The 115,343-nt window shown below is 35.5% G+C and carries 116 protein-coding genes and 1 riboswitch (1 of these 117 running past the window's edge); of the genes, 29 read left to right on the forward strand and 87 right to left on the reverse strand.

What is annotated here, in order from left to right; all coding sequences use genetic code 11:
* Window positions 1-32 precede the first annotated feature (32 nt).
* Window positions 33-374, reverse strand: a complete 342-nt coding sequence (locus PMI13_RS00040; RefSeq protein ID WP_007839343.1) for a hypothetical protein — start codon at window positions 372-374, stop codon at window positions 33-35.
* A complete protein-coding gene (locus PMI13_RS00045; RefSeq protein ID WP_007839344.1) occupies window positions 371-712 on the reverse strand; it encodes a helix-turn-helix domain-containing protein in 342 nt (113 codons plus the stop codon). The genes PMI13_RS00040 and PMI13_RS00045 overlap by 4 nt, the downstream gene beginning before the upstream one ends.
* A gap of 469 nt (window positions 713-1,181) precedes the next feature.
* On the opposite strand from PMI13_RS00045, the gene PMI13_RS00050 reads away from it, so the two are divergent.
* The 3 genes from PMI13_RS00050 to PMI13_RS00060 are packed head-to-tail and all read left to right on the forward strand — an operon-like array spanning window position 1,182 to window position 3,181.
* Window positions 1,182-2,453, forward strand: coding sequence for a DUF2851 family protein (locus PMI13_RS00050; RefSeq protein ID WP_007839345.1), 1,272 nt, complete (start codon window positions 1,182-1,184; stop codon window positions 2,451-2,453).
* The gene (locus tag PMI13_RS00055; protein WP_007839346.1) at window positions 2,446-2,667 is read left to right on the forward strand and encodes a PspC family transcriptional regulator; all 222 of its coding nucleotides are present in this window, start codon (window positions 2,446-2,448) and stop codon (window positions 2,665-2,667) included. Before PMI13_RS00050 ends, PMI13_RS00055 begins: the two co-directional genes overlap by 8 nt.
* A 1-nt stretch (window position 2,668) precedes the next feature.
* Entirely contained in the window at window positions 2,669-3,181 is a 513-nt protein-coding gene (locus tag PMI13_RS00060) for a GNAT family N-acetyltransferase (RefSeq protein ID WP_007839347.1), read from the forward strand.
* Between the two features lie 168 nt (window positions 3,182-3,349).
* Here the strand turns inward: PMI13_RS00060 and PMI13_RS00065 are convergent, their stop codons facing one another.
* The 4 genes from PMI13_RS00065 to PMI13_RS00080 all read right to left on the reverse strand — a co-directional run bounded on the left by PMI13_RS00065 (window position 3,350) and on the right by PMI13_RS00080 (window position 6,523).
* Window positions 3,350-4,084, reverse strand: a complete 735-nt coding sequence (locus PMI13_RS00065) for an SIMPL domain-containing protein (protein ID WP_007839348.1) — start codon at window positions 4,082-4,084, stop codon at window positions 3,350-3,352.
* Window positions 4,085-4,184: 100 nt separating this feature from the next.
* Window positions 4,185-4,961 carry a peptidase associated/transthyretin-like domain-containing protein gene (locus PMI13_RS00070; protein ID WP_007839350.1) on the reverse strand — a complete coding sequence of 259 codons (777 nt, stop codon included), beginning with the start codon at window positions 4,959-4,961 and terminating at the stop codon, window positions 4,185-4,187.
* A 2-nt stretch (window positions 4,962-4,963) separates the two neighbouring features.
* Complete coding sequence (locus PMI13_RS00075) at window positions 4,964-5,770, reverse strand: hypothetical protein (protein ID WP_007839353.1); 807 nt, start codon at window positions 5,768-5,770, stop codon at window positions 4,964-4,966.
* Window positions 5,771-5,776: 6 nt separating this feature from the next.
* Window positions 5,777-6,523, reverse strand: coding sequence for a hypothetical protein (locus PMI13_RS00080; RefSeq protein WP_007839354.1), 747 nt, complete (start codon window positions 6,521-6,523; stop codon window positions 5,777-5,779).
* A gap of 183 nt (window positions 6,524-6,706) precedes the next feature.
* On the opposite strand from PMI13_RS00080, the gene PMI13_RS00085 reads away from it, so the two are divergent.
* From PMI13_RS00085 to PMI13_RS00135, 11 genes are all read left to right on the forward strand, one after another.
* Window positions 6,707-9,847 (forward strand): UvrD-helicase domain-containing protein, encoded by a 3,141-nt coding sequence (locus PMI13_RS00085; RefSeq protein ID WP_007839355.1) that lies wholly within the window; start codon window positions 6,707-6,709, stop codon window positions 9,845-9,847.
* 221 nt (window positions 9,848-10,068) lie between these two features.
* The gene (gene tssD / locus PMI13_RS00090; RefSeq protein ID WP_007839357.1) at window positions 10,069-10,488 is read left to right on the forward strand and encodes a type VI secretion system tube protein TssD; all 420 of its coding nucleotides are present in this window, start codon (window positions 10,069-10,071) and stop codon (window positions 10,486-10,488) included.
* A 266-nt stretch (window positions 10,489-10,754) separates the two neighbouring features.
* Window positions 10,755-12,680, forward strand: coding sequence for a type VI secretion system Vgr family protein (locus PMI13_RS00095; RefSeq protein WP_007839358.1), 1,926 nt, complete (start codon window positions 10,755-10,757; stop codon window positions 12,678-12,680).
* An 11-nt stretch (window positions 12,681-12,691) separates the two neighbouring features.
* The gene (locus tag PMI13_RS00100; protein ID WP_007839359.1) at window positions 12,692-13,900 is read left to right on the forward strand and encodes a hypothetical protein; all 1,209 of its coding nucleotides are present in this window, start codon (window positions 12,692-12,694) and stop codon (window positions 13,898-13,900) included.
* Window positions 13,897-14,262, forward strand: a complete 366-nt coding sequence (locus PMI13_RS00105; RefSeq protein WP_007839360.1) for a peptidase associated/transthyretin-like domain-containing protein — start codon at window positions 13,897-13,899, stop codon at window positions 14,260-14,262. Before PMI13_RS00100 ends, PMI13_RS00105 begins: the two co-directional genes overlap by 4 nt.
* Window positions 14,263-14,317: 55 nt before the next feature.
* Window positions 14,318-15,580, forward strand: a complete 1,263-nt coding sequence (locus tag PMI13_RS20430; RefSeq protein WP_007839361.1) for a hypothetical protein — start codon at window positions 14,318-14,320, stop codon at window positions 15,578-15,580.
* A complete protein-coding gene (locus tag PMI13_RS00115) occupies window positions 15,561-16,031 on the forward strand; it encodes a hypothetical protein (RefSeq protein WP_034669448.1) in 471 nt (156 codons plus the stop codon). The genes PMI13_RS20430 and PMI13_RS00115 overlap by 20 nt, the downstream gene beginning before the upstream one ends.
* Window positions 16,032-16,035: 4 nt before the next feature.
* Window positions 16,036-16,839, forward strand: a complete 804-nt coding sequence (locus PMI13_RS00120; protein ID WP_007839364.1) for a hypothetical protein — start codon at window positions 16,036-16,038, stop codon at window positions 16,837-16,839.
* A 4-nt stretch (window positions 16,840-16,843) separates the two neighbouring features.
* Window positions 16,844-20,863 (forward strand): glycoside hydrolase family protein, encoded by a 4,020-nt coding sequence (locus tag PMI13_RS20435; RefSeq protein ID WP_007839365.1) that lies wholly within the window; start codon window positions 16,844-16,846, stop codon window positions 20,861-20,863.
* Window positions 20,847-21,698 (forward strand): hypothetical protein, encoded by an 852-nt coding sequence (locus tag PMI13_RS00130; RefSeq protein WP_007839366.1) that lies wholly within the window; start codon window positions 20,847-20,849, stop codon window positions 21,696-21,698. Before PMI13_RS20435 ends, PMI13_RS00130 begins: the two co-directional genes overlap by 17 nt.
* Window positions 21,699-21,803: 105 nt before the next feature.
* Window positions 21,804-22,448 carry an XAC2610-related protein gene (locus PMI13_RS00135; protein ID WP_007839367.1) on the forward strand — a complete coding sequence of 215 codons (645 nt, stop codon included), beginning with the start codon at window positions 21,804-21,806 and terminating at the stop codon, window positions 22,446-22,448.
* 66 nt (window positions 22,449-22,514) lie between these two features.
* On the opposite strand, the gene PMI13_RS00140 is transcribed toward PMI13_RS00135, so the two are convergent.
* The 8 genes from PMI13_RS00140 to folE all read right to left on the reverse strand — a co-directional run bounded on the left by PMI13_RS00140 (window position 22,515) and on the right by folE (window position 31,798).
* Window positions 22,515-23,024, reverse strand: coding sequence for a ferritin (locus PMI13_RS00140; protein WP_007839368.1), 510 nt, complete (start codon window positions 23,022-23,024; stop codon window positions 22,515-22,517).
* Between the two features lie 126 nt (window positions 23,025-23,150).
* Window positions 23,151-23,597 carry a hypothetical protein gene (locus PMI13_RS00145; RefSeq protein ID WP_007839369.1) on the reverse strand — a complete coding sequence of 149 codons (447 nt, stop codon included), beginning with the start codon at window positions 23,595-23,597 and terminating at the stop codon, window positions 23,151-23,153.
* A 175-nt stretch (window positions 23,598-23,772) separates the two neighbouring features.
* Window positions 23,773-24,717 carry a hypothetical protein gene (locus PMI13_RS20440; protein WP_007839371.1) on the reverse strand — a complete coding sequence of 315 codons (945 nt, stop codon included), beginning with the start codon at window positions 24,715-24,717 and terminating at the stop codon, window positions 23,773-23,775.
* Window positions 24,718-24,857: 140 nt separating this feature from the next.
* Entirely contained in the window at window positions 24,858-27,509 is a 2,652-nt protein-coding gene (locus tag PMI13_RS00155; protein ID WP_007839372.1) for a 4-alpha-glucanotransferase, read from the reverse strand.
* A gap of 127 nt (window positions 27,510-27,636) precedes the next feature.
* On the reverse strand, window positions 27,637-28,803 hold the full coding sequence (locus PMI13_RS00160; protein WP_007839374.1) for a T9SS type A sorting domain-containing protein: 1,167 nt from the start codon (window positions 28,801-28,803) through the stop codon (window positions 27,637-27,639).
* 297 nt (window positions 28,804-29,100) lie between these two features.
* Window positions 29,101-30,567, reverse strand: coding sequence for a cysteine--tRNA ligase (cysS, locus tag PMI13_RS00165; protein WP_007839375.1), 1,467 nt, complete (start codon window positions 30,565-30,567; stop codon window positions 29,101-29,103).
* A 121-nt stretch (window positions 30,568-30,688) separates the two neighbouring features.
* A complete protein-coding gene (locus PMI13_RS00170; RefSeq protein ID WP_007839376.1) occupies window positions 30,689-31,120 on the reverse strand; it encodes a DinB family protein in 432 nt (143 codons plus the stop codon).
* Between the two features lie 12 nt (window positions 31,121-31,132).
* On the reverse strand, window positions 31,133-31,798 hold the full coding sequence (folE, locus tag PMI13_RS00175; protein WP_007839377.1) for a GTP cyclohydrolase I FolE: 666 nt from the start codon (window positions 31,796-31,798) through the stop codon (window positions 31,133-31,135).
* A 104-nt stretch (window positions 31,799-31,902) separates the two neighbouring features.
* Here folE and PMI13_RS00180 point away from each other — a divergent pair, with 104 nt between their 5' ends.
* Window positions 31,903-33,054, forward strand: a complete 1,152-nt coding sequence (locus PMI13_RS00180; RefSeq protein WP_007839378.1) for a hypothetical protein — start codon at window positions 31,903-31,905, stop codon at window positions 33,052-33,054.
* Between the two features lie 60 nt (window positions 33,055-33,114).
* On the opposite strand, the gene metF is transcribed toward PMI13_RS00180, so the two are convergent.
* From metF to PMI13_RS21455, 7 genes are all read right to left on the reverse strand, one after another.
* Window positions 33,115-34,074, reverse strand: coding sequence for a methylenetetrahydrofolate reductase [NAD(P)H] (gene metF / locus PMI13_RS00185; protein WP_007839379.1), 960 nt, complete (start codon window positions 34,072-34,074; stop codon window positions 33,115-33,117).
* An 85-nt stretch (window positions 34,075-34,159) separates the two neighbouring features.
* Window positions 34,160-36,820: a methionine synthase gene (gene metH / locus PMI13_RS00190; protein WP_007839380.1), complete on the reverse strand. Its 2,661-nt coding sequence runs from the start codon at window positions 36,818-36,820 to the stop codon at window positions 34,160-34,162.
* Between the two features lie 5 nt (window positions 36,821-36,825).
* Window positions 36,826-37,917 (reverse strand): fatty acid desaturase family protein, encoded by a 1,092-nt coding sequence (locus PMI13_RS00195; RefSeq protein WP_034669474.1) that lies wholly within the window; start codon window positions 37,915-37,917, stop codon window positions 36,826-36,828.
* Between the two features lie 83 nt (window positions 37,918-38,000).
* Window positions 38,001-39,011, reverse strand: coding sequence for a homocysteine S-methyltransferase family protein (locus tag PMI13_RS00200; RefSeq protein WP_007839386.1), 1,011 nt, complete (start codon window positions 39,009-39,011; stop codon window positions 38,001-38,003).
* Between the two features lie 108 nt (window positions 39,012-39,119).
* The gene (locus PMI13_RS00205; protein ID WP_007839387.1) at window positions 39,120-40,280 is read right to left on the reverse strand and encodes an O-succinylhomoserine sulfhydrylase; all 1,161 of its coding nucleotides are present in this window, start codon (window positions 40,278-40,280) and stop codon (window positions 39,120-39,122) included.
* 118 nt (window positions 40,281-40,398) lie between these two features.
* Window positions 40,399-41,937, reverse strand: a complete 1,539-nt coding sequence (locus PMI13_RS21450; protein WP_007839388.1) for an ACT domain-containing protein — start codon at window positions 41,935-41,937, stop codon at window positions 40,399-40,401.
* 3 nt (window positions 41,938-41,940) lie between these two features.
* Window positions 41,941-42,879, reverse strand: a complete 939-nt coding sequence (locus PMI13_RS21455; protein ID WP_007839389.1) for an alpha/beta fold hydrolase — start codon at window positions 42,877-42,879, stop codon at window positions 41,941-41,943.
* Window positions 42,880-42,942: 63 nt separating this feature from the next.
* Window positions 42,943-43,054: riboswitch (SAM riboswitch) on the reverse strand.
* Between the two features lie 187 nt (window positions 43,055-43,241).
* Between PMI13_RS21455 and PMI13_RS00220 the strand changes: the two genes are divergently transcribed.
* Together PMI13_RS00220 and PMI13_RS00225 are read left to right on the forward strand one after the other, a co-directional pair.
* Window positions 43,242-45,857 (forward strand): MGH1-like glycoside hydrolase domain-containing protein, encoded by a 2,616-nt coding sequence (locus PMI13_RS00220; protein ID WP_007839390.1) that lies wholly within the window; start codon window positions 43,242-43,244, stop codon window positions 45,855-45,857.
* A 198-nt stretch (window positions 45,858-46,055) separates the two neighbouring features.
* On the forward strand, window positions 46,056-47,732 hold the full coding sequence (locus PMI13_RS00225; RefSeq protein ID WP_007839391.1) for a T9SS type A sorting domain-containing protein: 1,677 nt from the start codon (window positions 46,056-46,058) through the stop codon (window positions 47,730-47,732).
* A 69-nt stretch (window positions 47,733-47,801) separates the two neighbouring features.
* Here the strand turns inward: PMI13_RS00225 and PMI13_RS00230 are convergent, their stop codons facing one another.
* The 7 genes from PMI13_RS00230 to PMI13_RS00260 all read right to left on the reverse strand — a co-directional run bounded on the left by PMI13_RS00230 (window position 47,802) and on the right by PMI13_RS00260 (window position 54,710).
* Entirely contained in the window at window positions 47,802-48,221 is a 420-nt protein-coding gene (locus PMI13_RS00230; RefSeq protein WP_007839392.1) for an OsmC family protein, read from the reverse strand.
* Window positions 48,222-48,327: 106 nt separating this feature from the next.
* A complete protein-coding gene (locus PMI13_RS00235; protein ID WP_007839393.1) occupies window positions 48,328-49,650 on the reverse strand; it encodes a DUF58 domain-containing protein in 1,323 nt (440 codons plus the stop codon).
* A 57-nt stretch (window positions 49,651-49,707) separates the two neighbouring features.
* Complete coding sequence (locus PMI13_RS00240) at window positions 49,708-50,733, reverse strand: AAA family ATPase (RefSeq protein WP_007839394.1); 1,026 nt, start codon at window positions 50,731-50,733, stop codon at window positions 49,708-49,710.
* A gap of 84 nt (window positions 50,734-50,817) precedes the next feature.
* Window positions 50,818-51,975, reverse strand: a complete 1,158-nt coding sequence (locus tag PMI13_RS00245; protein ID WP_007839396.1) for a hypothetical protein — start codon at window positions 51,973-51,975, stop codon at window positions 50,818-50,820.
* A 15-nt stretch (window positions 51,976-51,990) separates the two neighbouring features.
* The gene (locus tag PMI13_RS00250) at window positions 51,991-52,788 is read right to left on the reverse strand and encodes a DUF4129 domain-containing protein (protein WP_007839398.1); all 798 of its coding nucleotides are present in this window, start codon (window positions 52,786-52,788) and stop codon (window positions 51,991-51,993) included.
* A complete protein-coding gene (locus PMI13_RS00255; protein WP_007839399.1) occupies window positions 52,781-53,743 on the reverse strand; it encodes a DUF4013 domain-containing protein in 963 nt (320 codons plus the stop codon). Before PMI13_RS00255 ends, PMI13_RS00250 begins: the two co-directional genes overlap by 8 nt.
* Window positions 53,727-54,710, reverse strand: coding sequence for a stage II sporulation protein M (locus PMI13_RS00260; protein ID WP_007839400.1), 984 nt, complete (start codon window positions 54,708-54,710; stop codon window positions 53,727-53,729). Before PMI13_RS00260 ends, PMI13_RS00255 begins: the two co-directional genes overlap by 17 nt.
* 26 nt (window positions 54,711-54,736) lie before the next feature.
* Between PMI13_RS00260 and PMI13_RS00265 the strand changes: the two genes are divergently transcribed.
* The gene (locus tag PMI13_RS00265; RefSeq protein ID WP_007839401.1) at window positions 54,737-55,486 is read left to right on the forward strand and encodes an RDD family protein; all 750 of its coding nucleotides are present in this window, start codon (window positions 54,737-54,739) and stop codon (window positions 55,484-55,486) included.
* Window positions 55,487-55,656: 170 nt separating this feature from the next.
* A complete protein-coding gene (locus PMI13_RS00270) occupies window positions 55,657-55,947 on the forward strand; it encodes a GNAT family N-acetyltransferase (RefSeq protein ID WP_007839402.1) in 291 nt (96 codons plus the stop codon).
* Here the strand turns inward: PMI13_RS00270 and PMI13_RS00275 are convergent.
* The 5 genes from PMI13_RS00275 to smpB all read right to left on the reverse strand — a co-directional run bounded on the left by PMI13_RS00275 (window position 55,936) and on the right by smpB (window position 60,647).
* The gene (locus PMI13_RS00275) at window positions 55,936-56,907 is read right to left on the reverse strand and encodes a glycosyltransferase family protein (RefSeq protein WP_007839403.1); all 972 of its coding nucleotides are present in this window, start codon (window positions 56,905-56,907) and stop codon (window positions 55,936-55,938) included. The two genes, PMI13_RS00270 and PMI13_RS00275, sit on opposite strands and share 12 nt — an antisense overlap.
* Window positions 56,904-57,731: a UDP-2,3-diacylglucosamine diphosphatase gene (locus tag PMI13_RS00280; protein ID WP_007839404.1), complete on the reverse strand. Its 828-nt coding sequence runs from the start codon at window positions 57,729-57,731 to the stop codon at window positions 56,904-56,906. Before PMI13_RS00280 ends, PMI13_RS00275 begins: the two co-directional genes overlap by 4 nt.
* 59 nt (window positions 57,732-57,790) lie before the next feature.
* On the reverse strand, window positions 57,791-58,531 hold the full coding sequence (locus tag PMI13_RS00285) for a YebC/PmpR family DNA-binding transcriptional regulator (RefSeq protein ID WP_007839405.1): 741 nt from the start codon (window positions 58,529-58,531) through the stop codon (window positions 57,791-57,793).
* A 95-nt stretch (window positions 58,532-58,626) separates the two neighbouring features.
* Entirely contained in the window at window positions 58,627-60,111 is a 1,485-nt protein-coding gene (locus tag PMI13_RS00290) for an OmpA family protein (protein ID WP_007839406.1), read from the reverse strand.
* Between the two features lie 77 nt (window positions 60,112-60,188).
* A complete protein-coding gene (gene smpB, locus PMI13_RS00295; RefSeq protein WP_007839409.1) occupies window positions 60,189-60,647 on the reverse strand; it encodes an SsrA-binding protein SmpB in 459 nt (152 codons plus the stop codon).
* 120 nt (window positions 60,648-60,767) lie between these two features.
* Here smpB and PMI13_RS00300 point away from each other — a divergent pair, with 120 nt between their 5' ends.
* On the forward strand, window positions 60,768-62,390 hold the full coding sequence (locus PMI13_RS00300; RefSeq protein WP_007839410.1) for an ABC-F family ATP-binding cassette domain-containing protein: 1,623 nt from the start codon (window positions 60,768-60,770) through the stop codon (window positions 62,388-62,390).
* A gap of 62 nt (window positions 62,391-62,452) precedes the next feature.
* Here PMI13_RS00300 and PMI13_RS00305 read toward each other — a convergent pair whose 3' ends face one another.
* The 4 genes from PMI13_RS00305 to PMI13_RS00320 all read right to left on the reverse strand — a co-directional run bounded on the left by PMI13_RS00305 (window position 62,453) and on the right by PMI13_RS00320 (window position 65,695).
* The gene (locus PMI13_RS00305; RefSeq protein ID WP_007839412.1) at window positions 62,453-63,235 is read right to left on the reverse strand and encodes a T9SS type A sorting domain-containing protein; all 783 of its coding nucleotides are present in this window, start codon (window positions 63,233-63,235) and stop codon (window positions 62,453-62,455) included.
* Window positions 63,236-63,526: 291 nt separating this feature from the next.
* Window positions 63,527-64,342: a M48 family metallopeptidase gene (locus tag PMI13_RS00310; RefSeq protein ID WP_007839414.1), complete on the reverse strand. Its 816-nt coding sequence runs from the start codon at window positions 64,340-64,342 to the stop codon at window positions 63,527-63,529.
* A 124-nt stretch (window positions 64,343-64,466) separates the two neighbouring features.
* Window positions 64,467-65,270 (reverse strand): GLPGLI family protein, encoded by an 804-nt coding sequence (locus PMI13_RS00315; RefSeq protein ID WP_007839416.1) that lies wholly within the window; start codon window positions 65,268-65,270, stop codon window positions 64,467-64,469.
* An 80-nt stretch (window positions 65,271-65,350) separates the two neighbouring features.
* A complete protein-coding gene (locus PMI13_RS00320; protein WP_007839419.1) occupies window positions 65,351-65,695 on the reverse strand; it encodes a hypothetical protein in 345 nt (114 codons plus the stop codon).
* Between the two features lie 149 nt (window positions 65,696-65,844).
* On the opposite strand from PMI13_RS00320, the gene recJ reads away from it, so the two are divergent.
* From recJ to PMI13_RS00350, 6 genes are all read left to right on the forward strand, one after another.
* Window positions 65,845-67,560, forward strand: coding sequence for a single-stranded-DNA-specific exonuclease RecJ (gene recJ, locus PMI13_RS00325; protein WP_007839421.1), 1,716 nt, complete (start codon window positions 65,845-65,847; stop codon window positions 67,558-67,560).
* 35 nt (window positions 67,561-67,595) lie between these two features.
* Entirely contained in the window at window positions 67,596-68,180 is a 585-nt protein-coding gene (nadD, locus tag PMI13_RS00330; protein ID WP_007839423.1) for a nicotinate (nicotinamide) nucleotide adenylyltransferase, read from the forward strand.
* Between the two features lie 87 nt (window positions 68,181-68,267).
* Entirely contained in the window at window positions 68,268-68,609 is a 342-nt protein-coding gene (locus PMI13_RS00335; protein ID WP_007839425.1) for a DUF3817 domain-containing protein, read from the forward strand.
* A 343-nt stretch (window positions 68,610-68,952) separates the two neighbouring features.
* Window positions 68,953-71,142, forward strand: a complete 2,190-nt coding sequence (locus tag PMI13_RS00340; protein ID WP_007839427.1) for an outer membrane beta-barrel family protein — start codon at window positions 68,953-68,955, stop codon at window positions 71,140-71,142.
* A 49-nt stretch (window positions 71,143-71,191) separates the two neighbouring features.
* Window positions 71,192-73,456: an outer membrane beta-barrel family protein gene (locus tag PMI13_RS00345; protein ID WP_007839429.1), complete on the forward strand. Its 2,265-nt coding sequence runs from the start codon at window positions 71,192-71,194 to the stop codon at window positions 73,454-73,456.
* Between the two features lie 81 nt (window positions 73,457-73,537).
* The gene (locus PMI13_RS00350; protein WP_156104408.1) at window positions 73,538-74,404 is read left to right on the forward strand and encodes an alpha/beta hydrolase; all 867 of its coding nucleotides are present in this window, start codon (window positions 73,538-73,540) and stop codon (window positions 74,402-74,404) included.
* A gap of 33 nt (window positions 74,405-74,437) precedes the next feature.
* Here PMI13_RS00350 and PMI13_RS00355 read toward each other — a convergent pair whose 3' ends face one another.
* From PMI13_RS00355 to PMI13_RS00410, 13 genes are all read right to left on the reverse strand, one after another.
* On the reverse strand, window positions 74,438-76,192 hold the full coding sequence (locus PMI13_RS00355) for a discoidin domain-containing protein (protein ID WP_007839432.1): 1,755 nt from the start codon (window positions 76,190-76,192) through the stop codon (window positions 74,438-74,440).
* A gap of 33 nt (window positions 76,193-76,225) precedes the next feature.
* Window positions 76,226-77,248 (reverse strand): hypothetical protein, encoded by a 1,023-nt coding sequence (locus PMI13_RS00360; protein WP_007839433.1) that lies wholly within the window; start codon window positions 77,246-77,248, stop codon window positions 76,226-76,228.
* A complete protein-coding gene (locus PMI13_RS00365; RefSeq protein ID WP_238536252.1) occupies window positions 77,245-78,729 on the reverse strand; it encodes an NAD(P)/FAD-dependent oxidoreductase in 1,485 nt (494 codons plus the stop codon). Before PMI13_RS00365 ends, PMI13_RS00360 begins: the two co-directional genes overlap by 4 nt.
* An 82-nt stretch (window positions 78,730-78,811) precedes the next feature.
* The gene (locus PMI13_RS00370) at window positions 78,812-80,326 is read right to left on the reverse strand and encodes a polyamine aminopropyltransferase (protein WP_007839435.1); all 1,515 of its coding nucleotides are present in this window, start codon (window positions 80,324-80,326) and stop codon (window positions 78,812-78,814) included.
* Window positions 80,319-80,534, reverse strand: coding sequence for a DUF350 domain-containing protein (locus PMI13_RS00375; protein WP_007839436.1), 216 nt, complete (start codon window positions 80,532-80,534; stop codon window positions 80,319-80,321). The genes PMI13_RS00370 and PMI13_RS00375 overlap by 8 nt, the downstream gene beginning before the upstream one ends.
* Before the next feature lie 11 nt (window positions 80,535-80,545).
* Window positions 80,546-80,743, reverse strand: a complete 198-nt coding sequence (locus PMI13_RS20820) for a hypothetical protein (RefSeq protein ID WP_007839438.1) — start codon at window positions 80,741-80,743, stop codon at window positions 80,546-80,548.
* Window positions 80,743-82,221: a DUF4178 domain-containing protein gene (locus tag PMI13_RS00380; RefSeq protein ID WP_007839439.1), complete on the reverse strand. Its 1,479-nt coding sequence runs from the start codon at window positions 82,219-82,221 to the stop codon at window positions 80,743-80,745. Before PMI13_RS00380 ends, PMI13_RS20820 begins: the two co-directional genes overlap by 1 nt.
* A gap of 4 nt (window positions 82,222-82,225) precedes the next feature.
* Window positions 82,226-82,585 (reverse strand): S-adenosylmethionine decarboxylase family protein, encoded by a 360-nt coding sequence (locus PMI13_RS00385; protein ID WP_007839440.1) that lies wholly within the window; start codon window positions 82,583-82,585, stop codon window positions 82,226-82,228.
* A gap of 44 nt (window positions 82,586-82,629) precedes the next feature.
* A complete protein-coding gene (gene ctlX, locus PMI13_RS00390) occupies window positions 82,630-83,553 on the reverse strand; it encodes a citrulline utilization hydrolase CtlX (protein WP_007839441.1) in 924 nt (307 codons plus the stop codon).
* Window positions 83,554-83,601: 48 nt separating this feature from the next.
* Window positions 83,602-84,516 carry a dimethylarginine dimethylaminohydrolase family protein gene (locus tag PMI13_RS00395; protein ID WP_007839442.1) on the reverse strand — a complete coding sequence of 305 codons (915 nt, stop codon included), beginning with the start codon at window positions 84,514-84,516 and terminating at the stop codon, window positions 83,602-83,604.
* A 556-nt stretch (window positions 84,517-85,072) separates the two neighbouring features.
* Window positions 85,073-87,226 (reverse strand): outer membrane beta-barrel protein, encoded by a 2,154-nt coding sequence (locus tag PMI13_RS00400; RefSeq protein ID WP_007839443.1) that lies wholly within the window; start codon window positions 87,224-87,226, stop codon window positions 85,073-85,075.
* A gap of 80 nt (window positions 87,227-87,306) precedes the next feature.
* Entirely contained in the window at window positions 87,307-88,368 is a 1,062-nt protein-coding gene (locus PMI13_RS00405; RefSeq protein WP_007839445.1) for a helix-turn-helix domain-containing protein, read from the reverse strand.
* Window positions 88,369-88,521: 153 nt separating this feature from the next.
* A complete protein-coding gene (locus PMI13_RS00410; protein WP_007839447.1) occupies window positions 88,522-88,899 on the reverse strand; it encodes a winged helix-turn-helix transcriptional regulator in 378 nt (125 codons plus the stop codon).
* Between the two features lie 76 nt (window positions 88,900-88,975).
* Here PMI13_RS00410 and PMI13_RS00415 point away from each other — a divergent pair, with 76 nt between their 5' ends.
* Window positions 88,976-89,794, forward strand: coding sequence for an alpha/beta hydrolase (locus tag PMI13_RS00415; RefSeq protein ID WP_007839449.1), 819 nt, complete (start codon window positions 88,976-88,978; stop codon window positions 89,792-89,794).
* A 47-nt stretch (window positions 89,795-89,841) separates the two neighbouring features.
* On the opposite strand, the gene PMI13_RS00420 is transcribed toward PMI13_RS00415, so the two are convergent.
* From PMI13_RS00420 to PMI13_RS00460, 8 genes are all read right to left on the reverse strand, one after another.
* A complete protein-coding gene (locus PMI13_RS00420; protein ID WP_007839451.1) occupies window positions 89,842-91,128 on the reverse strand; it encodes a citrate synthase in 1,287 nt (428 codons plus the stop codon).
* 83 nt (window positions 91,129-91,211) lie between these two features.
* Window positions 91,212-92,504 carry a phosphopyruvate hydratase gene (gene eno, locus PMI13_RS00425; RefSeq protein ID WP_007839453.1) on the reverse strand — a complete coding sequence of 431 codons (1,293 nt, stop codon included), beginning with the start codon at window positions 92,502-92,504 and terminating at the stop codon, window positions 91,212-91,214.
* 188 nt (window positions 92,505-92,692) lie between these two features.
* A complete protein-coding gene (locus PMI13_RS00430) occupies window positions 92,693-93,379 on the reverse strand; it encodes a YEATS-associated helix-containing protein (RefSeq protein ID WP_007839455.1) in 687 nt (228 codons plus the stop codon).
* Window positions 93,380-93,396: 17 nt separating this feature from the next.
* A complete protein-coding gene (locus PMI13_RS00435) occupies window positions 93,397-94,368 on the reverse strand; it encodes a hypothetical protein (RefSeq protein ID WP_007839457.1) in 972 nt (323 codons plus the stop codon).
* A gap of 165 nt (window positions 94,369-94,533) precedes the next feature.
* Window positions 94,534-95,199 carry a sensor histidine kinase gene (locus PMI13_RS00440; RefSeq protein ID WP_238536253.1) on the reverse strand — a complete coding sequence of 222 codons (666 nt, stop codon included), beginning with the start codon at window positions 95,197-95,199 and terminating at the stop codon, window positions 94,534-94,536.
* 716 nt (window positions 95,200-95,915) lie between these two features.
* Window positions 95,916-96,746 carry a hypothetical protein gene (locus PMI13_RS00450; RefSeq protein WP_007839465.1) on the reverse strand — a complete coding sequence of 277 codons (831 nt, stop codon included), beginning with the start codon at window positions 96,744-96,746 and terminating at the stop codon, window positions 95,916-95,918.
* 5 nt (window positions 96,747-96,751) lie between these two features.
* Window positions 96,752-97,384, reverse strand: coding sequence for a response regulator (locus PMI13_RS00455; protein WP_007839466.1), 633 nt, complete (start codon window positions 97,382-97,384; stop codon window positions 96,752-96,754).
* Window positions 97,385-97,598: 214 nt separating this feature from the next.
* On the reverse strand, window positions 97,599-99,455 hold the full coding sequence (locus tag PMI13_RS00460) for a glycoside hydrolase family 35 protein (RefSeq protein WP_007839467.1): 1,857 nt from the start codon (window positions 99,453-99,455) through the stop codon (window positions 97,599-97,601).
* A 65-nt stretch (window positions 99,456-99,520) separates the two neighbouring features.
* Between PMI13_RS00460 and PMI13_RS00465 the strand changes: the two genes are divergently transcribed.
* Window positions 99,521-99,958 (forward strand): hypothetical protein, encoded by a 438-nt coding sequence (locus tag PMI13_RS00465; RefSeq protein WP_007839468.1) that lies wholly within the window; start codon window positions 99,521-99,523, stop codon window positions 99,956-99,958.
* Between the two features lie 163 nt (window positions 99,959-100,121).
* Here the strand turns inward: PMI13_RS00465 and rplQ are convergent, their stop codons facing one another.
* The 29 genes from rplQ to PMI13_RS00610 all read right to left on the reverse strand — a co-directional run bounded on the left by rplQ (window position 100,122) and on the right by PMI13_RS00610 (window position 114,954).
* The gene (rplQ, locus tag PMI13_RS00470; RefSeq protein WP_007839469.1) at window positions 100,122-100,649 is read right to left on the reverse strand and encodes a 50S ribosomal protein L17; all 528 of its coding nucleotides are present in this window, start codon (window positions 100,647-100,649) and stop codon (window positions 100,122-100,124) included.
* Between the two features lie 6 nt (window positions 100,650-100,655).
* Entirely contained in the window at window positions 100,656-101,651 is a 996-nt protein-coding gene (locus PMI13_RS00475) for a DNA-directed RNA polymerase subunit alpha (protein WP_007839470.1), read from the reverse strand.
* A gap of 33 nt (window positions 101,652-101,684) precedes the next feature.
* On the reverse strand, window positions 101,685-102,293 hold the full coding sequence (gene rpsD, locus PMI13_RS00480) for a 30S ribosomal protein S4 (RefSeq protein WP_007839471.1): 609 nt from the start codon (window positions 102,291-102,293) through the stop codon (window positions 101,685-101,687).
* A 19-nt stretch (window positions 102,294-102,312) separates the two neighbouring features.
* Complete coding sequence (gene rpsK, locus PMI13_RS00485) at window positions 102,313-102,702, reverse strand: 30S ribosomal protein S11 (protein WP_002983263.1); 390 nt, start codon at window positions 102,700-102,702, stop codon at window positions 102,313-102,315.
* 12 nt (window positions 102,703-102,714) lie between these two features.
* A complete protein-coding gene (rpsM, locus tag PMI13_RS00490; RefSeq protein WP_007839478.1) occupies window positions 102,715-103,092 on the reverse strand; it encodes a 30S ribosomal protein S13 in 378 nt (125 codons plus the stop codon).
* Window positions 103,093-103,101: 9 nt separating this feature from the next.
* Complete coding sequence (rpmJ, locus tag PMI13_RS00495) at window positions 103,102-103,218, reverse strand: 50S ribosomal protein L36 (RefSeq protein ID WP_007839480.1); 117 nt, start codon at window positions 103,216-103,218, stop codon at window positions 103,102-103,104.
* 110 nt (window positions 103,219-103,328) lie between these two features.
* Window positions 103,329-103,544, reverse strand: a complete 216-nt coding sequence (gene infA / locus PMI13_RS00500; protein ID WP_002983257.1) for a translation initiation factor IF-1 — start codon at window positions 103,542-103,544, stop codon at window positions 103,329-103,331.
* Between the two features lie 3 nt (window positions 103,545-103,547).
* Window positions 103,548-104,927 (reverse strand): preprotein translocase subunit SecY, encoded by a 1,380-nt coding sequence (gene secY, locus PMI13_RS00505; RefSeq protein WP_007839488.1) that lies wholly within the window; start codon window positions 104,925-104,927, stop codon window positions 103,548-103,550.
* Window positions 104,928-104,936: 9 nt separating this feature from the next.
* The gene (gene rplO, locus PMI13_RS00510; RefSeq protein ID WP_007839491.1) at window positions 104,937-105,386 is read right to left on the reverse strand and encodes a 50S ribosomal protein L15; all 450 of its coding nucleotides are present in this window, start codon (window positions 105,384-105,386) and stop codon (window positions 104,937-104,939) included.
* 19 nt (window positions 105,387-105,405) lie between these two features.
* On the reverse strand, window positions 105,406-105,582 hold the full coding sequence (rpmD, locus tag PMI13_RS00515; protein ID WP_007839493.1) for a 50S ribosomal protein L30: 177 nt from the start codon (window positions 105,580-105,582) through the stop codon (window positions 105,406-105,408).
* 11 nt (window positions 105,583-105,593) lie between these two features.
* Window positions 105,594-106,115, reverse strand: coding sequence for a 30S ribosomal protein S5 (rpsE, locus tag PMI13_RS00520; protein ID WP_007839495.1), 522 nt, complete (start codon window positions 106,113-106,115; stop codon window positions 105,594-105,596).
* Between the two features lie 19 nt (window positions 106,116-106,134).
* Window positions 106,135-106,488 (reverse strand): 50S ribosomal protein L18, encoded by a 354-nt coding sequence (gene rplR, locus PMI13_RS00525; RefSeq protein ID WP_007839497.1) that lies wholly within the window; start codon window positions 106,486-106,488, stop codon window positions 106,135-106,137.
* Window positions 106,489-106,503: 15 nt separating this feature from the next.
* Window positions 106,504-107,049: a 50S ribosomal protein L6 gene (gene rplF, locus PMI13_RS00530; RefSeq protein ID WP_007839498.1), complete on the reverse strand. Its 546-nt coding sequence runs from the start codon at window positions 107,047-107,049 to the stop codon at window positions 106,504-106,506.
* 17 nt (window positions 107,050-107,066) lie between these two features.
* Window positions 107,067-107,465 (reverse strand): 30S ribosomal protein S8, encoded by a 399-nt coding sequence (gene rpsH / locus PMI13_RS00535; protein ID WP_007839500.1) that lies wholly within the window; start codon window positions 107,463-107,465, stop codon window positions 107,067-107,069.
* 145 nt (window positions 107,466-107,610) lie between these two features.
* Window positions 107,611-107,880, reverse strand: a complete 270-nt coding sequence (rpsN, locus tag PMI13_RS00540) for a 30S ribosomal protein S14 (RefSeq protein WP_007839501.1) — start codon at window positions 107,878-107,880, stop codon at window positions 107,611-107,613.
* A gap of 3 nt (window positions 107,881-107,883) precedes the next feature.
* Window positions 107,884-108,435 (reverse strand): 50S ribosomal protein L5, encoded by a 552-nt coding sequence (gene rplE / locus PMI13_RS00545; RefSeq protein ID WP_007839502.1) that lies wholly within the window; start codon window positions 108,433-108,435, stop codon window positions 107,884-107,886.
* A gap of 13 nt (window positions 108,436-108,448) precedes the next feature.
* Window positions 108,449-108,775, reverse strand: a complete 327-nt coding sequence (rplX, locus tag PMI13_RS00550; RefSeq protein WP_007839503.1) for a 50S ribosomal protein L24 — start codon at window positions 108,773-108,775, stop codon at window positions 108,449-108,451.
* Between the two features lie 22 nt (window positions 108,776-108,797).
* Entirely contained in the window at window positions 108,798-109,166 is a 369-nt protein-coding gene (gene rplN / locus PMI13_RS00555; protein ID WP_007839504.1) for a 50S ribosomal protein L14, read from the reverse strand.
* Window positions 109,166-109,423, reverse strand: a complete 258-nt coding sequence (gene rpsQ, locus PMI13_RS00560) for a 30S ribosomal protein S17 (protein WP_034669456.1) — start codon at window positions 109,421-109,423, stop codon at window positions 109,166-109,168. The genes rplN and rpsQ overlap by 1 nt, the downstream gene beginning before the upstream one ends.
* Before the next feature lie 11 nt (window positions 109,424-109,434).
* Window positions 109,435-109,623: a 50S ribosomal protein L29 gene (rpmC, locus tag PMI13_RS00565; RefSeq protein ID WP_007839507.1), complete on the reverse strand. Its 189-nt coding sequence runs from the start codon at window positions 109,621-109,623 to the stop codon at window positions 109,435-109,437.
* 12 nt (window positions 109,624-109,635) lie between these two features.
* On the reverse strand, window positions 109,636-110,061 hold the full coding sequence (rplP, locus tag PMI13_RS00570; RefSeq protein WP_007839509.1) for a 50S ribosomal protein L16: 426 nt from the start codon (window positions 110,059-110,061) through the stop codon (window positions 109,636-109,638).
* A 78-nt stretch (window positions 110,062-110,139) separates the two neighbouring features.
* Window positions 110,140-110,874 carry a 30S ribosomal protein S3 gene (gene rpsC, locus PMI13_RS00575; RefSeq protein WP_007839510.1) on the reverse strand — a complete coding sequence of 245 codons (735 nt, stop codon included), beginning with the start codon at window positions 110,872-110,874 and terminating at the stop codon, window positions 110,140-110,142.
* Window positions 110,875-110,881: 7 nt separating this feature from the next.
* Window positions 110,882-111,280, reverse strand: coding sequence for a 50S ribosomal protein L22 (gene rplV, locus PMI13_RS00580; RefSeq protein WP_007839512.1), 399 nt, complete (start codon window positions 111,278-111,280; stop codon window positions 110,882-110,884).
* A gap of 2 nt (window positions 111,281-111,282) precedes the next feature.
* Window positions 111,283-111,561, reverse strand: coding sequence for a 30S ribosomal protein S19 (gene rpsS, locus PMI13_RS00585; protein WP_002983209.1), 279 nt, complete (start codon window positions 111,559-111,561; stop codon window positions 111,283-111,285).
* A gap of 2 nt (window positions 111,562-111,563) precedes the next feature.
* Entirely contained in the window at window positions 111,564-112,385 is an 822-nt protein-coding gene (rplB, locus tag PMI13_RS00590; RefSeq protein ID WP_007839515.1) for a 50S ribosomal protein L2, read from the reverse strand.
* A gap of 22 nt (window positions 112,386-112,407) precedes the next feature.
* Entirely contained in the window at window positions 112,408-112,698 is a 291-nt protein-coding gene (gene rplW, locus PMI13_RS00595) for a 50S ribosomal protein L23 (protein ID WP_007839518.1), read from the reverse strand.
* Between the two features lie 3 nt (window positions 112,699-112,701).
* Window positions 112,702-113,331 carry a 50S ribosomal protein L4 gene (gene rplD, locus PMI13_RS00600; RefSeq protein WP_007839519.1) on the reverse strand — a complete coding sequence of 210 codons (630 nt, stop codon included), beginning with the start codon at window positions 113,329-113,331 and terminating at the stop codon, window positions 112,702-112,704.
* A complete protein-coding gene (rplC, locus tag PMI13_RS00605) occupies window positions 113,322-113,948 on the reverse strand; it encodes a 50S ribosomal protein L3 (RefSeq protein WP_007839520.1) in 627 nt (208 codons plus the stop codon). The genes rplD and rplC overlap by 10 nt, the downstream gene beginning before the upstream one ends.
* A gap of 241 nt (window positions 113,949-114,189) precedes the next feature.
* On the reverse strand, window positions 114,190-114,954 hold the full coding sequence (locus PMI13_RS00610) for a DeoR/GlpR family DNA-binding transcription regulator (protein ID WP_007839521.1): 765 nt from the start codon (window positions 114,952-114,954) through the stop codon (window positions 114,190-114,192).
* A 117-nt stretch (window positions 114,955-115,071) separates the two neighbouring features.
* On the opposite strand from PMI13_RS00610, the gene PMI13_RS00615 reads away from it, so the two are divergent.
* Window positions 115,072-115,343: the 5' portion of a glycerol-3-phosphate dehydrogenase/oxidase gene (locus PMI13_RS00615; protein WP_007839522.1), read on the forward strand. The gene runs 1,327 nt beyond the window's last position; only the first 272 of its 1,599 coding nucleotides appear in the window; its start codon is at window positions 115,072-115,074; the stop codon falls past the right edge of the window.

Below are 115,343 nucleotides of genomic sequence, written 5' to 3' on the forward strand. Positions count from 1 at the left end.
GGGCTCAAAATTTTCCAGAATAACTTTTTAACTTACACAGTTAGTGAGACACTACCAAGTTCATATTTGGAGATAGGATTTGATCCTTTTATTATTTGCGTCCAGCTATTTGTAAGTTCATAGTCCTGTATTTTTCCAAAGTCATTATCTGTTTTATTTAGAATTTGTTCAAATCTTTCTTTTCCAACTTCTTGAAAAAAACGATTACTAAATAATTTAAAAACTTCTTTTTTATTATTTTCTTGTACTAAAAAATAAAATTTATTAATAACCTTTTGGGCATCTTGTTTATCAGACTCTCTGTTTTCATAAATTTTATCATAACTACAGCCTATAAAAAGAAAAGAAATTAAGATTAAAACATACTTTTTCATAATGCTGCGATATTTTTAATTTTAAGAGACTGAATAAATCCATCCACTGCGGAAAGCAGATGTTTTTTATTTTCGGGATCAAGCTTTTCGAGGTCATTGAAGCGATTGAACTTGGTAGGATCTTTAAAGATATTTACCTGTTCTGTGTTTCCCAAAAGATAGCCGACTGTAGTTCCTAAAATCTTAGCGATATTTTTAGTAACTTCAATAGAGGGAATTATCTCATCACCTCCATACTTCCCGATTACAGAATAGGAAGTATTTAAAAGTTCAGCTAAATCCCTTTGAGAAAGGTTTTTACCCCTGTGCTCTCTTAATTTTTTACCGGAAGAATCCACTGTTTATATCTTTTAAGGTATTAAACCTCTGTATTTTATTAATAATAGACAAATATAAATACTTTATAAGGTAAATAAAAATCAAAAAGATGTGTTATAACAATTGCTTAACTTAATGACATTGGGCGCGAGCGTCTCGCTTGTGTCTTAAAAAAAAGTAAACCACTGTAGTTTTACAGTAATTTTGTTATATAAACTAGCAAAAGTTTTTCTGATTATGCTTATTATATTTATCCAAACCTAAATATAAATTTAGAAAAAAAGACAGAGTTTATTCTATAGTTTTGTTGGCTATTGAGCAACGGAGAAACTTTTAACCAAAATGAAAGTAAATGCGAAAGATCAGTCCATAAAATTCGATTTGAAAAACATTCTTCCTATATATGAAGAAATGTACAAAACAACCGTAGAAAATTTCAAAAAGGAGTTGTCTAAGGTATAACACATCTGTTATATTTGCCAGACACTCATGACGGAAAAACTGCTTCAATATCTTTGGAACTTTAAGGTTTTCAAAAATTTTGACTTCAAGGATATTGAAGGAAATTCCGTTGAAATAATAGATTTCGGCAAGTGGAACACAGATTCCGGTCCGGATTTTCTGCAGGCAAAAATTAAAGTCAAAGACGTAGTTTTAGCAGGAAATATCGAGCTTCATATCAAATCTTCCGACTGGATTTTCCATCATCATTCCAAAGACCCCAACTACCGGAATGTCATTCTTCATGTTGTTTTTCAAAACGATCTGGAAATTGAAGAATTTAAAAATAAAAATATCCCTACTCTTGAACTGAAAGATTATATTGATTTAGACATTCTCTGGAAATATAAAAAGCTCGTCAATGAAAATCAATTTATTCCGTGTGAAAGTATTTTCAGTAAAGACCACATTCCGGTCAATTTTCATGAACAGAACATCTTAAAAAAGCTGGATGCTAAATCTCAGGAACTTGAAAAAAGCCTGGAGCATTATAAAAATAATTTTGAGTCCGTTTTGTTCCACAACCTGGCTTATTCTTTCGGACTCAAAGTAAATGCATTTATTTTTAAACAGATTACAGAATCCATTGATTTTTCTGTTATCAATAAAATCCGGCAGAATACAACTCAATTCGAAGCCCTGTTATTTGGAATTTCAGGTTGGCTGGAAAATCCTATTGATGATCAAATGAGGATATGGAAAAGAGAATTCGATTTTGTAAAAGCTAAATACAAAATCCCCGATTTAACTATTCATCCTAAATTTTTAAGACTCAGACCACCCAATTTCCCAACGATACGCCTGTCACAATTAGCTGATCTATATTCTCATCAAAATCTTTTTTCAAGGATCATCCTGGCTAAAAGCTTAAATGAATTACTGAGTGTTTTTCAGAATATCAAGGCTTCAGACTATTGGAATGATCATTTTAATTTCGGTAAAATATCAATGGTTAATCAGCCTAAAACGTTAAGCAATGACTTTGTTGAACTTATTATTCTTAACACAATTCTTCCGATGAAATATACTTATCACAAATATCATCATGTGGAAATTGCCGATGAAATATTAGAATTTTATAAAAACATTTCCCCGGAAAAAAATTCAGTAGTCGAATCCTGGAAAAAAATAGGTTTGAAAAGTAAAAATTCACTGCAAACACAAAGCCTTATTTATCATCATAAAACCTTTTGTGAAGAAAAAAAATGCTTAAATTGCAGTATTGGATTTAAAATTTTTAAAAATTCTTCAAATGCTTGATAATATCCGTCATAAAATGGAAAGAGAATGGTTTGGTGTTCTTACGAGAATGGGTGCCAAGCTGGGTATTCCCGTATCTAAACTGAGAGTTTTCTTTATCTACTCTACGTTTGCTACGGCAGGATTTTTCTTTTTAATTTATCTCGGTTTAGCCTTTACCTTGTGGATCAAAGATATTTTCATCACAAGAAGGCCAAGCGTTTTTGATTTATAATATGGAATTTCTAGCCATCACATCATCTGAAGATTACAGGGTACAGGAAATCTACAATTCCTACTCAAGCACTTTCCCACCGGAGGAAAGAAGGGATTGGAATAAATTTATCAGCTTATTTACCCATCCGGATGTAAAAGTAATTTCTGTGCTGTATGAATCAAAAACAATCGGTTATCTGATTATCTGGGAGCTGAGCAATTACACTTTTGTAGAGCATTTCGAGGTTTTTGCCGAATACAGAAGCCAGAAACTGGGGTCACATATTACCGGATATTTATTTCAAAATTATCCGAGAATTATCCTGGAAATTGAACCTGACCACTTGGGTGATGATGCCAAAAGACGGTATTCCTTCTACCAGAAAAACGGGTTTTCGTTAATTGATGAAATGTATGTGCAGCCAAGCTATGGTGAAGGTAAAAAGCCCCTTGATCTTTGGCTTTTATCCAATTATACCCCTGAAAATCTACAGGATGTTAAAGATGAAATTTATGATATTGTTTATCACTAAAATATAAAATGCCGGAAAATTTCCGGCGTTTTTATTGCACACAGATAACAAAGATTTACACAGATGCTTGTGTTTATTTCAATCTGCTTAATCCGAAAAACCTGCCAGACTAAAAATCAATATTCCTAATTTAAGATGACAAATATTGTATCATGCGGGGGATTAATACTAATCCACTTCATATTCCAGTTTAATGGTAATACTTGCCTCCTTCTCCTTGGATGAAGTATTGAAAGTCCCACCATAAGAATAGTCCTCATTGGAATTCGGTGCTGTAATCTGAATAACTCCTGTCGAAGCTTTTTTTAGATTTCCTAAATGGCTTCCGGCATTTTCAGCAATTTTTTCAGCCCGCTCCTTTGCATCTTTTGTTGCACTTGCAATCATCTCCTGTTTTACACTTGACAGTTTGGTATAAAAATAATTAGGTGAAGATGAAGTGAATTCCACTCCCCGGTTAATGATTTCTGTAATATTTCTGGAAAGGTTTTCAATTTTAGCCACTTCCTTACTTTCAATAGAGACTTTCTGAGTCAGGTTATATCCTGAAAACTCACCCTGAACGTAGTTTCCATTGGAATCATTAAAACTTCTGAATTGCTTTTGAATATCTACTGATGAAAAAACAATCTCATTTTGTTTAATACCTTTTGAAATCAGATAATCATTGATCATTTTCCGGTCTGTTGCCAACTCATCGTAAGCAGATTTCAGATCAAAATTGTTTTTTGAAAAACTCCCCGACCAGGTGATCAGATCAGATGTAAATTGTTTCGTTCCAAGGCCTGTTACCGAAATTGTATTTTCAGATTTATTTCTGTTTTTAATCGCGTTTCCGAGAAGCCCGAGGCCAATAACAAATCCGAGTGCCCCGATGGCAATGGCAATCATATTTTTGTTCATAAAATTTTGTGATTTTGATGGTTATATTTTTAAAACTTGGTTTGCAGTGAAAATATTGCATCAATTTCCATTCCGAAATTTTAAGATTCCTTTAACAAAATTAAGGTTTAGCTGTTTTCAACCTTTCCAGAAAAACAGGCATCGTTTCTTCCAGTCCCAACAATGCTCCTGAAAGATTTTTTGCTTTCACATAAGTACGGGTTTGTGGCTTTTCGACAAATGAAAATTCTATAAATTCTGAAATTCTTTCAGCAGGGATTCCCGCTTTTGTAAAATATTCATCATCTACTCTGTTCCGGATCCATGCAATATGTTCCTGCAGGTCATCATATTTATACTGACGTTTCTGTCTTCTTGCTTTTCCACTGATCAGATCATAAGCTCCCTGTACATTCAATTGCCCTAAAAGTATAGGAAGTAATACCTGTTTCACCTCAGCAGGTGTTTCCCTCATTTTTCCGACCGGTTGAGGAAGTCCTACCGCCTGCTCAACAATTTCTCCCTTATCAGTTTTTGCTACTGCTCTGGAATCTTTCTCCAGATCACCACTCGGTTTCTTTTGAACTTGTACCTCTTCAATCAATTCTGGAATTTTAACCATGACCACAAACAAATAAGGGTTTGCTCCGCCTGAAAGTACTTTTCCCGAAACCCTTTCATAGCCTGTCTGTACAAATCTCAGTTCATTATTATTGAATGCCTGAATAGAAAATTCCCCGGAAGAATTGCTGTAAGCTTTGGTATCTGTGGTAACATTGAGAATGGTCACACCACCAAGGCCGATATTGTTATCATCGGTAATTTTTCCTGTAACCGTCTGTTGTGAAAAAGCAAATTCACATAAGAATAAAAGTACAAAGAAAAAGGAGGCTCTCATTTTTAATTTCCAATGGTGTTGGTTTTACGGTATTCTTTGAATGCTATTTTCAACTCCGATTCAATGACATGGTTCTTAAAATTTTTCCTGTATTTTTTTGCCAGCTCCCGCGTATCATTGGCATACACCAGAAATTGATCAATCTGCTCTTCATCCATTCCAAGCTCTGTCATAAAATCTAAATTGATTTCCAGCTTAATCCTGCTTATAAAATTTATAGTTTCATTATAATCAGGTTTGGTTATTTTAGGCTTTACAGCTTTTTTTATGAGTCCAACGCCTGCAAGAAAAGTTCTGACCAAATCAATTTGTCCTGCAGAAAAATTATGTCCTGTAAACGTCTGGGAAATTGTATTTTTAGGTAAGGGCTCTTTTAAAGGGCTTCGCATATATTCTTCCATTGAAGATTCCAGCTCTGCCAGTCTTTTTCCTTCACCATAGTATTTACTGTTTCTTTCTAAATTCCCGGTAGGTTTATATGAAATTTTAACCTCCGGAATCAATGTTTCTGCTTTTAAAAGATGGACATAAAGTGGTGAATTTAAATAATCTCTGCTTATTTTTTTATCAGAACGGTAATATCCTTCCTTTACAAATCTTATCTCATCATTTTCTTCAGCCTCGATCACAAACTGCCCCGAAAGATTACTATGGATACTTTTATTATTAGAAATGTTAACAACCAATACATCATTGATGCTTATATCATTCTCATCAACAATTTTTCCGGAGATGGTATTTTGTGCAAACAGATCGGCGGCAACAAACCAAGGGAGAATATATAAACTTCTGGTTATTTGACTTTTCATCTTCTGCTATCTTTGAGTCTGTGGAGCTCGATAAGAGGATATCCTGGCTAAAACCGCTCTCTGGAACCTCATCAGGTCTGAATCACTGCAATATCCATATTTCAGAATATTTTTTCTTTCAAAACCTGCTCTCAGGACATAATAAATAAAATGCTGAATCTGGCCCTTCTCTATTTTTAAATCTGTAAAATACTGATCTCCCAGACTGGAAGCCAGATAATTCATCAGGTCTACATCATCCCATTTATTCTTGACTTTTCCTACTGAAAATCCCTGCCCTTTCGGCTGTACAAATTCGCCGGCTCTTGCTGCCAGGATCCTCGGGTCAGATTTTTGGGCAATGTAACGGTCTATATCTTTCACCAGCTTTTCAACTTTTTTAGGCCGGTTCAGGTTTTTGGAATCTATTTTTAAATCTCCAGTAAGCCCTCTGGTAACTTCCACTTCAGGAATTAGAGCAGTCTGGCGTATCAAAGTAACATTGATGGGTGATCCTAAATTGTCTTTGGTGATTTTCCGGATCGTCCTTTCGTAGCCGGATTTTATAAAACGAAGTTCATCATTCACCCTTCCTGCAATCATAAAATGCCCGTTGGTATTGGTAGAAACACGTTCATCAGTTCTTATATTGACAACGATAACGTCCGGCATTTCGATATTTTCTTCAGTCGTTATTTTCCCAAAGAGATAATCCTGGGCATTGATCTGAACAAAAAAGAGAAAAGATAAAAGAAAGAGTAGTTTAAATTTCACGTATAGTTTTTTATAAGGCAAAGCTAAAGTTATTTTTAATTTATAGCATAAGTTTAACCACAGTTAACGCGTTTTAGGATTTTTTTTAGAAATTCCATTTCCGGAATTGTTAAATAGCGAATTGAATTTGTTAAAATTTCACTTAAAATTTAGTTAACTTGCATTCTCAATTCACCTTTAAAAATGCAAAATTCTTACACAGTGATCAATGCTTCCGCAGGCTCAGGAAAAACCTATGCCCTTGTTCAGAAGCTTTTGATGATCTGTCTACGTTATCCTTATCAGCAGCATGTGATCAGAAATATCCTGGCTTTAACTTTCACGAATAAGGCTGCCAATGAAATGAAGGAGAGAATTTTATCCTGGCTCGGAAATTTTTCAGCTGACGATTTTGCCGGAAATACCGATCTGAAAAACATTCAGAAAGCATTTGAAGAAGAAGGAATAAAAATTACGATCGATGAACTGCATATCCGTTCAAAAAAATTACTGGATTATATTCTTCACAATTATTCCACATTAAATATCGGAACCATTGACCGTTTTAATTCACGTCTGGTAAGAAGCTTTTCTTATGAACTCGGACTGGCTAAGAATTTCAATCTGGAGATTGAGGCAGAGCCTTTCCTGATTGAAGCGGTAGATAAAATGCTTGATCAGATCGGGGAAAATGAAAACATTTCCAACTCTTTCATGGATTATGTAGATTACAGCCTTGAAAACAATGAGCGGATCAACCTCAACAAAAGTCTTTATGATTCGGCTAAAGAATTTGTAAAAGACATTCATTATGAACATCTGAAAAGCAATAAAAGTTTTGATGATGCCAATTATGAGGATATAAAAAATACAATCCGTAAAGAAATTGTCTTTAATAAGAAGCAGTCTCTGGAGCTGGCAACACAGTCTATCGAACTATTCAGATCCAGAAATATTGAGATTGAAGATTTTGCCCAGGGGAAAAACGGGATCGGAGGATTTTTTACAAAAGTTTTAGATTTCTACCAACAGAAAAGACCCGGTTTTCCTTTCCCAACGACCCAGGAAGAAGCTGTAGTTAATAATTACAGAAAAGGGGCTTCAGCAAAATCAAAAAACAAAGAACCGGATATTTTTGAAATTCTCGATCAGCTTCTGGACAACAGGATGAAGCTTATCCTTTTATACATTGAAACCCAGAAAAAAGAGAAAATTTTATCAGCCCTTCTTCCATTAAAAGTAAATAAGGATATCCAGGATGAATTAAAGAAAATTGAGGAAGAGAATGATCTGGTTCTGCTTTCAAAATTCAATATTCTTATCAACGAAAACCTCAGAAATGAGCCGTCTGCTTTTATCTATGAGAAAGTCGGCTCCCAGTTCCAGCATTATTTTTTTGATGAATTTCAGGATACTTCCGAGCTCCAGTGGCAGAATTTTATTCCGTTGCGGGATCATAGCATTTCCACAGATGGAACTTCCTTCACCCTGGTGGGTGACCCAAAACAAAGTATTTACAGGTTCCGGGGTGGCGAAAGTAAAATCATGCTGGATATCATCAATAAAAATGAAATTTCACCTAAAGAAGCTGAACTTCTCATTTTAAAAGATAACTGGCGAAGTGCAACGAATATTGTACATTTTAACAATGAACTGTATCATTATCATTCCCGCGAGCTTCAGGAAGAGCATCAGAATATTTTCGGTACTGATGCGGAACAGAATCCCAAGTCTGCCATTGAAGGGCGTGTGAAAGTGAATCTCATTGAAAACCTTACTAATGAGGATTTTTATAATGACAGTTCCGAGCGGATGCGAAAAGATATTCAGGATTGCCTGGATAACGGGTTCAAATTTTCTGATATCACCATTTTGTGCCGGGGGAATTTTGACATTTTCAGTTATTCTCAGAAGCTGGGAAACCTGAAAGTGAATTATCAGGGCGGGGAAACCGGTATTAAAACTATTTCCGATAAGGGATTAACCCTGGAATTATCCCATACTTTGCAGGCTGTCATTGAATTCTTAAAATGGGAAACCAATCCTAAAAATAAACCTAATTTAATCATGATGATGTATCACCTGAATAAATTGGGAAGAATTAATATGACCGATTTTACATTGGAAATGAAGACTATTCTGGATATTGAATCTCATGAAGAAATTTTACAGTTTATCCGGCAAACCTATGCTTTACAGCTTAAACAGGACCATTTTCCAAGATTTAATTTATATAATTTTGTAGAATATTATATCAATGAATTTTCGGTTGGAAATAAAGAAACCGATTTCCTTTTAAACTTTCTTGAAATGCTTTTCAATTTTACCCAGAATGCCGGGGCAAGCACGAAAGAATTTCTGAAATACTGGGACGAAGAGGCATCTGCTTATACCATTCAGGCATCCGAAAATATTGATGCTATACAGATTATGACGATTCACAAAGCGAAAGGGCTGGAGTTCCCGGTCGTTTTTATCCCGATGATGAATAAAAACCGCGACAGTGAGTTTACGAATTGGTTTGAAACTTCTGATAATGAGGCTTTGAAATCTGTTAACATTAATCAGTTCAGTAAAAACCTGGAAGTGTATGATGCAGAAATCGAAAAGTTTAATAAACAAAATTCTTATAAAAACCTTATCGACAGGTTATGCCTTCAATATGTTGCCACAACGAGGCCTGTTGAGCAATTGTTCTTCTATATTCAAAAGCAGAATAAAACTTCAAATAACCTTGAGCTTCTGGAATTCCTCCAATCAAAAAATACTGAAAATGCAGATGAATTTGATTTATATGAGGTGAATCCCCAGATGTTGAGAAAACATTCGAAGGATAAAACATCGACATTCAAAACAAAGGATATTAAAACCCTGAAAAATATTGATGAGAAGCGTACTTCGATCAAAATTGCGACACCGTCCAAAAACTATCAGGTCCGGAATGAAAAAGTAAGAACGGGGATTTTCGTTCACGAGCTGCTATCCAGGATCAATTCTGAAAAAGACATTAAAAAAGTACTTGAAACCTATGTTCTGGAAGGTCAGATCACATTGGAGGAAAAGAATGAAATTCAGGAAACCCTGCAACAGATCATTACTACTTATTCCGAGTTCTTTGATGAGAAATGGGAAGTAATCAATGAAAAGGATATTATGATTTCTGAAAGAGGAGAAAGCAGAATCTACAGGCCCGACCGTATTTTGAAAAATAACGATGAGTATATTATTGTAGATTTTAAAACCGGTGAAGTAACAGAAAAAAATGACAGGCAAATAGAAAATTATAAAGATGTTCTTGAAAGCCTTGGCAGAAAGGTGATCAAAACCCAGCTTATTTATTTATAATTTAAAAAAAGATCCCTTTATACAATGCCTTTGCACTAATCTCAAAAATAAATGATGTCGTAAAACTACGACACTAAATCGTAGAATTACTACATGAAATCGTAGAAACACTACAAAAAGTAAAACTTATATCTAAAAATTTTTATATCACCGTAAAGAGGTATACATTTGCTGTACAATCACTCAATTATAAAAATATTAACGATTAAAATTTACAAATTATGGCAGCAAATTCAAGAGGAATTTTAAAATTCAACGGTGGCGAAGGTCAGAAATTATTAAAGCTTAACTACAGTGTATCAAGATCAACAGACGTATCCGGTAGAGTAGCATCAGACCCGTCAAATGCACTAATCAAAATTACAGTGGAAGCTACAGAAAAATCTGATATTCTGGAAAGCTTACTCAATGGAAAGTACAAGCCTACAACAGGTGAAATTACATTCAACAAATCTCACGAAGAAGGTACATTGATTACTCTTAAATGGGAAAACGGATATGTAATTCAGCATCAGGTAGACTTCGACGCAGTTGATGAAAACAGCATGCTGATCAGCTTCGTAGTAAGTGCTGAAATGATCGATTACGGTTTAGCTTCTTATGCTGGTATCTGGCCTGGAGGAGGTAGCAATAACGCTTAATTTTTGCATCCTAACAAAATTATAAAAGATCATCCCAAGGGATGATCTTTTTATCTCTTTAAGCAAATACAAAAAATTAAATCAACTTATTCTTCTGTTATAAATAATTTAACTCCTGTATAAGATATTTTATTAAAATTTTATACTTATTTTATTGATCTATAAAAGTAGTAATTCTACTACAGTTTTTCAAATTTAACAATTTTCATCTCCGACAGATCGAAAACATTTCTAATTTTAGTGATATAACCACCAAAAACATAAATATGAAAAATAGAACAACCAATGCAGATAAAATTGCAGAGAATCATATTGCAGGGGTTCAGCGTGTGGTGAAACTTGATATTGTGATTGAAGGCAAAATCATTAAACATTTCAAGCATTTCCGATTACTGCAAAGCATAAGAACACACCATAATTTTGAACTTACATTGGCTCATGATTCTTTGGGAGAAATACAAAGTCATGATCTGGAGCAGGCCCAACAGTTTCTGGGAAAACGCTTAACAGTAGTTTTTAAATATAAGGATGCAGAAAATGAAAGCCCGGAAAGAACTTTCGTAGGCCTTATCACACAGGTAGCTTTCAGTCAGGAAAAAATGAGCCTGGGTAATATTGTTCTGAAAGGACAAAGCCCTACTATTCTGATGGATTCGGCCCCCCATACCCAGAGTTTTGGTGGAGAACAACCTGTGAACACCTCCATTATTGCCGACAGGGTAATCAAAGAGACCTTAAACGCAGGTAAGTTTGATTATAAAATAGATGCCCAGAATCAAAGCTATATTAATTACAGTGCCCAATACAAGGAAACTCATTATAATTACCTGGCAAGGTTAGCCGAAACTTATGGCGAGCAGTTTTATTATGATGGTGAAACTCTTTATTTCGGAAAATTACCTCCAAAGGAACAGCCGATACGCCTTGTTTATGGCAGCAACGTAAGCGATGTATGTGTAGCACTCAAAGCACAGCATATAAAACCTGAATTTTTCGGATATAACAGCAGCAACCATACAAAACTGCTAAGCACTTCTGCAAGCATCAAACATTTGGGGCAACTCGCCGCAAAAGCTTACAATCTTAATGACGATATATATAAAACCCGTTCGTTAACGCCGTCCCCTATTAATGCCAATATGTCTTTAAATGTGGATGATTCTCAAAAAAGTGCTGCCGGGAGCGCTGCCGTAGAAGTTTTTACCGTTTCAGGATCTACATCAGTTCCTTTCCTTCATCCCGGCTGTATTGCCGATATGGAAATGAGAAAGCCGAATACCAATCAGACCTCTTATTTCACCAAACTTATGATTACAGAAGTTTCTCATGAAGTAAATACAAGAGGAGTTTATACCGGATCGTTTGAAGCTATTGCAGAAGGAACAGGCTTTATTCCTAAACCTGAATTTGTAACACCTAATGCAGAGCCACAGATTGCCACCGTGATCTCCAATACCGACCCATTGAATCAGGGCCGGATACAGGTACAATTTGACTGGCAACTGAATGACACTACCCATTTTATCCGAATGATGAGCCCTGACGCAGGAGGTACCGATATGATCACTCAGAACAGAGGATTTGTTGCCGTTCCGGAAGTAGGCGACCAGGTAATGGTAGGTTTCGAATACCACCATCCCGACTTCCCCTTTGCTATGGGTGGAATGTTCCACGGAAATGTAGCTTTAGGAGGTGGGGTCAACAATCATATAAAATCTATACAAACCCGAAGCGGCAATAAAGTAATTTTCAATGATGCTGAAGGAAGTATTTATATAGAAGATCCAAGTGGCAATACCTATTTTATGGATGGAAAAGGCAGCATTATCGTCAATGCTCCAAAAGATATGACCTTCACCGCAGGGAATAACATAAGAATGTCAGCAGGAAATGATATTACTTCCATTGCCGGCAGCAATATTTTCTCAACGGCAAACGTCAATATCGTTTCCAATGCCGGAGTCAATATGGTGGATACCGCGGGAAGAGACCTCCTTCAGACCGCAACAGGTAATATCCATGAATCTTCCGATATGAGAACGGAAATTTCTGAGAATGAAAGAAATATCCAATCCAAGAAAAGCGATTCATATGCTGAAAAAGTGACAGTAGTAAGCACGAAAGAAAACATGATTTTACAAAGCGAGAAAACCGTAAAATCTCAAAGCGGAGAGCAAGGAAATTCACATTAAAAAGTATTGACATGGCCATTGTAAAAAAAGCTAATAACATCAATATTCAGGTGAGTAATAATTATACTTCACTCAGTAAAACCTCTCATGAGTATTCTGAAGAAGTGATTATTGAAGCGCTCAAACAAAATCTAGAATTGTCTAGCCAGAAAAGAGCAATAATGCAGGGATTTGGGAAAGATGCGGAGAAGAAAGATACACCTGCAGAAAGTAAATTGCTGGAAATAAAAGTCAGAAAAGATACATTTGTCCCTCTTGGCATACCTTGTTTTAGAGGAGACCAGGAAAACAATAAGATTAAATTTCAAATAATAATTAAAGAAGGAACATTTGACAAGCTAACTTTCAAAATAAAAAATGAAGGCACTGAAATTTATTCTGAAGAAATAGCTCAAAGCTTAAAAGTCGGCGATATCCATGATATAGAATGGGATGGGTTTTCCAAAGATAAAATATATGACAGTACACTTTTCACGGATAATAAACTGACTGCTGAAGTGACAGATGGAACCAGTACTTCTGCAGTAAACGTCTCAGGCCAATGTAAAACAGAATGGATCGATTTGAAAATAGATGATAACAATAAAAAGGCAGATGTCACTATCAGGGTTAATTTAAAAGACGGTGGGGTCATTGGAACCAATCCCCCAATCTATAAATTCTCTGATCTGGAAAGCATGTCTTTAGATGGAATTCATTTATACTGGAGCAGAATGAAAAACAGATCCAAGATTTCTACAGATATTGTAACGATTTCCGGAAAAGAATATAAAGTTGAAGTGAAAGGAGTCAACACCCAAGAGAAGTCAATGGATGATGTTTCTTTGGTGTATAATGGTTCTGAAAAATGGTTACGGTCCAGCAATCCCGGATCTGTAAGCGGCCTACTATCTTTTTTCGGACAGTTTGCCCCTCAAAGAGTAGTATATAATGCCAAAGAAAATAATGAGGAAAGAGACTTTAAATTAACCTCAGCCCATGAGATAGGACATGAAATAGTAAAAGAATTTGGTGGAGATAAATATTCTTACGGGCATGAAGGAAGTTCTAACCCGATTTTGCAGACTCCCAATACAAACCCTCTTCCTCCTACTCCCAAAGAAGTAAATGTTATGGAATATTATAGTGATGCTTATTATGACTATGATCGTACAATCGCATCAGAAAAAGATGTATTGGGATTGCTGTGGTGTTCTAAACTTAAAATAAACAAGAAATGAGTAAAACGATTTTTTTTTCAGCAGTTATATTAATGGCAACTTCTTGTACAGGCAGAATAAAAATTCCTGATATCTCAGGAACTGTATATGAAGCAAAGACGCTTAAACCAATTGAAAATGCAGATATTTATATTGATGAAGACAGCAAGGCAAAGACAGATGCGCAAGGTCGTTTTCTTATAAAGAAAAAGATGTATTCTGAAAAGATTTCAGTTGGCGGAGAAGCGCCACCGGTAATTTATAAAATGACTATATCAAAAAAAGAATATAAAGACACGATCATCCATTATAAGAATTTATTTGGCGGAGGCAATAAAAACCTGACCGTAAAATACGATACTATTATCCTGAAAAAGAAATAAGGAATAAGGAATAATGAATTATTTTATATCAGCCTGTATTTAAAAAACTAAACTTATGTCAGAAAAAAATCCGGGAGTAGACTATAATACAAAAGATCCGATAAAGAGGAACTCTGTTTCCCAGTACTTTGTGCGAGGCTGGTGGACAGATAATAACGATATGCCTATTACTGAAGCTCTGTTTGGTGACACGGTAAAATTTCATTTACAAACGCAAAATATTCCTAATGGAGAAGATATTACATTAATTTTATTTGATGATGATAATTTACTTAATACTTCTGAAGACAAAAAAGATGACGCAATAAGTTTAGTATATGCTACAAATGGCCAACCAGTAATTACAGATAAAGTCAACAATAATAAAATTATGAAAATCATCACTTTAGATAATTTTGAAAACCTCTTAAAGGATGAAGCAGATAATAAAGTAGAGCTTTATTTTAAATGTAAATATAAAAATGATGAGGTAAAATATCCTGAGGCCTCATCCAATTATCTGCAGGTAAAAGGAAAACCTAAAATAGTTTTTGTTAATGGCCATTGGAATAAAATCGCCTATAAGCTAGGAATGTCACCGGGATCAGGTGGCGAAGGATACTGGACATTTTTTACAGGAGATGTTAAAAGATACAAAAACAATGCTGATTCTTATTTTGGTATCAAAAGTGGTGAACCAATGTTTATTGACGGTTCATCTTCTTGGGGAGGGGATGAAAGTGGTGGACAAAGAAAAACAAGAGGTTATGAATACTGCAAATCTAATTTTAATGAAATTAAAAAAGGATTAGGCAAAGAAAAAATATTTTTAATATCACATAGTGAGGGCGGGGCATATGCCGCCGGAATTTGCCAATATCTTACAGAACAAGGGATACAAGTAGGAGAATCATTAATGTTATCAACAGATGAAGGAGATGAGTTCACTGTAGAAGGTAATTATCCTGCTTATCAGCTTGTAGCAGGCTATTTAAAAGAAGATTGGTTAACCGGTAAAAAAATATTTTATATAGATCCTGTAGTCATGGACAATATGGTTAAAGGAGTAAATAAATATGGAGTATATATATCTACCGGAAGTTTTACTACTGTCCATGGAATTACAATAGGATCTTCAGCTTTCAGTCTTGCGAAAAAACTGAAGAATACTTTTACCACTCCGGCCTTGAATAGCAAAGGTGAATCCATATATCAAACAAATTCCATTGATGAAGACTGGTACAGGATAGATGAATATATCTTGCATAATAAAAGAATAGATTTATATCCACAGTTAGGCTCAAGTTTCTCAGAAACATATGGACAAAGACGCGATTAACATGAAAAAATCAACTAAAATAATTATATCTGTCATTATACTGATAATCATTTTGGGTTTTATTTTTAATCCATTTTATTGGCTAATGCAACCCAGTCAAACAAATCAGCAGCCCCAATTATCGTTACAAGAACAATCATATTTCAAAGACCTAGAAAAAACATATGGCAGTAAATTAAAAAGATTTTATCATAATTATACAAAAAAGGGGACAGATACTCTTGAAGAAAAAAACTATGATAAAGTCCCTTTTGAATATTCTTTATCCATTGATCTGCCTCCAAATACTAATATCAAAGATGATTCAATATTTAGTATTGCTGAACACATCAAAAACTCTATTCTTCAAAAGAATAAAAATTTGAAAAAAATTATAATTTACAAAAATTATGACACCTATGAGTATGCTTACGATGCAAATAAAAATACTCTGATTAAGAAACAAGATTAAACTGATGACATCCCAAAAATCTATATATTTTCCCACCTCAACCTATTTTATACAGGATAAATGCACTGTGAAAATCGGGAAAGAGCAGTATGAGGCTCTACTCTCTTATACCATTTATATAGAAACCGGGGATGGTGACAGTTATGATGTGTCGATCAACAGGACCAATTTAAAAGTAAATAACCAAAAAATAGATACCAAATTTCTTGAGGTATCAAACAGCTACATGGATGCCCTGTTTCCTATTTACTGTAAAATAAATAATTACAGGCTGTCTATAGAGAATACAAAGGATATCCGGACTCGGATTAAAGAAACTGATTCGGCAATACATTCCATATACAGTGGCAATGGAATCGATCATATCAGAACACAATTCTCTAATGCCACTGGGACTGATGAAAACCTTATACAATTCATAAAACAACTGCATTTTATGAAACTGATGGAAATCAGTATGCAAAAATTCAGCAATAAAAAAGAATATGACACTTCCTGGAAAGTACTTCCGATCGGAATATCCGAATGGAAAGGAGAAACTAAGTTCCAAAAGGAGAAAAACACATTGTCTTTTGAACCGAAAATAAACAATGCCCAGGAAATAATGGATGACATCATCAGATATGTCCACAAATATGAATATTACGTCAATTTTGATGAAGAACAGCTTCCGCTCTATGCAGATCTTAAACACAATATAATCTATACAGGTAAAACAGGAAGAATGGAAGCAGCTGAAACCGATGTCTGTATAGAAGTAGAAGATAAGTTTTATTACCAGCACCAGATAACACTACAAACAAAATAATACGATGTCAGTTCCATATACAGTTCAGAGCGGAGAAACGTTTCAGGATATAGCCACGAAACTGGGTATAAAAGACTGGACGAAACTCAAAGAATATCATACCCAACAAACCGGACAGCAGGTTCCTGGTATTCCCTATGCAGGACTTACGCTGATGACTCCTACTCAGGAAGAAATTTATGAGATGAATGGTGAAACCCCACCACCCGATCCTGCAGAAGAGCAAAAAAATGCAGAACAAAAGCAAGGTGAAGAAAAGAAAAAAGAGGAGGACAAAAAGAAAGAGGAAAAGGCATCCAAAAGCGAACATGACGGAAAATATTTTGTAGTTCACAATGCAAAATGTGTTTGTGATAAAGCGGAAAATCCCAAACAAACAGCCGATCTTCAGGTGACAACACACAAAATTATTGTCCTGAATGATGATCAATCCAAACTGGCAGCAACAGAGGCAGATAAATCATTCATTCCTCCGGTTGCCACATTTGGGAAATGTACCCTGAAACCTACGACAGGAGGTTATCTTCCCTGTGCCTTAGCCCCTGCTGATAAATGGAGTAAAACCTATGAGAGCACTCAGGTAATGGGCAAAAATACCCTCACAGAAATATCTGAATTACAGTGTATGGTGGGTGGTAAAATTACAGTTGATAAACATGGGCAGACTGATTCGGTAAGCAATGCACACGCAGACAATACCAATCCATTGGAACTTTCAATGGTCAATCCGGCAATAGAACAGCCTAAGAAAAAAGAAGAATATCCTGTGGTAATTTCCATTTCAATGACCGGAATTGAAAACAGGGAAAATTTTAAAGAAATAGATTCTAAAAATAAAAAGGAAATTACCTATCTCCGTAAAGATGAAGAAGTTTCTTTTAAGGCCAATTTAAAAAGCGGAAACAAGCAGCTTACCTCATGGATGGTTTACAGTGACCATCAGGGAAAAAAGGAAAACAGGCTTTTCCTGAGAGAGCAGATAGGTACTGAGTTTTCACAGAGCTTTGCCAACACTGGGAAGTTTCGGATAGAAGGATATGGTAAGCCGAAAGACCCCGATTTTGAAAAAGGGAAATATGATAAATGCGATCCTTCCTGTTCTTTAGATGTTGAGGTTGTGGAAAATACTCTCCTGGATATCGAATGTACATCAGGTGATTTTTCAACCCGTATTGATCCTTCTAAAAACAGAAAATTCAGACGTGGCGTTCCATCGGTTTTCAAAGCAAAATTTTTCATTGCAAATCTTACTGAAGATGAAAAATCAAGATTAACCATGACTTTAACAGATGGAGAGGGGAATGTTTTAACAGATGGGGTTCAAACCGGTGAAACATTCACATTTACACCAAAAAATACCAAAGCCAAATATACAGTTATCGCTAAATACACCGATGATAACGGCAATGTCATAGAAAAAAAGATGTCCGGAGAATCAGAAGGTAACGCTGTATTAGGAATCAGTCATGGAGCAGAAGCGATAAGACCCAGAACCCCTATGTCCTTCAGTGTTTCCAGGATGAAGTACAATATAGGAGCAAACAATCCTTACGACGTTACCCCTGATGAAGCTTCGGAGATCAAATGGAATCTTAATGGGGTATTTAAAGGAAATGGAAAAAGCATTACTCTACCGGGAACAGAATTTACGAATCCTGGTAAATATATAGTGGAAGCTTATAGTAGTGTTGCCAACGCATTTGGAAAAGGCGCCAAAAATGAAGAAGATGACTGGCATTTTGAAGTAAAATATAATATCGTTACAGAAATTAAAGCAGGTAAAAAAGCAAGAACAGGTGCAGAAGTTCCTTTTGAAATCAGTAAAACGGCTTTAAATGGGTATGATGCCGCAAAAGATGGTCCTATTACCTGGAAGATAACAGGTCCTGCCTCCGGAACCGGAACCGGAGAAAAATTCAATTATAAATTCCTCCTTCCCGGAGAATATACTATTGACTGCCTGATGGGTGGAAGGTCTTCACAAAACCCATTAAAAATAAAAGTTGTTCAACCGAAAATTTTAGTGGACACTTCCAAATGGATCGACAATGACGGGAATAGCGGCAACGTCATAAAAGAAGCAGGATATGGACAGGAAGTCTGTGCATTTGTAAAATATGAAGGAATACAGGGCGAAGAAGTAACACTACAGGTTTACGACAATGATAGTAACAGCATCAATCTGGTTCACAATATAACAGGAACCCTGCCTGAAAACACCGGTGGAGTCTACTGGCCCTTCACTTTGGATAACAGTATAAAACTTAAAATTGAAGCCAGAGGATTAACAAAAGACGGGAAACTGCATTTTAAGCTGGTTCCAAAAGATGCTGCCTTGAAAATTGTAAATGGAGAGAAATTTTTAGGTGAATATCTGAAAGTGACTAATGTTCCTAAAATTGTAGATGCTTATTTCTGTGATATTGCAGACACTGAAAAACTCTACAATTCGCCCATAGATAAAGCTTTATATTTGAAAATATATGCCATTAATATGGTAGATAAAAAAGTGGAAGTTCATTTCATAACAAAATCTGACATGTACTTTAACGTTGCCTGGAAGCCAAAACAATGGAAAGACTGGAAAGATGTAAAGGAAAAATTCTCCAAGGAAACATTCTTTTATAAAACAGACGGAACGATCAATAAAAAAGGAGAGTTGATTGTAAAGGTAGATCCTTCAAAACTTGGAAAGCCCAAAAACTATTTTAAAATATCCGCCGTCGTAAAAATTACAGAAGGAGAAGGAAAAGATGCCAAAGAAAAAGCAGCTTATCTGGATCATTCTGAAATGGCTATTCTGTACGCTACTGCTACCCTTCCGAATATGGCTGAAAATAAAGGGGCTGTGAAGGTGGGAAGGGAGGCTTTAAGCACGGCTCAAGAAAAAGAAAAATTAATCATTTTTCCTCTACTTGTAAAACCTGAAAATGATGATAAAAATAAATGGGTTAAAGATTATTATTGGGCAGCAAAACAAAGAGACAACATGGCAACATTTAATGCCAATAGATCAGGAAACAGAAGACACGCAGCTCGTGATCTATATACCAAGCCTTTAGAAACAGTTGTTGCAATTGCTGATGGAGAAGTTTTAGAAATTAAATCTTTTTATGACAGGACAGACCAAGTAACCATAAGACATAAATTAAAAGATGGTAGGGATTTTATAATTCGATATGGAGAACTTGACCCTAAAAGTATAACTGTAAAAAAAGGTGATAAGATTACACAAAAGAAAGAAATTGGAAAAACTGGAAAATTAATGAAGACAGATACTGAAGTAAGATTAAAAATAGGCGGTGTTACAGTATATATGCTGCACTTTGAACATTTTACAACAGGAACCGATTTTGATGTTCAAAAAAATCCTCTATCAAATGATACAAAACCTTTTATGAGAAGAGCAGATTTGGTTGATTCTTTAGCAATATTAGAAGAAGGATATAGAAATACTTTTGGAGATGGAACATCTGGAGAAAAAGGTAACAGAGTTACTCCATCAACGTTAACTACGAGTCAAAAAGGAAAAGATTTTATAAAGGATTGGGAGAAATATTATAAGATGCCATATGATGATTCCGAAGGTTATGCTACAGTTGGTTATGGATATCTTATAGCCTATAAAAGCTATAAAAATCTTACACAATCAGAAGTTGAAAAAACAGATATTACCTGGAAGGAATTTCAAGAAGGAATTTCTGAGACTAGAGCATTGGAGCTTTTTAATGCAAAAGTAAAAAAATATGAAAATGCCGTAAAAAGAGATATTAAAGTTAATTTATATCAACAAGAATTTGATGCACTTGTTAGTTTGCTATTTAATACAGGTTCAGAATTTTTAAATACTGGAGGTGCAAAAGGTGGAGAAACGAAAATAAAACAAAACATTAATAATCAAATGTATGAACAAGGAGCAGATGAAATGTCTGACGTTACTAACGATGGCACATTAGGCCTGGTAAAAAGAAGAAAAGCTGAAATAAATATGTTTAAAAATAATATATATGATTCTACACACTAAATTCTATAGTTTATTAATTTTTATTATACTTTCATGTTCCAATGATAAAAAATCAGAAGTATCAGATATAAATGAAACATCTAAGAGTTTTGATTCTATAAATTCAAAAAAATATAAAAATTTTCAACCTACAATTTGGGATTGTTACAAATATGAAATTGATAATAGATACCCATCTGATTATGGAGAAGATTATGCCAAAGAATTCTCAGCATTTTCGAGTTTCGTACTTACAAATGATTCTATTTTTATCGGAGATTGTAAAGAACCAATTAATCAATACAAATATCCTACAAAATTAAAGCGATTTGATGAAGAAAGTACCTTCATCACCTTCTATAAACCAAAAACTGATAGTATACAGCTTATATCCGCAAAACCAATTGGAAAAAGTGAATCATGTATTCCTTTGGATAATACAATAATTTATAGAGTTGATTCGAATGAACTCATTATTCATGACAGAGGATATTTTTTTCATTATCATAAAAGAGCTTCACTACAAAAACAAGATATAAAGGTAAATGAGATTATCGGTTTGCCAGGAAATAACAGAACCGCATGGATTGTAAGATCAATTATAAATACAAACAATCTTGAAGATGCTTATAAATATTTTATAAAAAACTTCCCTTATGGAGCAAAGGGTCTACAAGAAAAATTTCCGAAAGACAAAAATTATATTGATGACAAAAATAATGTCACTTATAATTATTCTGAGAACTCCTTAATCATTAATAAATCAGATCCAATGGGAGAGATTATAATATCATTAGAATTGGTTGATAATAAGGTAAAACTGGCTTACAAAATGGAATTTCCGAGTTATGATTAAAATTATTATAGGAGAAATTTACCCTAAATAATTGGAAACATTAATATAAGAGATTTTAAGTTCGAAAATTTTAAAGAATATAAATTTAACTAAGAGAATAAGTACTTGAAAACATATGTAATAATATTATCCTTATTTTTTCTGAGCTGTTCAAAAAAATATAATAATGACGTTGAAAACTTAAAAAGCAACTACTCTGTTAATGAAAAAAAGATTGAAAATAAAATAAAAAATAAAAATACTTTTCAATTTTCCGTCTCTCTTGTAGAAAAAGACAACGATAACAGACCTTTAAAACTAAAAATTGAAGTCCGGGAAAATAGTAAACATTTTCAGGATATTCTATATTCTCCAGGTATTTGGTCTGCAGTTGAAGATTCTCTGATCATCAATCAGATAGATTATTTTTCTACATATTCCTCTATTCATGAAGGCATAGAAAGCTATCATGATTTCATCATTGCAGATTTTAACTTTGACGATCTTGAAGATTTTGCAATATTATATGATATTGGGGGTAATTCTGGTCCTGTCTATTCATATTATTTTCAAAGTAAAAAGGGTGACTTTAATGTAAATAAAGATTTTCCTTTAAACCATGGACCATTTCCAAAGGTCATCAATAAAAAAGATAAAACCTTAACTATTAAAAATCCTCTGGGTTGTTGCAAGATAAGCACAACCGTTTTTCAATCAAAAGAAAATAATAAATGGAAAACTATTTCCTCAAAAGAAGAAGAGATGAAATAAAAAACAAAAACTCCGGACATAGTCCGGAGTTTTTGTTTACAAAGATAAAAATATCCCTGCTTATTCTTAAGCTGTTGCATTAGGATTAAAAACCCTCTGTGCCAGTTCCTGGTCAAAAAGATATAATGCTGAAGGGTTATCACAAACCATTCTGATTTTAGTAACCAGCTGGGATGCACTTGCCTCCTCTTCTACCTGCTCATTGATAAACCATTGTAAAAAAGAAGTTGTTGCAAAATCCCCTTCATCATTAGCATTTTTGACAATGTTAAAAATACTTTTTGTTACTGTTTTCTCATGTGCCAATGCTTTTTCAAAAATATCTGTTGCATTTTCAAATTCGTGAGGTGGTTTCGCAATTTCTCCTATGATGATTTCCCCACCTACATCATTTAAATAATCAAACATCTTATCCGCATGCATCAGCTCTTCTTTGCTCTGAACTCTGAAGTAGTTGGCAATTCCGTCAAGATCCTTACCTGAAAACCATGCAGACATTGAAAGATAATATTGTGCGGCGTATTGTTCGTGGGCTATTTGTTCGTTAATTAATTTTGCAATTTTCTCGCTTACCATAATAAAAAGATTATATTCAAAATTACGGAATTAAACCCCGAATTCAAAAAATTTAATGAAATTTAATACAAAAAGGACGGAAACACATCCGCCCTTCTTACATTAAAAAATCAAAATTACAAACTATTATTTCGCATCCGGAGTAGCCGTACTCATAGGCTTTTTCATCATTTTTCTTTCCTTCATTGCCACTTTTCTCTGCTCCATTTTTGCCTGTCTGTCGGCTTGCCATTTATCATATTGTTCCGGACTTAAGATTTTCTTCATATCAGCATCCATTTGAGCTCTCTTAGCCTTCATCTGCTCCATTTTAGCTTGTCTTTCACCTTTATTCTTGTCAAACTCGGCTTTCATTTCAGCTTTTCTTTTAGCATGAAGATCTTTGATCTGAGCTACCTGATTTTGATCTAAGTTCAGGTCTTTCTGCATTTTTGCCAGATGCTCCTGTTCTCTCTGCTCCATCTTTTGCTGCATTTCTGCTCTTCTTACCTGTTTGTCCTGCGGAGTTGTTTGTTGTGCCATGGCAAAACTTCCTATTCCGGCTAATGCGATTGTTAAAACTAATTTTTTCATTTTTTTTAAATCTTTAATTAATTATTGTACATATCTTTGATTATCAAACAAAACAGAAGTTAAGTATAAATATTCATAAAAAATGTTAAATTTTAATATCAAAAATTCAAAATAAAAAAAGGACAGATTATAAAAATCTGCCCTTCACACCACTTAAATATAATATATGAAAATATTAATTCTTTGCAAAACCTTGTCTGAATCCAGAACCCCGGTTATCATTTCTGTTGTTATTCTGCTGTTTCGGAGCAGAACCTTCATTTTTTTGCTGTCTGAAACCACCACCGTTTCTCATTCCATTATCATCTCTTCTTTCCTTGCTCTTATTGTTTCTGAAACCTTCATTTCTCGGACGGTTGTTATTATCATTATTCCATGAATTTCCTTTTCTGAAGCCGCTGTTATTACCATTTCTTACACCATTATCAGAATTACCCCGGAAATCTTCCTGCTTTCTAAATCCGCCATTATTTCCCTGATTACGGTTATCATTTCTGAATCCTGAATAATTTCTGTCAGAAACTACTTTTAATGTAGGATTATCCTGACGACGGAATTTAGATCTGTCAACTCTGTAAATATTGATATTCACACTTCTGTATCGCGGCATTACCCTGTATCTCGGAACATAATAGGTTCTTCTGTAATTCTGGAAATACACGATCGGGCTTGACCCGTGATAGTAATTGTTCCGGAAAACCACAAATAGCCTTGGTCCCAAAATTCTTTCCATAGCATAGTATCTGTCATAATACCACCTGTCCGGATTGTATCTGTAGAAATTATTCCAGGAAGAAAAGCTGGAGTATAAATTGTTCAGGTATATAATCTGGTCAATTTGCCAGCGGTTCAACCTGTTCTGGGCAAAGAAAACATTCCAGTTAATATTAATAATACTGTTTCTGTAATCATTATAATAACTCTGGTAATAATCACTTGGATAATAATCCTGAGGATAATTGTAGTAATAATCATCAGGGAAATAATTCTGGTCATCATCATCACTGTAATATCCGTCATTATTTCCGTATCCGTCATCTCCCCAGCCGTTATTCGGGTATTGCTGAGCAAATGATAAAGTCCCTATGCCCAACGCAAATCCTAAAAGTATTTTTTTCATTTCTATAGTCGTTAATTGGTTAAATATAGTAGAATATTTCTATTCTAATTCTTTGATATAAATAAAAAAAAGAAGTTAAATCTTTTGATCAAACTTCCTTTAAAATATCGTTAATTAATTGATAATCAATTGTTAAATTATTAATTCCTTCCGCTATCTTTAACCCAATTTTTTATTTTTTGATTAAAAACGGATTTTTGCTTCAGCTCTTCCAGTTTGATATGCATTCTGTAACGCCAGTAATGTGGGAAAACTGCAGGATTATTAATCCTTTCATTATCTATTTTTTCATTGATAAGCTCTTTATCTGTCGCTAAAAATTCCTGAATAGGAAAAATCGCAAGCATCGAATTATTATAAAGATGCTGTTTCATAATGATTTCAGCTAGATGTGTATCCAGATCTTCAGGAGCTTTACCATACTGAATCAACTGCTGGTTAAAATATTTCTGAATTAAAGCAGGTTCTTCTTTCCACCATTGTCTCAGGGTAGAGCTGTCATGCGAAGAAGCCGTCACTACATTCAGATAACCTGCATTTTTAGGATTATAAAAAGGAATATCATCCGAAGGCATACGCTGAACTTTTAATGCAATAATCGCCAATTCATCCATTACCACAGGTACACAATCCGGCACCATCCCCAAATCTTCCCCACAAATCAGCATTTTAGTTGCATTTAAAATCATCGGAAGTTTTTCCATTGCTTTTTCATACCAGAGATGATCCTGTCTTCTGAAGAAATAATCATGGTATAAATCATAAATTGCTTTTTTCTCCCAATCCGACAGGTATTGATACGATTCTGTCTTATATACATTAAATCTCGGATGGTAAACGATTTCCCCTTCTCTTTCTTCCGTTAAAAATAAAACATTGGCACAAAGGGAAATAAGCTTCTCTCCGGTCTTATCCTGAGGGTTTTTCTTAAAATAATCCGAAAGCTTTCTCTGGGTATCAAATTCTTCTTTAAATGAATAAGTTCCGTTAAAATTATTATTGATAAATGGTAAAGCTTTTTCTTTTTCTTCTCCGAAATATTTCCATAGAATTTCATCATTGATAAACGGCTTGCAGTATCGGTTAAAATCAAAAGGAATATTCCATGCTTTGAATTCTTCCGTCACCACAGGTACAGCAGGATAAAAATAGCCTAGAATCCCCTGGGTAGCAGAAACCGGCATTCTCCAGATTCTGAAAAAACCTAAAATATGATCGATCCTCATCGCATCAAAGTACTGTTCCAATGCCTTGAATCTGTTTTTCCACCATCGATAATCATCAGCTTTCATTGCCTCCCAATTATAAGTTGGAAATTCCCAGTTCTGACCGAGCTCTGTAAACTGATCCGGTGGTGCTCCCGCCTGGAAATCCATTCCGAATAATTCAGGTTCTGTCCATGCTTCCACAGAATATCTGTAAATACCAATTGGCAAATCTCCTTTTACGGAAACTCCCAAACCATGCATATAATCAATTGCATCTTTTAACTGCTTGTGGAGCTGGAACTGTACCCATGCATGGAGCATTGATGCCTCATAATCTTTATTTTTCGGTGAAAAGAACGGCAAAATTTTTCCTGCAATGTATTTTTTATGCGTTTTCCATTCATTAAAGTTCGGGGTTTTATATTTATCCCTTAACACACAAAAAGCAGCATATGGAATAAGCCAGCTTTCGTTGTCTTTAATAAACTTCTTAAAGTTTCTGTCTTTATAAATTTTTTCTTTATCTGCATTAAAAACAGCTTTCAGGTATTTCCACTTTCCTGAAATCATTTTTTCATAATCGATCAGTTCCAGGGAGTTTAGTTCTGCTTTTTCAGCCTGATATTCTTCAACTAAATCTTTAGGCATTGAAAAATCAAGATTTTCCAGAGAAATATATTGCGGATGCAGTGCATACACGGAAACAGCAGCATACGGATAAGAATCCGTCCAGGAATAATTGGCGGTTGTATCATTAATCGGAAGGATCTGGATAATTCCAAGACCGGTTTCATTCGTCCAGTCGGCAAGCTTTTTCATATCTGAAAACTCACCTACTCCAAAACCATCTTCACTTCTCAAAGAAAATACAGGAACCGCTACTCCTGCATCGTGATACATCTGATATAACTTGAATTTAAAATAATGATTGGAAACAATCTGTAAAACATCTTTCGACAGATTGGGAACTGTAAACCTGTTCTCCCCGGTTTCAACATCAATTACTCTTTCTTCATTTTTATCATAAATACAGTATTTAAACTGAATAAATTCATTCTCAGGAATTTCAACGGATGTTTCCCAGATTCCAAAATCGGTCTGAGATAAATGAATCACCTTTTCATAATTCCAGTTTCCCAGAGATTCTGTACTCCCGAACAAAACAATTTTCCAGTTGGGGTTATAAAGCGGAGCTTCAATTCTGAACAGGTGGCTATGCTTTTTTAATACCGGATTTTTTTCAGGAACAAAATGGTTTAGCTTATTATAAAGAATTTTATTATTCAGATAATTTTCAGGAAAGTTTTTATTATTCCATTCATCATAAATGATAAATTCTTTATAGTTATGGGGAAAATTAAGATGGTGCAGAACAAATTCTTCCCTAAGAATATTTCCTCTCTCATCTACAAGCTGATATTTATAAGAAAGTGATTTTGAAAAATAATCCACTTCACATTTCCATAAACTGTTTTCAGTACAAAACATTTTATGGGTTTTGGTTACAGCTCCCTCTTCATTCACAACCAACTGCAGATATTCTCCAATTTTTGCACTGTAGCCTATATTAAAGTATAGCTTCATTTATATTTTTTTATAAAAGTACATTTTAATCTCGAAAAATAAAACTTATTGAATATCAAATATTCATTAAAAAAACCTTCTCAAAATTTTCGAAAAGGTTTTAATTGTCAACAAAATTAACGGATTATTATTTTGTTACAAGAATTTTCTTATTTAATAATATTCTTCCCGATTCGTCTGTAATACTTACGACATAAGCACCATTTACCAGATTTTTCAGGTATATTTCCTGTTGTAAAGAACCTCCTTTTACAGGAAGATCCTGTTTCATTACATTTTTACCGGAAATGTCAAAAACGGAAAGTTTAAGATTCCCTTTCACAGATTTGTCATTGATGTTGACGTTGATAAAGCCTTCATCAACTTTAGTCGGATAAATATCCAGGTTGACAAGTGGATTTGCAGAAGCCGCCCTGTCATTAGCGAAATATTTACTTGCGAGATCATAAATATGCAGACTCAGATTTCCAGGAAGCTGTTTAGCATGCAAAGTTTCAAGATCCATTTCATATAACGGAGCACCTTTCGCACTGGCAATAACTACTTTTCCTTTGGAATTAACAGCCGCTCCGTTTACCGAATAGTTTTCAGGAATACCGGAAATTTTTCCAACGAATTTTGCTTTTAATTCTTTTGTCAATACTTTAAACACATTTCCGGAGGTAGAAAAAACATAGAAATTATTATCTGCGTCAGCAATCATATCTCCTCCAAAACCTGTTTCTATAGTGGTAAAAGAGTTTTTCCCATTGGAAGCATCATCTTTTATAATTCCCAGATCATTTACCTGGTATTGGTTGTTCTTTTTACTGATTTGCAAAAACTGTGTTCCTGCATTATTTATCGCATACACATTTCCATCATATCCGGCTGCCATTCTCGTCATATGTGAATTGATATCGCAGGATGTTACTCTTGCCACTGTATTTTCAATCAGAGCAATTTCTTTGGTTTTGGAATTTAAAACATAAATATTGGAAGAAAACATCGGCATATAGACCAGATTATTATCAGAAGCATCATAAGCCAGTGTTGCCATTGTTGCTGACTGGGAATGGTTGTAAGAATTCCTGTCTTCATTTACTGAAGAATTTCTGGACTGGGAAAATACTTTTGCCGGAGAATCAGCAGTCAGAATACTTTCACCGGATATACCGTTTACCGCATCAATCGCCCGGAAATCATTAAAAATAATACTCGGGGTATCTTTTCCGGTAAGTGCAAAAAAATCCTGCTGGGCATAGGCGCTACTTCCTAAAAACAGCAAGAATAAAGGGAATAAATGTTTTTTCATAATATGTAGATTTTAGATCGTAATTATTTTAGCTTTACTAAGTTACACAATTTTCAAATTGAATCACAAAAAATCTCTACTGTTTGAAAAACATCTACAATAATTTAATTCTATCCCTTTTATGAATATTTTTTTTAACTAAATCATTAAGACTATTTAAGTTGTTAAGCTGACTAAGAGTTCCTTTCTACAGAAGAATACATAAAAACTCCCGCAGATTTTACAGATTGAGCGGATGATTGTACTTTAACATCTGCCTGGTCTGCAAAACCTGCGGGAGAGTATATATTTTTAGTTTTAATTTAAAACGTAGGTTGTACCGTCTCTTCCATCTTTTAATTCAATTCCTTCGGCTAATAGTTTATCTCTGATCTGGTCGGAAAGGTCAAAATTCCTGGATTTCCTTGCCTGATTCCTCAGCTCGATTAACACCTGCAAAGTCTGATCCAGTTTTTCATTATTGTTTTCCTCAATAGCCTGTAATCCTAATACATCAAAAATAAAGGCATTTAAAGTTGATTTCAAATCTTCAAGATCTTTCGTTGAAATGGTTTCTTTGCCATCATTTAAAGCAAAAATGAATTTCACCGCCTCAAACAGATGAGCGATCAAAACCGGAGAATTGAAATCATCTGTCAATGCATCATAAGATTTACTTTTCCATTCCTCAAGATTAAATCCTGACTCTTTTTCATCATCCGGAGTAATTGAATTCAATACTTTCACCGCTTCCATTAACCTTATGAAACCTTTTTCACTGGCCATCATCGCATCATTGGAAATATCCAGAACACTTCTGTAATGTGCCTGCAGAAAGCAGAAACGTACAATCGACGGATGGAAAGGTTTTTCAAAGAAATCATTTTCTCCCGTAATCAACTGCATCGGTAAAATATAATTTCCGGTTGATTTACTCATCCGTTGAGAATTCATCGTCAGCATATTCGCATGCATCCAGTAGTTCACCGGAGCAATATCATTGCAGGCTTTTCCCTGGGCAATTTCACATTCGTGGTGCGGGAATTTCAAATCCATTCCACCACCATGAATATCAAATTTCTCACCCAGATATTTCGTACTCATTGCAGTACATTCAAGGTGCCAACCTGGGAAACCTTCTCCCCATGGCGAGTTCCATCTCATAATGTGAGCCGGAGACGCTTTTTTCCAAAGAGCAAAATCCTGTGGGTTTTTCTTTTCTCCCTGGCCGTCAAGATCACGGGTATTGGCAAATAGTTCTTCGATATTACGTTTTGAAAGCTCACCGTAATTCAGTCCTCTTTTGTTGTATTCAAGGACATCAAAATATACAGAGCCATTGCTTTCATAGGCAAAGCCTCTTTCAATTAATTTTTGAGTGAGCTCTATCTGCTCTACAATATGACCTGTCGCAGTGGGCTCAATATTGGGAGGTAACAGATTAAACATATCCAGCACTTTATGGAAATCAACCGTGTATTTCTGTACGATTTCCATAGGTTCAAGCTTTTCAAGACGGGTTTGCTTTACAAATCTGTCATTTTCTACATTCCCGTCATCTGTAAGGTGCCCCGCATCTGTAATATTTCTCACATATCTTACCTTATAGCCTAAATGCATTAAAGTACGGTAAATAAAGTCGAAGGAAAGGAAAGTTCTTACATTCCCCAAATGCACATTGCTGTAAACGGTAGGTCCACAAACGTACATCCCAACATTTCCTTCCAGGATGGGTTTAAATATTTCTTTTTCTGCAGTAAGCGAGTTATATATTTTTAATTGCATTTTTTTTAATTAAAAGATTCAATGATTTAAGATTTAAAATTCAGACAAAATAATTTTCAGCAACAACAAATAATAGTCATTACGAAAATCTTATCTGAAACTTTTTTAAATTTTATCATTATTAAATTGCTTTTAAGTGATATTGTAAATGATCTACATAATCCTGAATAATAAATTCCAGAGTAAACCTTTGCGGCTCTATTTTTGTCGTATCACAGGTTCTCTGCAACATTTCATCCGGAATATTTTCCACGGTATGAACAATCTGAAAATTCAAAAATTTCCAGAGGCTGATGATCTCCGAGGTTGGAATATTCCGGTAATTCTGAGCTTTCACCCAGAAATCCTGATCGTAGACAATATTTTCGTTCTCTTTATACTGAGTCACTACGAATCTTCTGACATTGGTCAGTGCGCTGTCACAAAGATGGCCTAAAATTTCTTTTTTAGACCACTTTTCCGGTAAAATTTTATATGACCAATCTTCCTCAGAGATCTTTTCAAATCTCAGAAGCTCCTGTTCAACAATATTTTTAAGAATCTGGTAATTCATTCTGTTTTCAATTTAATCAAATTTGGCATGACTTCCCACATAATGCAGGAATTCCTGTCTTGTAATTGGGTTGGTTCTGAAAATACCGCTCAATTCAGCAGTAATGGTAGAACTCGCCGTGTCTTTAATACCTCTGCAATTTACACAAAGATGCTTGGCATCGATGATACACGCTACATCTTTTGTTCCCAGAGCTTCCTTCAGAGCGTTTACCACTTGCATGGTCAGTCTTTCCTGAACCTGGGGCCTTCTTGCATAATAATCAACAATTCTGTTGATCTTTGAAAGACCGATTACTTCTCCATTTGAAATATAGGCTACATGCGCTTTCCCGATAATCGGTAAAAAGTGATGTTCACAGAAAGAATATACGGTGATATCTTTTTCTACCAACATTTGCCTGTATTTATATTTATTGGAAAAAGTAGAAATTCCGGGTTTATTTTCAGGAAGAAGTCCGCCAAAAATTTCATTCACATACATTTTGGCAACACGCTTCGGAGAGTCTTTCAGAGAATCATCAGTCATATCCAATCCTAAGGTCTCCATAATTTCACCAAAAAGTGCAGTGATTTTATCAATTTTTTCCTGTGGTGATTTGTCAAAAGCATCTTCTCTTATAGGAGTATGTTCGTTTCCTGTAAAAACATCATCGTCGTTATCTGTAAAATCAACCATTTTTATTTAATTTGCAACAAAAATACGGATAATATTTATTCGTGTATTTCAATTTAAATTAAAAAAATACTACCTTTCAGTATCACTCGGTTAAAAAGATTATAATGACGGTTGAAGAAGTACAAAATGAAAACCAAAAAAAGGAATTTTTAGAATTTCCTGTCAGGCTTTATCAACATGACAAAAACTATATCAGACCTTTAGATAAGGACATCGAAGCTATTTTTAATCCTGATAAAAATAAATTCTTCAAAAACGGAGAATGCAAAAGATTCTTATTTAAAAATGAGAAGTATGAAACCGTTGGGAAAATTGCCGTTTTTGTGAATCGTCTTTATAAACAAAACCAACCGACAGGTGGAATCGGTTTTTTCGATTGTATCGAGGATCAGGAAACAGCCGATTTTATATTCGATTATTGTAAGAAATGGCTTCAGGAAAGAGGAATGGGAGCAATGGACGGACCTGTCAATTTCGGGGAAAGGGATAAATTCTGGGGATTACTGATCGATGGATTTGTAGAACCTTTATACGGAATGAATTATAATTTCCCATATTATAAAGAGCTTTTTGAAAACTATGGTTTTAAAATATATTTTGAACAATTGTGCTTTTCAAGACCTATTTTTGCAGAGGTTTCAAGGGTTTTTACGGTAATGCACGCCAAACACAGCAGGAATCCTGCAATATCTGCAAGACCTATGAAAAAGAATAATTTAGAAAAATTCGCAAAGGATTTTACAGAAATTTATAATAAAGCATGGTCTTCCCATGGTGAAGGAAAACAAATGAACGAATCCAAAGTTCTGAAAATGTTTAATATGATGAAACCCATCATTAATGAACATATTTCATGGTTTGTGTATGAAAATGAAAAACCGATAGCCATGTGGATGAATCTCCCCGATCTCAATCAATGGATCAAACATCTCAATGGTGAATTCGGATGGTTTGGAAAGCTGAAATGTATATGGTACAAAAGGTTCAAAAAGAATGAGAAAATGGTGGGGCTGGTTTTTGGTGTTATTCCTGAATGGCAGAGGAAAGGGATTGACGGGTATATGATCTGGGAAGGTACACAGCATCTCAGAAAACATACTGATTTTACCACAACGGAGCTCCAGTGGATCGGTGATTTTAATCCGAAAATGATCAAAATTGCAGAAAATCTTGATACAACCGTTACGAGAAAGCTGGCTACTTACCGGTATTTATTTGACCGGAGTAAAGAGTTTGAAAGACATCCGATTCTATAAAACAAAAATCCCTGCTAATTAAATTAATAGGGATTCTTTCATTTCTCCTCTACTTTTTATTTAAAATAATTCTCCCGCCACTTTTTTAATATTATCACTTTTACCCATTGAATAAAAATGTAAAACCGGAACTCCAAAATCAAGAAGCTCTCTGCATTGGCTGATTGCCCATTCAATTCCGATCTGTTTTACGGCTTCATTGTTTTTGGCATTTTCCACTTCACTGATCAGCTCTTCCGGCAGATCGATCTTAAATACCTGTGGTAAAATCTTCAGATGTTTCTTGGTTGCAATAGGCTTGATTCCCGGGATGATGGGAATAGTAATCCCCATTTCTCTTGCCTTCTGAACAAATTCTATGAATCTTTTGTTATCAAAAAACATTTGGGTAACAATATAATCTGCCCCTGCATCTACTTTTTGTTTCAGCCATTTTAAATCATAATTCATTGATGGGGCTTCAATATGTTTTTCAGGATAGCCTGCCACACCGATACAGAATTTATTAAGCTCGTCGCATTCGCGGTCTTCATTATGAAGATATTTTCCCCGTCCCAAATCATTGATCTGATGGACAAGATCCATAGCGCTTGCATGTCCTCCCGGAGTCGGCTCAAAATACTGATGTCCTTTCATTGCATCGCCCCGAAGGGCCATCACATTGTCAATTCCGAGATACATGCAGTCAACCAGAAGATATTCGGTTTCTTCTTTTGTAAACCCGCCACAAAGCAAATGCGGAACAGTATCTACGTTGTATTTATGTTGAATTGCGGCACATATTCCAAGAGTTCCGGGGCGCATTCTTGTGATTCTTCTTTCGACCAAGCCATTTCCTTTATCTAAGTAGATATACTCTTCTCTGGAAGTCGTTACATCTATAAAGGGCGGTTTAAATTCCATCAGCGGATCTATATTGGTGTATAAATCTTCGATACCTATACCTTTCTGTGGCGGAACAACTTCTAATGAGAACAATGTTTTCCCGTTTGCATTTTTTATATGTTCTGTAATCTTCATTTTATATTTTAGTTGAATGTTAAAAGTTGATTGCTGAGGGTTTTCATTTGTAAACAGACTCTCAACGATGAACCATAAACTTTTCTTAATCTGCTAAATTGGGTGACAGCCATTTTCTGGCTTCCTGGATGCTGCAGCCTCTTCTGTCTGCATAATCATTAAGCTGGTCTTCTGTAATTTTTCCAAGTCCGAAATATTTGGCGTGCGGACTTCCGAAATAATATCCGGAAACTGATGCTGTAGGATACATCGCTAAGCTTTCTGTCAGAAAAACCCCTATGTTTTCTTCTACTTTTAAAAGGTCCCAGATGGTTTTCTTTTCCAAATGGTCAGGGCATGCCGGATATCCTGGTGCCGGACGGATTCCTTTATATTTTTCTGCAATTAAATCTTCATTGCTAAGCTCTTCCTGATTGGCATATCCCCAATATTCCGTTCTCACTTTTTTATGTAAAAATTCTGCGTAGGCTTCAGCGAATCTGTCGGCAAGTGCTTTTACCATGATAGAATTGTAGTCATCGTTTGCTTTTTCATATTCTTCTGACAGCTCATCAGTACCGAAACCTGTAGTTACACAAAAAGCACCCACATAATCGGTCTTACCGGAAGCCTGAGGAGCAATAAAGTCACTTAACGCGAGATATTCTTTCCCTTTTGATTTCTGAACCTGCTGCCTTAAAGTTAAAAACCTGGCTTCTTCCCGATTGTTTTCATCAAAAAGGATAATGTCATCCGTTTCATTTGAATTGGCTTTAAAAACGCCGAAGATAGCTTTTGCTGTTAATAATTTTCCGTCAAGAATCTTTTTCAAAATAACCTGTGCATCTTTGAACAATTCTTGGGCTTGAGTTCCAACGACCTCATCTTCTAAAATATTCGGATATTTCCCATGCAGATCCCAGCTTCTGAAGAAGGGTGACCAGTCGATAAAAGGAACAAGCTCATTCAGATCCTGATCCTGGAAAATTTTTATTCCTAAATTATTCGGTGTGAAAATTTCTTCATTTTCCCAGTCGATTGTAAAGTTATTTTTCCTTGCGTCTTCAATAGGAACATATTCTTTATCAATCTGCCTGTTCAGAAACTTCTCACGGAAATCCGAATACTCCGTTTTCAGATCATCAACATATTCTTTATTTCTGTCTCCCAATAAGGAGCTCACCACATTTACCGCTCTGGAAGCATCATTGACGTGAACAACTGCATTTTTATATTTTAAATCGATTTTCACTGCCGTATGTGCTTTTGAAGTGGTGGCCCCACCGATCAGTAAAGGAAAATCGAGATTCTGTCTTTCAAGCTCGGCTGCGATATACACCATTTCATCTAAACTTGGAGTGATAAGACCGCTTAAACCAATTACATCTACTTTTTCCTCAATTGCTGTCTGAATAATTTTTTCTGCAGGAACCATTACGCCAAGGTCTACAATCTCATAATTATTACATCCCAGAACAACACTTACAATATTTTTACCGATATCATGAACGTCTCCTTTTACCGTCGCCATCAGAATTTTACCGTTGGCAGGTCTTGAGCCGTCTTTTTCAGCTTCAATAAAAGGCTGCAGATAAGCAACCGCTTTTTTCATTACCCTTGCAGATTTTACTACCTGAGGCAAAAACATTTTCCCACTTCCGAATAAATCTCCTACAACGCCCATTCCCGTCATCAGATTGATTTCAATAACATGTAAAGGTTTTTCTGCCTGCTTTCTTGCTTCTTCCACATCTTCTTCGATAAAACGGTCAATTCCTTTTACAAGTGCATGGGTAATCCTGTCCTGTAAAGGATGCGTCCTCCATTCTAAGTCTTCAACTTTTTCTTTTTTGACAGATTTATGTTTTTCAGAATAATCCAGAAGTCTTTCTGTAGCATCTTCATGTTTATCAAGGATGACATCTTCAACAAGGCCTAATAACTCTTTATTGATTTCATCATAAACTTCCAGCATTGCAGGGTTTACAATCCCCATATTCATCCCTGCCTGAATGGCATGATAAAGGAAAACCGAGTGCATTGCCTCTCTCACCGTATCATTTCCACGGAAAGAGAATGAAACATTGCTTACTCCGCCACTTACGGAGGCATAAGGAAGATTTTGTCTTACCCATCTTGTTGCTTCGATAAAGTCTATGGCATTTCTTCTGTGCTCTTCCATTCCTGTTGCAACCGGGAAAATATTCAGGTCGAAAATGATATCTTCTGCGGGAAAATTCAGTTGATTGACCAATATATCATAAGAACGTTTTGAAATTTCAATTCTTCGTTCATAGGTATCGGCCTGCCCGGCTTCGTCGAATGCCATTACAATAACCGCTGCACCATATCTTTTAATGGCTTTTGCCTGTTTTATAAATTCTTCTTCACCGCCTTTTAAACTGATTGAGTTTACGACAGATTTTCCTTGCGCGACCTGTAATCCGGCTTCCAGAATTTCCCATTTTGAGGAGTCGATCATAATCGGAATCCTGGAAATATCGGGTTCGGAAGCAATAAGGTTCAGGAATTTAATCATGGAAGCTTTTCCATCAATTAACCCGTCATCAAAGTTGACATCAAGAATCTGCGCCCCACCTTCGACCTGGTGACGTGCAATATCCAGCGCTTCAGCAAATTTTTCTTCTTTTATTAATCTTAAAAACTTTTTGGAACCGGCAACATTAGTTCTTTCACCAACATTGATGAAATTACTTTCCGGCGTTATAATAAGAGGCTCCAGCCCCGACAGTCTCAAATACTTCATTAATTTTATTCTTCTAAAATATAATATGCATTGTTTGCATTTTGTCTAAGCAAATCCACATGTTTCCTTAAAGCAGTAAAAATAGGATACCTTTTATAGGACAGCTGATGTTCTTTTGCAAATCTTTCTATTTCCTCTGTGATCTCATTGTAATACATATAGCTGTAATTCGGGAATAAATGGTGGGCCACATGGAAATTAAAATTCCCTAACACATTTCTCACCAACCAGTTGTTCTCTGCAAGATCATTGGTTACTTCAAACTGATGCTGCAGCCAACTGAACGGAAGTCCGTTTTTTTCATCCAGTCTTGGAAAAGCATTATCAGGAAGCGGATGCAAGGGCAATAAAACAAACAAAGCAAAAATACTTGCTGCCATTACCTGCAAAGCCCACGCTCCCAAAGCCAAACCAACTGAAACTTTAAAAAACAGCACCGGAACTGCGATCTGATAAAAGAAGTAGAATAGTTTACAGCTCACCATTTTTATTTTTTCAACCGCAGGAATTCTTCCCTGAGTTTTTAAAATCACTCTTTCATGGTCGAAAAAATCTCTGAAATCCCTTATAAACATCCAATTAAACAGGTATAAAGGGTAAACCAGAAAGAAAAACAGATGCTGATATTTCTGTACTCCTTTCGCTTTGATCCACGGAACGATTAGCAGCAAACCGCTCTGCTCAATGTCTGTATCCCATCCATCCACATTCGGATAAGCATGATGGCTTGCAATATGTCTTTTTTTCCAGATGTATGAATTGGCACCGATGAGATCAAAAATATGCAGAATCAATCCATTCAGTTTTTTACTTTTATAAATATTATTATGGGCTGCTTCATGGATTAAGTTCAAATAAATCAATACCAATGAAATTCCCATTAAAATAAAACAGGAAATATAAACCCATGAGGTTTCTGCACTAAAAACCGCTAAAAAATAAAGCCCGAAATAGATCAAAGGCAATATCACAGCTTTGATCTTAATATAAATATCTCTGTTTTCCGGGATAGCTTCCACTCTAGTGTTCACTTTTTTTCTTAGTTCATTAAACAGTTTGGTTTCATCAGCATTTTTTGAGTAACTAGGCTTTTCCATTATATTTAAATTTTGTGATTTATTTAAAAATAACATTAAAAACTTAATTATTTCATCAAATTCAATTTAAAAAATCTATCAAATTAAACAAATTTATTCAATTTTCTTGGTGAATATTCTTTCACCAATTCAGCAATAGCTTTGATATGATCGGGGGTTGTTCCGCAACATCCACCGATAATATTGATCAATCCTTTTTCTACATATTCTTTAATCTGTTCGGCCATAAATTCAGGTGTCTCATCATATTTTCCGAAAGCATTGGGTAATCCTGCATTCGGATAGGCTGAAACATAAAACTCAGAATTATGAGCTAAGGTTTCTAAATAGGGTGTGAGCTGATTGGCTCCCAAAGCACAGTTAAAGCCTACACTTAATAGATTCAGATGGGAAACCGAAATTAAAAATGCTTCTGCAGTCTGCCCGCTCAGGGTTCTTCCTGAAGCATCCGTAATCGTTCCTGAGACCATGATCGGAATTTCAATACCTCTTTCATCCTGAATTTCGTCAATCGCAAATAAAGCGGCTTTTGCATTTAATGTATCGAAGATCGTTTCTACCAGTAAAATATCCGAACCTCCATCTAATAAAGCTTCGGACTGCTGTTTGTAAGCAATTCTCAGTTCATCAAAGGTAATGGCACGATAACCTGGATCATTAACATCCGGACTTAAACTCGCAGTTCTGTTCGTAGGCCCGATCGAACCTGCCACAAATCTTGGCTTATCCGGATTTTTTGCGGTGAACTCATCACAGGCTTTTCTTGCAATTTTTGCTGATTCATAATTCAGCTCGTAAACCAGATCCTCCATATGATAATCTGCCATTGCAATGGTAGTTCCGGAGAAGGTATTGGTTTCAATAATATCGGCGCCTGCTTCCAGGTATTTTTTATGAACCTCTTCAATTGCAGCAGGCTGTGTCAATGAAAGCAGATCATTATTTCCTTTTACCGGATGCTCCCAATCTTTGAAACGTTCGCCACGGTAATCTTCCTCTTCAAATTTGTATCGTTGAAGCATGGTTCCCATCGCTCCGTCCAGAATTAAAATTCTCTCGGATAATGCTGTGTATAATTGTTCTGAATTTTTCATTCTATATTTTTATGTTTTCAATGATGAAATTTCGTCATTGTTGTATAGGATTTTATCCTATTCTTTATTAAATCGTCCCTTCGGGACTCTTTTCACTTCAAACAGGTATTATTCCAATGCCTGTTTTAGGTCTGCAATAATATCTTCCACACTTTCCAGCCCTACTGAACAACGTACAAGACCGGCTGTGATTCCTACTTCATTTCTTTCTTCATCTGTTAGTTTTGAATGGGTTGTAGAAGCAGGGTGGGTTACAATCGTCCTTGTATCACCAAGATTTGCTGAAAGGGAGCACATTTTTATTTTGTCTAAAAACTTTCTTCCGCCTTCAATTCCTCCTTTTATTTCAAAAGCAACTATATTTCCGCCTAACTTCATTTGTTTTTTTGCAATCTGATAACTCGGGTGAGATGGTAAGAATGGATATTTCACAAGCTCTACATTCGGATGGTTTTCCAGAAACTCGGCAACTTTCAATGCATTTTCGCAGTGCTTTTCCACACGGATAGCCAGTGTTTCCAAACTTTTTGATAAAACCCAGGCATTGAACGGAGACATTGCGGGCCCCGTATTTCTTGCAAAAAGATAAATTTCTCTTATTAAATCTTCTCTCCCGACTGCTACTCCTCCTAAAACACGTCCTTGCCCATCGATTAATTTCGTTGCGGAATGTACCACAATATCAGCACCGTATTTAACCGGCTGTTGAAGATAAGGGGTTGCAAAACAGTTATCCACTATAAAAATAAGATTATGTTTCCTGGCAATCTGTCCGAAAAACTCAAGGTCCAGAATTTCGATAGCCGGGTTGGTAGGCGTTTCTAAATATAAAATCTTTGTATTCGGCTGAATATATTTTTCAACATTTTCAGAATCTCCGGCCTTAAAATAGGTGGTTTCAATATTCCATTTCGGGAAATACTTCGTAAATAAAGTATGTGTAGACCCGAACACCGACTGGCAGCTTACGATATGATCTCCCGCATTAAGTAACGTTGCAAATGTTGAATAAATAGCTGCCATTCCTGTTGCAAAAGCGTATCCGGCTTCTGCACCTTCCATTTTTGCAATTTTATCTGTGAATTCAGTAACATTCGGGTTTGAGAACCTGCTGTATAGATTTTTAGGTTTTTCTTCTGCAAAGCTCGCTCTCATATCTTCCGCATTCTGGAAAATAAAACTGGATGTAAGGTATAGTGGTGTAGAATGTTCGTCAAACTGTGATCTTTCAGTTTGAGTTCTTATTGCAAAGGTTTCAAAATTTTCCATAAAAATTAATTTACCAATGTAGCAGTCTGTTGATGTAACAATGAAATTCTTGGTTTAACTCAGAATGACGATTGTAAAATCCACTGGTATACTGTTACATTGCTATATTGTTACATTATTATTTAGTTTCACTTACTCTTAAAATATCTCCGAAAACACCTCTTGCGGTAACCTGAGCTCCGGCTCCGGCTCCCATAATCACGATAGGATTTTCACCATAACTTTCTGTATAGATTTCAAAGATTGAATCTGAACCTTTCAACTGCCCTAATGCAGAACTTGCGGGAACAGAAATTAGCTTTACATCAAGTTCTCCTTTTTCTTTCTGCAAATCTCCGTGCAAATCACCGATGTATCTTAATACGTGACCGGGCTCTTGATTTTCTTTAATTTTCTGATATTCTCCGTCCAGATCTTCCAGTCTTGAAATGAATTCCTGCTTAGAAACAGAAAGCAAACTTTCAGGAACCAGATTTTGAATGCTGATATCTTCAAATTCATTAATCAGGTCTAATTCTCTTGCCAGAATCAATAATTTTCTTGCTACATCATTTCCGGAAAGATCTTCACGAGGATCCGGCTCTGTAAAACCTTTTTCCATAGCTTCATTGATGATCGTTGAAAATTTATCATCTCTTAAAGAAAAATTATTAAAAACATAACTCAATGTTCCTGAGAAAACCCCTTTGATTCTCGTAATATTTTCCCCGGAAAGATGTAATAGTTTTATGGTATCGATTAAAGGCAACCCTGCCCCAACATTGGTTTCATACAGGTATCTTCTATTGTTTTTGCTCAACGTATATCTTAGTTTACGATATTCTTCAATAGGGAGTGTATTGAAAATTTTATTGGACGAAACCAAATCAAATCCGTTTTCTGCCAGAGCATGATAATTTTTAACAAAATCTTTACTTGCCGTGTTATCCACTACGATAAGGTTTTCCAGTTGATTTTCTTTTGAAAAATTAATCAGCTCTTCCACATTCGACGGGTTTTCGGCCGTCTGAACTTCATCATTCCATTTCGCATCAAATCCTTTTTTATTGAAAGCTATTTTCCTGGAATTGGCAACTGCCACTACTTTAAGGTCGATCTTCTTACGTCTTTTAATTTCTTCTGAAGATTCCAAAACCTGATTAATCAGGGTTTTTCCAACATTTCCGTGCCCTATAATTGCCAGATGAACGGTTTTCGGCTTTTTAGATATTTCTGATTCGATGATATTCTTAGTTTTCTCATCCTGTGAAGAGGTTACGACAATATTGACGCGCTTTTCACTTGCAATCTGATTTAAAAGCAATGGGAAAACATTATTTCTCGCCAGCTCTGCAAGAATTTTATTAAAATCTTCCGCCACAAAACCCAGTACGGAAACATTGTTAATACTGTAAATCTGAGAAACTTTCCCTGATTTTCTTTCGGGTTCAAATTCGTCAATCAGACAATTAACTGCTTTTTCAGAGTCACTTTCCTGAACGAGAATAGAGATCCCGTTTTCGATTGCCTGCTGGGAAATTACTCCCACACTGATTCGCGCCAAAGTAAGCGCTTTAAAAATTCTCCCGTCAATACCGATTTCTCCTAAGAAATCTTCTCCTTCAAATTTGATGATTGACCTGTTTTTTAAAAACTTTATTTCGTTAACATTTTTCATCTTCTATAAGATATTTTTAATGATATTATTTAATTGTTTGTATTCCATTAGAAAGGCGTCGTGCCCATGAATTGATTGGATCTCATGATAGAAAACATCTTCTTTTTTCTTTTTCAGCTTTTCAAAACACATCCTGATTTCAGAAGCCGGGAAAAACAAGTCTGTATCCACAGAGATCATGTGCATTCGTGCAACTATTTTCTCTAACATCTTTTCATCAGTATTGATATTCATCAGTAAATGGTTCATTAATCTGTATGATTTTAAACTAAACCTTTCATTTAATGCATTTCCATGATAAATCAGCCAATCCTCCGATTCCAGCTGCTGCTTTTCCTTATTGTATTTGTTTTGAAATCTATCGTTTAAAGACTGAGGTGTTCTGTAGCACAACATCGCATGAATTCTGGCTTTCTGAAGGGGTTCATCATTTCCGTTTAATAAAAATTTCTGAACCAGACACTGTGCATGAAGCCAGTCATGAGTTTTAAAATCGCAGGCAATGGGAATAAAAATTTCGGCAAGATGTGGTTTTTTCGCCAACATTTCCCAGCCGATTCCCCCTCCCAGTGAACCTCCGATAATGGCATACAAGTTTCTTACAGAAAGAATTTCAAGACCTTTCAGAAATATCTCAGCAATATCTGAAGAGGTGAAATCTTCATATTCATCAATTAAAAAATCATTATAGCCGTTTCCGGGAATATTGAAGCACAGAACGGTGTACTTTTTTGTATCAATTACCTGACCCTCTCCAATTAGCTGCTTCCACCAGCCTTTTTCCCCGGAAACATTTGAGTTTCCCGTTAAAGCATGATTTACCAGAATAACAGGTGCTGTAAACAGGTCTTTCCCGAAAAGCTGATAGCTCAACGGGATATGATATTCCTTTTGGGAGGCCGTTTGATATGAAAAATTGATATGTTTTAGTTCTGCTTCCAATTCTATTATATTTTTATAACACAATTGAAAATGCCATGAGAAATGGCTGAAAAGAACTTCAGTAAGTTATCTGTCCAAAATAAAATTATTTGGTAGAACGTAGCACCTTCTTCACTTGCGCGAAGGGTTGCTAAGGTTTCACAGGGTCTAATCCCTCAACCTTTCTTGATAACATTTTCAATATTTGAATGAACGAATGGTGCAAAGATAGTTTTTTTCTTTTAATTATTTACAAAAATTTAATTTATTCTCGAAACTCCTCTAAACATAAGACATTCAAGGCTATGTTAAGGATTTTTCAGATTCGGAAAATTGGAATTATTTTTCAAAAAAACTACCTTCGTACTGAAAAATGGTGAGATATGATTGCTGAAAAACAAAGATTACAAGATAATAACTGGAAAAACTGGGGGCCTTACGTAAGCAACAGGCAATGGGGAAATGTACGGGAAGATTACAGCCCAAACGGCAATGCCTGGAACTTTGCCAATCACAATAATGCTGAAAGCTATACCTACCGGTGGGGAGAAGAAGGTATCGCAGGAATTTCGGATGTAAAACAACTTTTTTGCTTTGCTCTTTCGTTCTGGAACAAGAAAGATAAGATGGTAAAAGAGCGTTTCTTCGGACTCAGTAATCCTCAGGGAAACCACGGAGAAGATATTAAAGAAATTTTCTATTATCTGGATAATACACCTACTCACAGCTATATGAAAATGGTGTACAAATACCCAATTAATGAGTTTCCTTATGATGATCTCATTATTGAAAACGGAAACCGTACAAAAAAAGAGCCGGAATATGAACTTATTGACACCGGAATTTTTGACAACAATGAATATTTTGATATTTTCATTGAATATTGTAAAGCGAATCATAATGATATTTTAGTAAGAATAACGGTCTGTAACAGAAGCCAGAAAGATGCCCCGATTATTGTGGCACCTACAGCCTGGTTCCGGAATAACTGGAAATGGGGGTATAATACTTACAAAGCTGAGATGAATGCATCTTATGAGGGTTGTATTGATATTAACCATGACAGTATTTCCATTAAAAAGTTCTATTCCAGGAATCTTAATACGGAAAGTGTTTTTTGTGAAAATGAAACAAATACTCCGAAATTATACGGATCTCCATATCCGGGAAGTACTTATTTTAAAGATGGGATTAACGATTATATTATTTATGGAAGCAATACTGTTAATCCGGAAAAAAGAGGAACAAAAGCTTCTTTTTTAATTGATGAAATTATTGAAGCCGGGCAGTCCAGAACTTTTGATTTCAGGTTATCTCCCAATGAAACGGATGAACCTTTTCAATATTTTGATGAGATTTTTAATACCCGGATTGCTGAAGCCAATGAATTTTATACTGAAATACAACATGATGTAGCGAATGATGATGAAAAAAATGTTCAGCGGCAAGCTTTTGCAGGATTACTCTGGAATAAGCAGTTTTATCATTACAATGTAGGAAAATGGCTGAAAGGTGATCCCAATTTTGAAGCTCCAAGAGATTTCAATAATTATGTGAGAAATACGGAATGGAACCACATGCATAATAAGGATATTATTTCTATGCCTGATAAGTGGGAATATCCGTGGTATGCGACCTGGGACCTGGCTTTTCATTGTGTGCCTTTTGCAATCATTGATGCCGAATTTGCCAAAAACCAGCTTCTTTTGCTGACCAAAGAATGGTATATGCATCCCAACGGACAGCTTCCTGCCTATGAATGGAATCTCAGTGATGTGAATCCTCCTGTACATGCATGGTCTTGTTTCAGGGTTTTTAAGATTGATGAAAAAACCAATGGAAAACCTGACTTATTATTTCTGGAAAAAGTTTTTCAAAAGCTGCTTCTTAATTTTACATGGTGGGTTAACAGAAAGGATAAAAACGGTAAAAATATTTTCGGCGGTGGCTTCTTAGGCCTTGATAACATTGGTGCTTTTGACCGGAACATGATCTTAAAAGACGGCCAGTACCTTGAGCAGGCCGACGGGACTAGCTGGATGGCCATGTATGCCTTGAATATGATGCGTATCGCTATGGAGCTTGCCCAATATTATCAGGTGTATGAGGATATGGCTATTAAATTTTTTGAACATTATCTGTATATCGCAGAGGCGATGGAAAACCTGGGTGATGGGAAGGAGGGCTTATGGAATGAAGAGGACGGATTCTTCTATGATGTACTACAATTAGGAAACGGTGAAAGTGTCTCATTAAGACTGAGAAGTATCGTTGGGCTGATTCCTATGTTTGCTGTGGAAATTATCGATCATAGCTTGCTGGAGAAAATGCCTAATTTCAAAATAAGAATGGAATGGGTTTTAAAAAACAAACCTGAACTTACCAAGCTGGTTTCCCACTGGGATGAAGAAGGGCATGGAAGAAAGCATTTGATGAGTATTCTCCGTAAAAACAGGTTAACAAAAGTTTTAACGAGAATGCTTGATGAGAAGGAATTTTTAAGCTCTTACGGAATCCGGGCTATGTCTAAAGTATATGAGGAAAACCCTTTTGTCTTCTCAGTTCACGGTAACGAAAATGTGGTGTATTATACGCCAGCAGAAAGTGACAGCCGAATGTTCGGTGGCAACAGTAACTGGAGGGGCCCGATCTGGTTCCCTATCAATTTTCTGATTGTGGAAAGCCTTCAGCGTTTTCATTTTTATTATGGCAACAGTTTAAAAGTAGAGCTGCCGACAGGAAGCGGGGACAAGAGAAACCTTGATGAAGTAGCCCAGAATATAAGCGGCAGGCTTTGTTCAATATTTTTAAAAGATGAGAACGGGCAGAGAGCTTTTAACGGCGGAAATATAAAGCTTAATTATGATGAACACTTTAAAGATTATATTACATTCTATGAATATTTCCATGGAGATAACGGCCGCGGAGTCGGGGCATCCCATCAAACCGGTTGGACAGCTACTGTCGCCAAGCTTATGAAACCAAGATTGACATTATAATGCAAAGCCTCTTTCGGGAGGTTTTTTTATTTACAGAATCATTATTGTTTTGAGAAATAATCAACAGGATCAATCAGAGCCACCTACAAATCCATCCAAAGCAATGTTTTTATGAAAATTTAATAGCATTTTACTAAATATTGTAAATTATTTTCATAAGAATATCTATCTTAGCATTACAAAACTAAAAAGTGTCCAATGAAAGAAAAACTACTATCTGTAGCATGCCTGATATTTTCAGGTATGCTCTTTAATCAGATTAATGCTCAGGAATATCAGCCTATTTCAATCCAGAGTGGGTTCAATGCTGATGTTATTGCAAACGGAGTGGGAGCTTCAGCCAGTTCTACAACCAATGATGTAGATGGTGTAAACTATGCTTTTGTATCGAGGGATTTCCTGCTTACCTCATCCAGTACACCTCTTAATTATGGTTTACCGGTAAATGGAATTATCAATTCAGCGGTCGGATCTACTTCAGGATTAAGTTATCAAATGGCTTCTTACAGCGGCAATAACGCACTTAGATTACAGAACACCGGTGATTCCGGAACGCTTACCTTATCTACTCCTATTCAGGCTTTAAGTCTTTATATGATGGCTACGGGAGGAAGTGGTGACTGTACAGTGGATGTGACGGTAAATTTCTCTGATGCATCAACTCAAATGTTTACAGGCATCAGTATATCTGACTGGTATGGAGGTTCCAACTATGCTATTCAGGGTATTGGCCGTATTAATCTCACTAACGATGTCCTGGAATCCGGAAATGGAACCAACCCAAGGCTGTACCAGATTCCTCTGGCAATTGATATTGCCAACCAATCAAAAAACATCCAGAGTGTCACGGTAGCTAAAACAGGAACAGGCGGTATTCCTAACATTTTTGCATTTGCTGCTGATGTTTACAGTTCTTGTCCGGCACCATCCAACATTACTTATACATCTACTATGGACGGAGCTACTTTTAACTGGACTGCTCCGACAACATCTCCTTCGTCCGGATATGATTATTATTACAGCACTTCTCCAACCCCTCCCACCGCTACTACAACTCCGACAGGAACTGTAGGAGCAGGAATTACAACAATTACACTTAACGGTCTGGCAACAGGACAAACCTTTTATTTCTGGGTAAGATCTAATTGTGGCAGCTCACAAGGCTTCTGGAAAATGAAAGAATTTGCTACAGGCCAGATTTCTGAAACTTATACTCTGGGAGATATTAATACCATGTTTAGCAGCGGTACACCAGACACAACGGCAACAACAAACTGTCCCGGAGTTCTGACCGTAAATGTTCCTGCAGGGTATAAGATTAAGTCTACCAGTGTTTCCTATACAATGACTACAGCAGGAAACGGATGGATGGCTGAACAAAAAAGCTTACTGGTTTGTCTGAATAACAGTATTACAGAAGCTGCCGTCACTTCAGGATCAGGATCAACCGGCGGAACGTTCTCATACAACAGAACCAATTTAACTTTGGCGAATGATCTTACCGGTGCTGTAAACTTTGAATTAAGAGCATGGAGAACATATGGCGGATCAGACTGTAATGCCGACTATAATAAAGTTGACAATAACACATTTAAAGTTACGGTAACTTTAGAACCTCTTGCCCTGGGAGTTAATGAAGTCGTTAAAGAGAAAGAACGAGTGGCTTATCCTAACCCGTTCAGCGATGCATTACATATTGAGAATGCTGCTAATGTAAAACGTGTTTCCGTTACTGATCTTTCAGGAATTACGGTAAGAACCATTGATAATCCTTCTTCAACATTACATTTAGGAGATATCAAATCCGGAATTTACATTTTAACTCTAACGATGAAAGACGGTTCTGTGAAGAGCTCCAAAATGATTAAGAAATAAATCTGCAACGATTATTGATCAATAAAAAAACCGGATATAAAATCCGGTTTTTTATTTAAAGAGTAAAAATTAAATTTTTTCTCCATTTACAAAAACTTCATATCCTATTTCTACATTGGGTTCTAAAGTTTTGGAAACGGAACAGTATTTTTCAAAAGACAATTCTGCTGCTTTAAGAGCTTTTTTCGGATCAATATTTCCTTCCAGAAGAAACTTCACCATAATGGATTTGAAGGGCTTTGCATCTTCAACAGGGATTCTTTCCCCTTCTACTTCTGCTTTAAAACCTGTAATCTCCTGGCGCTGTTTTTTTAAAATGGAAACCACATCTATCCCGCTGCAACCTGCTACAGCCATTAAAACGCTTTCCATAGGGGAAACACCTTTTGCTCCCGGTTGTGAGGTATTATCCAGAAGAATTGAATTTCCCTGGGAATTGGTACATTCAAATAAAAAATCGTCGTTGATTCTATTAAGTGTTATTTTCATTTTAATTGATTAAGTTGTTTCGGTTCTTACTCAGTGTAACATTCTAAATATGATCTTATTCAGTTAGCCGGAACCGGAGTTTATATTGATTAATTTGCTTGTAAAATTATAAAATTCCCCTCGCTTTTATCTCCAGATATTTATTGATAACATCAATATTTAAATTCTCGGGTAATGTATATACAGTATAAATCCCAAATTTACGAAGTTCCTGGATGATTAATTTCTTTTCAAATTCAAATTTCTCTGCTATAATTTCATCATAAATTTCCTGCATACTTTCAGGGTTTTTATGAATCAAAGTCTGAAGCTCGGCATTTTTGAAAAAAACGACAACAACTAAATGGTTTTTAGCCATTCCCCGAAGGTATTTAAGTTGCCTGTTTAGCGCGTCCAATGTTTCAAAATTGGTAAACAGCAGGATGAGACTTCTTTGATTGATCGAATATTTAACGTCCTGGTATAAGCGGTTAAAATCACTTTCAAAAAAGTTGGTCTTGATATTATAAAGGGATTCTGAAATTTTTTTCAGCTGTCCGGATTTGTTTTCAGCAGCAATTCTATTTTCAGTTTTTTTCGAGAATGTCATCATTCCGGCGCGGTCTCCTTTTTTCAATATAATGTGTGATAACGCCATGGTAGCGTTGATAGAATAATCAAGGAGGCTTAATCCTTTGAAAGGCATTTTCATCGTTCTTCCTGTATCGATCAGCATAAAAATACGCTGTGATTTTTCATCCTGAAACTGATTAACCATCAGACGATTGGTCTTTGAAGTCGCTTTCCAGTTGATGGTTCTGATATCGTCTCCGGGAACATAGTCTTTGATCTGCTCAAATTCCATAGTATGGCCAAGTTTCCTCACTTTTTTGATTCCGCCCAATAAAAATTCACTCTGAAGAGCCATCAGCTCATATTTTCTTAAATGGATAAAGGACGGATAGGCAGGTAACATCGCATCTTTCTGAAACCTGAACCTTTTTGAAATGAAACCAAGTGGAGAAGAGACAAAGACATTTAAATTTCCGAAATCATATTCACCTCTTTCTTTAGGCTCCAGAATATATTGGAAGTAGCTGTTTTTTCCTGGTTCAACCTGTTTCTTAATCAGAAAATCCCTCTTCTGAAACTGAAACGGAATTTCATCTATGATTTTTGTATTGATTTTAAAACTGTAATTATTCTTAACATCTACTTTTATCGGGTTTTCATCTCCATTGGATAATTTTTCCGGCAGGATTCTCTGGGCCAAGATGCCATCTTTCTGTGTAAAAAGCAAAAGACCATCTACCATGGCAGCAAGAAAACACAACAGCAATACAAGATGGGCAACCATCATAAAGAACGGAAAGAAAAATGCCAAAACATACAATATCCCCACTCCTATGAGTGCGGAGAAAAAACGGGTATTGATGTATAGGTTCTTCATTTTTCAGGTGGTGAGTGAGAGATTTTAGGTTATAGGGAGTGATAAAGTTATTGTAGTCTACCTGGGAATCTCTATTCCTTCTAAGATCTGTCGGATAATTTCATCAGCAGTTAATCCTTCCATTTCTCTTTCAGGCGAAACAATGACTCTGTGTCTTAATACAGCGTAACTGGCTTCTTTGATATCTTCCGGGGTTACAAAGTCTCTTGCTCTCAATGCTGCAAAAGCTTTTGAAGCCGTTAATAATGCCAGGCTCGCTCTTGGAGAAGCTCCCAGATATAAGAACTGGTTCTCCCTCGTATTTACAATGATTTTAGCAATATATTCCATCAGTTGGCCTTCAACAATTATTTCTTTAACCAATTGCTGATAATTTTTTAATTGCTGGGCAGTGATGACACGATGTACTACTTCAGTTTTATCTTCTCTCCTGTTTTCATGCTGGTTCTTAATGATGGCAACTTCCTGTTCAAGATTGGGATAAGTAACATTAATTTTGAATAAGAAACGGTCCAGCTGAGCTTCCGGGAGCCTGTATGTTCCTTCATGTTCAATCGGGTTTTGGGTAGCGACTACTAAGAAAGGTTCTTCCATAATGTAACGTGTGCCATCCATTGTAATCTGTCTTTCCTCCATTACTTCAAATAACGCAGCCTGCGTTTTTGCCGGTGATCTGTTGATCTCATCAATCAGAATAAAGTTGGAGAAAACCGGGCCTTTTTTAAATTCAAATTCAGAATTTTTAACACTGAAAACTGACGTCCCTAAAATATCGGAAGGCATTAAATCCGGTGTAAACTGAATTCTGCTGAATCCTACATCAATGGTTTTAGCCAATAATTTTGCCGTGATCGTTTTTGCAACTCCCGGAACTCCTTCGATCAAAACATGGCCGTTTGATAAAAGGGCAGCGAGAAGATGCTCAACCATGTTTTCCTGGCCGACAATGACTTTCGCTATTTCAGATTTTACTTTATTTAAATTTTCACAAAGTTCAATCATATCAATTCTTGATTGAAATCCTTCCTGTTCTTTATTCAAATTTATTGAATCCTTTTGTTCAGAATTTTCAAAGTTTTCCATAAATTAATTTTTATTTTATTTTTCTTTTTTGACCGGATTTACATCCGATCCTTTGTTAAGTCGTCCCTTCGGGACTCCTTTTCATCATTTTAATATTTCATCTAATATTTTATTCATCTTTCCGAGGTCTTCTTTCATTACGCTGGAATAAGGGTCCTGGGCTTTTTTGATCAGATCAATTCCTTCATTGATCATTTCCATTGTTTTTCCGGTTTTCAGGTGAAGTTTTTTAGCAAATTCACTGTCTAGGTTCTGGGTATCAATGAGGAGCTCCATCCTTACTTTATTCAGAAAATACTGGGCTTTTTTGGCCATCATATCATGAAAATCACCTTCCTGCAAATAAAGATTCCCGATACTTTTCACAAAATCTACGGAAGTATTTTTTAACGGCTCAACAATCGGAACTACGCGCTGTTTTCTTTTTGCGTTAAAGAAAATAAACAGGACCAATCCGCCTAACAATACCCACCATGCATATTTCAGTGCGGGTTTTGAAAGGATAAACCTCATAAAAAACCGGGAAACTTTTGCATCATTATCTATAAACCAAAGAGTCTCTCTGTCGTTAAGATATGAAAAAACATCTTGTGTATATTTTATATTTCCGGGTTGTAACAGATAATAATTGGTAAGAAAGAGTGGTTCACAATGAACATAAATATTTCCTTTTCCAAATTTTGTTTTAATAAAATCAGCGTGATCAGAGCTGCTTTTTTCAACTGTTTTCCCAAGAATCTCAACTTCGGGCTTAATATAGGTAAAGCTTCTTCCTGACGGGAACTTATCCAGCCTGATAAAATCATTCCGGTATTTTTTATCTGTCAGTTTTAAAACACTTTCATCACTGAATGAGACTTGTGAATCATAATATCCTATTGTATCTGAAACTTTCTGCGGAACCTGGCTCACAATCAGCATAGCATCTGAGCCTTTGGAAACTTCGCTTAATATTTTCTTCCATGATTCTGTATCTATTTCCTTCTCAATGATTAAAATATTATGTAAATTCTTTTTATTCTGACCATAAAAATCATATGGAGTCTGGTTTATTTTTTTAAGGTTATTCTTAAAAAGATGATTTACTTCTTCATTAAAAACAAATAATCCGAAAGGTGATTTTTCATTGGGATCAAAATTTTTACGCCAGTCTGTAACTTCCTTTTTATTAACTTCAAGCAATGCCAGTATCACCATGATAATGATGAAAATTGCAGCATATATTTTGAAAGTTTTATTCATTCTTAAAAAATTTATTTACGGTTTGAAAGCCTGATACTGATTTTTAAATTTCTGATAATCCTGCTCGTCAATACTGAATTCTCCATACCAGACATAATCAAAAATGTATGAAAGGTTAGAGAAATCATTTTTAAGGTGCGGAGCTTTTAATTCCGTTCCGTAATCTTTATTTGTTTTTTCCGGATTCCAGGTAATGAGCTTTTTATCACTCAGCTTTTTGAGGACAAATAAAAACTGATACCGGACTGCTGACCTATAATCTCCTGACTGCTCAAATTTAGAAATGCTTTCAGGAAAATTGATTTCATGGATATTTTCATGCAGCTCTTCTTCATGGATCGTTACTTTTTTATTTCTCTTGCCAAAGAAAAGATTCCCATTCTTAGCTAATATGTATCTGATAATGAAATACAACAGGAAACCTACAAGAATAATCGCAAAAAGGCGGATCAAAACAGCTGTGATGTTTGCAGATTTTGTAAAGACCGTTTCCCCGAAAATAGTCTGTAAAATCTTATCTAATTTTCTTAAAAATTTTTGCCAGAATGATTCTCTGGGTTTAATGGTGGTATAATCAAATTCATTTCCTTTGTATTTGGACTGAAAATTTTCCCTGAACTTCTTCGGTGAAACTATATTTTCAGAAACGGGATTTTTCATCAATATGGAATCTGCCCGGTACATATTTTTGTAATGCCCGAGGCTCAGCGAATCTTCCGCATACTCTTCTACAGCAGTGGCTACACTGTCACTTTGAGCATACGAATATTCAACAGAAAAGAATATCAGCAGGAAAAAAAGAATTTTATTCATTAAGCCCGATGGTTTCGATTTCTGCAAGTTCTACTTTTTGATGAAGGTCTGTCCTCCCGTCATAATACATTAGGCCTGCATTAACATATAAAATATTGGAAAGGAAAAATGATATCAGCATGGAGATTCCATAGATCACAAAGAATATAATTCCTGCAGTGCCTGCAAACGGATTTTGTTCAAAATTTCCATCAGGAGAAGAAGTAAGAAGTGATCCGTAGAAAAATATCATCGGAATGAAGGTAAAAACCGTTGTGATGATATACATAATCAGGAAAAGAATGATCGTGGCACCCCAATATTTCCAGTATGGTGATTTTTCTCTTCCGTTCGGGTAAGAAAACTGGGATCTTATGGCATAGCTTAAACTTTCAAAAAATCCTTTGTCTGAATTAAAATAATCATACATCAGGAAAGTAACGATATTAAACAATGTAGGATAAACCAGTATCATTAAAAATATACCGATAATAATCAGGATTAAGGCATAAGAAATACCGACAATTATAACTGACAAAGGGCTTACGATAAATATCATTCCAAGGCACAGGATAACAATTCGCCCGGCATTATTTTTAAAGTCACTCAGGATATCATCTGTTCTGATCTTAGTTTCTCCGGCAGCAAGTCTTTTCAAATAAAAGACAGGATACAGGTAATTAATAATGATCAGGATTAAGAAAAGCAGAAAAGTCAATATTCCTACGACAATCAGCATTCCCAGGTTATCTTCAAAATATTGCTGGAAATAGTGGCTGTCTCCATTAATATTCGACCCAAAAATTTGCGAAAACAGCTCTCTGTATCCAAAAATACAAACAACAACCATTAAAATAAGCAGCAGTCCGTTCAGTAAAATATAGTTCTTGAAATAATTCTTTCCATATAATTTAAAGAAAGCGAAACTATCACTTATAAAGGTACCAAAATCTCTTTTTTTATAAAACTGCATCATTGACATGGGTATTTATTTTTTTATTAACAATAGATGGATAAATAAAGTAGTAGAATCCGATAACAGATAATGAACCGAAGATGATAATCAGATTCAGAATCAAAGGCATTTTTAAGGCATGCCTCGTAATGTACCCCTCTATAATTCCTGCACAGATTGTGAATGGAACCGTGCTAAGAAATATTTTAAAGGAATCTTTAAATCCGTTTTTAAAGGAATTGAACCTGGAAAAAGTTTTGGGAAATAAAATAGATGCTCCCAGGATCAGGCCGCACATGGCTTCCACAACCATTGCAAATATTTCAAAAACACCATGAAGCCAGATTCCCCTTGCGCTGTCTTTCAATGCGCCATAATCATAGAAAAAGTACTGGAATGAGCCAAGCATCACACTATTCGAAAGTAAGGCAAACAGCGTTCCTACTCCACCAAAAATACCATAGATATAAAGTTTTGCTCCTACTCCGATATTATTGAAAATAATCCCGATGGTGCTCCCCCATGTAGATCCGCTCTGATAAACACCTACTGCATTTTCTTTTTTAATATTTTCTATGGTTTGATTAACGTAATCTTCTCCAAGAATAATATTGGTAAAGTCTTTATCATAAATAGCAGAAAGTACTCCTATTGAAGTAAACAAAATAAAAAACAGAAAAGCATACATCAGGTATCTCCTGTAGTGGTACACGAGTAACGGCACCTCCGTTTTGAAAAAATACAAAAACCTGTTTTCTTCTACTCTTTTAGTCTTATAAATTTTTTGAAAAACCTGTGAAGAAAGATGATTCAGGTAAACGGTTGTATTGCTCTTAGGATAGTAAGTCTGGGCGAAAGAAAGATCATTGATCAGGTTAATATACAATGAGGACAGGTCATCAGGATTTTTTTTAATTTTCCCTTGAATAACCTGTTCAATTCCCAACCATTTTTCTTTATTTTGTTTAATGAAATAAACTTCTCTCATAATGTAAGGCTAAAATAATAAAAAATATGTCTCAAATTGCGATTAATACCTCACAAAATGTAAATATTAACTTCAACATTGCCAGTGTAGGAGAAAGGATGCTTGCATTTATAATCGATCTGCTGATCAAGGTCGCTTACGCAGTAATTGCTTTTTACGTATTTTTCAATGTTTTCGATCTGGGATATATATTAAACGGGCTTGATCAATGGTCCCAGATGGCGATCTATATTGCCATTACTTTCCCTGTTTACATTTATCCGCTGGTTTTGGAAAGCCTGATGGAAGGGCAAACACCCGGCAAAAAAGTGATGAAAATCCGTGTTGTAAAAATTGATGGTTACCAGGCAAGTTTTGGTGATTATCTGATCCGCTGGATGTTCAGAATTATCGATGTCTCTTCTGCGGGGCTTGTTGGTTTAATTTCAATGATTGTTTCCAAAAACAACCAGCGTTTGGGAGATATTGCTTCGGGTACAGCCGTGATTTCATTGAAGAACAGCATTAATATTTCCCATACCATTCTGGAAAACATTCATGAAGATTACATTCCTTCATTCCCACAGGTCATTGCATTGAGTGATAATGATATGAGAATTATTAAGGACAATTACACGAAAGCTTTAAGAGTAGATGACCGGCAGATTATCAGCAAACTTTCCGAAAAAATAAAAGGCATCTTAAAACTGGAAATCGACCCTGCAAAAATGACGGAAAGACAGTTTATCAATATTGTTATTAAAGACTATAATTACTATACCGGGAAAGATAATTGATTTTTATATGGTCAATAGTCAATTTTGCTGTGCAGGTGAATTGTCGGTTGATTCTCCGGAATAATAGTAATTGACTGTAAAACAAATTGACAGCAAAGCAGATTCACAATTCACACTTAACAGCTTCCGGTCGGTGTACTTTTTTGTATCTTTATTACTAAATTTTAATTATGAAATTTGAAAACAATAAATCCGGAAACGGTGGAGTTCTTACTTTAAATAATGAAATCAAAGAAATAGGAAGGCTTACTTACACTATCTTTCCTGAAGATAGTAAACTTATTATTTCGTTCGTACTCGTTCATCCCGAATTCGAGGGAAGAGGAATGGGAAAGTTTTTAGTAGAGGAAGCGATCCGGTTTGCGAGAGAAAACAATTGGAAAGTATATCCCCACTGTTCCTATGCAAGATCCGTTATGATGAGAATGAGTGATGTAGATGATGTCTTTCTAAAAAACTAAAACTTCATTCAGTAATATCTCCTCAATGTCGTCGGGATAATTTACTCTGAGATGATGGTCTGAAGCTACCCATTCACTAATTTCTTCGGTTTTTAACACTTTCGAGTTCGGAATTCCCATTTTATCCAGAGCACATGCATTGCATTCCTGCTCATATTGATTGTGAATAGGAATCACAAATAATTTTTTATCCATAAAAAGTGCTTCAGCAGGGGTTTCGAAACCGGCATTGCATAAAATACCGTCGCAGCTCTCAAAGTATGTTAAATATTGGGTCTCATCGATAGGGAAAACTTCAACATTTTCTTCCCTGAACTGTATTTTGCTGTATTTCGAAAATATTTTCCACTGAACCGGAATCTGTTTCAGGGTTTTAATGATATTTTCATCTGAAAAGCTTGGTAAATACACGAGGTAATATCCTTTTTTATCAGGGTTCAGATTTCTTATTTTTCTTCTGATCACAGGTTTTTTGATCTGTGGATGGTAGTTTTCAAAATGAAAGCCTATTTTCCTTTCACTGGGAACATAATACTTCAAAATCAATTCTCCTAGGAAATCTTTCTTTTCCGGTTTTGGAGTTTCTTTAAAACTCATTGATGCCTGATGGCTTAATTCAATCATCGGAAGTTTTTTCAATTTGCTTGCCCAGCCCGTTAACGGTTCATAATCATTGATGATCAAATCATATTGGGAAAGCTCTAATTCGTTGATTGTTTTTATTGCGTGAATAAATTTATTCTCTGTAAATGTTTTAAGATAGGATAAACCTCCTGTTTTGTTATAAAGCAGGGAAATACCCTTATGTTGAAAATTAATGTCAAAATCGGCCTTTAATTGTGATTGATGGCCACTGATCAAAGTATCTACTTCCACATGCTTTTTAAGGAGGGGAATGATCTCCTGTGCTCTGGCCATATGTCCGTTTCCTGTTCCCTGAAATGCGTATAAAATTTTCATTCGGAAAAATTGGTTACTATTTTCAAAAGTTCGGAAGTATTGAGATCCTGAATTTCTTCTGTTTCATCATCGTTAAGCAAGTGTTTATGATCATCATAATAAAAGATTTTCCATTCTTTATCATTATATTCCAGGGCAGACAGGTTTTCTATCCAGTCTCCGGAATTGAGATAAGTGCAGGAACCTTTCTTGTTCACAACTTCCCGAATCTGCGGCTGATGGATATGTCCGCAGATAACATAGTCATAATGATTATCAATAGCCAGCTCGGAAGCTGTGAGCTCAAAATCCCCGATATACTTTACCGCTTTTTTTACGTTATTTTTAATTTTTTTTGAAAATGAATATTTTTCTCTACCCATTTTCTCCAAGAACCAATTTACGATATTATTGATAATGATAAGTAAGTCGTAGCCTTTTCCGCCTAATTTGGCGATCCATTTTGAATGTTGTACGGATGCATCGAAAACATCTCCGTGAAAGATCCAGGTTTTCTTTTGATTAATATCTAAACAGATTTTGTTGCAGACTTTAAGTTTACCCAGTTCGAAGTCGGTAAACTTACGGAACATTTCGTCGTGATTGCCTGTAATGTAATAGACATCTGTGCTTTTGGTAGCTAAGGAAAGAATCTTCTTGATTACCTTCAGATGGGGTTTAGGAAAGTAAGACTTTTTGAATTGCCAGATATCGATAATATCACCATTCAAAACCAGTGTTTTTGGCTGGATTGAATTGAGGTATCTTAATAATTCTTTAGCCTTACATCCATAAGTTCCCAAATGCACATCCGAAATAACCACTAACTCAACGCTTCTTTTCATAGTTTTATGCAAAGAAACTAATTGAAAGTTAACTATATATGAATGCTATATTATTTTTTCTATAGAGCTTCCATCAGCTCTTCAGTAATTTCCATGTTGTGATATACATTTTGTACGTCGTCATCATCTTCAAAACGCTCAAGCATTTTCATATTGGCTTTAAACTGCTCTGCATTCACTTCTTTAGTATTGTTAGGAATTCTTTGCAGCTCTGCGCTTTTCACTTCAATTCCCAACTCATCTAATTTATGAGATAAAGAGCCGAAATCTTCAAAAGCTGTTGTAATCATCACTTCCTCTTCATCTTTATCGATGTCTTCTGCTCCACCGTCAATCATTTCCATTTCGAAATCATCCCAGTCCATTTTAATTTGTGAAAGATCGAGATTAAAAATCCCTTTTCTATCAAATATAAACGCCAGCTCACCGTTTTTCCCAAGGTTCCCGTCAAACTTATTGAAAATTGCTCTTACATTGGCTACCGTTCTCGTTGTATTGTTGGTAGTACATTCAACAAAGAATGCCACACCACCTTGCCCGTAACCTTCATAAGTGATTTCTTCATAGTTTTCAGCATCTGTGCCGCTGGCTTTTTTGATTGCTCTTTCTACGTTATCTTTCGGCATATTCGCCCCTTTTGCATTCTGGATGCATCTTCTCAGAGCCGGATTGGCTTCCGGATCAGAACCACCTGCTTTTACTGCTAAGGCTATATCCTTACCTATCTTAGAAAAAGTTTTGGCCATTTTATCCCAACGGGCCATTTTAGAAGCTTTTCTATATTCAAATGCTCTTCCCATTTTATTTTTTAAATTTTCAACAAAATTACTCAAAAGTCAACAAAAAAAAAATACCCCCAAAAAAATTGGAGGTATTTATTATTTAGAAAAATTAATTATTTTTTCTTTTTAACTACTTTTTTCTTAGCCGTAGCTTTTTTAGTAGCTTTTTTTACTGGAGCGTCTTCATAATCTTTTTTCTTGATTGAATTCCACTCGTTAGCATCAGTAATCGCTTTTACAACTACTTTTCTGTCAACTTGTCTTTCAGCATCAGAAGCTTTTTCAGAAACTGTAGCTTTAGACTCACCAACACCGATTGATTTAAGAGCAGCAGCATCTACACCTCTTGCATCTAAAGCAGCAACTACAGAAGCAGCTCTTTCTCTAGATAATTTCAAGTTGTAAGCTTCAGCACCTTTAGCATCAGTTCTACCTTCTAATAGATAGTTACCTCCATCTTTCTTAATGATTTCAGCAGCAGCATCTAATGCAGGAGTAGACTCGGCTTTAATTGTAGCTTTGTTGAAGTCGAAATAAACGCTCTTCAATTTAGCTTCAACTTCGGTAGCTGTTACGTCTTTTGGTTTAGGACATCCGTTGTATTCTGGTAATCCAGGAACTGTAGGACAAGCATCATCTTTATCAAGGATACCGTCATTATCTGTATCTGGCCAAGGACAACCGTTGTTTTCAGCTGGACCTGCTACTGTAGGACAAGCATCATCTTTATCGATAACACCATCACCGTCTGTATCTGGCCAAGGACAACCACCGTTTTCAACTGGTCCTGCTACATCTGGACATTGATCGTCTTTATCTGGAACTCCGTCACCATCTTTATCAGGACATCCCTGGAATTCTGGTAAACCTGGTGTATCAGGACAAAGATCATCTTTATCTAAGATACCATCCTTATCTCTATCTCTGTTACCAAATCTAAATAATAAAGATGCAGAAGCTTGCCAGAAGTTAGCAACTGTAGATTTATCACCTGGAGTTGACACATAATCTCCCTGTACCCCTAAACCGAAGTTTTTAGTTACCCAGAAGTTAGCACCGGCACCAGTAGAAACTGTAAAGAAGTTAGCTTTACCGTTTTCATTACCGTTGTCTCCATTAGATACCCACTCACCGTTTACATCAGTTCTTGGGAAAGTAAGCGCAGTATAATCATGTCTTAAATAGTTAGCACCTACTCTTAAGTAAGGGTCAAACCAAGACTCTTCGTCCCATAAAAGACCTGCAGCCTTAGCCTGGAAACCAAGACCTGTCATTAACATGAATTCTTTACCCATGTTGAATCTCTTATTCTCAACATTCCCTACTGAAGTCTGCCAGTCAATAACTAAACCTTTACCTATGTTCCTAGCAACAGTAAGTTTAGAAAGTGGTGGTGTAATAGAGAAGTTGTTCATATTGAACATTGTCTTCGTTAAATTTTTAGCAGAGAACGTATTACTAAATTCGCTTCTTATTGCTGTATGGTTTTCCGCATGAGCACCAACTCCGATCAACCACGGGTTGTTGGTAGTCTGAGCGAATACAGTAGAAGCGACAGTAAGTGCCAATGCTGAAATTCCTAATTTTAGATTTTTCATAGAATTAAATGATTAAATAATTGATAATGCAAAATAAATATAATTTTTCTTTATATACAAAGTTTTTTAAATGATTTTTAACTTTTCTTTAATATTCTGTCCAGGTTTCGTTTATTTTCTCTATCTTTTATCGCTTCCCTTTTATCAAATAGCTTTTTCCCTCTGGCCAAGGCAATTAAGACCTTTGCTTTTCCCCTGTCATTGATATATAATTTTAAAGGTATGATGGTATTTCCTGCATCCTTTAATTTCTTCTCGAATTTTTGCAATTCTTTTTTGTGCAAGAGCAATTTCCGTTCCCTTTTTGTTTTATGATTGTAAAAAGTGCCCAATTTATACTCATCAATCATCATGTTAATGATGTATAATTCCCCGTCAATAAACTGACAGAAGGATTCTGCTATGGATGCTTTGGAAGAACGTAAAGATTTTATTTCCGTACCCGTTAAAACCATTCCGGCTTCCGCTTCTTCTATGATTTCGTACTCAAAACGGGCTCTTCTATTTAATATATTGACTGTTTTCTCGATCTTCATTTGTCTAAAATTTCATTAATGAAATATACAAAAATACCTTGCATTTAAAAACTTGACTATTACATTATTACAAAATACCCAAATTCTTTTCGTATTTTTGCGCCAAATTTACAAAACTATATGTTAACAGTATCTAACTTATCTTTACAATTCGGGAAAAGAGTTCTTTTTGACGAGGTGAATATTATGTTTACCAAAGGAAACTGCTACGGGATTATCGGAGCAAATGGTGCAGGAAAGTCTACATTTCTTAAAATATTAACAGGAAAGCAGGACCCAACAACAGGACACGTATCTTTAGAGCCTGGAAAAAGAATGTCAGTTCTTGAGCAGGATCACTTTGCTTACGATCAATATACTGTTCTTGAAGCGGTTTTGAGAGGTAATAAAAAATTATTCGAGATAAAAGAAGAGATGGACGCTCTTTATGCAAAAGAGGACTTCTCTGATGAAGACGGTATCAAAGCCGGTGAATTAGGAGTAATCTATGACGAAATGGGTGGATGGAATTCTGAATCTGATGCTCAGACCATGCTTTCAAACGTTGGCATCAAAGATGATATGCACTATCAGATGATGAGCGAACTTGAGAATAAGGATAAAGTAAAGGTCCTTTTAGCTCAGGCACTCTTCGGAAACCCTGATGTGTTGATCCTGGATGAACCTACGAATGACCTTGACATTGATACTATTTCATGGTTGGAAGATTTTCTTGCAGATTATGAAAATACCGTTATCGTGGTTTCTCACGACCGTCACTTCCTGGATACCGTTTGTACACACATCGGAGATTTAGATTATGCTAAACTTAATCTTTACACAGGTAACTACTCTTTCTGGTATCAGGCTTCTCAATTGGCAACAAGACAAAGAGCTCAGGCTAACAAAAAAGCTGAAGAAAAGAAAAAGGAACTTCAGGACTTCATCGCAAGATTTAGTTCAAACGTTGCAAAAGCTAAACAGGCTACGGCAAGAAAGAAAATGATCGACAAACTTAACATCGATGATATCAAACCTTCTTCAAGAAGATATCCGGCGATTATTTTCGAAATGGAGAGAGAAGCAGGAGATCAGATCTTAGATGTAAAAGGTCTTGAAAAAACAAAAGACGGAGAATTATTATTTTCAAATATCGATCTTAACCTTAAAAAGGGTGATAAAGTTGCTGTATTATCTAAAAACTCTTTAGCCATCACAGAATTTTTCGAGATTCTGGCTGGAAATATTGTAGCAGATAAAGGAACTTTGGCTTGGGGAGTAACGACCAATCAATCTCACATGCCTTTAGATAACACCAGTTTCTTCCAGGAAGATTTAAGCCTGGTTGACTGGTTGAGACAATTCACCAAAAATGATGAAGAACGTCACGAAGAATTTGTAAGAGGATTTCTTGGAAGAATGCTTTTCTCAGGTGATGAAGCTTTAAAATCCTGTAAAGTACTTTCAGGGGGGGAAAAAATGAGATGTATGTTCAGCAGAATGATGCTTCAGAAAGCTAATGTTCTTTTATTGGATGAACCTACCAACCACTTAGACCTTGAAAGTATTACCACTTTGAACAACTCACTGTCAAACTTTAAAGGAAACATTTTATTGGCTTCTCATGACCACGAAATGCTTTCAACAGTCTGTAACAGAATCATCGAATTAACTCCTACCGGAATTATCGATAGAGAAATGACTTATGACGAATATCTTGCTGATAAAAAGATAAAAGAACTAAGAGAAAAAATGTACTCTTAATTAATAAAAAATCAAAGAGGCTGGCCTGCAGGTCAGCCTCTCTGATTTCTCACATGCATCTGTTATTTTTTAATAAACTTTGTTTTCGATATAGTTCCATCTTCATTTTTTATCACAAGGAAATAAGAACCTCTTATCAATTCAGAAACATCTATTTTTTCTTTTATTCCGGTTAAAGAAAAAACAACCTTACCGGAAACATCCAGAATTTCTGCCCCTGTATTTTTTTTAGAATTCTTTACAAGCAGATAATCTTTAGCGGGGTTCGGGTATATCTCTACAGCATCTTTTAAATGCTGAACCTCAGATGAAGATAAATTTGACTCAAGAACCGACACATTATCCACTACCAAAACTCCGGAACCGCCCCCTTTGTAATTGAATCCAAAATAATAAATACCTGTAGCAGGAGGATTAATCGTCAGAGATGCAGAAACAGGCGGTGTGCCACTTGGAAAATCAAGAAATTCCTGAATTACATTGGTCATTGAACTATTTACAGGGGAAGTACCATATGCCACTGCAAAACTTTGAGGAACTGATATCCCGAAGTAATCAAATGTAAGCTTATACACATTACCAGCCTGTAGATTCACCCCCTGTGTATAAAACCATGTCTCCGGATTTGGACCGGCATCACCAACCATTAGCGTCCCATCATAATCATAAGCTTGCCATTCAACAGCTCCTGAGACCAACTGTCTTGAAGTACAGGTAGGAATATCACCTGTTGCAGTAGTATTAAAATCCTCAACATAAGGCACATTAACAGCGTTGCATTGAGCATTAAACATAGTTGATAATGAGGTCAACATTAAATAAAGAGAAAAGATTGTAATTTTCATAAATATTTTTTTATTTAGCACTTAAATATATCATTTAAATTAAATAATATTAATACATTAACATTTATTAACCAATTAAAACCAATAATAATCAATAAAAATAATTATACAATAATCAATAAATATGTGAAAAAAAATGATGTCTGGCTTATTATAAAGGATAAATTGTAGAATTTTGCCATTTCAAATGAATTTCATTCTTATCAATTTTTTAATAATGACTAACGGATCATGAACAAAAAAATTCCTCAAAGTTGACTTTGAGGAATTTCTATTTTAAATGAAATTGTATTATTTGGAAAGCTTCGTTTTAGGAATAGCCACCGTTCCCGGGTCTTTCCACAAGCCGTCTTTTTCAGCACGTTTTTTCACAGCTTCAGCTCTCTTATTGCTATCCGGATGCGAATTAAACATTTTTTGAAAACCAGATTGTTGTGTCCCTTCTTCAGAAAGCAATGCCAGTTTCCTGAATGCCGTATAAGCTCCTACAACATTGTACTTGTTTGTTTTCATGAAGTCATAAGAATAGATATCAGCTTCTGATTCCTGTTTCTTGCTGTGGGAAGCATCTAAAAATGCATTCGCCATCTTACCTACCTGGCTATCATTTAAAGTTGTCACAGTGTTTGAAGCTGAAGAAGCAGCATCTAATGCGGCTGCTTTTAAGTACGCAGATTTCATGGCATCTTTTGTATCCTGATTTTTTACGTGGCCGATTTCGTGACCGATTACAGCTAACAATTCATCATCAGTCATAATATCCATCAGTGAGGAAAACACACGCACACTTCCGTCTGCACAGGCAAAAGCATTAATATCTTTTACCAGGTAAACCTTATAGTTCAAATGAAGCCCGTCTTGACTTTTATGTTTTCCAAAAAGCTTGTTTAATCTGATCGTATAAGGATCTTTCGTACCTGCTACTTTATTATTTTTATCCATCCAGTCAACAGATTCTTTGGATAATTTGACAGCATCTTCGTTTGTAAAAGAAAGAGCTTTTGCCCCGTTAGAAATAACACTTGCAGCTTTTCCTAAATTGATTTTTTGCGCATTAGCCAAGTGCATTGCCCCGATAAACATCAGGCAGAATACAGTTTTTTTCATAATTGTTATTTTTGATTTGCTGACCGCGAAGATAAGTATTATTTACTAATTCAAAAACACGAAAACATACAAGAAAAAATCACTCCAAAATTTGAAGTGATTGATTATTTATATAAAATTTTGACTAATCTAAAAGGTTACTTTCTTTTACTTTTTCTGTTGATTGTTCTCTGTCAATTTTTATTTCCTGTCCATCAGGTCCTGTAGCCTGATATTTAGATTGATAATTATTTGCATTCGGATCATCAATTACTTCCCTTCTTTTTTTCATAAATTGAGATTTATCTTTTATATCATAAATCTTTACATATTTAAGAGGTTCAATTATTTCGTTTACTTTTACAATTTCAACAGCATTTATAAATATTGTTTTTTCTTCATTATAAACTTCTAATATCAAACCATTCAAACCTTTAAATCTGAATGGTCCTTCAGACATAGGAATTGATGGAGCATACCATGCATAATACACTTTTCCAGTATCAGAAGTCGTTTTTGCCAAATTGCAAGAATATGATAATATCGTTTTTGTTTTGTTTTTAATAAGCTCCCACTTTAGTGCGGGTTCTTCAAATCTATATAAATCTTTTCTTCCGATAGGAAGTGTTGTTATTATTTTATCTCCATCTTTATACACACTACTTTTAGATTTTGGCAAGCTACTAATAGGCAGTTGCCCATAATTTCCGGCATTATCCCTTAAGTAATTATAGTATGTTTTAGCACTCTCATCTGCATAAATAGATTTATTTGCATTACAAATCAGCGAATAACTGAACACAGATGCTTTTTCCTGATTTCTTATTAAAGTAGAATCCGAAGCCATTACCATAAAATAACGTATTTTTAAATCAGATTTTCCATTTTTATTTTGGGCAGAAAAAAATGTATAGAAGATAATTGAGATAATAATTATAAGTTTCTTCATTTTATATTTAATTAAAAATTCCATCAATATGATTCATAAGAATCACTAATGGAACTAATATTTTTTAGATTAAAATTTATTTAAATTTTTTCTTTTTCACTCATTACTTTATTTTGATTGTAAACATATCCTTCAATGGGTTTATCTCCATGAAGTTTACAAACATGATCATTCATAGTAATTAATTCATCAATATAGTCATCATATTGATCAGGTGTCATTTGACCTACGGGAGTTTCTGTATACATATTGAACGTCCAACCACATGTAGATTGATAAAGGTACGCATATCTATAAAAAAATGCTTTATTTGTAGTTAATTTACTAATTCCAAATTCTTTATGAGAATCTAGCTTGGCATCATAGTTTTTAGCACTCGCAAATCCTGCAAATCCTAAGATCATTAGAAATAATAATTTTTTCATTGTGTTTTTTTAATTATTTAGGTTTCAAATATATAGCATATTTATTTTTCCCATGCAAATGAATAAAAAAATCTGCTATTTATATTGATTCTAAATAATTACACCTTATAACTTAAACGAAAGAAAAAAAAAATCCCTATTTTTGTGAAATGAGTCAAAAATGGATTTACAAGCCCGAACCGGATGAAGATATTGTAGACAGATTAAGTTCGTCACTTGGTTTTGGAACTTTTGAATCTAAACTTCTCGTTCTCAGAGGAATTGACAATTATCAAAAGGCCCGGGAATTTTTCAAACCGAACCTCACCGATATACACAACCCGTTTTTAATGGCTGATATGCAGAAAGCTGTAGAGCGCATTGCAACCGCCATTGAAAACGGAGAAAAAATATTAGTTTATGGCGATTATGATGTAGACGGAACTACAGCAGTTGCTTTGGTGTATCTGTATCTCAGCAAGATTGTTGAGAAAAAATACCTGGATTATTATATTCCTGACCGAAATTCTGAAGGCTATGGAATTTCAACTGAAGGAATTGATTTTGCAAAACAAAACGGATTTTCATTGATCATCGCATTAGACTGTGGGATTAAAGCCATCGATATGATCAGCTATGCAGAAAATCTGGGCATTGATTTTATCATCTGTGACCACCACCTGCCGGGAGAAGAAATTCCGAATGCTGCCGCTGTTCTCGATCCTAAAAGAAACGATTGCAGGTATCCTTTCAAAGAGCTTTCGGGATGTGGAGTTGGCTTCAAGCTTTGCCAGGGCTTAAATACAATTTACAAATTACCTGAAGCCGAATTATTTGAATTAACTGACCTTCTTGCGATTTCTATTGCGGCAGATATTGTATCAATGACGGGAGAAAACAGGGTTCTGGCAAAAATGGGATTAAAAATCCTTAGAAAAACCCGCAATTTAGGATTAAGGCTATTAATTCCCGAAGACAAACTGTCTCATTTTGAAATTTCAAATATTGTTTTTGAAATTGCCCCGAAAATTAATGCTGCAGGAAGAATCTCACAAGGAAAAGCAGCCGTTGAGCTTATGGTTTCCGATAACCTGAAACATGCTCATCAGATTGTAAGTGATATTATGAATCTTAACGATGAAAGGCGTGAACTGGATATGAATTCAACCCTTTCCGCATTGAATCAAATTATAGAATCCCAACAGGAAACCAAACATACTACGATTGTTTATCATCCTGAATGGAATAAAGGGGTAATAGGAATCGTGGCTTCAAGGCTGATTGAGACCTATTATAAGCCAACCCTTGTTTTTACTGACGGGAACAATGGGGAAATGGTAGCGTCAGCGAGGTCGGTATCTGATTTTGATGTACATGAAGCTTTGGATCTCTGTTCGGAATATTTCCTGAAATTCGGAGGGCATCATGCTGCCGCAGGGCTTTCCATGGAAAAGGATAAATTTGACGCTTTCAAAGAAAAATTTGAAAGAGTTGTTTCAGAGAAACTTAAAGAGCATCAGAAAGAGCCTTCTGTCACCATAGATTCGGATATAGAGATTGATGAAATCAACAGGGAGTTTATCAATTTTCATAGAAAACTGGCTCCTTTCGGACCTCACAATATGAAGCCTATTCTGGTTTTAAAAAATCAAAGACTTTCCGGCTATGTAAAAACAATGGGAAAAGATAACAACCATCTTAAATTTTATATCAGGCAGGAATCTACCGGCAGAAATATTGAATGTGTAGGATTTAAGTTAGGACCGTATTCTGAAGATTTCAAAAACAAAAATTTTGACCTGGCCTTCACCCTGGAAGAGAACCACTGGAAGGGCAATGTAACCCATTATCTGAATATTAAGGATGTGAAATTCAGAGAATCTTAATATTTGCAAACTCAGTCCTATCATTTATTAATCAAATGAAAAAAATCGGTTTATTTTTCGGCTCATTTAATCCTATTCATATCGGACATCTTATTTTGGCTAATTATATTCTGGAAAATTCCGATATGAATGAATTATGGTTTGTAGTGAGCCCTCAGAACCCTTTCAAGGAAAAAAAGACATTACTGAAAGATCACAACAGATTGGATATGGTACAGCTTGCCGTAAAAAATTATCCGAATATGTGGGCTTCTAATGTTGAATTTTCTTTGCCCCAGCCAAGTTATACCATTGATACCCTTACTTATCTTCATGAAAAATATCCTGATTATTCTTTCAGCTTAATTATGGGTGAAGATAACCTCGCCGGTTTACATAAATGGAAAAACTCCGAAATATTGATCAAAAATCACCATATCATCATTTATCCAAGGGTTTTCGATGGAGAGAAAAAAGGTTCCGACTATCTTCAGCATGAAAATATTTCATTAATAAAAGCTCCTGTAATTGAGCTTTCCGCCACAGAAATCCGTAATATGATCAAAGAAGGGAAAAATGTAAGGCCTATGCTTCCGCCTGAAGTTTTTGATTATCTGGACGGCAGTAATTTTTATAAGTAGATAGATAGTACTTAGATGCCTGAAATTACAAGTCAGAGATATCTTTTAAACCGTCAACTGTTAGTTTAACTTTTAACTCAAGTCAGAATGAATTTCATCGAAAAATTTTTCTCAAAATATTCCCAGGAAAAAATCATTAAGTGGTTTAAGCAGATGTGTGTGGCAGAAGCTATCTCATGTTTCCTTCTGTATGGTGTTGCCATGATCTGGAAAAGATATGATGATGAGGGATTGCTTCCCACTATTTTCATTATTATCGTCGGAAATATTCACGGATTATTTTTTACCGGCTATCTTTTGCTCTGCATTCCGGTAAGAAAGATTTTCAAATGGGATGATGAAGATTTTGTATTCGCTTTATTGTCTGCATTTTTTCCTTTTGCTACAATCTGGGTAGATAAAAAACTCGCCCGTTTCGACAGGGAATAAAATAAAGATTTCTTCAATCTTTTTCTTTGATGTTAATTTTTTTACACCACCAAACTTCCTTTGGCAACAAATTGACATGGGATTAAATCATTGATCCTATTAATTTTTTTCTATTTTTTAAGCCTCACATGTAACAAATTTATGGTCAGGGTTGTCTTATTATGTATAAAATCAAAGTAATTGAATTTTAATCGGTGAAATTTTAACAATTGAAAACCAGCATGTTAAAACTTCAATCAAAACATTTTAAGTACTTTGTATTGCAAGATACTTAAAATATTATATATCTTTGCAATGTTAAATAATAACAAATACAAGCTATTAACACTCTAAAAATAATAATATGAAAACGCCCATTCTCATCGCAGCTCTATTTTTCAGTGGATTGATCTATTCCCAACAGAAACCTGATACGTTAAAAACAAAAACTTTAGAAGGGATCAATTTGAAGAAACAGGTTTTCAAAAAACAAAGTGACCGTTTTATTTATGATGTAGCTTCTTCCCCTATTGCAAAAGGCACCAATACATTCAGTCTTTTACAACAGACCCCAATGATTTCCAGTATTGACGGGAAAACATTGAAAATCATGGGAAAGTCTGAAGTGGTGATCTACATTAATGGGAAGAAAACCAATATGGATTCGGAAGCTTTACTCGCGATGCTTAAAAGCACACCGTCTGAAGACATCCAGAAAATTGAGGTGATCACGGTTCCGGGAAGTGAATTTCAGGTAGAATCCAATGACGGCGTGATCAATATTGTAATGAAAAAGAGTAAAAACAATGGCTACAACGGAACACTGAAAGCACAGAACGAGATGAGCTATTACAGCAATCCTGGCGGAGGAGCCACTTTTAATTTCAAACAGAATAAATGGTCTGTGAACACAAGCTTCAACGTGGGAAGCTGGAGAGAAAGAGAAAGATATAACCTTTCTAACGGGGATAATACGTTCAAAAACAAGTCTTTCGGATCGAACGATGACCCGAACAAAACTTACGGTGGAAGTGTAAATATCGATTATGAGATCAATAAAAAGCACAGTTTAGGTTTCACTTATAATATGAGATATAACAAAAGCTTCAATTCAATTTTAGATGTGACCAATCTTGAGGATGGAGTTTTGCGTAACAGAACGGTAAATCATGAAGATGCCCAAACCAGAAACCATTCTTTCAACCTGAATTATGAAATAAAAACGGATACTCTAGGAAGCAAACTGACATCTAATGTTTCTTATTTATGGTTCAACAGGGATAAAGTAAGCTTAAATCAGACTTTCCCTATCAGCAATGCCGATGAATACGGGGCTTTCCAGCAGTCAGTTCCACAGATCATCAATAATTATGCTGCCAATATCGATTACCTAAAAAAAACAGCTAAGGGACATACCTGGCTTGTGGGAGTAAGCTATAACCACACCAATACGGATAATGATACCAGACAGGATGTTTTAAAAGACGAAAGCTTTGTTAATGATCCTAACCAAACCAATCATTTTATTTATAAAGAAAATATTCTGGCTGCTTATATTACTTATGAAAGAAAATTTAATGAAAAGCTTTCAGGAAAATTAGGTACCCGTTTTGAGATGACTAAAAGCACCGGTGATATTATAGGGAAAACCGGTTTTGACAGAGATTATAATAATTTGTTACCCTATCTTAATCTAAATTATACCATTAATGAAAACAACAGCATCAGCTATACTTTTTCAAGCAGGGTAAGAAGGCCTAGATTCTGGGAACTTAATCCGTCAAGAACGTATTTTACGCCTACCAATTATACCCAGAACAATCCGTTTATACTGGCTTCTAAATTTTACAATCAGGAAATCAGTTATATGTTTAAGAATGCATTCTATGCCAATCTTTCTTTCAATTATGTAGATGATGCTTCCAGCCAGTTGCCATTACAGGGAACAATTAACGGAGACACCAAGTTTCTTAGATACATCAGAACCAATTATGGAAATAATAAGCAACTGGGTTTAACGCTTGGTATGAACAAGACCTGGTTTAAAGAAATCTGGACCACCAATTATTCTGTGAACTTAGGATATGCGATCTATTCCGGTACGGTAACTGAAGATCCTACTTCAGTTCCGGTTCCGGGACAGGTAGAAGTTCTTTCGCCTTATGTTATTGATGTTAAAAACTTTAATTTCTTTACACAGATCAACAATACCATTCGCCTTCCTTCTAAAAAAGACTGGTTCCTTGGGGTTAATTATTTCTTTGCCGGTAAAAATGCCATCGAAAGTGGGGAAATGGGGGTAAGACAAAGTTTTGACCTGAGTGTTAAAAAAATAATGGGTAACTGGACTTTCCTGGCTGAAGCTTATGATATATTTAATCAGAATTATACTAAAATTAAGGGTGTTCAACCGGATGGAAGCTACAATAATATTACGGAGTTCGGTTATCCAAGAATAATAAGCATTGGAGTTACTTATAATTTCGGTAATCAAAAGCTGAAAAAAACCAGAGAAATGAAATCAGCTAACGATGCTATAAAATCAAGGACTTAATCAATAAGCCTACTTTAAATTAATCACTCTCACTTTTAAATAAACAAACATGAAAAATATACTATTACTAACCGCTATCTTATCCGGAACCTGCGCTTTTGCACAGGAAAAGGCAAAATCTGATACGGTAAAAACCAAAAGTATTGAAGGTATAACGCTTACCAAGCAGGTCTTCAAAAAACAAAGTGACCGTTTTGTTTACGATGTAGCGGCTTCACCGGTTGCAAAAGGAAATACTACGTTTGACCTTTTAAAGCAAACTCCATTGTTATCTACTACTGATGATAAAACGTTAAAAATTGCAGGAAAGAACAATGCGCTGATCTATATAAACGGTAGAAAAACCAATATGGATGCAGAGTCTCTTACCCAATTCCTGAAAAACACTCCTGCAGAAAACATTCAGAAAATTGAAGTGATCACCGTTCCGGGAAGTGAGTATCAGGTTGAATCTTCAGACGGAATCATCAACATTGTACTAAAGAAAAAGATGAGCGACGGCCTGAACGGTAATATGAGAATGGCCAATACCCAGAATAAATACAACTCAAGCTCTGCCAGCTTTTCTGCCAATTACAGAAAAGGAAAGTTAGGGATAAGCGCCAATCTTAACGGTGGAGAAAACATCCAGCCGCAATCCTATATTCTGAGAAACGGTACAAATATGGTAAAAAATGAGTCTGTAGGAGATATTGACGATCCCAACAAATACATTGGCGGCTATATAAATGCCGATTACCAGCTAAACGAAAACAGTAATCTGGCTTTATCATGGAACACCTCAGCCAACAAAAGCTATAATTCTACAATTGATTTATTGAATACTTTAACGAAGTACGATAATAACGGAAATTTAATTTCCACTGATTTTACACGTTCTAAAAACAGGGAAAATTCGCGCAGTTACAACAATTCATTGAATTTAAATTATGAACTGAAATTAGATTCTTTAGGAAGTAAATTAAATGTAAATGCCGCTTATCTTAATTATAAACGTTTTCAGTATTCCGATAATAATACCTTAGTGCCAGGACCGCTTGAAGATTTCTCACAACACGGAAAAAAAATCATTCAGGATATCCCGCAGATCATTAATAATTTCTCAGGAACAGTAGATTATATCCAAAAATTTAAAAAGGATCTTACATTTTCTGCTGGAGGTAATTTTAATAAAACCAAAACAGATAATGATTCTAAAAATTACACTTATTCTTATGACGAGAATGGTAATCAGACAGAATTGAAACCTGATTTTAACCATTTTATCTATGATGAAAATATTTACGGGGTGTATGTAACTCTTGAAAAAAAGTTTTCTGATAAATTCTCCGGAAAAATCGGAACAAGATATGAGATTACAAACAGTATCGGAACCGCTGATAACCCGCAGAATACCAATCCGGATATGCAGCATCAGAAAATAGTGAGAAATTATAATAATTTTTTACCTTATCTGAGCTTCAATTATGTGATCAATGATAAGAATAATATTTCCTATTCATTTTCAAGCAGAATGAGAAGACCAAGTTTCTGGGAGCTGAATCCTGTAAGAAATATCATTACGGAATTTAATTATACGCAAAACAACCCGTTTGTAAAAGCATCTTCTACATACAACCAGGAACTAACCTATATGTATAAGAATTCTTACTTCCTTATATTGAACCACTCATTATTTAAAGATGTGATCACACAGGTTCCTTTACAGAGAAAGATCGTAGAAAACAATATTGAATATCAACAACTGGCTTATATAAGAACCAACTTCGGAACAAAACAGGAAATGTCTGCAATGGTTGGAGTTCAGAAGTCATTTTTTAAACAATACCTGACTACCAATTTCAATATCGGGATTCAGCACAATATTAATGACGGAACTTTGAATACCGATCCTACGACAGGTCAAGTATTTGATACCTATGTCAACAACACAAAATCTACAAGCTTAATAATCCAGACCAATAACACGATCCGGTTAGATAAAAAGAAAACGTGGTTCTTTGGAATTAATTATTTCTATGTAGACAAGCAACAGATTGAGCTTGGAATGCTGAAAAACCTGATGAGTCTAGACCTGAGCATCAAGAAAAACTGGAACGACTGGACGTTTGCTCTTAATGTCAATGATGTTTTAAGAACGAATATCGTAGAAATTGAAGATTATCAGGCCAGCGGAAACTACAACTTTGTAAGAAACGACCAGTACAGAAGAGGCATGACTCTAAGCATTACGTATAACTTCGGAAACCAGAAAGTGAAAAAAATAAGAGATATCGAAGCTGCTTCCGACGATATCAAAAACAGAACAAGATAACATTTATCATTTCTTCATATTTAATCATTTTTTATGTAAAACTCACCGCATTTTGTGGTGAGTTTTTCTATATTTAGGTTAATGAAAAAAATTTTAAATATAATTTCAGGATTCCTGCTCATCATAGTTTTTGTCATCAGCTGTAAGGAGAAAACAGTCACCCTTGGAAAAGATATTTCGTTCAAAGCTTATGAAGATATCCGGTATTCCAAAGATGAAAATCCGGAACAAAGAATGGACTTATATATTCCTGAAAATAGTGTGAATACAAAGCCTGATGTTTTCATCATGATACATGGCGGCGGCTGGCGAGGCGGAGATAAATCGGAACTTACTTTCTTCACTCTGTGTATGATGGATAAATTCCCCAATGCTGTTTTTGCCAATATTGATTACCGGCTGGCTTCTCCGTCACGTTTTGCTATTCCTAATCAGACCAATGATATAGATGAGGCAATTCTTTATCTTGAAAAAAGATTAAATTATCATCCGAAATTTATTGTTTTAGGCAACAGTGCAGGTGCCCATTTATCCATGCTATATGCCTACCATTATGACAAAACTAAAAAAATAAAGGCTGTTGTCAATATTGTGGGGCCTTCTGATCTATCAGACCCGAGCTTTAAAAAATATACAGATTACTCATTTGTTGAAAAACATCTTATCGATCCGGAAATGATTCAGTCAACACTTCCTGTAAATGTATTAGGCAGCCCTGCACACTGGATTGACAGCACCTCAGCACCCACTCTTTCTTTTTATGGAACGATCGATCAAATCATCCCTTTATCTCAAAAACAAACACTGGATTCTTTTTTAGATAAGAACCATGTTCTGAACAGGTCTTACGAATTCAGTGGCGGTCATCTTGACTGGTATAAAGCGTCTAACGCAACATTTTTAATTGATAAAATTTCCGGTTTTTTAAAAAAAGTCGGTGAAAAATAAAACGCTTTGGAAATTCCAAAGCGTTTTTAAATATTATTCTGATTTTACAATCTCTGTTCTTTCCGAGATTCCATTGGCATTGAAAGCTTCGATCTGGAAATAATAAGCATCCGTCCTGTCAGCTCCGGTAAAGAAATATTCATTCTTACCGTACACCATAATATTTCCGTACATTTTATCCGGAGATTTACCCCAATAAATTACATAGCCGTCGGCATCCTGATTTTGTTGCCATTTCATCCAGATACTCCTCCTTTCTCCATATTTTTTAGAATCAGCTCTCAATGGAACAAAGTTCTGAACTTTTGCTGGTTTTGCTCCTTCTCCTTTCCCGAATACCCTGAAACCGCTCAGCGCAAATTTCCCGGTCGGCATTTTCAGGTTTTCCATTTTCAGGAATCTTGCTTTTGCCGGTTTTTCAAGCTCTATATAATCATGCGGAACATCTTTGGTATTTTTACTTTTATCTACAATAACACTCCATTTTTTCCCGTCATTCGAACCGTAGATTTTGTACTGATGCATTTTTCCTAGAGTTTTCCCTAAAAATTCGACATCCTGGTCTGCATAATTGACCTGAATAGCATTGATAGCAGATACTTCTCCAAGGTCAGTCTGAAACCATTCTCCGGAATTTCCGGTCCTGGCGCTCCAATAGGTTTTAATATCTTCATCTACAGCATAGTTCGAATGATACCCACCTAAAGTAGATGAAACCTGAACCGGTTTATTATAATTCAACAGCATCCATCCTGCAAAAAGGCCTTTTGAAAAATCTTTTCCCTGGGCATACTGTGGAAGATAGGTCGGATAATCTCCATACGCAGTATTGCAATACATGACATCATCTTTATCAAAGCCGGCCGGCCAGATCCCTAATCTTCTTTCAAAATTATTTTTTGTGGAGATAAAAATAGTAGAAATATGCCACCAGTTTTTGTAATTATCCTCGAAAGTTGCCCCATGTCCGGCACCTCTTGCAAAACCTCCGGGTTTATAGGAAAATGGATTATGCTGCTGATATTCGAAGCCTTCCAACGGATTATTGCTTACATATACTCCATCGGAATATCCACTGAATTCTGTTGCCGGAGCTCCGTACTGCATATAATATTTCCCGTTGTGCCTGGTCATCCACGCTCCTTCTACAAACGGCTGAAGAAAAACATTGTCATTATATTCCCCGAATCTTTCCCAACCATGATCTTCCGGTTTTAATTTGATAATCGGTTTTACGAAGCCTTCAGACTGAAGTGTTTTCACTTTAACTTCAGTTCCTAAAAGAGGCCATTCATTACTTGAGCCCCAATACAGGTAGAGTTTATTTTTATCTTCATCGTAATGGAAAGCCGGGTCCCATGCTCCTACTTTCAAAGTATCCACAGCAATTTTCCAGTCGTCTTTGGTAGGATTTGTACTTTTCCAGATCGGGAAATCCTGTTCCCAGGTAGAACCGAAAACGTATAATGTGTCTTTCATTGCCCAGACTGCCGGGGCATTCAGGTCATGCTGGTATTTGTTGTCTCTGAGGAATTTTCTTTTTACAAATTTCCAGTCCAGCATATCATCGCTATACCAGTATCCTTCCTGATTGGTTGAAAAAAGAAAGAGCTTGTTTTTAAAATTAACAATAACCGGATCTGCCGTAGCACGGTGTTTTCCCTGTTTTGAAAAGGTTTCGAACGGTGTATATCCGTAGTCAATGTTGATAGGATTGCAAAATGTTTTTTGCTGGGCATTAAGGCTCATTCCTAAAAGGACTGCCATTAAAAAAAAGTACTTCTGCATCTTCATAAGTTTTACTTAGGAAGACAAAGTTAATTACTTTTTTTTAGGTTTTCTCCAAATAAAACCGTCTAATAGATAATGGGTAAGCTGGGGAACAACTAATAAGGGAATCAGAAACTGAAACCAAATTACAGAGAGTTGAAAATCCAAAGAGAAATGCTCACGCCAGATTAAAATTTCCCATAAAAATTCTTCAAAAAAAGCTAACCCAACAATAATTCCAATAAACAGAAAAACTCCAAACGCTGATTTAAAGATTGACAGTTTATTAAGCTGATGATTTTCTTTCTGTTGAATTTCCCGTATGTAAATCAGGGAAACATAAGGAATTCCATGAGAAATAACATTCAGAAAGGTGAAAACAAGGTCATTATTGAAATGAATAATTCCAAAATACCATGAAAGATAAGTCCCGGCAATTAAGGCTATCTTAGGGATATTGATGTTTCTTAGTTTAAATAGCTCAAAACATGTTTTGAAAATCCAAGCTATTAAAATAAATCCATACAGAACAGTGATGAGATATGTATAATCCGGTAAGTTTTGCAGCCAACTGAATTCATTTTCAACAAACCATGTGAAAGCTCTTGGAGTTTTAATCCAATAGAGCATCGGATAGATTGTAGCAGAATATATCGCGATGGTATCAATTTTTTTACGCCAGTTATTGGGTTCAAACCGTGCATAAATCCTCATAAAACCATACTGTTGCCTGATAAAATGGAAAATAGCAACCAAAGCCAACACCGACCAGAATACCAAACTTCCCCATTGATACAAGATTAAACCCAACACCCAACTCAGGACAGGAATCCTCCAGTATAACAGTTTTTTATTCCTAATTTCTTCTTTTACAAAATAGGTTTTAAATAAAGTAGAATAAACGTGGGCTACATCTACAAAAACTATAAGGAACAGCCATGTATAAAAAGAATACCCATTCTCAAGATTCTGAATTTGCTTTTGAAAAAGAAAAATAATCAGTAAAATCAAAAATGGTGGCGAGAGAATCAGCCAGCCGTCAGTTTTCGCATTATGAATCCAGGGTTGCTTCATATCATTTGTTTTGCTGTTCTGATTCCCTGATAAAAAGCTTCTTCAAAAATGGATATTCCTGATAAATCAGTATGCGCAAAGAAAATTTTCTCATCAATTGGCTGCTTTGCTTCTGCTGTTTTCCCAGACATATGATTGGGGACAGGAGCAATCATTGCATGCCCAATTTTATGAAATTGTATTTCGATAATGAAATCTTCAATCAAAGGATGGGCTTTTTTGAGGTCATCCAGCACAAGACTTTTGAGTTCACTTTCTTTCATAGAAAATAATTTTCGTCTTGCTTTTCTGCAATCATCTGTTGAAAAACTTCTGTAATAGGTAATTACTTTTTCTCCCATAATCTGATTAACATTCTGGTGTTGATCATAGATATATCCTAATCCTTCTGAACCGTAAATCACATTATCCCAAGCCAGTTCTTCATCACCTCCGAATTCATTTTTCAATGTAACCGTCGCTAAAAGCCAGGGAACATAATTGAATAATTTTGCGGTCCTGTTTTTAAAAATGCGTTCATTGACGAATTGAGGTGTTGCTAACAGAACTTTTTCAGCAATGACTTTTTTTGTTTTTTTATGTACATTATCAAAACTTAAAACTTCAACATTGTTTTGATTTAATCTTATATCAAAAACCAGATGATTAGATAAGTATTTCCCATCTGTATATTTTGATAGATATTTAACCAGCCTCGCATTCCCTTCAGGCCATGTGAAAACCTGATCTTTATATTTTTTGCTCCAGTTATTTTTTCTACCCGCAAAATAGTGAATTCCTGCCCAGGCGGAAACATAATCAATTCCCAATCCGTAATCATCCCGGCAAGAATAATCTAACAACCAAAGTAATTCTTCCGATTTAAAATTTTCCACAGCAAGAAAGCTTTTAAAAAGCATCTTTTCCAATTGTATAAATTCAGGCTCTTCAAAGCTGGAATCTTCAACCGGAATAGCAAAGACGTACTTCCCATGTGAATCTTTTTTTTCCCTGAAACCATCCATCATTTTGAAAAACCGCTCAAACTCTTTCTGAGCTTCAGCAGAAATTCCTTTTTGCGGAACAATATCATTTTGCCAGGAGTTTTTGTAGAATAACCTTTCCTGTTGTGGGAAAGTCAACTGATATTCATCTAAAACAGGATCGCCGTTTTCATCGTCACCAAGATAGATTCCACACTCTTTTAAAAAATCGATAATCTCTGTATTTTCTTTATTGGGTAATGGTAAGTAATGGGCACCCAAAGGAAATTTTGAAAATTTATTTTCTCCGTTTGAAGAGTTTCCACCGAGATAATTTTCCATTTCCAGCAACAGATAGTCATCGTTATCATTCTGTCTTAAAAACCGGCAGGCCGAAAGTCCGGAAATTCCACCACCAACAATAAGATATTTTATGTGAATTTCTTCGGTGGGTTTTGGAAAATCTTTAGCCCAAAGCTGATGACCAAGGATATGATTTGTTTCTGTAATTTTAAGCAATAATGACTTTCCCTTCTTCTTACAATACTGTAAAAAAGGGAGTATCAGACTACCTAAAAATATAGTCTTAAGAAAATCTTTTCTATTGTACTTTCCCCCACTCTTCATCGAAATAACGAACTAATATTTGATTATCCAGACGGTTGATTTCTACATTATTTGCTTTCATATCTTTTGTGAAATAGGCCATCTGTGAAAAATTGTAATCATAAAATTTCAAATTGGGAATTCTTCTGTAAATTTTATTTTCCACAGGTTCAAATGAAGCCATAGAAAACCCCCACTCTCCGAAAGAAGGAACATAGGTATGGTAGGCCGAAGTAAACGGAAATATTTGATTCATCGTTTTTTCAATACACCAAAAAGATTTCGGTGCAAAGTAAGGAGATGTGGTTTGTACTACAATTTTGGTATTCGGAGTAGTCAATCTCTCCAACTCTTTATAAAATTGCAACGAGTATAATTTTCCTAAGCTATAATTTGACGGATCGGGAAAATCAATGATAATCACATCAAATTTCCGCTGATTTTCCTTCACCCAGATGTAAGCATCCTTATTGATAATTTTTACTTTTGAATTGGATAAAGAGTTTTGATTAAGCTTACGCATTGTTTCGTTGGTTTTGAAGAAATCAGTCATTTCTCCGTCCAGATCAACCAAGGTTATATTTCTGACTTCTTTATATTTTAAAACTTCTCGAACTGCAAACCCATCTCCGCCTCCTAAAATCAGAATACTATCAATATTTTTTGCCATTGTCATTACCGGATGTACCAAAGCTTCATGGTAACGGTATTCATCTGTAGATGAAAACTGTAAATTATTGTTCAAATACAAACGGAATTCACGATTATTTCTGGTCAACACAATCCTCTGATAGGGTGAAGTTTTAGTGTACACTACATTCTCACCATATAATTTCTCTTCGGAATAGGACAGGATAGTATCTGAAAAAATGAAAAGAGAAAGAAGTAAAACAAAAGCACCAATAGACTTGACTCTTAAGGAAATAGGATTTGACAATTCTCTTTTAAGATAAAAACACAGAAAAATAGCAATCGAAATATTGATTAACCCAAAAAACAAGGGTGTTTTTACAATTCCCAGATTTGGAATAAGGACCAACGGAAAAAGGATGGAAGCTAATAAAGCTCCTATATAATCGAATGCAAAAACATTTGAAACCAAATCTTTAAATCCAATCCTATCTTTAAGAATATTCATCAGTAAAGGAATCTCTATTCCCACAAGACAACCTGTAAAGAAAACAAATAAGTAAAGTACAGCCTCAAAATGAACTAAAGTATTGAATAGTATAAATAATACAACAGAGCTTATCCCACCAACAATTCCTACAAGGATTTCAATTTCTACAAATTTATCGATAAGGTTTCCTTTTATAAATTTTGCAAAATAAGAACCTACCCCCATTGAGAAAAGATATACCCCGATAATGAAAGAAAACTGCCTTACAGAATCTCCAAGAAGATAGCTTGCCAATGCTCCGGCAACCAATTCATAAATCAGTCCGCAGGTAGCAATAACAAATACTGAAAACAGTAATAATAGCTCAAGAGGAATCCTCTTTTTATCCATGAATAGCTGCGCTTATAATAATTGAGATTCCGATGATAAATGCCCCGAAAATAATAGCCAGAGCTACATTTTGGTTTTTGGAAATTTCATACCATGTTCTTTCCGGTGTTAATTTTTCAATGATAAAATAACAAAGCAATAAGATACCAATCCCTAAAAATGAATAAAGAATCGAATTGAATATCGGTAACAAATTAATCTGGTCCATAATTTATATTTTTATTTGTGATAATATCTGTAGAAGCCTACTCTTGACGTGTGGCTTTTTGTAGTTCCGTCGCGGTAAGTTTCTGTTTTTGCACAATCACAGGTCTGATTTCCGCTATAAGTAAGATATGTAAACCAACCTACAAACAGCATCCCCGCTAGACAGAGAAACCAATTTTCTTTTATATAATCAAATATTTTTGTCATCATTAAGATTGGGTGTAAGGTGAATTGGAACTTTCACTCCATTTGGATATGCTAAAAAGACGATTTCCCCAATAACAGGCTATAAAAAAGATTAGCATCAATCCTAAGATGATCCCGAAATTCCAGAATGAAACAGGAAGCCATGTTGCTTTAATATCTACAGAACTTCCGTCCCTTATTACTGTATTTTGTGAAGCCTCTGATAAAGTTGTGTTGATATTCAGAAGAGAATCCAGATTTTGTTTGCCAAAGGTTTTGCTTACAAGACTTCCCATTGCAGACTGATCTTTTTTCAATGTTTCAAGATCTCCGAAAGCAACAGATTCTCTGGTATTATTATTTACTACATTCACAATCCCAGACGGTTCCCTGGATAAGGTAATATTTCCATCGGGAGATATATAATAATTAGAAGCTGAAGTTGTACTTATAATCGTTTCCTGTTTTTCAGCTGAAATAACAAAATGATATTTTCCGGAAGCGACTCCACAGAAATTAAATTCTTCGGTTGTACTGCCTTCCGACCAGTTTTCTCCATCTTCATAACCATGATATTCTTCAATATCTTTGGAAGTATAAACCGCTTCGTTTGTATTTTCATTGACAAGGCTCAGCTGAACATTCGCCCACGAATTATCTACTGCTGAATGTAAATTTACTTTTAATGGGGCTGAGCCTCCCGAAAGTGTAAAGCTTTTGCTTGCCATTTCTTTATTTTTAACATCTTCAAACCTTACCGTCTGCTCGAAAACAGAATAATTAGTGCGTGAAGTATAAACATACAATTGCAGTAAACAGATTAAAAGGGCTGCAATACACAAAATATTAATTGTTTGTTTTATATTGACATAAAAAGGCTGCACAATTCCGATTCCTGAATAATTGGGAAGATCAGAAATCTCAAATGCTTTTTTTACGGTATATTTAGAAATATGGCTTCCGAAAAAATGCTCATTAGAACTCCCGGATTGTTCTTGAGAAATCATTTCCGTTCCGTTGACATATTCTTTGTAAGTAGCAATATTAAAATTCAGTGCATCCTCAAAAAAACCTGCCGCCGCGTCAATATGACATTCAGTAGTTTCGTACCATCTGTAAGTTCTATCATTCAGAATAATCTGTTTTGAACTTTTTTTACGGAATTTACCTATAGGCATTGGTAATAGAAAAACCCAATGTCCATTGCTTTCACTCAGAAAAGCATTATTTCCTTTCTGATCTTTCAGGTAGTACTCCCGCCAAAAGGTCCCGGAACCATATTTACGGACAATGATTCCTATAACACTGTATTCAGCCTGATCAATTACTCCTTTCTGGCCAATGTTTAAAACAACATTTTCTACCGGCTTCCTGACAACTTTTTGGGATGAATTTTTAACGGTACTGATAAGATTAGAGCATGATCTGCATACATATTCTCCAACAGGAAAATTAATTTCATGTTTGTTTTCAGTTTTGCAGATGGGACAAACGTAATCCATTTTTTTATCTGTAAATCGTATGTTTTTGAAGGGTTTTAGCTTTAAAATACCTGATCACCTCATCTGCAATGATTTCCACTTTTCCAGTATTATCCTGTGTATAATTGCAAAGAAAAACATCGAAAGTCAGCTGCTTAAATTCCGGCCAGGTATGAATACACAAATGGGATTCTTTCAGACATACCGCTGAAGTAAAGCTCTGATTTTCAAAAATATGATTGGTTATCCCAACAATTTCTACTTCTTTGCCCTTTAAAATTGTTTTAATATATTGTAAAAAACCATTACTATCTAATAATAAATCTTCTAACTCCGTTTCCAAAGTTAGAAGAATATGCAAACCTTTACTGGTAGGGAATTCCAATTGATTATATTTTACGCAAATATATTAGTTTTCTTTTTACGATCTTATTTCTTAGGCAGAAAAACCTCAGCCAGCATACAGCGTGCACTTCCACCACCATTTACTTCAATTGTATTGAGATCAGAGTAAATGATACCACAGTATTTTTCAATATTTGAAATTTGCTCCCGAGTTAAAGATTGATAAGCTGTCTCACTCATGATCAGGAATTTTTCACCCTCTTTATTCCGTACCTGAAGCATATTGCCGGCAAACTGCTGCATCTGCTCTTCGGAAATTTCGATAATTTCTTTTCCCGAACTTTTAATCGTTTCGATCACCTTGCTTCTTTCCAGCTCATCATCGATACAGTCTAAGCAGATCACCACAAACTTATCTGCCACACACATCATGACATTGGTGTGATAAATAGGAAGCCTTTCTGATCCTACCGTCTGAAAAGAATGAAAAACAACAGGCTCAAAGCCATATTTTGAACAGAAGTCCCGGAATAACTGCTCATCAAGCCTTAAGGATACAGAACCATAAGCAATTTTATGGTCATGGTCAAAGATCATACTTCCCGTTCCTTCCAGAAAATGTCCCTGTATTTCAGAAAAAGACCAGTCATCAATTTCAGCGACTTCAAATCCCTGGTTTTTGATCGTCTCAATAATATCATCCCTTCTTTCAACTCTTCTGTTTGATGCGAACATCGGATATAAAACCACCTTGCCGTCTTTATGGAAGCTTACCCAGTTATTCGGGAAAATAGAATCCGGAGTGTGGGGATCTAATGTATCTTTAACGGTAATCACATTAATCCCTTTGCTTCTTAATTTCCCGACAAAATTATTGAACTCTTCCAAAGCTTTAGACTGAACATCAGAATTCTTCTGTTCAACCTGAAAGTAATTGTTTTTTGCGGTTTCCGCATTGTAGCCGAAAGCAATCGGCTCTATCATTAAAACGGTATCTGTTGTTTGCATTTTTTTTTGATTTAAAAATTCTCTCAAGATTAAAAAAACTCTCTGATACTACTCCCGCACCAAAGGCATTGTAGAGCATCTTAATAAGCCGCCCATTTTAGAAATTTCGCGGTAAGGAATTTCTTCTACGGTCATTCCCCACTCGTTTCTGAAATGATTATTCATTCTCGTGAATGATTGGTCTGAAACTATAATTTCAGGGGAAATGGAGAAGATATTCGGGAACATTTCAAACATTTCTTCGTCAGTCACATGAAAGCAGTTTTCTTCTCCGAAAATATCAATGATTAAACGATAATCACTCTCATCTACAAAACCGTTTTTATAAATAATACATTTATCTTTTCCAATCGGGTTGAAGGTACAATCTAAATGCAGAATCCCTTCAAAAGGAATTTTGTCATTTTTCTTCAGCTCCAGGTCAATGATCCTTTTTTTAGGAAAATATTCTTTCAGAATTTCGATAGCGTATTCATTGGTTCTGGCTGTTTTATAGTTTCTGTAGTCTTCGCTGAAGCATGTTCCTATGAAAAGAAAATCATCCCAGACAATAACGTCTCCACCTTCGATATGTGCCGTTTCCGGGAGATTGATTATTTTTCTCCAGGCTACTTTTTCAAATACTTTTTTATACGCTTCCTGCTCATCGGCCCTATCTGCGATCACATTTGAGATAATCATTTTATCATCAATCACAAAAGCCACATCTCTTGCAAAAACCTGGTTATAGTCTTTGATAATACTCGGACGCAAAACTTCTACATCATATTTATTCAATACTGCTTCAAAAGCATTCATTTCATTGATAATATCCTCTTCTTTAGGATACATATTGTGTTCGATTGAATAATAGGACTTGGCATCATAGCTTTCCTCAAGAGTGGGAACCGGTCCCATTGAATTAGGCTGGCCGAGAACAACTGATTTTAACCTCCCTGTTTCGTTTTTAATATTTAGTTTCATAAAGATTTATGCATTATACAAATATAAGTAAAGGTCTCTATCTGGAAAACTTTTGAATTGTTTTATGCCGTGAATTATTTTCACTTCAGAAAATCTTTTTCAATGTCATCTTAACTGATGCACTCAAAATATTTATTATCCCATTAAAAAATCTACAACTTACTGTTTACCATCTATATTCGACTTAAAAATTATGATAGCGGAAAGGAAAAATTTCCTATCTTAGTGATATAATTTCTATGGAAATTAAAAAATAAATTATTAACACCAAAAATTCAAAATCATGAACAAGAAAAATCCGGCGCTAAAAAATGCGCAAAAATTAGGCAGAGATCAGCAAAAATCAATTCTGGGCGGTGCACCACCTACATCAAGACGCTGCTGTGAATGGGACTTTGAAACAGGCGTATGTACTTTGTACACCTGTGACAGATGCCAATGTCCTTAACAGGTAAAAGCTTGGAGTTTAGGGTTGCAGAATTCTGAAATTTTAAATCTTGGATTTTGGAACTTAAACAGCCTTAAACTCTAAACTTTAAACCAGCAACACTCAACTTTATCTCGTTCTGTTTTCTTCTTCCGACTTCCGTATTTCTTTTGCCTGATATTTTGAATTCCCGAAATTGTAATTTACTGACAGTAGTAATCTTCTGCTGTCCCACCAATGGGTAAAACGGTTATCCATGATCTGCTTATGCCTGAATTCTAATTGTTGATCATAAGAATCAAAGATATTATTGTAACTGATTTTTGTATTCAAAGTATTGTCAAGCCACCCCTTTTGCAGGGAAAAATCAACGGTATACCGAGGTTTTATGATATATAAACTGTTTCCTGTCCAGGATTCATAATTGGTATAAAGATTAGCTGTAATACCGAACGGAAGTGAAAACACCTGGGTCAGCCTTACTTCATAATTATATATTTTCAAAGCAAAAACCTCATCCAGATAAGGCCTGTATTCATCATTATAATACCCTGTCAGCTGGCTGGTTATATTCCACCATTCTGAAATCTTAACAGGAAAACTTGTTTCTAAAGCTGCAAACTTCCGGTAAGGGAGATTGGTTCCCAGGTATTCAAGAACATTGGTCTGAGGGTTATACATCGGGTAACGTACCATTACATCCGTTTCTTTCCCGATGGTAAAACTTGTGATCCAGTTTTTATAACGGTACGTTGCTTTAATCTGATTGGTAAAAGAGGGCTGTAAATATGGGTTCCCAATCCAGTAATTAAGCGGGCTGAAATAAAACCTGAAAGGATTAAGCTGTGAAAAAACAGGCCTCGTAATTTTCCTGCTGTAAGAAACTGAAAATTCATTTGATTTATTCATTGTATAACTGATGCTGAAAGACGGAAGCCATTTCAGATAATTCCTGGAGACCACAGAATCTACCGTCACCGCATTGGATATGCTTTCTGTATTTTCAAACCTTAGCCCGGCATTAATCTGGAATCTATTGATCTTCTGACTATACGCGATATATCCTGCAAATATTTTCTCCTTATAATCAAATACATTGCTTCTTCCCGGATCAAAAACAAATTGATTATTCACCGATAAAGTATCATATCTGATATGATTACCGGTGTTTGAGCTGCTGAATTTAATTCCTGCATCAAAATTGGCATTTCCTATTTTCTGAGATGCATCAATCTGGCCTGCATAAATATGAATTGCATTAACTAAATCAGATTTCCAGTAGGATAAAAGCTTTGAAGAGGTTACATCTTTATTGATAAAATCATCTTTCTGTTTATTTTCGACTGAAAGGTAATTTCCCAGGACGTTCAACTTAAAATTTTCATGCTGAAATGAATAATCGGCCGTAATTCCGTAATTATCCTGATTGTAATCAGTCGGGTTCTCACTTTGTGTATTAAAAACAAGCTGGGTCTGATCTTTGTTAACTGTATGTAAAGATCCCAGCCGCACCCGGTTATTTTCCCTGAAATTCCCCCTTAAGCTGAATCCGAACCTGTTTTTCTCATTCAATCGATAGTCAATCCCCGCCTGAAGATTATAAACCTTACCTGCATCTTTTTGGTCGGTTTTGGTTCTCATCACGTTTGTATTGGCTAAATATTGTAAGGCATTATAACGATAGGTAGAAATCCCATCATTAAAGCCTAACTGAATCTGGTATGCAATTTTTGAGGTATTATAAGAAAGATTGAGTGTATTTTCCCGATAGTTAAACCGATTGACAGAAATATTTCCTGTATAGCTTCCTCTCCACCCCAGGATACTGTTCTTTTTCAGCCTGATATCAATAATCCCTTTGAATTCAGCATCAAATTTTGAGGAAGGATTGGAATTGACCTCAACAGATTCAACCATTTCCGGCGACAGGGATCTTAAATAGGCCTGAAGCTCCTGGCTGCTCATCAATATTTGTTTTCCGTTGATAAAAATTGCAGGACTTATTCTTCCGCCTATAAAAATTCCATCTTCCTGATCTACCGTAACTCCCGGGGTTCTCCTGAGAACTTCAAGAATATTAGCCGAGGTTTTGAAATCTTTATTATTAGCTACATTCATCACCAGGTTTCCTTCTTTTAATCTCAAATTTTTTGCGGAAGACTGCAGGACAATTTCAGAAATGGTCTTTATGGAATCTTTCTGCTGCAAAGAATCTGTTTCTTGTGATTTTGCAAAAATTGATAAAAATAATAACAGGATAAAAATCCATAATCTGACCATCATAAATTTTAAATTTTATGACATCAAAATTATTGGGTATTATTAAAAATCAGGTTTTGAAATATAAATTCCGAAGTACAGAATTATAAATTAGAACTTTGGAACCTCGGTTCAGAAAGAGATTGCGACTGCTTATACAAAAGAGGAGTAGTATTTTTTATTTTCTTAAATGTTGAGAAAAATGTGGATTTTGAATTAAATCCCACTTCATAGCCAATTTCTTCAATCTTTAAATAGGAATCATTCTCAATCAGTTCACAAGCCTCATTAATCCTGTATTCATTGATATACGTTGAGAAACTTTTCCCTAAATTATCATTCAATAATTGCGAAAGCTGGTGTGTTGACATATTCATCTTTGAAGCCAGATCACTCAGTTTTAAATTGGGATTTTTGTATAGCTCTTCACTGTGCATCAGATTTTCCAGCTTGAAAACAAAACTGTCAGCTTTCTCATCAGAAATTTTTTTATTAGAATATTTATTAGTTTCCTTAGCCGTTGAAAGGTGATGTTTTTTATTAAACAGCATTAAAAAATTAGCATACAAAACGAAAGAAAAAACAAGGCTTCCTCCTGCGCAGTATACCTGAATCCAACCTGTAGATATGAACTGATATGCCAGGAAAATGATCACATTACTTAGCAGAACAGGAAGAATAAATTGATTTCCGCTTTTTGATTGCCGTTTTGAAAGAATATAATATTGATAAACTGAAAGACAAACAAAAACCGACCAGACCGTATACACAAACGTGGCAAAATACCTGTCCCAGATAACCGGGAAAAAGAGGTACAAAGTTCCGACAACACCTAAAACACCAGTTATAATTCCGAAAGATTTCCGGCAGTCTTTTAAAATAAACTGTTCCTCTAAAAATGACGAACGGACATAATAGAATAATGCGGGTCCGGTGAAGAATAAAGCAGCCAAACCAAGATACGGAATTATCTCAGGCCAGTCAGGATAAAAATAAATACATACGGAAATTCCTACTCTGATACTTAAAGTCAACACGATTAAGCCTAAAAAGAAATCAGGAATGTTTTTCAGCTTTTTAATAAACAACAAATAGATGCCAAGAAGGATTCCGTTAAAAGCTCCTATGGCACTGAAAAAAAATAGCATCTGTTGTCCGAAAGTCATTGTCAATTAGTTTTTAAAATATAAACGGTTCACAAAGCCGCACTAATGATGATCGATACAAGATCTGTCATGCTTGTACAAAAATTAATCATCGGATAGTTTATGGTAAATTTACTAAATTATTAAACTTAAAATCAATCACATATCTAATTTTCATATAAAATTAAAAGCTGATATTTTTTTTCCTTCTGCATATACTTTACCCCATTCACATAAGTTTTTTAAAATCGGGATTAAATCTTCTCCTTTATTGGTAAGCACATATTCAATTCCTGCAGGAACAGTACCGGGTATTTCTTTTTTCACAATAATTTTGTGTGTTTCAAGTTCCTTTAATTGTCTTCCCAGGACTTGTTCCGAAATATTGGGCAGTTCTTTTTTCAATAAATGAAATCTGTTATTCCCTTCAGATACGGAATAAACAATCTGTGATTTCCAACGTCCACTGATCATACTCACCGCAGAATTCAATTCGCAAATTCCAAACAAAAACTGTTCGTTCATGGCATTGGTTGAATTTTCTTTTCTCATAATGTATGGCTAACAATTTTATTCGTTATTGTAATCTACAAATAGCTTGCAGAAATTTACACTAAAATACAAAAATATGTGTACAAAGAATATCATACTCATGATTAGCATGGTTATGGGCCTGTCATTATTAAATGCCCAGGAAAGGTGGGTTTTAAAATCTGAATTTGTTTCCAAACCTGACACGGTTTTAGTTTTTAAGCCTAAGGTTTATGATCAAAGAGAGCAATATCCTCTGGTTTATTTACTTCATGGATATAGCGAGAACTACCGCCAGTGGTCCCAAACCACAGATCTTCAAAAACTTTCCGACCAATATAATATGATTATTGTATGTCCGGATGGATTTGTAAGCTGGTACATTAACAGTCCGTATAATAAAGGTTCAAGAGCTGAGGACTTCTTTTTTAAGGTGCTCGTCCCTAAAATCCATTCCAGTTTTAGTATTGATAAAAAAAATATTTTCATCAGCGGACTAAGTATGGGTGGATATGGAGCAATCCGGTATTTTCTTCTACACCAGGATTATTTTAATACCGCAGGCAGCTCGAGCGGGGCATTTTCTTTAGATTTTAACATCCTTAGCAAGGCAAGTGTAACATTTTTCAAAACAACAAGAGTCATTGATGATCTATCAGTAATATTGGGACCAGCAAAGGAATGGAATCAATACAGTATTTCCAGCCTTTTAACAACTTATAATAAAGGAAATCCTTTTCTTATCGATTGTGGCACTGAAGACGTTCTCTATCCAGCAACAATTGAGGTTAAAAACCTTGCAGACAGTTTGAAAATCCCTCTTACATTCATTTCTCAACCTGGAAATCACAATGCAGATTATTGGCAAAAATCTATTGAGCATCATTTTATCTTTTTTAAGGAACACCTCAAATAAAAAAATCCCAAAGTGTAAACTTTGGGATTTTGTATATGGAATCAATATTACCTGTTGGCAATATCGATATAGTCTCTTTGCTGAGCACCTTGGTAAACCTGTCTTGGTCTTCCGATCGGGTCTCCTTTCAATCTCATTTCTTTCCATTGAGAAATCCATCCCGGAAGTCTTCCTAATGCAAACATTACGGTAAACATTTCTGTAGGAATTCCTAACGCTCGGTAAATGATTCCTGAGTAGAAATCTACGTTCGGATATAATTTTCTTTCTACGAAATACTCATCTTCAAGAGCTACTCTTTCCAACTGCATTGCAATATCAAGGGCTTTATCCTGGATTCCTAATGCGTTAAGGATATCGTCAGCTGCTTTTTTAATGATTTTTGCTCTTGGATCGAAGTTTTTGTATACTCTGTGTCCGAAGCCCATTAAACGGAAGCTGTCGTTTTTATCTTTCGCTTTTGCTACATATTTTGAAACATCTCCACCATCTTTTTCGATCAACTCAAGCATTTCGATTACTGCCTGGTTTGCCCCACCGTGAAGTGGTCCCCAAAGTGCAGAAACCCCTGCAGAGATAGAAGCAAAAAGGCCTGTGTGTGCAGAACCTACCATTCTTACTGTAGATGTAGAACAGTTTTGCTCATGGTCAGCGTGAAGGATTAATAATTTATCAAGAGCATCAGCTACCACAGGATTCACTTCGAATTCTTCGTTTGGTAACCTGAAAGCCATTTTGTAGAAGTTTTCTACATAGTTCAGACTGTTGTCTCCGTGGTTAAGCGGTAAACCCTGAGTTTTTCTGTATGTCCAGGCACAAAGGTGAGAGAATTTAGCAATCATCAATTCTGCAGCATGATCCATTTCTTCTTTTGAATTTACATTAACCGCTTTTGGATTGAAAGCAGTTAAGGCTGAAGTTAAAGAAGATAAAACCCCCATAGGGTGGGCAGAACGAGGAAAAGCATCGATGATCTTTTTCATCTCCTCTGCAATGAAGTTATATTTTTTGATGTTACCGTCGAAAGTAGCAAATTGATTCTGAGTAGGTAATTCACCATGTAATAAAAGATACATTACTTCTGTGAAGTTAGATTTTTCAGCAATCTGTTCGATTGGATAACCTCTATAGAATAATTCTCCTTTATCTCCGTCTAAATAAGTGATTTCGCTAAGAGTAGCCCCGGTGTTTTTGTATCCTAAATCTAAAGTGATTAAACCTGTCTGGTCTCTTAGTTTTGAAATATCTATCCCTCTGTCTCCGATAGTACTGTCCACGATGGGATATTCATATGAATTACCATCGTAATTCAATATTACTTTGTTGTCTGACATTATTTATTTATTTTTTTTAAATATACTACTTATTACAAAATACGCAAACAAAAATTATCGCTTGCCGTTATTTATAAATTCGATTATCTTTTTATTTTAAATGCTTCCAATCCCGGGAAAATTGCAGTCTCACCAAGGGCTTCTTCAATTCTCAACAGCTGGTTGTATTTTGCCATTCTGTCTGATCTTGAAGCAGAACCTGTTTTTATTTGTCCGCAATTCATTGCTACTGCCAGATCAGCAATGGTAGAGTCTTCTGTTTCTCCTGATCTGTGAGACATTACTGAAGTGAATTTGTTGTGCTGCGCCATTTGTACGGCAGCCATTGTTTCAGAAAGTGAGCCGATCTGGTTTACTTTAACCAGGATTGAGTTGGCAATTCCTTCTTTAACTCCTCTTGCCAGTCTTTCAACATTGGTTACAAATAAATCGTCCCCTACCAGCTGTACTCTGTCACCGATTTTGTCTGTCAGCATTTTCCATCCTTCCCAATCGTTTTCCTGCATACCGTCTTCGATAGAGATGATCGGATATTTAGCTGCCAGTTCTGCCAGATAAGAAACCTGCTCACTGCTGCTGAATTGTGCTGAATCCGGAGTCTGGAATTTTCTGTAATCATAAACTCCGTCTTTATAGAATTCCGAAGCGGCGCAGTCTAATGCCAACATGATATCGTCACCTGGTTTGTAGCCCGCTTTTTCGATTGCCTGCAGCAATGTATCCAACGCATCTTCTGTTCCTTTGAATGTAGGTGCAAAACCTCCTTCATCACCTACTGCTGTAGATAGGCCTCTTGAATGAAGAATAGATTTTAAATGATGGAAAATCTCAGTTCCTTTTCTTAATGCATGAGAGAAAGAATCTGCTTTTACCGGCATGATCATAAACTCCTGGAACGCAATGGGTGCATCTGAGTGAGAACCACCGTTGATAACATTCATCATTGGAACCGGAAGTGTATTGGCATTCACCCCTCCAACATATTTATATAAAGGCATTTTCAATTCAGTTGCTGCTGCTTTTGCTGCTGCCAATGATACCCCAAGAATGGCATTTGCACCAAGATTTCCTTTATTACTGCTCCCGTCAAGATCGATCATAATCTGATCTAAAAGGTTCTGATCAAATATAGGAAGACCCACCAATTCAGGGGCGATTACTTCTCTTACATTCTCAACAGCCTTAAGAACACCTTTCCCCATATATTCTGAACCGCCATCACGCAGCTCTACCGCTTCATGTTCTCCAGTAGAAGCTCCGGAAGGTACCGCAGCACGCCCCATCGCACCACTCTCCGTGAATACATCTACTTCAACTGTAGGATTCCCTCTTGAATCCAAAATTTGTCTTGCTTCTATGTAAGAAATGTAACTCATTGTTCTTTTTTTATAGTTCAGACAAATTTAATGAATTTTTAACTTTTGGAAGCACTGAAGAGCCAATTTATACATTTATTCTGAGTTAAATTTAAGTTAATTTTGATGTGATGATAATCGGGGAGTTTTAGAATAAAAAATTCTCCAAACTTTTTATAATCCGGAGAATTGGGTAATGTATTCAGAATCTATTTTCCATTTATAAAATCTTCCACTCCTTCCGATAATGCGACTGCCCTTGTCCCATCACCGAACTGAATCTCTTTCAGTAAATTTTTGTCCTTTAGCTCTTCTATTTTTTTTTCTATTTTGTCATTTTCAATCGAAGTCACGTTATTCAGTATTTTTTCAACAGGAGTAAATTTTTTTTCCGGGTTATAAATTGTTTTCATGACTTCCTGGGTTTCGTCATCAGTAATAATCGCAGCCTGTTCCAGCTTATTCAATTCTACATTTTTATCATAGACCAGTGTTGTTTTTTGTACGTCATTAATACGCTCTACTTCTTCTTTCATTTTTTTACTTTCCACTTTCAGGGCAGCATAGTCTTCCTTTAAATTCTGAACTACCCTGCTTGAAATGATATTGAGGTACTGTATTGAAGAATAAGCTGCAACAATACAGAATCCTGCAAAAATGAAATAATTAAGATCATAAATTTCATTTTTTTTCGGGTCTAAAATTGTTTTCAGTATATCACTGGAAACGAGATTAAGGAACAGCGGTACTGTAATTGAGGCCAAAATCCCAAACATGATATTTCTAAGCAGGAATCTTCCCCCGTTTTCCTTCATTTCTTTTAATGAACTTCCGACGCCACCTATTATTCCACATAGAACAATGATAGCCATTATGATATAAATTTCTTCTTTCATGACAATTGATTCAGGGGTTATACTTCTGCTTCTGCCATTTCAATGCTTTCGAGCGCTATCCGTCTTTGCTCATTGAGGTCCTTCAGCACCTGCTCAAACGGTGCAAGTATTTTATTCAAATCATCAATCAGCTTATTCAGTTTATCTTCTTCGATTTTCAGCTGTTCTGCAGCACCATTGTTTTTTAGCTCACTGATTGTATTCTTGGAATCTTCAATAGCCTTTTCCATGTTTTTTTTGTCAGTATCAATGCTTCCCAGGATTTCAGCCTGTGCTTTATCAAACTGCTCATTCACAAGATTGACCTGCAAATATTTCATTTTCCCTTCATAGCCAAGAGTCAACTCATTAATTTTCTGTTGGATCTGGGTAATTTTTTCGTTGCTGTTTTCAATATTTTCTTCGGATTCAGCATAATCAATGCTCGTTATGACCAAAGTGTTGAATGAAACTTCTTTCATTTCCACCGTTACTTCAGGAATATTCATGATAATTTCCTTTGTTTTCATGACCACTTCCGGAATTTTGGTCGACATACATTTGGTTTCCATCGTTACTTCTGGAACAGAAATAATAATTGGAGTCCATTTCGTAGTACACTGCCATATTTTAGTTTTGATAAAGCCTATCTTTTTCATTTTCCAATCACACGTTACTTCCGGTTTTTCACCCACTTTTTTATCTGTCATTTTGGTTTTAGGCCAGTCGAAACATATTTCTTTAAGCTTCATCGTTACCTCAGGAATATCAAAAGACCATTTCTGGCTTTTCATCGTAAACTGTGGTATAGGAACATTGAAGATGACTTTCTTCCATTCGAAATTGTACTGATAATTGCCGTTCTTAATTTTAAACAGGGTTTTGTTATCCTGAAGGACTTCGCTGTCTTCACCGATAGAAGAGACTTCTTTAGAAATTTCGTTGGTAAGCTGTTTTAGCTCCGCATCAAATTCTTCTGTCAGTTTTTTGATTGATTCTTCTGTGTTCATGATATCGTTATTTAATGATTAATAAAATTTAAAATGGTTATTAATTTTCTAAACCAAAGTTGATGATAAAACGGCTTCCTGTCAATTACACAAACGGGTGATTCTTAAAAGCAAAGCAGCATCATTTTTTAATGATGCTGCTCTTATACAGAAGCTTTAATTAACTCATATTGTTGTTTTAAAAATAATGTGGGTGCCTTTCCCGGAAGATAATGTCTCACACCCACCACCCAATTCCTCCATTCTGCGATTCATATTCCTGAGGCCGTTTCCTGCGGGCTTTTCTTTATCAATCCCAATTCCGTCATCAGAGATCTCCATTAAAAACCGGTTTTCTTTTTGAGAGAATGAAAGCCTCAGTGTATCAGCCTGGCTGTGTTTATAGGCATTGTTGACAGCTTCTTTTAAACACAGAAACATATTCCGCCTTAGTTCTGTAGAAACCGGGGTTTCTGATATAATATCCATGCTTTCAAACCATGGTTTTATTTTTGTTTTTTTCAAAAAGTTCTCAGTATACCGGATCGCATAATCGGTAAAGCTTCCCAGAGTATCATTCTCCGAATTTAGACTCCAGAGCATTTCCCGCATGGAGAGATTCATTTCTTCAGAAGTTTTTAACAGTTCATCAATATCACTCTGCAGATCATCATCCTGTGCTTTCTGTTTTAAAAATTCTGCCTGAAGTTTGAGTGCAGAAATTCCGGCCCCGAGATCATCATGCATATCATGGGAAATACGTTCTCTTTCTTTCTCTATGGATTTTTGTTTTTCGAGCTCTTTTTGGAGAAGCTGGTTTTGACTTTCAATATTCAATTGTTTTTCTTTCAAATAAAGAATCTGTTTTTTGTTATACATCAGTACAACAAAAACTATAAATACTGCAAAAACGATTATTAACACAATTGCAGTAACGTATATAAATTTTATTTCAAACGGAAGTTCCTTCATCTTTACACAATAAGCCTTTAAAAAAAATAATGTAGGAAATGATAGTAATAATCTGGAATGTTGTTTTAAGTAAATATGAAAATTCTAAATCAGATTTAACAAAAAAGTACATGGGGAACATTCTAAAAATATAAAAAACAGACCAAAGCAATAAAGAACTGCTTATCCAAAAAAAACGTAAGTCTATGATATTATCTTTATCGTTTCTTTTGGAAATTTTTCTGTAAAACCAAAACAAAGAAATGAAAATTAAGAAAATTGAATATAAAAAACCTGTAATAATCGAGTAATTCGTTTTTGAAAACCCAATAAATACTCCTCCGGTTAGTATAGAAATAAGAGTAATTATTTTAATTACTTCACTTTTCTTCAGTTCATTAAAATATAAATACCCAAAATATCCTATACAGAATATATCCAAATAATTGTAGATCCGCGTCGTTACAAAATCAGCTTTAAAGCTAATCAGTACTTCTATGACAACTGTGATCCCAAAATATAACCAAAAATATTGTTTCCACAGCCTTTTAAAAACTATGGAAACAATTAAATTAATAAATATTACAGCATAATATAAAATATCCAGCCCACTCATCTTAGCAATTTGAATCATCTGGTGGAGGGCAAAGCCCGTTTCTGTCATAAACTCCACTGCCTGGTATTTCGATACGCGATGCGCCAGAGTAATATTCTAACATCATGACGAATGTCAATCTTCTTCTATAGTTAACTTCAACATTAACTCCTCCATTATTAATGATCCTGAGATAATCCAATACATGAATAGCCGGATAAAAAGAAATAACAATATTAGAATGTACTGTGAATTGTCTTAAAAGCTCTTTATACAAGACATCACCTACTGTAAATTTTTTCGTGCTTAAAGAATTTGCAAAATCAATTTGCAAATATCTGTCTAGTTCTCTTTTAAGTCCGCCTTCATAATTGGTTTTATATGTATCAAATTCCTGCTGTGATATTGGTGTTTTCTTTAATGTATTATTTACGATATAATGTTCGAGAGAAGTCCCATTATTCAACTTACACATAAAGATCAACCCATCATTAATTTCCCCTAAAAAGATGTCAACTTCACTTACATTTAGAAAAATATCATCCGCTACACTTTTGGATATCTCCAGCCTCTTTCTATACTTATCATTCAAGTTGTTTAAGTCAACATATTCCCAAATCATTGGAATTGCAGATTCCGGATGGATTTTCCCTGTGTCTTGTTGTGCATATACCGTATAATCTTTCCATTTATCTTTTTCAATTAATTCCATGACATTGCCCCTTTCAATCCTTTCTTTTTCCTTATTACAGAATGTTTGAATAACATTCAGATCATCAATCCCTATTAAATTATAATTAACTAACTGATGAATTCTTCCTAAAAGGTCTTGTAAATCCTGATTTTCTTCCATGATTCTTAGTTTTTAAATTGGTTAAATTTGTTTATTGCTTCTACTTTATTATTTACGTGAAGTTTTCTGTAGATATTACCAACGTGTTTTTTTACGGTATCCATGCTGATAAACTTTTTATCGGCAATTTCTTTGTATAAAAGACCCTGAGCGAGAAGTTCCAGGATTTCTTTCTCACGGTTGGTAAGCTCATCAAAACCTTTTACGTCTGAACTTTTCTTTTCGAAATGGGTGAGAACCCTTCTGGCAATAGAATGGCTCATCGGAGCACCGCCATTGTAGACGTCACGGATTGAGGAAAGAATTTTATCCATGCTTTCTCCTTTGATGAGATATCCCATGGCTCCGGCTTTTAAAGAATTGAAAATCTTTTCATCATCTTCAAAGCTGGTACACATGATAAACTGTGTATCGGGCATGTCTTTCCGTAACTTTTCTATGATTTCAATTCCGAGTATATCCTGCAGCTGAATATCCATCATTACAACATCCGGAGAAATACCGGCAAGGTTATTCAGAGCATCATTTCCATCAAAAAACTGAGCAACTACCTTCATATCACTCTGGTAATTGATCACCTTCTTCAACGCATTGTTGTAGTTTTTTTCATCTTCTACTATGGCTATGGAAATGCTCATGTTCTTTTTTTTGAGACAAATTTCAGCAGAAAACAAAGCAGAATCAATTACACCTTTGTGTAATTTTCAAGTTTGAGTTTGCAGTTATGGCTTAGTCTTTAGTTTTATTAAATTTAATTATTTTTTCATTTCAAAGGCAATATTTTATCTCAGAATTTTCAATCAATCACACGTAACATTCAATTAATAACCATTTTAACTATGAAAGTTTCAACTATTTCACAAGCTGATCCAAAATCGGGTGATCAATACTGTTTATGGAGCTGCTGCCTTCAAAAATCTGTTCAAAAATCTGAATACCATTTTTTCCTTTTTTCAGCCATACTCCCGGAACATATAAGGTTTGCTGCGGACCGGCTTTGCTCCAGTATCTTCCGATATTCCTTCCGTTTATAAAAACAATTCCTTTTCCGAATTTCCGCATGTCGAGAAAAGTATCTCCGGTTTCATCGAGTTTAAATTCAGCTTCACTTATTACCGGGGAATTATTCGCGATATCTTTTTGCTGGTACTTATGCTTTGGAAACTGATCAAAAGGCAAAGGAAACATTTCCCAGTTTCCTGAAATCTCACTCCCATTAATGATTACCGGACTGATAATTCCTTTTAAATTATGAACAATTTCAGCGCCGTAGTTGATCCTTCCCATATTTTCAACTAGTATTTCCAGTCTGTCTCCGGCTTTGATTTCAATATCGAGATCATATTTTTTGTTAACCCTGTTAAGTTCTCCTTGCCAGCGTTCATTAACATAAACATTCGCATAATCTCTCAGCCCTTTTATTTCCAGTTTTCCTTTCTGATCTTTGTTAAATTTCCGTCTGTACATTATATACCCGTTTCCGATATTAAGATCTTCAAACGTCAGAGGTTGATTATGAATAATAGGTTTTTGCTGCTGAATAACATCAAAGAGAGAGTTTATTTTTGTGAACTTAATTTCCGGAATAGTGATCACCTTCATCGGTTTTGGAACTTCCGGGAGACGCTGCCGATTAATTTTCTGAAAAATATCTCTTAGGGCATTAAATTTAGGAGTCACCCAGCCGGCCTCGTTGATGGGAGCATCATAATCATAGCTCGTAAGATCCGGCTGAATATCATGGTTTTTATCATAATTGGCCCCACTTGTAAAACCGAAATTTGTTCCTCCATGAATCATATAATAATTAAATGAAATTCCATTTTTAATGTACAATTCTGTTTGCTTCACGACATCTTCCGTTGAAACTTTCACGAATGGTTCTGCCCAGTGATCGAGCCAGCCCGGGTAATATTCTGCAACCATATACGGGCCTTTTCCGTTATTAAATTCATTGATCTTTTTCCTGAGATTATCAACATCTCCTTCTCCGTTTGCAGTCGGCAGAGCCCCTTCAATGGAACCTTCCTTAAAAAGCCAGCTTCCGTCCGAAGTAAAAAACGGAACTGTAATTCCGGATTTTACGAGAAAATCTTTTATTTTATGACTGTACTTTTTGTGTTGTTCTAATGAAATATCCTTACGTTGGGCCACATAAGATCCGAATTCATTTTCAGCCTGAACCATAATAACCGGTCCGCCATTGTTAATCTGTAACGGAATAATCTGTTTTGCCAGCTCATTGATATAATTTTCACACTGCTTGAGAAATGCTTTATTATCCGTTCTTATTTCTAAATTTTTATCTTTCTGCAGCCACCACGGATACCCGCCAAACTCCCATTCTGCACAAACATATGGCCCCGGACGGATGATTACATACAAACCCGCTTCCTGTGCTGTTTTTATAAACTTTTTTAAATCTTTCTCTCCGGAAAAGTTCCATTTTCCAGGTTCTTCCTCATGATAATTCCAAAAAACATAGGTTGTGACCGTGTTTAGCCCCATCGATTTCATCATTTGCAGCCGGTGTTTCCAATATTCAGAAGGAACTCTCGGATAATGCATCTCTCCGGAATAGATGGTAAACGGTTTTCCGCTTAATAAAAAGTGGCCATCCTTAATTTCAAAATTTCCTTTTTGAGAATACAGTAAATTAATAGAGAAAAAGGAAAGAATTATGTATAAATATTTGCAAAAAGATTTCATATTATAGCATGATTTTTGTAAAATTAAAGAATAAAAATCAAGCTCAACATTAAACTTAAAAAATCATGAAAAAAAGTCTCTTAGTACTGAATGCCGTATTTGCACTGACAGTGATCAGTTGTAATAAATCGAGTGAAAGCGGAAACAAAAGTGTCGTGAAATTTGATACTTCCGAAACATCAGTTATTAATAATAACGGAAAAATGGATACTATAACTACAGGTTCATCAATGACTGAAGTGAATGGCCAGAAAACCGAAAAGAAAGATCATGTTTATAAGGCAAGTGACGGAACCTTAGTAAAAGTAGTTTTTGAAACAACACCAAAAGAGAGTACTGTTGCTATTACAAGCAACAAAAAAACTTTCACTCTGAAAAAAACGGAAACAAAAGGAAGCGAAACCATTTACAAAAAAGATGATATGACCGTAAGGGTAAAAGGGGACAGCCTTCACCTTGAGCAGGGAAATAATGTGATTGAGCTGAAGAAAACAAAGATCTGATAAATTAAATTATCATATAAAATTAATGTTATAGTTTTATGCATTAAAGTATGAATATAAAAACGATAACAATCTAATAGTTAAAAATAAAGACACACACTATAAAATAAAAATAAAAAACCATCCGGAATCCGGATGGTTTTTATGTATATCTGAATGAATATTATTCTTCAGTTTTTTCCTCAGTAGAGTCAGCTGCTTCTGCCTTAGGCTCTTCAACTTTTTCTTCTACTTCAGGAGTTTCAGCAACTACAGCTTCTGCTTTTTTAACAGTTGTAGCTCTTCTGCTTCTTCTCGTAGCTTTTTTCTCTTCAGCATTAGGATTGTAAAGTTCGTTGAAATCAACCAGCTCGATAAGAGCCATATCAGCAGCATCACCCGGTCTGAAACCTGTTTTGATGATTCTTGTATAACCACCGTTTCTTTCAGCGATTTTAGGAGCTACTGTTCTGAATAGTTCAGTAACTGCCTCTTTATTTTGAAGATATGAAAAAACAATTCTTCTGTTGTGTGTAGTATCTTCTTTTGCTTTTGTTAATAGAGGTTCAACATATACTCTTAAAGCTTTTGCTTTAGCTACAGTAGTGTTGATTCTTTTATGCTCAATTAGAGAACAAGCCATATTAGAAAGTAAAGCACTTCTGTGAGAAGCTGTTCTTCCTAAGTGATTGAATTTTTTACCGTGTCTCATTATTAATTATTTATCAGCGTCTAACTTATATTTTGCAACGTCGAAACCGAAGTTAAGACCTTTTGAATGCACTAATTCTTCTAGTTCTGTCAAAGATTTTTTACCAAAATTTCTGAATTTCATCAAATCAGACTTACTGTAAGAAACCAATTCTCCAAGAGTTTCTACTTCAGCAGCTTTAAGGCAGTTAAGAGCTCTCACTGAAAGATCCATATCTGCTAATTTAGACTTAAGAAGTTGTCTTGTATGAAGCGTTTCTTCGTCGTATTGGATAGATGCTTTTACAGCTTCCGTTTCAAGAGTGATTCTCTCATCAGAGAACAACATGAAGTGATAAATTAATATCTTAGAAGCTTCTGTTAAAGCATTTTGAGGGCTGATGGAACCATCAGTTTCTATATCTAATACAAGTTTTTCGTAGTCTGTTTTTTGCTCTACACGATAATTTTCAATGCTGTATTGTACTTTCTTAATTGGCGTGAAAATAGAATCAATAGCAATAGTACCTACCGGTGCATTGTTTGATTTATTTTGTTCTGAAGGAACATAGCCTCTCCCTTTTTCTATATTGAAAGTAATTTCGAAAGTTACATCACTGTTTAGGTTACAGATCACTAAATCCGGGTTAAGAACCTCGAATCCGCTTACTGATTTTCCTAAATCTCCAGCAGTAATAATCGTTTGACCTGAAACTTTAGCAACTACCTGCTCGTTGGCCTGGCCTTCTGCTGCAGCTTTTAATCTTACCTGCTTAAGGTTAAGAATAATTTCGGTAACGTCTTCGATTACTCCTGGAATAGTTGAAAATTCGTGCTCTACACCTTCTATTTTGATAGATGAAATAGCGTATCCTTCCAGAGAAGAAAGCAACACTCTTCTCAAAGCATTACCGATTGTAAGCCCGAAACCTGGTTCTAATGGTCTGAATTCGAATTGACCTTTAAATTCATCAGAGTTAAGTAAAATTACTTTATCGGGTTTTATGAATTGTAAAATTGCCATATTATTGGGTTGAGCAAAAATTTGATTAAAAAATTATTTAGAGTAAAGTTCGACGATAAGTTGTTCCTTGATGTCTTCCGGAATCTGGATTCTTTCAGGAGCAGATACGAAAGTACCTTCTTTTTTCTCATCGTTGAATTGTAACCACTCATAGTTTGCTTTAGAAGCTAATGCATCAGAAACCACTTCAAGAGATTTAGATTTTTCTCTTACAGCGATTACATCACCAGCTTTTACCAAATACGAAGGGATGTTCAGAATTTCTCCGTTCACAGTAATGTGTCTGTGAGAAACCAATTGTCTAGCAGCAGATCTTGTTTTAGCAAAACCTAGTCTATACACTACGTTATCCAGTCTGGATTCGCATAGTTGTAATAGAACTTCACCTGTTACACCTTTACTTCTGTGTGCTTTATCGAATAAATTAGCAAATTGTCTTTCTAAAATACCATAAGTATATTTAGCTTTTTGCTTTTCAGCTAACTGAACTGCGTATTCAGATTTTTTAGCACCTCTTCTTTTGTTAGGACCGTGTTGTCCTGGCGGTTGGTTTTTTCTTTTCTCGAAGTTTTTATCATCTCCGTAGATTGCAGCACCAAACTTTCTAGCAATCTTAGTTTTAGGTCCAATATATCTTGCCATAATGGGTAAATTCTAAAAATTAAACTCTTCTTCTTTTTGGTGGTCTACAACCATTGTGTGGCATAGGAGTCACATCAATGATTTCACTAACTTCAATACCTGAGTTGTGAATAGATCTGATAGCAGATTCTCTACCTGCACCAGGACCTTTTACAAACACCTTTACTCTTCTTAAACCAGCTTCGTGAGCTACAGCAGAGCAATTTTCAGCTGCCATCTGAGCAGCGAAAGGAGTATTCTTTTTAGAACCTCTGAATCCCATTTTACCGGCAGATGCCCAAGAAATTACTTCTCCGTTTTTATTTGTCAAAGAAATAATAATATTATTGAAAGACGCCTGGATGTGAGCTTCACCAATAGCCTCTACTTTTACTTTTCTTTTTTTAACTACTTTAGTTTGTTTTGCCATAATTCCTAACGATTATTTACTTGCTTTTTTCTTGTTAGCAACAGTTTTTCTCTTTCCTTTACGGGTTCTAGAGTTGTTTTTCGTTCTCTGGCCTCTTAAAGGTAATCCTAGTCTGTGACGTATTCCTCGTTGGCATCCTATGTCCATCAATCTCTTGATGTTCAATTGCACTTCAGATCTAAGCTCTCCTTCTACTTTTACGTTTTCAGAGATATAAGTTCTGATTGCAGCCAATTCATCGTCATTCCATTCGTTGACTTTCTTGTCTTCGCTGATACCGGCAGCTTTAAGGATTTCAGAAGAAGTACTTCTTCCAACTCCGTAGATGTAAGTTAAACCGATAACGCCTCTTTTGTTTTTTGGTAAATCAATACCTGAAATTCTCGCCATAATTTAATGTTAACCTTGTCTTTGTTTAAATTTTGGGTTTTTCTTGTTGATTACAAATAGTACACCTTTTCTGCGTACGATTTTGCAATCAGCACTTCTTTTTTTAATTGATGCTCTAACTTTCATTTGAAATATTTATTTTTTTTTATTTTCAAATGGAATCTGTGATTTCATTTGAAAATATTTATTTTTAACAATAGCCAAATGGAAACCCGAAGACTCCATTTGGCGGTTGTTTAATATCTAAATGTAATCCTCCCTTTTGTTAAATCATAGGGAGACATTTCTAGTTTTACCTTATCACCAGGTAAAAGTTTAATATAATGCATTCTCATTTTACCGGAAATATGAGCGATAAGTATATGCCCATTTTCTAGTTCTACACGGAACATGGCGTTCGAAAGTGCTTCCACAATCACGCCATCTTGTTCAATATGTTTTTGTTTCGCCATAAATTAATATCCAGTCGTTCTTGATAATTTAGACTGCATTAAGCCATCATAATGATGATTCAGCAGATAAGTATTAATCTGTTGAACAGTATCTAAAATTACTCCAACCATAATCAATAGTGATGTTCCCCCGAAAAATAGGGCAAACGCATCTGTCTGAACAAAGCTTCCATGCACAATTGCCGGAAGGACTGCAAAGATAGATAAAAAAATTGCACCTGGCAAGGTAATTTTTGATAAAATATCATCTAAATAATCAGCAGTTTCTTTACCGGGTCTTACCTTCGGTACTAAACCTCCATTTCTCTTCAAGTCATCAGCCATTTGGTTTACCGGAATTGTAATCGCAGTATAGAAGAATGAGAAGATAATAATTAATAGGGCAAACAATACATTGTACTGCCAGCTAAAAACATTCTTGAAACCTGCAAGAAAAGTATTAGACTCATCGAACTTGGTCAATAAGCCAGGTACGAACATCAATGCCTGGGCAAAGATGATCGGCATTACACCGGCAGCATTCACTTTCAATGGAATCCACTGTCTTGCTCCCTGCATAAGATTTCTGTTTACACCTCCTCTCGCCTGAGCTCTGCTTACATACTGGATAGGAATTTTTCTAACAGCAACAGATAATACCACTGCCAATAAAACAACCAACATCCAGAATATTACTTCAATAAGGATCATGATAGATCCCATTCCTCCTTTTCCGTTCTGCACGGCCATTTCCTGTACAAATGCTTCCGGTAGCCTGGATAAGATACCTACCATAATAAGGATAGAAATACCATTTCCTATTCCTTTGTCGGTAATCTTTTCACCTAGCCACATTGCAAATACTGAACCTGCTACCAGGATTACAATACTTGGCAACCAGAACATAATAGAGTTTGGCTCTACATAGTATGCAGACTGGAACTGAGCATATGGTAAAAATAATTGAGTAATAGAGGTTAAATAAGAAGGTGCCTGTACTAAACAAACTCCAATCGTTAACCATCTGGTAATCTGATTCAATGTATTTCTACCGGACTCTCCATCTTTCTGAAGCTTCTGAAGATAAGGAATAGCCATTCCCATCAACTGAACAATAATAGAAGCAGAAATATAAGGCATAATCCCTAACGCCATTACGGAAGCGTGGCTGAAAGCTCCCCCCGTAAACGACGAAAGCAAGCCAAGGAGACCTGCTCCTTGCTTGTTACCGCCTTGATTTTTATAATGCTCTAAGAGATCTCCCACCTCTGCAAGGTTAATTGCAGGAAGAGAGATATAAGATGCGAATCTATACACAAGGATAATACCTAAGGTAAAGAGAATTTTTTCTCTTAATTCTTTTAGGGTCCAAATATTCTTAAGGGTTTGTATAAATTCTTTCATTAGTTACTATTATAAGGTAATTGCTTTTCCACCTGCTTTAGCAATAAGCTCTTCAGCAGATTTAGTGAATTTGTCAGCAGAGATTGAAACCGCAGATTTCAATTCTCCTCTACCCATAATTTTCACTAATTCGTTTTTAGTAGCTAAACCGTTTGCTACCAAAACTTCTTTCGTAATTTCTCCTGTGATAGATTTATTTTCGATTAAAGTCTGGATAGAATCAAGGTTGATAGCTCTAAACTCTTTTCTGTTTACGTTTTTGAATCCGAATTTAGGTAATCTTCTTTGTAAAGGCATCTGACCTCCTTCAAAACCGATCTTCTGAGAATAACCAGCTCTTGCTTTCTGTCCTTTATGTCCTTTTGTAGCAGTACCTCCTTTTCCGCTACCTTGCCCTCTACCAATTCTTTTAGAATTATGAGTTGCACCTGCAGCAGGTTTTATGTTGTTTAAATTCATTTTAAATTTTTTTAAAAAATTATTTTTGAACTTCAAGTAAATGACTAACTGCAGCTATCATCCCTAAAATAGACGGTGTAGCTTCGTGTTCTACAACTTGGTGAAGTTTCTTAAATCCTAATGCTTCAAGCGTTCTCTTTTGGGTTTTTGTTCTTCCAATAGCGCTTCTTACTTGCTTTACTTTAATTGTTGCCATTGTTTTATTTATTAACCGTTAAACACTTTAGTTAGAGAAACTCCTCTCATTCTTGCAATTTCTTCAGGTCTTCTGATGTCTAACAATGCTTTGAAAGTAGCCTTTACTACATTGTGAGGGTTAGAAGATCCTTTTGATTTTGAAAGGATATCGTGAATACCAGCAGATTCCAATACCGCTCTTACCGCACCACCGGCGATAAGCCCTGTACCGTGAGAAGCAGGTCTTAAGAAGATATCTGCACCACCGTATCTGGCAGTAGTTTGGTGAGGAATTGTGTGATTCATTACAGGAACTTTCACAAGGTTTTTCTTAGCGTCTTCAACTGCTTTAGCAATTGCAGAAGCAACCTCTTTAGATTTCCCTAAACCGTAACCGATAACTCCTTCTTCGTTACCTACAACTACGATAGCAGAAAACCCGAAAGCTCTACCTCCTTTAGTTACTTTTGTTACTCTGTTTACAGCTACGAGACGATCTTTTAATTCTAATCCTCCCGGTTTTACTCTTTCTATATTATCTAGTCCTAACATATTTTCCGAAATTTAATGATTAGAATTTAAGTCCTCCTTCTCTCGCACCATCAGCTAAAGCCTTAACTCTACCGTGGTATACGAATCCGTTTCTATCAAATACAATATTTTCGATTCCTGCAGCGATAGCTTTAGCAGCGATAGCTTTACCAACGGCAGCAGAAACTTCAATCTTAGTACCTTTAGCGTCAACTCCTTTCTCTCTTGAAGAAGCTGCTACTAAAGTTTTACCATCTTTATCGTCGATTAACTGAGCGTAAATTTCCTTATTACTTTTGTATACAGATAATCTTGGCAATTCAGAAGACCCGGAGATTTTCCCTCTTACTCTTCTTTTTATTCTTATTCTTTTTTCTAATTTACTTAATGCCATAATACTTATAATTTATTAAGCAGATTTACCAGCTTTACGTCTAACATTTTCACCAACGAATCTCACACCTTTTCCTTTGTACGGCTCAGGCTTTCTGAATGAACGGATCTTTGCCGCTACCATTCCAAGAAGTTGCTTATCGTAAGACGTTAAAGTAATAATTGGGTTTTTACCTTTTTCAGTCAATGTATCTACTTTCACTTCGCTAGGAAGTTCTAAAACGATACCGTGAGAGAATCCTAAAGCCAACTCAAGTTTCTGACCTGAGTGAGAAGCTCTGTATCCTACTCCTACTAGTTCAAGTTTCTTTTCGAAACCTTCTGATGCACCAACAATCATGTTGTTGATCAACGCTCTGTATAAACCGTGAAGCGCTTTGTGTTGTTTAGAATCAGACGGTCTGCTTACAGTAAGCTCACCCTCTTTCTGTTCTAAAGTAATTCCTTCTGTAAGCTCCTGAGAAAGTTCTCCTTTAGGACCTTTTACAGTTACCACACCTTCTTTTTCAGTGATTGTAACTCCAGCGGGAATTGTTATAATTGCTTTACCAATTCTTGACATTTTCCTTTGATTAAAAATTAATAAACATAGCAGATTACTTCACCGCCTACTTTCTCTTCTCTAGCTTTCTTATCAGTCATTACTCCTCTTGAAGTAGAGATGATAGCTACACCCAAACCGTTAAGTACTCTTGGAAGCTCAGTTGAACCTTTGTACTGTCTTAAACCTGGTCTTGAAGCTCTTTGGATAGACTTAATAGCAGGTTTGTTGGTTTGTTTGTCATACTTTAAAGCGATTTTGATTGCTCCCTGAACAGCGTTATCTTCAAACTTGTAGTTTAAAATATACCCCTGATCAAATAAGATCTTCGTAATCTCCTTTTTGATTTTCGATGCAGGAATTTCCACCACTTTGTGGCCTGCGCTTTGTGCGTTCCTTACTCTTGTTAGGAAATCTGAAATTGGATCTGTTACCATTTTTCTATTTTAAAATTATTGGTTAAAGACAATCAGTATTGAAGGGACTTGAAGATTAAAATATCAGACTTCAGAAAATCTTAGGTCTGATATTTTTATTCTTTAGTATCCAGACAACTTAATTGTCCCGATTAATTAGTAATTATTACCAACTGGCTTTTTTAACTCCCGGGATAAGACCGTTGTTTGCCATTTCTCTGAAAGTTACTCTGGAAATACCAAACGTTCTCATGTATCCTCTTGGTCTACCTGTTAGTTTACATCTGTTGTGTAATCTTACAGGAGAAGCATTTTTAGGTAATTTCTGAAGTGCTTCATAATCACCAGCTTCTTTTAAAGCCTTTCTTTTGTCAGCGTATTTAGCAACTAGTGCTTCTCTTTTGCGCTCACGCGCTTTCATTGATTCTTTAGCCATTTCTTAGTTCTTTTTAAATGGTAAACCGAAGTGAGTTAATAATGCTTTAGCTTCTTTATCTGTTTTCGCAGTGGTAACGAAAGTGATGTCCATCCCTTGGATTTTTTTCACTTTGTCGATTACGATCTCAGGGAAGATAATTTGCTCAGTAATACCTAAGTTGTAATTACCTCTACCGTCGAAACCATCAGCTTTGATACCAGAAAAATCTCTAATACGTGGCAATGCAGAAGAAGTCAATCTATCTAAGAACTCGTACATTTTGTTAGCTCTAAGAGTAACCTTAGCACCTACAGGCATACCTTTTCTTAATTTGAAAGCAGCTTCATCCTTTTTAGAAATAGTACCTACAGCTTTTTGCCCGGTAATATTTGTAAGTTCTTCAACAGCATAGTCAATGATTTTTTTGTCTGCAGTAGCATCACCTAAACCTTGAGATAAGATGATTTTTTCTAATCTAGGTACCTGCATTACAGATTTGTACCCAAATTCTTCCATCATTGCAGGAACAATTGTTTCTTTATATGCTTTTTTGGGTCTTGCTATATATTCCATGTGTTATTTAAAATTATAAAGTTTCACCCGTTTTTTTATCAAATCTTACTTTCTTATCTCCTTCAGTTCTGTAACCTACTTTGATAGCTTTTCCGTCTTTACCAACTAAAGCTATGTTTGAGATATGAATAGAAGCTTCTCTTTCTACAATTCCTCCTTGAGGATTTGAAGCTGAAGGCTTAACGTGCTTTTTGATGATGTTAAGTCCTGCAACGATTACTCTAGGGTCTTTTCCTTCTTTTTTGATCACTTCAATAACTTCACCAGTCTTACCTTTGATATCTTTCTTACCAGTAGTAATGATTACGTTATCTCCTCTTTTTATTTTTAACTTTGACATTTTTTTTTAAAAATTTTTAAAATTAAAGTACTTCAGGAGCTAATGAAATGATTTTCATATATTCTTTGTCTCTCAACTCACGGGCAACCGGTCCGAAAACACGGGTTCCTCTCATTTCTCCTGCTGCGTTTAGTAATACACAAGCATTGTCTTCGAATTTGATGTATGAACCATCTTTTCTTCTCACTGCTTTTTTAGTTCTTACTACTACAGCTTTAGATACCTGACCTTTTTTAGCGTTTCCTGATGGTGTAGAATCTTTGATCGTAACTACGATTTTATCACCAACTGAAGCATATCTTCTTCTGGTTCCTCCCAGAACTCTGATTACCAATACTTCTTTAGCACCAGTGTTATCAGCAACTTTTAATCTTGATTCTGTTTGTAACATTACTTAGCTTTTTCAATGATTCTTACTAATCTCCATCTTTTATTCTTGCTCAAAGGTCTAGTTTCTTGAATAAGAACTGTATCTCCTTCTGTGCATTCGTTGTTCTCGTCGTGTGCAGTATATTTTTTCGTTTTTAATACGAATTTACCGTACATCGGGTGCTTTACTCTCGTCGTCTCACTTACAACAATGGTCTTTTCCATTTTATTGCTGGAAACTATTCCGATTCTTTCTTTTCTTAAGTTTCTTTCCATAATGTATGAAAATCTTATTGTTGTTTAGTAGTTAACTCTGTATTTAATCTTGCGATTGTTTTTCTCAAATCTCTGATTTGAATCGGGTTCTCAACTGGGCTGATTTTATGAGCCAGGATCAATTTTGAATATTGAGCTTTAGCTTCAGCTAGTTTAGTTTGAATATCTCCCGCGCTTAAATTTTTAATATCAGCTTTTTTCATTGTATTCAAAGATTATAGAGGTTTAACAAAATCATTAGCAACTATAAATTTGGTCACTACCGGTAATTTTTGTGCAGCAAGTCTTAATGCTTCTTTAGCGATTTCGTAAGGTACACCTCCGATTTCGAACATAATTTTACCTGGTTTTACTACAGCTACCCAATATTCCACGGCACCTTTACCTTTACCCATCCTTACTTCGGCTGGTTTTTTAGTAATAGGCTTATCCGGGAAGATTTTGATCCATAGTTGACCTTCTCTCTTCATATATCTTGTAGCAGCGATACGTGCAGCTTCAATTTGTCTTGCAGTGATCCAAGCACCTTCTGTTGCTTTGATTCCGAAAGTTCCATAAGCAAGTTGATTACCTCTCTGAGCAATCCCCTTCATCTTCATCTTATGAACTCTACGGAATTTGGTTCTTTTTGGTTGTAACATAATTTCTTAAATTTTAGATTTTAGAATTTAGATTTTAAAAAAGTAACGGTCATTTAAAAACTATCCTCTAAAATTTTATTAATTATTTTTTTTATCTCTTGAAGGTCTTCTGTTATCTCTATCTCCTCTGTTTCCACCTCCTGAAGGTCCTTTTTTCTGTTGTCCTACTAAAGGAGAAAGTTCTCTTTTACCGTAAACTTCACCTTTCATAATCCAAACTTTCACCCCAAGCTTACCATATTGAGTCAATGCTTCACCAATATGATAATCGATATCAGCTCTGAAGGTAGACAAAGGAATTCTTCCGTCTTTGAAAGATTCGCTTCTTGCCATTTCAGCACCATTCAATCTACCGGAGATCTGAACTTTGATACCTTCTGCACCCATTCTCATTGTACCTGCCATTGCCATTTTAACAGCTCTTCTGTAAGAAATTCTGTTTTCAATTTGCTTAGCAATGCTATCAGCTACCAATACTGCATCAAGCTCAGGTCTTTTGATTTCGAAAATATTGATCTGAATATCCTTTTTTGTAAGTTTCTTCAATTCTTCTTTTAACTTGTCAACTTCCTGACCTCCTTTACCGATGATAAGTCCCGGTCTAGCAGTAGTAATAGTAACTGTTACTAATTTTAATGTTCTTTCAATATATATTTTTGAAATTCCACCTTTAGATAATCTAGCTTCAAGGTATCTTCTGATTTTGTAGTCTTCAGCGATTCTGTCTCCATAATCGTTTCCACCAAACCAGTTAGAATCCCATCCTCTGATGATACCTAATCTGTTACCAATTGGATTTGTCTTCTGTCCCATACCTTGATTAATTTTCTTTATTACCTAAGATTAATGTAACGTGGTTAGATCTTTTTCTGATTCTGTACCCTCTACCTTGCGGAGCTGGTCTTAGTCTCTTCAATTGTCTTGCACTATCCACGAATATTTCTTTAACGATAAGGTTAGCTTCTTCGATATCCGCACCTTCGTTTTTAGTCTGCCAGTTTGCCATAGCAGAAAGAAGTAATTTCTCTAACTTGTTAGATGCTTCTTTTTTAGAATATTTTAGGATATAAAGAGCTTTATCTACCTGCTCTCCTCTAATGATATCAGCAACTAATCTCATTTTTCTTGGAGAAGACGGGCAATTGTTTAATGAAGCTTTTACAACGTCTTTGTTAGCTTCTTTTCTTGCGATTGAACTATCTTGTTTTCTTGATCCCATGATTATCTGCTTCCTTTGTTTTTATTACCACCATGACCTCTGAAAGATCTTGTTGGAGAAAATTCGCCTAACTTGTGACCAACCATGTTTTCTGTAACGTAAACAGGGATAAAAGATTTCCCGTTGTGTACAGCAATAGTTTGTCCTACGAAGTCCGGAGAGATCATCGATGCTCTAGACCAAGTTTTGATAACTGTCTTCTTACCAGACTCTATATTTGCCTGAACCTTCTTATCTAAAGTATGATGAATGAACGGTCCTTTTTTAAGTGATCTTGCCATAATTATTTTCTTTTAGATACGATGTAACGGTTAGACACTTTGTTTTTCTTTCTAGTTTTGTAACCTTTAGACGGCATACCGTTTCTAGATCTTGGGTGACCTCCTGAAGAACGTCCTTCACCACCACCCATCGGGTGATCTACAGGGTTCATTACTACCGCTCTTGTTCTTGGTCTTCTACCTAACCATCTGCTTCTACCAGCTTTACCTGATACAGTTAATTGGTGATCTGAGTTGGAAACTGATCCAATCATTGCCATACATTCAGTAAGGATCATTCTGGATTCTCCTGAAGGCAATTTGATGATTGCATATTTACCATCTCTTGAAGTTAATTGAGCTGAAGAACCAGCACTTCTTGCTAAAATTGCCCCTTGACCAGGTTTCATTTCAACACAAGAAATTACAGTACCCAATGGAATGTTTTTCAATTTCATTGCGTTACCTACGTTTGGTTCTACGCTTTCACCTGAAACTACTTTCTGATCTACTTTGATACCGTTTGGAGCGATGATGTATCTCTTCTCTCCGTCAGCATACTCTAATAAAGCGATAAATGCAGTTCTGTTTGGATCGTATTCTACAGTTTTTACCGTAGCTTCAACGTTAGCTTTGTTTCTTTTGAAGTCGATAATTCTGTATTTCTTTTTGTGTCCACCTCCGGTGTAACGCATGGTCATTTTACCTGTTTGGTTACGTCCACCTGACTTTTTAATACCAACTGTTAGAGATTTCTCTGGTTTGTTGGTAGTAATTTCCTCAAAATTGTTTACAATTCTGAATCTCTGTCCCGGGGTGATAGGTTTTAATTTTCTAACAGACATTACTATTATTTATAATTAATAATTAATTTACAGCAAAAATGTCGATTACTTCTCCTTCAGCAAGAGTGATAACCGCCTTTTTCAATTTGTTTGTCTTTCCTACTTGAAGACCTTTTTTAGTGTATTTCGAAGAAACCTTCGGAGCATAAATCATTGTTCTAACGTCTGCTACTTTTACACCGTAAGCTTCTTCCACAGCTTTTTTAATCTGGATTTTATTCGCCTTAGTATTTACTAAGAAAGAATAAGCACCTCTTAAATCCGTAAGATAGTTAGCCTTTTCTGAAATAACTGGTTTAATGATAACTGACATGACTTATTTCTTTAAATTTTCCTGGAATTTTTCAACGGCACCTTCTAAGAAAATGATCTCACCTGCATTTATTAAGTCATATGAACTGATTTCGTTAAAGTTCATTACTTTAGTTTTAGGTAAGTTTCTTGAAGATAAATATACATTCTTGTTAGCTTCAGGAAGTACGAATAAAGACTTCTTATCATTTAATGCCAATGCATTTAAGATCGTGATGAAATCTTTAGTTTTAGGAGCGTTTAAGCTCATATCTTCCATTACTCTGATGCTGTTGTCTCTCATTTTCTGAGATAAAACAGATTTCTTAGCTAATCTCTTAAGAGCTTTGTTCAATTTGAATCTGTAGTCTCTTGGTTTTGGTCCGAATACTCTACCTCCACCTCTGAAAGTTGGAGATTTGATATCACCATATCTGGCAGAACCGGATCCTTTCTGCTTCTTAAGTTTTTTAGTAGAAGCAGTGATTTCGCTTCTTTCTTTTGCTTTATGAGTTCCTTGTCTTTGTGCAGCAAGGTACTGTTTAACTTCTAAGTAAACCGCGTGCTGATTTGGCTCAATTCCGAATACTGTTTCGTCTAGAGTTACTTTTCTTCCGGTCTCTTTTCCTGATGTATTTAATACTACTAGTTCCATTTTCTGATAATTACATAAGAATTTTTAGCTCCCGGAACAGCACCTTTTACTACTAAAAGATTTTGTTCTTGATCCACTTTTAACACTTGAAGGTTTTGAACAGTTACCTGCTTACCTCCCATTCTACCCGCCATTCTCATTCCTTTGAATACTCTCGAAGGATCCGATCCAGCACCGATAGAACCCGGAGCTCTAAGTCTGTTGTGCTGACCATGAGTAGCTTGCATTACACCTCCAAAGCCATGTCTTTTAACAACACCCTGGAAACCTTTACCTTTTGAAGTTCCTGTTACGTCAACATATTCACCTTCAGCAAATAAATCAACTTTTACTTCTTCTCCTACTTTCACTTCATCAACAAATTCTCTGTAGAATTCTACCAATTTAGCTTTAGGAGCAGAACCAGCCTTTTTAAAATGGCCAGCTAACGCTTTACCAACGTTCTTTTCACTCTTGTCATCGAAACCCAATTGAACTGACTTGTAGCCGTCCTTTTCTATGGTTCTGACCTGTAAAACCGAGCATGGGCCTGCCTGAATAACTGTACAAGGAATGTTTTTTCCTTCTTCGTTAAACAAAGACGTCATACCGATTTTTTTACCAATAATACCTGACATTGTTTATATTATAATAAAATTTATCCTTTATTTATCATCATTTTCAGGAAGTCTGAAGTAATTTCTACTTTTGATATAGGCATACTACGCCCCTAAAATGAGTGTGCAAATGTATGAATAATTTTACAACTGACAAATATTTCCAGCAAAATATTTTGATTTTTAATGAATTAGGTAATTTCAAAAAAATAAAGTTGAAATTTTAGAAAATCTTTTTGATTTCTTCGAAAAAATTACACGACTATTTTGAAATGACACTCACTCCTGCCTCTTCAAGTCTGATTTTATCTTCCTCCAGAATATCATTATCCGTAATCAGATAATCTATTTTATCCAGAGAAGCGATTTTCCCGAAGCCCTTTTTATTTAATTTGGAAGAATCTGCAAGTATAACTACTTTTTCAGAACATCCGATCATCAGCTGATTCAGATGGGCTTCGGCAGCGTTTGATGTACTGATCCCGAACTCCATATCAATCCCGTCAACTCCAAGGAATAATTTGTTACATGAAAACTGTCTTAAAATCGTTTCGGAAATAGAACCTACAATGGAAGTAGAACTCTTCCTTACCTCACCGCCCAGCTGAATGATATTAATATTAGGGTTATTGCAAAGCTCAAGAGCAACTCTTAAAGAAGAAGTAAGAACGGTAAGCGGCCCAAAATTCTTAAGCATCCGGGCAAGATAGTGCATGGTAGTCCCTGAAGCAAGAATAATACAATCATTTTCATCAATAAGCTGTAACGCAGCTTTTGCAATATTCTGTTTGGCCTCTACATTGATATTTTCTTTTTCATCGACATTCCTTTCATAGGCATATCGCACATGCTTACTGGCACCGCCATGATTCCGGAAAAGCAGTCCCAAGCTTTCCAGGTAGTTCAAATCCTTCCGGATCGTAACTGAAGAAACATTAAATTTTTCGCACAGCTCCTGCACAAGAACATAGTCTTTTTCATCCAATACCTTTAAAATATCATTATGCCGGGCTATTAGCTTTTCCATTGTATTTGTTTCATCAAAAATATCATTTTTTTTCGACTTTTTAAAAATTTCATTTATTTTCTTTTTAGTTTCATTTTTAATTTATACATTTGAAAACGAAACATAAACGAAACTTTTATGAAACGAAATGAAGAACTAAAAAAATTAGCCGAAACTCAGGAATGGGATTTTATTGTTATAGGTGGTGGAGCGAGTGGCTTAGGTTCAGCATTGGATGCAACAAGCAGGGGATTTAAAACATTATTGATAGAATCCCATGATTTTGCAAAAGCAACCTCCAGCAGAAGCACGAAACTTGTACATGGGGGCGTAAGGTATCTTGCACAGGGCGATATCGGGCTTGTAAAAGAAGCTTTGAAAGAAAGAGGCCTGCTTGCAAAGAATGCAGC

This window comes from Chryseobacterium populi (assembly GCF_000282115.1).
GTDB classification, from domain to species: Bacteria; Bacteroidota; Bacteroidia; order Flavobacteriales; family Weeksellaceae; genus Chryseobacterium; species Chryseobacterium populi.

Bases quoted from the DNA above. Each gene is read 5' to 3' on its own strand.
- rpmJ (WP_007839480.1), bottom strand. From the start codon at position 103,218: ATGAAAGTTAGAGCATCAATTAAAAAAAGAAGTGCTGATTGCAAAATC.
- folE (WP_007839377.1), bottom strand. From the start codon at position 31,798: ATGGTTGATTTTACAGATAACGACGATGATGTTTTTACAGGAAACGAA.
- PMI13_RS20435 (WP_007839365.1), top strand. From the start codon at position 16,844: ATGTCAGTTCCATATACAGTTCAGAGCGGAGAAACGTTTCAGGATATA.
- PMI13_RS00430 (WP_007839455.1), bottom strand. From the start codon at position 93,379: ATGAAAGAAGAAATTTATATCATAATGGCTATCATTGTTCTATGTGGA.
- PMI13_RS00195 (WP_034669474.1), bottom strand. From the start codon at position 37,917: ATGGAAAAGCCTAGTTACTCAAAAAATGCTGATGAAACCAAACTGTTT.
- PMI13_RS00395 (WP_007839442.1), bottom strand. From the start codon at position 84,516: ATGAAACTAAATATTAAAAACGAAACAGGGAGGTTAAAATCAGTTGTT.
- PMI13_RS00255 (WP_007839399.1), bottom strand. From the start codon at position 53,743: ATGATGCAGTTTTATAAAAAAAGAGATTTTGGTACCTTTATAAGTGAT.
- rplO (WP_007839491.1), bottom strand. From the start codon at position 105,386: ATGAATTTAAACAACATAAAACCTGCTGCAGGTGCAACTCATAATTCT.
- PMI13_RS00315 (WP_007839416.1), bottom strand. From the start codon at position 65,270: ATGAAGAAACTTATAATTATTATCTCAATTATCTTCTATACATTTTTT.
- PMI13_RS00205 (WP_007839387.1), bottom strand. From the start codon at position 40,280: ATGGAAAATTTTGAAACCTTTGCAATAAGAACTCAAACTGAAAGATCA.
- PMI13_RS00305 (WP_007839412.1), bottom strand. From the start codon at position 63,235: ATGAAAATTACAATCTTTTCTCTTTATTTAATGTTGACCTCATTATCA.
- rpsC (WP_007839510.1), bottom strand. From the start codon at position 110,874: ATGGGACAGAAGACAAATCCAATTGGTAACAGATTAGGTATCATCAGA.
- rplD (WP_007839519.1), bottom strand. From the start codon at position 113,331: ATGGAACTAGTAGTATTAAATACATCAGGAAAAGAGACCGGAAGAAAA.
- rplF (WP_007839498.1), bottom strand. From the start codon at position 107,049: ATGTCAAGAATTGGTAAAGCAATTATAACAATTCCCGCTGGAGTTACA.
- PMI13_RS00380 (WP_007839439.1), bottom strand. From the start codon at position 82,221: ATGGATTACGTTTGTCCCATCTGCAAAACTGAAAACAAACATGAAATT.
- PMI13_RS00455 (WP_007839466.1), bottom strand. From the start codon at position 97,384: ATGAGCATTTCCATAGCCATAGTAGAAGATGAAAAAAACTACAACAAT.
- PMI13_RS00450 (WP_007839465.1), bottom strand. From the start codon at position 96,746: ATGGAAGAAAATCAGGATTTACAAGACCTTTTAGGAAGAATTCATCAG.
- PMI13_RS00260 (WP_007839400.1), bottom strand. From the start codon at position 54,710: ATGAGAGAAGTTTATTTCATTAAACAAAATAAAGAAAAATGGTTGGGA.
- PMI13_RS00460 (WP_007839467.1), bottom strand. From the start codon at position 99,455: ATGAAATCTTTTTGCAAATATTTATACATAATTCTTTCCTTTTTCTCT.
- rpsH (WP_007839500.1), bottom strand. From the start codon at position 107,465: ATGGTAACAGATCCAATTTCAGATTTCCTAACAAGAGTAAGGAACGCA.
- PMI13_RS00405 (WP_007839445.1), bottom strand. From the start codon at position 88,368: ATGACTTTCGGACAACAGATGCTATTTTTTTTCAGTGCCATAGGAGCT.
- PMI13_RS00265 (WP_007839401.1), top strand. From the start codon at position 54,737: ATGTCTCAAATTGCGATTAATACCTCACAAAATGTAAATATTAACTTC.
- PMI13_RS00410 (WP_007839447.1), bottom strand. From the start codon at position 88,899: ATGAGAAAAGAAAATTCAACCAATGCCATGAACGAACAGTTTTTGTTT.
- PMI13_RS00050 (WP_007839345.1), top strand. From the start codon at position 1,182: ATGACGGAAAAACTGCTTCAATATCTTTGGAACTTTAAGGTTTTCAAA.
- PMI13_RS00040 (WP_007839343.1), bottom strand. From the start codon at position 374: ATGAAAAAGTATGTTTTAATCTTAATTTCTTTTCTTTTTATAGGCTGT.
- PMI13_RS00075 (WP_007839353.1), bottom strand. From the start codon at position 5,770: ATGAAAAGTCAAATAACCAGAAGTTTATATATTCTCCCTTGGTTTGTT.
- PMI13_RS00280 (WP_007839404.1), bottom strand. From the start codon at position 57,731: ATGAAAAGAAGCGTTGAGTTAGTGGTTATTTCGGATGTGCATTTGGGA.
- PMI13_RS00250 (WP_007839398.1), bottom strand. From the start codon at position 52,788: ATGAATAAAATTCTTTTTTTCCTGCTGATATTCTTTTCTGTTGAATAT.
- rplV (WP_007839512.1), bottom strand. From the start codon at position 111,280: ATGGGATCAAGAAAACAAGATAGTTCAATCGCAAGAAAAGAAGCTAAC.
- PMI13_RS00320 (WP_007839419.1), bottom strand. From the start codon at position 65,695: ATGAAAAAATTATTATTTCTAATGATCTTAGGATTTGCAGGATTTGCG.
- PMI13_RS00270 (WP_007839402.1), top strand. From the start codon at position 55,657: ATGAAATTTGAAAACAATAAATCCGGAAACGGTGGAGTTCTTACTTTA.
- PMI13_RS00200 (WP_007839386.1), bottom strand. From the start codon at position 39,011: ATGAAAAATTCAGAACAATTATACACAGCATTATCCGAGAGAATTTTA.
- PMI13_RS00290 (WP_007839406.1), bottom strand. From the start codon at position 60,111: ATGAAAAATCTAAAATTAGGAATTTCAGCATTGGCACTTACTGTCGCT.
- infA (WP_002983257.1), bottom strand. From the start codon at position 103,544: ATGGCGAAACAAAAACATATTGAACAAGATGGCGTGATTGTGGAAGCA.
- rpsD (WP_007839471.1), bottom strand. From the start codon at position 102,293: ATGGCAAGATATATTGGACCTAAAACTAAGATTGCTAGAAAGTTTGGT.
- PMI13_RS00055 (WP_007839346.1), top strand. From the start codon at position 2,446: ATGCTTGATAATATCCGTCATAAAATGGAAAGAGAATGGTTTGGTGTT.
- rpsN (WP_007839501.1), bottom strand. From the start codon at position 107,880: ATGGCTAAAGAATCAATGAAAGCGCGTGAGCGCAAAAGAGAAGCACTA.
- PMI13_RS00610 (WP_007839521.1), bottom strand. From the start codon at position 114,954: ATGGAAAAGCTAATAGCCCGGCATAATGATATTTTAAAGGTATTGGAT.
- PMI13_RS00355 (WP_007839432.1), bottom strand. From the start codon at position 76,192: ATGCAGAAGTACTTTTTTTTAATGGCAGTCCTTTTAGGAATGAGCCTT.
- rplB (WP_007839515.1), bottom strand. From the start codon at position 112,385: ATGTCTGTTAGAAAATTAAAACCTATCACCCCGGGACAGAGATTCAGA.
- metF (WP_007839379.1), bottom strand. From the start codon at position 34,074: ATGAAGATTACAGAACATATAAAAAATGCAAACGGGAAAACATTGTTC.
- PMI13_RS00225 (WP_007839391.1), top strand. From the start codon at position 46,056: ATGAAAGAAAAACTACTATCTGTAGCATGCCTGATATTTTCAGGTATG.
- PMI13_RS00100 (WP_007839359.1), top strand. From the start codon at position 12,692: ATGGCCATTGTAAAAAAAGCTAATAACATCAATATTCAGGTGAGTAAT.
- rpsS (WP_002983209.1), bottom strand. From the start codon at position 111,561: ATGGCAAGATCACTTAAAAAAGGACCGTTCATTCATCATACTTTAGAT.
- PMI13_RS00230 (WP_007839392.1), bottom strand. From the start codon at position 48,221: ATGAAAATAACACTTAATAGAATCAACGACGATTTTTTATTTGAATGT.
- PMI13_RS00070 (WP_007839350.1), bottom strand. From the start codon at position 4,961: ATGAGAGCCTCCTTTTTCTTTGTACTTTTATTCTTATGTGAATTTGCT.
- rplC (WP_007839520.1), bottom strand. From the start codon at position 113,948: ATGTCAGGTATTATTGGTAAAAAAATCGGTATGACGTCTTTGTTTAAC.
- secY (WP_007839488.1), bottom strand. From the start codon at position 104,927: ATGAAAGAATTTATACAAACCCTTAAGAATATTTGGACCCTAAAAGAA.
- PMI13_RS00140 (WP_007839368.1), bottom strand. From the start codon at position 23,024: ATGGTAAGCGAGAAAATTGCAAAATTAATTAACGAACAAATAGCCCAC.
- rplP (WP_007839509.1), bottom strand. From the start codon at position 110,061: ATGTTACAACCAAAAAGAACCAAATTCCGTAGAGTTCATAAGATGAAG.
- PMI13_RS00310 (WP_007839414.1), bottom strand. From the start codon at position 64,342: ATGAAAAAAACTGTATTCTGCCTGATGTTTATCGGGGCAATGCACTTG.
- PMI13_RS00335 (WP_007839425.1), top strand. From the start codon at position 68,268: ATGAATTTCATCGAAAAATTTTTCTCAAAATATTCCCAGGAAAAAATC.
- PMI13_RS21450 (WP_007839388.1), bottom strand. From the start codon at position 41,937: ATGAAAAATGTTAACGAAATAAAGTTTTTAAAAAACAGGTCAATCATC.
- ctlX (WP_007839441.1), bottom strand. From the start codon at position 83,553: ATGCAAACAACAGATACCGTTTTAATGATAGAGCCGATTGCTTTCGGC.
- PMI13_RS00375 (WP_007839436.1), bottom strand. From the start codon at position 80,534: ATGGACCAGATTAATTTGTTACCGATATTCAATTCGATTCTTTATTCA.
- rplE (WP_007839502.1), bottom strand. From the start codon at position 108,435: ATGGAATATATAGCAAGACCCAAAAAAGCATATAAAGAAACAATTGTT.
- PMI13_RS00300 (WP_007839410.1), top strand. From the start codon at position 60,768: ATGTTAACAGTATCTAACTTATCTTTACAATTCGGGAAAAGAGTTCTT.
- PMI13_RS00245 (WP_007839396.1), bottom strand. From the start codon at position 51,975: ATGAATAAAACTTTCAAAATATATGCTGCAATTTTCATCATTATCATG.
- PMI13_RS00060 (WP_007839347.1), top strand. From the start codon at position 2,669: ATGGAATTTCTAGCCATCACATCATCTGAAGATTACAGGGTACAGGAA.
- rplW (WP_007839518.1), bottom strand. From the start codon at position 112,698: ATGTCAGTTATCATTAAACCAGTTATTTCAGAAAAGGCTAACTATCTT.
- PMI13_RS00120 (WP_007839364.1), top strand. From the start codon at position 16,036: ATGACATCCCAAAAATCTATATATTTTCCCACCTCAACCTATTTTATA.
- nadD (WP_007839423.1), top strand. From the start codon at position 67,596: ATGAAAAAAATCGGTTTATTTTTCGGCTCATTTAATCCTATTCATATC.
- PMI13_RS00235 (WP_007839393.1), bottom strand. From the start codon at position 49,650: ATGAAGAACCTATACATCAATACCCGTTTTTTCTCCGCACTCATAGGA.
- PMI13_RS00350 (WP_156104408.1), top strand. From the start codon at position 73,538: ATGAAAAAAATTTTAAATATAATTTCAGGATTCCTGCTCATCATAGTT.
- PMI13_RS20820 (WP_007839438.1), bottom strand. From the start codon at position 80,743: ATGATGACAAAAATATTTGATTATATAAAAGAAAATTGGTTTCTCTGT.
- metH (WP_007839380.1), bottom strand. From the start codon at position 36,820: ATGAAGTATTTGAGACTGTCGGGGCTGGAGCCTCTTATTATAACGCCG.
- PMI13_RS00435 (WP_007839457.1), bottom strand. From the start codon at position 94,368: ATGAACACAGAAGAATCAATCAAAAAACTGACAGAAGAATTTGATGCG.
- PMI13_RS00180 (WP_007839378.1), top strand. From the start codon at position 31,903: ATGACGGTTGAAGAAGTACAAAATGAAAACCAAAAAAAGGAATTTTTA.
- smpB (WP_007839409.1), bottom strand. From the start codon at position 60,647: ATGAAGATCGAGAAAACAGTCAATATATTAAATAGAAGAGCCCGTTTT.
- rpsE (WP_007839495.1), bottom strand. From the start codon at position 106,115: ATGTTAGGACTAGATAATATAGAAAGAGTAAAACCGGGAGGATTAGAA.
- PMI13_RS00370 (WP_007839435.1), bottom strand. From the start codon at position 80,326: ATGGATAAAAAGAGGATTCCTCTTGAGCTATTATTACTGTTTTCAGTA.
- PMI13_RS00240 (WP_007839394.1), bottom strand. From the start codon at position 50,733: ATGGAAAACTTTGAAAATTCTGAACAAAAGGATTCAATAAATTTGAAT.
- rpmC (WP_007839507.1), bottom strand. From the start codon at position 109,623: ATGAAAAAAGCTGATATTAAAAATTTAAGCGCGGGAGATATTCAAACT.
- tssD (WP_007839357.1), top strand. From the start codon at position 10,069: ATGGCAGCAAATTCAAGAGGAATTTTAAAATTCAACGGTGGCGAAGGT.
- rplQ (WP_007839469.1), bottom strand. From the start codon at position 100,649: ATGAGACACGGTAAAAAATTCAATCACTTAGGAAGAACAGCTTCTCAC.
- PMI13_RS00065 (WP_007839348.1), bottom strand. From the start codon at position 4,084: ATGAACAAAAATATGATTGCCATTGCCATCGGGGCACTCGGATTTGTT.
- PMI13_RS00400 (WP_007839443.1), bottom strand. From the start codon at position 87,226: ATGATGGTCAGATTATGGATTTTTATCCTGTTATTATTTTTATCAATT.
- rplN (WP_007839504.1), bottom strand. From the start codon at position 109,166: ATGTTACAAACAGAATCAAGATTAAAAGTTGCTGATAACACTGGTGCT.
- PMI13_RS00465 (WP_007839468.1), top strand. From the start codon at position 99,521: ATGAAAAAAAGTCTCTTAGTACTGAATGCCGTATTTGCACTGACAGTG.
- PMI13_RS00340 (WP_007839427.1), top strand. From the start codon at position 68,953: ATGAAAACGCCCATTCTCATCGCAGCTCTATTTTTCAGTGGATTGATC.
- PMI13_RS00160 (WP_007839374.1), bottom strand. From the start codon at position 28,803: ATGAAAAAACATTTATTCCCTTTATTCTTGCTGTTTTTAGGAAGTAGC.
- rpsK (WP_002983263.1), bottom strand. From the start codon at position 102,702: ATGGCAAAACAAACTAAAGTAGTTAAAAAAAGAAAAGTAAAAGTAGAG.
- cysS (WP_007839375.1), bottom strand. From the start codon at position 30,567: ATGCAATTAAAAATATATAACTCGCTTACTGCAGAAAAAGAAATATTT.
- PMI13_RS20430 (WP_007839361.1), top strand. From the start codon at position 14,318: ATGTCAGAAAAAAATCCGGGAGTAGACTATAATACAAAAGATCCGATA.
- PMI13_RS00285 (WP_007839405.1), bottom strand. From the start codon at position 58,531: ATGGGAAGAGCATTTGAATATAGAAAAGCTTCTAAAATGGCCCGTTGG.
- PMI13_RS00220 (WP_007839390.1), top strand. From the start codon at position 43,242: ATGATTGCTGAAAAACAAAGATTACAAGATAATAACTGGAAAAACTGG.
- PMI13_RS00360 (WP_007839433.1), bottom strand. From the start codon at position 77,248: ATGAAGCAACCCTGGATTCATAATGCGAAAACTGACGGCTGGCTGATT.
- rpsM (WP_007839478.1), bottom strand. From the start codon at position 103,092: ATGGCGAGAATTTCAGGTATTGATTTACCAAAAAACAAAAGAGGCGTT.
- PMI13_RS00155 (WP_007839372.1), bottom strand. From the start codon at position 27,509: ATGAAGCTATACTTTAATATAGGCTACAGTGCAAAAATTGGAGAATAT.
- PMI13_RS00130 (WP_007839366.1), top strand. From the start codon at position 20,847: ATGATTCTACACACTAAATTCTATAGTTTATTAATTTTTATTATACTT.
- PMI13_RS00145 (WP_007839369.1), bottom strand. From the start codon at position 23,597: ATGAAAAAATTAGTTTTAACAATCGCATTAGCCGGAATAGGAAGTTTT.
- PMI13_RS00170 (WP_007839376.1), bottom strand. From the start codon at position 31,120: ATGAATTACCAGATTCTTAAAAATATTGTTGAACAGGAGCTTCTGAGA.
- PMI13_RS00095 (WP_007839358.1), top strand. From the start codon at position 10,755: ATGAAAAATAGAACAACCAATGCAGATAAAATTGCAGAGAATCATATT.
- recJ (WP_007839421.1), top strand. From the start codon at position 65,845: ATGAGTCAAAAATGGATTTACAAGCCCGAACCGGATGAAGATATTGTA.
- PMI13_RS00275 (WP_007839403.1), bottom strand. From the start codon at position 56,907: ATGAAAATTTTATACGCATTTCAGGGAACAGGAAACGGACATATGGCC.
- rpmD (WP_007839493.1), bottom strand. From the start codon at position 105,582: ATGGCAACAATTAAAGTAAAGCAAGTAAGAAGCGCTATTGGAAGAACA.
- eno (WP_007839453.1), bottom strand. From the start codon at position 92,504: ATGAGTTACATTTCTTACATAGAAGCAAGACAAATTTTGGATTCAAGA.
- PMI13_RS00085 (WP_007839355.1), top strand. From the start codon at position 6,707: ATGCAAAATTCTTACACAGTGATCAATGCTTCCGCAGGCTCAGGAAAA.
- rplR (WP_007839497.1), bottom strand. From the start codon at position 106,488: ATGGCATTAAGTAAATTAGAAAAAAGAATAAGAATAAAAAGAAGAGTA.
- PMI13_RS00345 (WP_007839429.1), top strand. From the start codon at position 71,192: ATGAAAAATATACTATTACTAACCGCTATCTTATCCGGAACCTGCGCT.
- rplX (WP_007839503.1), bottom strand. From the start codon at position 108,775: ATGTCAAAGTTAAAAATAAAAAGAGGAGATAACGTAATCATTACTACT.
- PMI13_RS00420 (WP_007839451.1), bottom strand. From the start codon at position 91,128: ATGTCAGACAACAAAGTAATATTGAATTACGATGGTAATTCATATGAA.
- PMI13_RS00415 (WP_007839449.1), top strand. From the start codon at position 88,976: ATGTGTACAAAGAATATCATACTCATGATTAGCATGGTTATGGGCCTG.
- PMI13_RS00115 (WP_034669448.1), top strand. From the start codon at position 15,561: ATGGACAAAGACGCGATTAACATGAAAAAATCAACTAAAATAATTATA.
- PMI13_RS00475 (WP_007839470.1), bottom strand. From the start codon at position 101,651: ATGGCAATTTTACAATTCATAAAACCCGATAAAGTAATTTTACTTAAC.
- PMI13_RS00105 (WP_007839360.1), top strand. From the start codon at position 13,897: ATGAGTAAAACGATTTTTTTTTCAGCAGTTATATTAATGGCAACTTCT.
- PMI13_RS20440 (WP_007839371.1), bottom strand. From the start codon at position 24,717: ATGAAAAAAATACTTTTAGGATTTGCGTTGGGCATAGGGACTTTATCA.